The organism is Planctomycetia bacterium (assembly GCA_015200345.1).
GTDB lineage: Bacteria > Planctomycetota > Phycisphaerae > UBA1845 > UTPLA1 > PLA3.
Window position 1 is genome coordinate 2,133,599 of the sequence record CP054187.1, and the last position, 115,343, is coordinate 2,248,941.

The following is a 115,343-nucleotide window of genomic DNA, read 5'->3' on the forward strand; positions in this document are numbered from 1 at the left end:
TGCTCCGCCGACCCAAGCACGCCGCCACGCCCAACCGCTCATTCTTGTCATCGCTTCGCCTTCGACAGGGCCTTCTGCTGAATCGCCAGCAGCGCTCGCACGCCGCGCTCACCCATCGACACCATCTTGTTCATCTGCAATCGGGTAAACGTTCCCGCCTCGGCCGCCCCCTGAATCTCCACAAACCGCCCGCGATTCGTCATCACGACATTGAAATCCACCTCGGCGTCCTTGTCCTCGGCGTAGCACAGATCAAGCAGCACCTCGCCGCCGACCAGCCCCACGCTCACGGCCGCCACGCGATCCGTCAACGGACTGACTTTCAGCTTGCCCGACCGGCGCAGCTTCGATACCGCATCGGCCAGCGCCACGTACGCTCCCGTGATCGCCGCCGTCCGCGTCCCGCCGTCGGCCTGCAACACGTCGCAGTCCAGCCAAATCGTCCGCTCGCCCAGCTTCTCCACGTCCACCACCGCGCGCATCGCCCGGCCGATCAGACGCTGAATCTCCTGCGTGCGGCCGTCGATCTTGCCCGAACGACTCCGCGCCTTGCGATCCGGCGTGCTGCCGGGAAGCATTTCGTATTCCGCCGTCACCCAGCCGACGCCGCGACCCTTGCGCCATTCCGGCACCGCCTCGTCCACCGACGCGGTGCACAACACCTGCGTCTCGCCAAAAGCGATCCACACCGAGCCGGCCGCCGCGCGCGTGAAGTTCCGCCGGATCTTCACCGGTCGAAGCTCGCTCGCTTTGCGCCCATCGATTCGTTTCATCTGGCGTTCCCGGATCGCGTCCTTCGCGTCAGGTCTTATCCCCCGCCCTGCGCCATTGGTCAAGACCGGCCGCCGCGAGACGCGCCGCCTGCGCCGCATCGCTCGCCTCCAGCCGCATCCGCCGCGTCATTTCGCCGGTCGCCTCGATCGACAACCACGCGCAGTCGGCCGGCAGCACGTCGCGCACCCGGTCGGCCCACTCCACCAGCACGACCGCACCGCCCTCGCACAACTCCTCGAATCCCAGCGCCGCCAGCTCGGCCCCGCTCCGCAACCGATACGCGTCTATGTGATGCACGACGCACCGGCCTCGGTACTCGTTTATTAATACAAACGTAGGACTCGTCACCGCGCGGTCGTCCGCCACGCCAAGCCCCCGCGCCAGCCCCTTCGCCAGATGCGTCTTGCCTGCACCCAGCTCCCCCACCAGCGCCAACACATCGCCGCTGCCCAGCGCGCCGCCGAGCGCCCGGCCGATCGCCAGCGTATCCGCCACGCTGCGCGACTCGAGTTCCACGCACCACGCCGCGCTCATGCCGATCCGCCCGCCTCGCGAAAGTGCCGCCAGCCACGCGGCTCGACCCGCTCCCGGCCGCCGTACATCCGCTTCAACCACACGCCCGATTCGGCGATCGCCGAACCGATCCGTCTTAGATCACATGTGATGCCTTCTTTCCGGCACGCCATCACGCGATCCGACGCATGCTCCGGCACCGCAAAGAACAACTCAAAGTCCTCACCATCATCCAACACATGAGATGTCAGCGAACGGTCGTCCCTCTTTTCCCTCAACACCTCCCGATGCAGCGCTCGAACCGCACCTTCGTCCAACTCCACCCCGCAGCCGCTCGCCGCCGCCATCCGCGCCGCGTCCACCGACAGCCCATCGCTCAAATCCATCATCGCGTGAAGGTCCGGCCCCAGCGCCGCCGACAGCACCCGCGCCTCGCGCACGCGCGGCGTGAACGTCAAATGATGCTCCCAGATCGACCCGCCCAGCCGACCGGTCACATGCAACGCATCGCCCGGCCGCATCCCGCTTCGCGTCACCGGCCCGTTCAAACCGTCCCACGGTTCCGCCAGAATCGTCACATCCACCACGAGCGGCTTGTCCCAACTGTTCGTGTCGCCCCCGATGATGCGGCAGTCAAACTCCCCCGCGATCGATTCCGCACCGGCGAACAATTCCTGCGCCTGCTCCATCGTCCAACGCGCCGGCAGCGCCACGCTCATCAGTGCCCAGCGCGGTCGCACCGCCATGGCGGCGCAGTCCGAAAGATTCACCGCCATCGCCTTGCGCCCCATCTGCCGCGGCGTGTGCACGGCGCTGTCAAAATCCACGCCGTCCATCACCAGGTCGCAGGCCACGAGCAATCCGCCCGCCCCTGCGCGCACCTGCGCCATGTCATCGCCCGGACCGAGCACCAGCCCCGACGGCGCGGACGTCGACCGCGAACGGATCCACGCGATCAACTCATCTTCGCCTTTCGCCATGCCGTTTATTGTATCCCCGCCCGCCGGACGCAGCGCTTGGCGCCTGAAACCCCTTCGAAGCCGGCCTCTCGAAAGTCGGCTACGATTCAGTATGATGCGCCGACGGGAGCCTTGCCCATGGTCAAAATGAGCGTCCTCGTTCTCGCCGCGGGCAGCGGCAAGCGATTCGGCGGCATCGAAAGCAAAATCTTTGCCCGACTCGACAATCAGCCGCTCTTCCTCCGCGCGCTTCAGCTTTTCGTCAATCGCGAGGACGTCGCCCAGACAATCCTCGTCGTCTCGCCGCGCGATCTGGACCAGATGAAATCCAAGTACGGCGCGAACCTCGGCTTCATGGGCGTCCAACTGGTCGCCGGAGGCGACGAGCGCTTTCACTCCGTCGCCAACGGTCTGGCCGCCATCAACGACGACGCCGAGTACGTCGCCGTCCACGATGCCGCGCGCGTCTGCGTCGCCGCCGAATGGATTGATGCCATCTTCGCCGCGGCACAGAAATCCGGCGCGGCCGCGCCGGTCATCCCCGTGACCTCCACGCTCAAGCGCGTCGGCCCCGATCACCTCATCGGGGAGACCGTCCCGCGCGACGGCCTGTACATGAGCCAGACGCCGCAGATTTTTCGGCGCAGCATCCTGGTGAAAGCATACGAATGGCTTAAAAATCGCCCGGCCGATCGGCCGCCCGTCACCGATGATGCACAGCTCGTCACCGAATCCGGCGGCGCCGTCACGGCCGTCGAGGGCGACGCGCGAAACATCAAGATCACGACGCGCGGCGATCTGGTGCTCGCCGGCGCGGTGCTCAAGGCCCTGCCGCAACGGCCTGTGTCCCGCCGCGGCGCGTTCGAAGAGGCACAGTGGTAGTCGCAAAAGACCCGAACAGGGAGGTTGCTTCAATGGCCCGTTTGCTTCCATTCGTCCGGAGTGTTTGTTCAACGCTCGCGCCCAGCCTCGCGCTGGCCGCCCTGATGGCGCTCGCGACGCCAATCGCCTGCAATCAGCCAGCCGGTTCCGCCGCACGACTGGACAGCGAAGACGAAGGCCACGGCCTGCACACCGTGCAGAACCAGCGGCTTGCCGACATCATGAATGAATTGAAGGCGTTGGACTTCGAGGGAATGGCCCGCCGCGCTTCATCCGGCGGAGCGGACGCACGGCTCGTCGCCGCCGCGCGGCACGCGGCCGATCTCGCGACCGATGCCCGACTCATGCCGCATTTGTTCAAATCCGAAACGTTCACCGACGAGCATCGACGCGTCTTCGATCACCTCGCCGGCCGATTGCAGATTCAATGCCTCGAGCTGCGCGACGCCGCATCGGCCAGCAACGTCCCGGCCACCCGCGCCAAGCTCGAGCAGGTCATCCGCACCTGCAACGAGTGCCACGCGTCGTTCCGCGGACCGAGCATGGCCTGGGTCCGCGACGACGACGTGCCATATTAATGTCAATTCGTTCAGCTCCCGGCCGCCGATGAACGCGATGACGCGATCCCGATCAATCCGTCGAGCAGGCGCTCCCAGTCGCCCAGCGTCTGATCCATCTCGTACCGGAGAATATCCCCCAGCAGCACCGTGTCGCGCGACTCGATCGCCGACTTGATCCCCAGCAGCCTCTTCGCCAGGTCGCGCAACCATTGCGACACCGCACGGCCCTCGACCGCCACGCCGCTCACGTCCAGCGCCAGCAGACCGCAGGCGCGTACCACCGCCTCGTGCACCCTCGCCCACACGGCGCAGCAATCCGCCAGCGCGCGCATCGCCGACGACGTATCGCCGCTCGACAAATGCGAAGCCGCCGTCGCCACCGTCGCGTACGTCTCCGTCAACGCGCCACGCGTCACACCCAACGCATCGGCCACCAGCGCGCCGGGGCACCCGGTCACCACGTCAAGCCGTCCCACCGCCGCAAAGGGCATCCCCAGCACCTGCTCCAGACGATCCATCGACACGTCCTGCTCGTCGCAGCGCAGACCCAGCACCATCCGACCCGTGCCCGCGAGCCGCGCGCGAACCTGATCCACCACGGCCGACACCGTCGCATCCTGCGCGAACGCGCCGCCCGCCAGCGGTTCGTTGTCTACAAAAATAGCCATTCGAATTCATCCACCGGCCTGCGCCGCTACGCCAGCACCGACCGCAGCAGCCAGATCCCCACCATCCCGCACGCCGCCGTCACGCAGGCCGTCGTCAGCATCACTTCCCACTTGAACGGATCAGCCCGTCGCGCCGCCGCGCCGCCGAACAGCTCCCGCGGCTTCCAGGTCAGCCGCGAGGGAATCAACTTCCCCTCGCCGATTCGCCCCGGCGCGGTGCTCACCTTCGATGCCGCGCTGACCCCCCCCGTAGCAACCGCCGGTTCCGTCGCCGTCGTCCAGGCAGCCGATCGTGATGGCTCGTTCGCGATGGAAATATCAATCCCCGCGCTGTGCCCGTCGCAATGCGAACTCACCAACTCCAGCAAACCGGCAGATTCCTCATGCCCAGTTGACGCGCCGGGTTCCACCATCGCTGACATGTCTTCATCCTGCGACGCTTCCACTGATTCGGGATCGGCTTCAACACCCATCATCTCGGCAGGCTCCAATCCCTCTTCTTCTCCCTCGACCATGCCGTGCTCGTCGTCTTCCGCTTCCGGCATCTCGCCCATGAAGGTCGTTTCATCATCAGGCATCTCCCGCTTGACGGCTTCAGCCTGCGCTTCGATCGGCGACTCGGTGGTTGAGTCGCATTCGTCTTCATCGCCGTGAACCAGCGTCAGACGCGGACCGGCCTGCGACTCGGACGTCACAGCCGATCCGGTCGGTGAAAGATCCTCCTCCAGCAGCACATCCAGATCTGCGAAGAGCGGCCGTTGCGCATCGCCGGAGAGGTCGTTCTTCGTCGGCACCGTCGGGGTCTTCGCCTCGTTCATATCGCACACCTCCGCGTCGGCGGATTCCGCCGCTTCCACATCAAGTCGATACGGTGTTATCGGCCTGATTCGGTCGCCAGCTTGATCGGCCTGCCGTCCTAACCCTCGTCGTGATTGAGCCTTATTGGAAATCCGCCAAGTACCAACGGCCGCCTGCTGTCCAGTTGACCGCGACCGGCCCGACCTTGAACGCCTGCCAACCGCCATTTACAGTCGGCCGTCCATGATTCCCACGGTCGGCATCGGCATTCTGGGTTGCGGCGCGGTCGGCACCCAGGTCGCGCGAATTCTTCTAACCGAGGGCGACGAACTGGCCCGGCGGTGTGGGATTCAATTCCAGCTTCGTCATGTCGTGGTTCGCAATCTCGCGGCCCCGCGCGACGTCGCCTTGTCCCCCGGGGTGCTTTCAAACGACCCGCGCCGCATTCTCGCCGACCCGCAGACTCATGTCGTGATCGAACTGGCCGGCGGGGCGACGCTAGCGCGCGAGTTCATCCTCGCCGCCCTGGCGGCGGGCAAACACGTGGTGACGGCCAACAAGGCCCTGCTGGCTCTGCATGGGCGCGAGATTTTCGCCGCGGCCCGCGCTGCGCGGACCTGCGTCGCGTTTGAGGCAGCGGTCGCAGGAGGAATTCCGCTGATCGAATCGGTCCGCCGCGGCCTCGTCGCCAATCGCATCGATACAATCGTAGGAATACTGAACGGCACGAGCAACTTCATCCTCACGCGCATGCTGGAGAACAACGCCAGCTACGCCCACGCCCTGGCCGAGGCCCAGCGCCTGGGCTACGCCGAGGCCGACCCGACCCTCGACGTCGAGGGCATCGACGCCGCGCACAAGCTCACGATCCTCGCCAGCCTCGGCATGCGCTGCGCGGTCGAATTCGGACGCGTCGCCACGCGCGGCATCTCCGGAATTCAACTCGGCGACCTCACCGCCGCCGACGAACTCGGCTACGCCTGCAAGCTGCTCGCCATCGCGCGAAACGACGCGGCCGGGATGGACCTCTCCGTGCAACCGGCGTTTGTCCCCAAGACCCACCCGCTCGCCGCTGTTCACGGCCCGTTCAACGCCGTCAGCGTCTACGGCCATCACGTCGGCCATACGTTCTACTTCGGGCGCGGCGCCGGCGGCGAACCCACGGCCAGCGCCGTCATCGCCGATCTCATCGACGTCGCCCTCGGCAACGCCGCGCGCATAGCCGAGCGCCTGGCCGTGCTGCCCGACGTCTGCCCGCCGCCGGCCTATCGCCCGCCAGGTGAAAGCGTGTCGCCATTCTACATTCGTCTGGGACTGTCGGATCAACCCGGCGGCATCGGCCGAATCGCCACCGCCCTCGGCGAAGAATCCATCAGCATCGCCACGATCGTGCAGCACGAGCCGCCGCAGACACGCTCCGCCGCGGCCGTCCCGGTGATCGTCACGACGCATCCGGCCCAAGAACGCGCCGTACGAGATGCCCTCGAAAAAATCGCGCGGCTGGACGTCGTCCTGGAACGCCCGATCTCGATCCGCATCCTAGATGACCTGACGGCGTGAGAGGCCTTTGGGATCCCTCCGCGACTGGGCGATAACGGTTCTACGTTCTCAATTCTTCCTGCTTCATCATGCCGCGGAGCGCACTTCGCTAGGTGCTTTTCATCGCGCTCCACACCGCCGCCGCCGCGACCGCCGCCGTCTCCACGCGAAGAATCGTGCCACCCAGCGACACCCCTTGCCCACCCGATTGTTCCAGTCGAGCGATCTCGCCCGGTGAGAAGCCGCCTTCCGGTCCGATCCAGATCGACGCGCCGCGAGAAGCCGCAGCGCCGGTCATGGTTTCGCCAATCACCTCTGCCAGCGTTCTCGCCGCGCCCGGCGCGCCATACCACACCAACCCATCGCGCGCGCAATCCGCCAGCGCATCCGCCAGCCCCGTCGGCTCGCGGATCGTCATGCTCCGCGATTGCCCGCTCTGCCTGGCCGCTTCGTCCGCCTTGCGCCGCCACCGCGCCAGCTTCCCCGCGCCGGGCAACACCTGCCCGCGCTCGCATTGCAGCGGAATCAACTCCGCGACCCCCAGTTCGGCGCACTTCTCCACCAGCCAATCCGCCCGCTCGCCCTTGGGAATCGCGGTCGCGATTATTAAGGCGATTGTCAATTCATCGACCGTGCGATCCAGAACCTCCGTCACAACTTCGTCTGCCGAAGCCCCGACGATCCGCGCCGTCGCGCGCTGCCCCCGACCATCGAACAGCGCGATCTCCTCGCCGACCGACAACCGCAGCACGTGCAGCGCGTGATGCGCCGCGTCGCCCCGCAGCATCACGCGATCACCGCCCAGATCGTCCACCTTGAAGGCTCGACGCCGCATGAGGACATGTTCCTATCGCGCCGCCCCCTTCACAAGCAGAACCTCGGCGATGTACCCGCTTGAGTCACCCTCCGCGCACGGCCGATAAATCAGCACGCGACGTGGTCGTTCCGCGCGCCGAGAATCGCCTCATGCCCCAGCCAGAACCGACTCCACCGCCCGATGACCTGCCGATCATGGCCGGCCCCAGCGACGTGGACCAACTTCTGAAAACCGCCGAGGCGCTTGCGAGCGAAATCGCCGCCGCCGTCGGACTGGCCGAACCACGCACGCAGCAGCCGGAAACTGTCGACCTGCACGCACCAGCGCCCGCGCCCATGGAGCCGGTCACAGGTCACACCGTCATTGAGGAAGCCCCGCCGTCGCCCGCCGCAAGAGAAAGCACGAAGCCACCACCGGAATCGACGCCCGGCGCGGCTGTCGTTCCGCACGATGCCGTGCCCGCGGAGATCGCTCCCTCCGCCACCGCCACCCTTTCCGCGCCGCCGGCTCTCGACGTGGAACCATCGACGGCCCAGTCGCCGGTCGCGGCCGAACCTGCTCCGCAAGCGGAGAAGGAGACGATTGAGCCGGAACCGCAACCCGAACCAGCCGTTGCCGAGGATGCCCCGGCCGCTCCGATAGTGCGGTCCGAAGCCCAGCCGCCCACGAAAGTCGCCAGTCACGAGATTTCCGGCGTTGCGACGCCGCAGGTGTCTTTCTTCCGCCGGGTATTGCATTGCTTCATGCGTTTGGCGCGCGGAGTCGCCCTGGCGCCGATTCTCCTGCTGGCCTGGCTGGCCTGGCTGATTGACCGCCCCTTCGCAAAGACGCCTGCACGCGTGAAGAACTACATCGGCGCAATCGCCCTGGCCACCGCGATCACCGCCGCGCTGTCCTTCATTCTGCCTGACTTGCTGAAAGAGGATCCCTTTGCAGGGGATCCCTCCGCGAGCGAATCAGCGCCCGAGTAGATCCAATCGTCCCTGGAATGGGATTGGCGCAACGATGCGGAACACCGTGTTCCAACACCATGTTCCGACATCGACAGGCGGTGCGCGACCCGCACAGAATTCAGACAATAAGACGAAACCAGCCTGCCGTTTGGCGAGGAGGAACCCCCGGTGCGAAGGTGAACCGTGACGATTACATCCCGTACGTCGTCGGCTCAAAATCGCGATCGGACAGGCCCGTGTGCAGGCGGATATTGCGATATTCGTACTTGCCCAGCAGGTTTTCAGGCCGACGATCGGTGTGGGAATAGCAATACACCGCCACCGGCACGCGCAGCTCCTTGTCGATCAGAATTTCCGCCACGCGATCTGGGTACAGGCCGTTCTCACCGTTGTACGGCAGGGTGCGGCGCACGACCCAGACCGGACGGCCGTCGAAATGGCTCTCGCCGAGGAATTCCAGCTTCAACTCGCCGCGGTCCCGTGCGATCTCGCAGTAGCGGATCAACAAGTCCATCGCTCGCTTGAAGCCGAACTCATCAAGAAACCGCCGCGAGGACTTCTTCGCCATGCGCCCGCGGATCGGTTGCTTCACGCTTTTGACGAACAACTGCGCGATCTTGCCGGGCTGGGCCACGGCCTGTTCGCGTTCTTCGACGTTGTCGGCGTCCTCGTCGATCCAGCGGCCCTTCACGTAAATCACGCGCTCGGCGAGACCCGGATTGCGTAACCAATGCATCATCACGCTGTACGGCTCGGCGCGGAACTTGACGTCGATCTCCTGCTCCTCGCTCATGCCCGAGGGCAGCAGCTCCTGCTTGACCATCACGCATTGGTAATCGCGCACTTCACGCTCGTGCCGAGACCGCGCGGCTTTCAGCGCCTCCAGCGGATCGTTGCGAATCAATTTCTCAAAGGGGTCCACTTCCGTCCGCTCGGCGGCCAGAACAACCGGCGAGTGCGGTCGAACGATGACTTCGTTCACGTCGCTCCGCTGAAACTCCGCGTACAACATGCCGGCCAGCGCCAGTCCAAACACAAAGGTCAGCTTCAGATTCGGCGACGGCCGAGATTCAGCGGGCATAGACGATTCCTTGGCTAGCAGGCCGTACCCGTCCTAAACGGCGGAGGCACGACCACCGATGCAGCCGCGGGCGCAAACTCACCCGCACGAGCTGCACTAACTATTCATCGGTGCGGACGTTGCGTAGCCTTAGTCCTCTTAACTTGTCAGACGCGCAGTGGCCGTCGCATCGTTATGCAAGAGCGACAGTTACGCGACCTGTCGAAACAGACCCCGCGCCATGGCAGGAGAGTCGCCGCCCGGAGGACGAGCGCCGACTCTGCCGTTTCGACACCATTCGAATCTTAACTCCCGAAAACACAATGGTCAAACGCCTCACACAAACAATCAGGCCGTACGACAAGCTTTATAACCTGCTACTCCCTATAAGGTTGCGGCGTTTCTTATCGGCTTCTTGCTGTAGTCAACGGTACAGCCCTGTTGCGTCGATATAGGACCGCACCGACTCCGGCACGAGATACCGAATCGACTTTCCTGCACGGACACGCTCGCGGATCGCCGTCGCGCTGATCTCGATCGCCGGCGTCATCACGCAATTCTGCAACAGCGCATCTGCCGCTTCGTCGCCCGCCCATTTTGCCAGTTCGCCGCGCGCCGGCGGAGACCAGCCCGGGCGAACAACCGTCACCATGCGCACCCGGCATACCAGCTCCGCCGCGCGGTGCCACGTATGCAGCTCCGGCAGCGTGTCCGCGCCGATCAGCCAGCACAGCTCACCTGCGCCGCCAATCCCCTGCCGCCGAATCTCGTCAACCGTATCAATCGTGTAGCTCGGACCGCTGCGCTGAAACTCTACGTCACACACTTCAAAAAGTTCATCGCCTTCCACGGCGCGACGGGCCATCTCCAGTCGATGCGCGCCGTCCGTCATCGTCACACCGCGTTTGTGCGGGGGAACCGCAGACGGAATCAATACGATGCGATCAAGACCCAACTGTTCCGCGCACGACCGCGCGGAAATGAGATGCCCGAAATGAATCGGATCGAAACTGCCGCCCAGCAATCCCACGCCGGCCATGCCCGATCCCCTGACACGACGCCCAGGGCAAAGCAGCCCCTCCCAACAAACCAGTCGGGCCCCTACTCTTTCGGCTTGGTCGCGCCGGCCCCGGAGCAATCCACCTCGATTGACATGCCCGAGACTTCGATCGACGCCGACGCCGACTGACCCTTGCCGCCGGTCACTTCGCTGCGGCCGACCAGGACAAGGTAATACCCGCGGTCCGGTTCGAATGAAAGATCAAACGCCAGCTCGTGCGTGCGCGACGATTGGCTCCCGCCCTTGGTCGCCGCATCGGAAAGAAGGTTCTCGTCACGCAGCACGGCGCCGTACGAATCCTTCACCACGAATCGCAGTTGATTCATGGCGGATGCCGGAGAAGCGTCCGCGGTCGAATCGCCGGTGCCGGATTTCCCGTTTGATCCAGATGGTGATGCCGTCTCACCGGATACCCGCCCCGACTCGGTTGCTTTCAGCCGCAGCTTTACCAGCGCCGCAACGCGCCGATTCGTCGCGTTGTCGAACGTGTAGCCCAACTGAAACTCGCCCCACGCGCTGCCGTCGGCTTGTACGCTGGCGCGACACATCGCGCCGTCCGTGCCGACTTGTCCGGAGGCGCCTTGCCCATCACCGACCTGGCCGGAAGGGAACGATCGAAAGTTGAATCCCTCCCTGGCCGGGATCGTGATTGACCCGCCGGAAAGCAGGGGTTCGTTCAAGTCCGGTCGCTCGCTCGCCGGACGGCGGAAATCCGTGTTCATCTGACCGCCGCCGCCACAACCGGTCCCGAGGGACATGAAACCTGCCGTCCAAAGGACGGCGGCGAGGCCGATCTTCAACGTGTTTTTTCGTATCGCCATGGACACAACTTACGACCCGACCGTCGGCGTGTAAAGTCCGGGCGGAATGACGCAATAAGTCCGAAGGACACTCGTTGTATTGCTATGATGAGATCATCGGGGGCGTTCAGACACGAGTCTCGAATCACGATCCTCCCCCGGGCGACGACCCGCTGCCAGCCGGAGGCTGTTCCCATGACCGCCCCGCGAAGCACCCCCACGCGCATTCATGCGACTTGCGCTCTCCTCTGTCTGCTTGTTCCCACTGCCTGGTTCCAATCGTCGACGAGTCGCGCGGCCGATTGTTCGGTCACCACCGTGAACCGAACGCCGCTCAACGATCTGGGGGCCGGACTCTACCTGGGTCAGTTTCAGGGCGGCCTCTATCCCAGCGGCGCGAATACCTTGCCCACGGCGCACGGTGATCTTGGGGCGTCACGCGCTGCCGCCATCCGGCCCCTCGATCTCGCGGGCCAGCCCAGCCCTGCCGGGCGCATCGTATTCATCTCCATCGGGATGTCCAACACGTCACAGGAATTCACGCGGTTTATTCCCCTGGCGAACGGCAGCATGGATGTCAACCATACGACACTCGCGATTGTCAACGGCGCCCAGGGCGGGCAGGACGCGGTCGATTGGGAATTCCCGACGATGCCCACGTACGACGCCGTTCAGGCACGCCTTCAACAAGCCGGGCTTAGCGAGGCGCAGGTACAGGCCGTCTGGCTCAAGCAGGCCAACGCCGGTCCGAACAGCGCCTTGCCCGCGGCCAGCTCCGACGCCTACACGCTCCTGACAAAGCTGGGAAACATCGTGCGGGCCGTTCGCGTGCGCTATCCGAATATTCGAATCGTGTTTCTATCGAGCCGGATCTACGCGGGCTATGCCTCCTCATCCCTCAACCCCGAACCGTACTCGTATGAGTACGGCTTCTCCGTGAAATGGTTGATCGAGGCGCAGATCAATCAAATGGCGGGCGGGGGCATCGATCCGCGTGCCGGCGACTTGGACGCGAACTCCGTCGCACCCTGGCTGGCCTGGGGGCCTTACGTCTGGGCCGACGGGCTGAACCCCCGGAGCGATGGACTCGTTTGGCAATGCAGCGATTATAATGCGGATGGAACCCATCCCAGCACCGCAGGAGCCGATAAAGTTGCCGGTATGCTCTTGAACCACCTGCTTCAATCCCCGTTCTCGCGCGGCTGGCTTGGGGTAATCGATCTGGCTGACATCGACCGCGACGGTGACGCCGACAGCATCGATGACAGCCAGTTTGTTTCCATCCTTCTCACCGGAAACCCGGCGTCCGACCAACTCGCCGCCTGTGATCTGAACGGCGACGGCCGGGCGGACGGTGCCGACCTGCGGCATTACCTCCGGGCACGCGTTAACCCCTGACTAGACCAGGCGCTACCTCACTCCGACGGGCCATCTTGCCCCGGCGGGCGGTTCCTCGGACAATACGCAAATCCCCTTGGCATGCTGTCGCCCGACTCGATGCCGTGGGGTTTTTGCTTTTGAGCCTCCCGGCAAACCGGCGGGCCGCTTCGGGCGTATCAGGACGACGAAACATGAACCCAGGCAAACAAGGCATCGATCAACATGGCCTCTCTCCCACACGGGCCGTCTATTGGAATCTCTCGGTCCCCGAGCTGGTTGAGCGGGCCTTGATCCGCGGCGAGGGGCGGCTCAACGGTACGGGCGCGTTGTGCTGTCTCACTGGCAAACGCACTGGTCGCTCGCCCAACGACAAGTTTATCGTCCAAGACGACCACGCCGCCAAGACCGTGGCCTGGGGCAAAATCAATCGACCGATCACCCCGGACGTTTTCGAGAAGCTGCTCAAGAAAACGATCGCCTATTTGAACGATCAGGAGCTGTTCGTCACCGACGCCTGGGCCGGCGCCGACGAACAATACGGCATGCCGATTCGGCTCGTCGGCACGAAGGCGTGGCATTCCCTCTTCGCACGCCAGCTCTTCCGTCGCCCGACGCGAAACCAGATGGAAAGCGCCAAGCCGGAGTATGTGATTCTCTCCGCGCCGGACCTGCACGCCGATCCGAGCAAGGACGGCACGAACAGCGAAGCCTTCATCTGCGCCGACTTCAGCCGCAAGATCATCCTCGTCGCCGGAACGCATTACGCCGGCGAGATCAAGAAATCCATCTTCACCGTATTGAACCATATGTTGCCTGACCGCGGCGTCTTCCCGATGCACTGCTCGGCCAACGTCGGCCCCGACGGCGATGTCGCCCTGTTCTTCGGCCTCTCCGGCACCGGCAAGACCACCCTTAGCGCCGATCCGCAGCGACGGCTCATCGGCGACGACGAGCACGGCTGGTCGGACCGGGGCGTGTTCAACTTCGAAGGCGGCTGCTACGCCAAGTGCATCCGACTTTCGCCCGAGCGCGAGCCGCAGATCTACAACGCCCTGCGATTCGGCGCCGTGCTGGAAAACGTCGTGATGGACCCCGCCACGCGCACTGTCGATTTCGACAGCGACCACTACACCGAAAACACCCGCGCCGCCTACCCCATCGATTTCATCGACAACGCCATCCCCGAAGGCCGCGCCGACGCCCACCCGCGCGCGATCGTCTTCCTCACCTGCGACGCGTTCGGGGTCATGCCGCCGATCAGCCGGCTGACGCCCGAGCAGGCGATGTATCACTTTCTGTCGGGCTATACCGCCAAGCTGGCCGGCACCGAGGCGGGCGTTGGCTCCGAGCCGCAGGCGGCGTTCTCCACCTGTTTCGGCGCGCCGTTCATGACGCGCAACCCGATGGTGTACGCCAATCTGCTGGCCGACCGGATGAAAAAACACAACGCCCAGTGCTTTCTCATCAACACGGGCTGGGGCGGCGGGCCGTTCGGCGTCGGCAAGCGGATCGACCTCGCGTCGACGCGCGCGATGGTGCACGCGGCCCTCGGCGGTAAATTGACGGAAGTAGAAACCGTGACCGATCCGGTCTTCGGCCTGCACATCCCCACGCGCGTGCCCGGCGTCGAGTCGGACATTCTCCTGCCGCGCAAGACCTGGAAAGACACCGCCGCCTACGACGCGAAATCAAAACACCTCGCGGGATTGTTCAAGGACAATTTCGCCCAATTCACCGCCGCCACGGCCGAAGTGAAAGCCGCGGGCCCGAAGGGGTGATCCGCTCGCGCCGAGGCCGCCGGTGGACGTTGCATCCTGGCGAGGGCGATTCAAGAGCTGACTTTCACAGCCCCGGTCAAGTTTGACCTGGGCTTTTGGGCCGCACTCGCAACCATCCGTCGGCACATGGCGGCCCGACCGGGCATTTCGGCGCGCTGGCGCACTTCATCGTCGCCTACTCAAGTAGCCGACTCGCGGGTTGGCCGGGCGCCACGCCCGCCGCCACCACCCACGCACCCATCGGGTGCATCGCGCCGCACAGCGGGCACGTCGTCCGCGCGTGCAGCACGCCGCAGTGCGGGCACCAGCCGCGATGGCCGAACGTGTCAAACAAGCCGCCGCAATCGCATCGCCAGAACGAGCCGGCCGGCGGGTGCTGTCGACAGCTCGGGCAGGCGAACACCGCATGGCGCGGGGAGGTCGCGAGTGCCTTCAGCGCCCGCGCGTAGCGCAGCCCCTGCATCGAACGCGACGCGCCCATGAACGCCAGCAGGATCAGCCACACGTTTCCGAAGTACAGCGCCGCACCGATGATCGCCGCCGCGCCGATAAGGCCGAGGCTCGACGCGATTGCGAGGCTGCGATACTCCCCGACGAAGAACCACAAGAGCGCCTGAAGAATCTGCCCGCCGTCGAGCGGGTAGATCGGCATCAGGTTGAACACCAGCAGAACGATGTTCATGAAGACGATGCTGTGCAACCATTGCTCGGCGTCGCCGCCAGGAGCGATCAACCAACCGGGCAGCGTGTACAGCGCCGCCACCGAAATCGGCATCAGAAACACATTCACCAGCGGCCCCGCGACGATGCTCCACAAAATCGCCCCCGGTCGACGCGGCGGCGTTACATACGCCACACCGCCGAACGGCCACAGCAGAATCCGCTCCGCCCGACCACCGACGGATCGACAGGCCAGCGAATGGCCGAACTCATGCATCAGCACAATCGCGAAGAGCGAGAGGTATTCAACAACGCCCCAGATCGGAGCTTGATACTGGCTGATGGGCCGCTGCACGAGAATGACGGCGATCAGCAGCCAGGTCCAATGAAGAAAAACGTCTATTCCAGCGAAGCGAAAAAGCCGAACCGCCCCTGGAAACCCGCCGCGCGCCGAGGAAGAAGATGACATGATCGCATGATAGCGGCGATCCGATGCGGCGGCTCGATTCTGATCGGACTGGAGAGTGTAAAAGAAGCCTCTGTGGCACCGCCGTCTCGACGGTGAATCACGGGCGAGACGCCCATGCCACAAAGTACGTTGAGGCGCTCTTAATCATCCCCGCGCTCGCCGGAGGCAATGGCCGGCAGGGCGTCGCGCCCGAGAACCGTGTACGTCCCGCGCTGGCGCGAGGCCCACGATGCGAGCCACTGGCCGTCGCCTGATTCCGTCGTCGTGACGAGGTGCACGGCCACGTTCTTTCCCGCGATCGATTCGGCAAACGCCGTCAGGGCCGCGCGATTCACCGCGCCGCCGACAAACAGCCACACCGACCCCGGTTCGACCGCCATCGCAGCGTTGAGCGCGTCGGTCAGCCGCGCCGTCTTCACCGGGCGCACCGCGCGCACCATGTCGTACGCGCGAATTTTCTGACCGCTCGTCGCGCTGGTCGCCGAGCCATCGGCCGGCCAGCGGTCCACGCCTTCGTCCGTCGCAGCGAACACGGCAAACTGCTGATCGGCCCCCAGCCGGTGAATCTGCTCGGATAGCTGATCAAGGAGTGTCACATATTCGGCACTCGTCCCGGTCCGCGGCGACAGGACAAACGCCACCCGCTCCCCGCGAAACGCCATCGGCACCACCAGCGCCGCGCCGGGCGATCGCGCCGGAACGGTGAAATCCATCCCGCCGAGATGGGCCGTGCCCCGCATCGCCTCGACCCGCACCAGCTTGCCCGCCTGCGACGATTCAAACTTCACCAGCGCCGGCGACGGACCGATCTCGCGACCATCCACGCGCACCACGCCGCCGGGTGGCTGCGTCTCGATCCGCACCTCGATCATCGCCGGTTTCAGTGAAAAGCGCGACGCCACCTGCCGGTCCGGACCCATCGACGCCAGCGACACCTTTCGCTCCTGCGGCTCGTAGCCGTCCAGCGCCGCCGAAACGATCACGGCGCCGTCGGTCATCGCCATGGGAATCGACACCGGCGCAACGCCGACGACCTTGCCTCCCACGCGAATCATCGCCCCGGGCGGATCGCTTTCGACCAGCAGCGTCGGAGAGGCGGGCTGCAATTCCAGGTTCAAATCGATCCGCCCGCCCGTCTGCGGCGCGGCGATCTCGCGCACCAGATCGGCATAGCCCGCGCGACGAACCAGCAACGTCACCTTGTCATCCGGCAGGCTCGTAAGCGTCACCGGCGTGACACCTCGCAACGTCCCGTTGATCCACACTTCGGCCTGCGGCGGATCGGTGCGAATCGCCAGCTCAAACGGCATCGGCACCAGTTCAATCGTCGCGTCCTCGATCCCGCTCAACACCGACACCGGCCGCCGAATCGGATAAAACCCGTCGGCCGACACCTCCAGCCACTTCTCCGATGCGTCGCGGCCGTCCACGGCGATGCGGAATCGACCCTGATCATCGATCGGTTGCAGCGGCTGACCGTCCACCGTGACGGTCGCCGTCGCCGGCTTCACCGAGAGCGTCAGCGCCAGATCGCGCGCCGGCTCGACCAGCACCGCCGTGCCCGTCTGCCGGCTGTTCGCCAGCCAATATGTGATAAATACAAAAGTAATAATAAGGCCGGTGCCGACGCCGATGGCCAGATCGCGGCGCCGCCGCGCCGGTCGAACGCCTGCTCCGCGACCCGGTTCAGACGATTCGACAAATGTCACTCCGCCACGCCGCCGGATCGACGGCACGTCCACCGCGCCCGAGAGCAACTCCGCCGCCGAGCGCTCGCGCCGCGGCGCCGCGCCTCCGACGTGCTGCGCTGTCGGCGTATTCGGTTGTGCGGCCGAGGCGCCGCGAAACCCGCTCGCCGGCGCATACAATCGCGGCGCGCTCTGCTTCGGCGTCGGCGGAGCGGTCGGCCCTTTGAACGCCGCCGCCTCCACCCGCCGGCATCCCGCGCACACGCCCTCGATGATCGAGATCGCGTCATCCGTTTCCAGATCCCGGCCGCATCGTTCACAGATCAGTGGATTGACCATGGCTTATTCGTCATGCCCTTCCGCTCAATCGCGGCGCGCGGATTCACTCCGCACTGCCGACGGTGTCTCCAAACTGAATCGGCCAATCGCGTCCCATAACTACAGCACCGCCCATACATTACAACTTATGGGACCACGCTGCAATCCCTGCCCAGTTGAACATGGCTTTGACGCTGCGAGTCAATCGACCGCCCCGCGTGCTGAATCGAACGTTTAGAATATGCCGCGCCGCAGGAACAAGGGCACCCGGCCCCGCTACTCCAACCGAGACCATGAGCCCAACCGTACAGATCACCTACCGCGATGGCAAACGACAAGCGATTCCCATCGCCGGAACCGAGGCCATCATCGGTCGCGATGCCTCCTGCGACGTGACGCTCGATGACTCGATTACGTCGCGGCGACACGCACGCCTCTATCGCGACCCGGCCGGGGCCTACTGGATTCAGGACCTCCGCAGCAAGAACGGAACGATCGTCAACAAGCGGGTCATCACCGCGCCGGTACGGCTGCACGAAGGGGATCAAATCGAGATCGGTGATTGCATCCTGTCCCTTTCGCCCATGTCGCGCGCGGCGGCCGAGCCGGTGCTGGTCAACGATCCCAATCTTGAGGCCACGGTGGGAGCGGCCAGCGCGTGGGGCGCACAACAGAAGCTCGAACTTTCGCAGAAGCGCCTGCAAACCCTCTACGACCTAAACACGCGCCTGACGGGGCGGTTCGACCGAAATGATCTGCTCGGCGAAGTACTCGATATTTGTATTGAAGCCTTTCGATTTGAGCGGGCCGGGGTCGCCGTGTGGCGCGGCGCGCCGCATCCGCCGGAGTGGATCATCCTGCGGGACGCACGCGGCGGACCGCCCGGAGAGTTGCGCATCAGCCGTTCCCTCGTCGATGACGCGCTGCACAACGCCCGACGCGGCATTCGCGACGCGGCCGACGCCGCCGTCGACCCCACGGCCAGCATGGTCTCCTACAACATCCGATCGGCCATGTGCGTGCCAATGGAGTATCACCAGACGGTGCACGGCGTCCTATACGGAGATCGGGTGACTTCCACCGGCGGCTACACGCGCGAAGACATCGATTACTTCGCCGCGCTGGGCCGGCTCGGCGCGATGGGCCTGGCCAACGCCCAACTCGTCGAGGAAATCAAAGCCCGCCAGCAGGTCGAACTTCAGCTTCAATGGGCGCGGCAGATTCAGACAAATCTCTTTCCAGCGGAGCCACTTGCCGAAGGCGCCCTGGCGGTTGATGCGCTCAACGATCCGGGGCAGAAAGTCTCTGGCGATTACTACGATTACTTCCCCCGGCCCGATGGACTCATCGCGGTCGTCATCGCCGATGTCTGCGGCAAAGGTGCGCCGGCCGCCCTGCTCATGGCCAACTTCCAGGCCGCCGTCCAGGTGACGCTCGCGCAGGAGGCCGACCTGCTTCGCGCGGCGGAGCTGCTCAATCGACTCGTCTGTCGAAACGTCAAAGACTCCCGATTCATCACCGGCATCGTCGGCCTGTTGAATCCGGTCCAGCGCACGTTCACCTACGTCAACGCAGGCCACCCGCCGCCCGTTGTGTGGAACGGCGGCGGTTCGGCCGCGCCGAATCCCGAGGCCGATTCGGCCCTGCCCTTCGGCATCGAGCCGGATTTCCCCTATGCGCTGAACGTCGTGCGGCTCGGCCAGCCCGGCTCGCTGTTCATGTATACAGATGGCGCGCCGGACGCCGAAGATCCGCGCGGCGATAAATTTGGCGACGCGCGGCTGTTTGAGGCGATCGCCGCGGCCGCGTCGCTTCCGCCCGGCGAGATGCTCGTGCGAACCCGCCGCGCGATCAGCCAGTTCACGCGCAATCACCCGCTTGTGGATGACATCACGCTGCTGGCGGTGAGATTGGATTGAGGGGGAAGGTTGAGGGGTAATCCGGCGGCAGCGCGGTTCGCACGCGTTGATTCGCTTTGGGGATCAGCCTGCCAGCAGTTCGGCCCCGCGCTCGCCCAGCGCGCCGCGCAGCTTTGCGAAGGCCTTCAGCTCGATCTGCCGCACGCGCTCCTTGCTCAAGCCCATTTCGCGGCCGATTTCCTCGAGGGTGCGCCCGCCCGCCGCGTCGCCCAGGCCGAAGTGATTCACCACGATCTCGCGCTCGCGTTCATCCAACGAGCGCAGACACCGCGACACGGCCTCGCGAACGCCGGCATCGCCCGGTTCGATCTCGCTCACCTCGTCCGCGCGGTCGTCCCGCGTGACGGAGAGCATCTCGTCGTGACCCGTCTGGAAGCGACCGCCGTGGGCCAGTTCTTCGGGGATCGACCGGGCATAACCCCGCATGATTGCCCAGGAGCCGTAAGTGCTGAATCGGAACCCGCGCGCGTAGTCAAACTTTTCCACGGCGCGCAGCAATGCCAGATTTCCGTCGCTGATCAGTTCAAAGAGCGTCGCGCCGGGGTGTGAGTACACGTGCTTCTTGGCGATGCTGACCACCAATCGCAGGTTCGCGCGGATGATGCGGTTCTTCAATTCACCCGCCGCCCGCCGCTCGGCATCCAGCTTCGCGAGCATGGCCGTGACTTGGCGATGGTTCGCCGCCGTCACCGACGCCACGGCGGCCAGCGCCTGCCGCTCGCGCTCCGCGCGATGCAGATGATAATTCATCCGGCGGAACAACAACCGCTCCTCGTCGCGACCGAGCAGCGGCGTGCGATACAGTTCCTTCAGGTACGCCGGCAGTTCGCCGGGAATGCGAACTTCGGCCGCTTCCGGTGCATCCGACGCGATCGCTTCGCCCAGAATCTCGCGCTCGGCGGTCGGCGCGTCAAAACTCTCGTTGTACACGTAATCAATCGGCGACTCGCGCAGCGCCTCGACGCGCGCCTGGGCGACCAGCCGGCGAATCTCCGCCTCGCTGCGATCAAACCGCACCGCCAGGGCGCGAACATCCTCGCCGGCCTCCAGCGCCTCCAAGACCACCGCCGCCTCGCTGATCGGCTGCGCTTGTTCGCGCCCGTCGAACAACGATTCGTCCGGATTCTGCTTGTCCCACCTGCGGAGCGTGTAGCGGATCGTCTCGACCGCGCGACCGGTCTCCTCGGCCAGCATCTGCGTCACAACATGAAGCGAGCATTTCTGTGTGGCGACCAGCTCCCGCGCCCGGGCGATAATGTGCTCGCGCTCGTCGGCCCTCATCAACTGAAACGTCGCGCCGCGGCGAACCAGATCGCCGTGACGCGCCACAAACCGCTGTACCGATCGACCGTCAAACGCCAGCCGGGCGCGATCGCCCATCTGATACCAGAATCCGCACAGGCCGCGCTTGCGCCAGCGGCTGATCGTCTTGGTTGACACGCGCAGCCGCTGCGCGAGGGCCTCGCTGTCATACAACGGGCCGACCGCCGCCTCGCAGGGCAGCGGATTGTTTTCGGTGAGAAGATCCATCAACTCAACGAGATCGCCCACCAGCTCGCGTCCACCCAGAACGCCGTCCAGGCCTCGACGCGGGCGATAGCCGGTGATGTGGAAGCAGATAAATGCGTACGGATAGTCCGTTTCGGGATCGATCAAGTCGACGAGGTGCGCAATGCCCTCGAGCTGTCGCGGGCGCAGCCGCGCCGGCGAGAGCAGCAGCTCTCGGCCCAGTTGTCCTATTTCAGGATGGGAGAATCGCGCCATGGCGTCTTACTTCCTGAATGCGAGGCTGGCTCACAACACCGCGAGGCTAACGGCAGGCTACGAATCGCGCGGCTTCGAGCCGCGCCGTGGAGGGTTTGCGCGCGGCCTAGCGGCGGGTACTTTCTCACCTAATTATCGCCCGTCCAGCTCGCAAAGTCAATTCGGTCAGGCCGGAAATATCGACCCTGCCGTAACGCAAAGCCCTTACTGAAAACGGGTTACGTCATCCGCACACTGTTCAACAGCCGCCTGACCTGTTCATCGTACAGGAGAAACGCTTGTTCGAATCTGGTCTCAAGGGAAACGGCCAGGCCCACGGATGGCGACTCCTCCGCATCATCTACTTGGCGAAGATGCAAAGATTCTTGTCGTCGCATGCGACGAGCCGCAAGGCGAAGTGGTCGGCGATCCACTCCATCGTGCGCCTGGAATAAAAACAGACATGCGTCGGATCGCGCGCGTACCACCAATCCGCCGCAGCCGACGGGCCGGAGTGGAATAACGTCGATGCAACCAAATGCCCGCCGGGTCGAACGCACTTCACGGCTTCGGCGACGTCGGCGACGCCGCCGCAGAAGTGCTCGAACGTCTCGACGGCGAACACCGCATCGAATGGCCGCGATCGATCGGCCTGCGGCGCGAAAAACGGATCGTACCCCAGCGCATCACAGCCTCGCCGGCGAAGCAACTCCACCAGCACCGGCGGATCGCCCGGTCCGCAGCCGAAGTCCAGCACGCGGCGGGGCGGCGAGGCGTGTTTCGCGCCGACGCCCGGCAGCGCTTCCCAGGCCGCGATCAGGATCTCGAATCGCCGCACGTACTCGCTGTTGGTCAGGCTGTTTTGATGATTGCGGTACCGGGCCTGCTGCCCGGCGGACGAAAGGTGACACGATCGAGGCACCCACAACAATTCACAGGCCGGGCAGGCGTGCAGCGGCCGCCGAAAGACCGGCACGGGCGGTCCGCCGGCCGCGCCGCACAGCGGGCAGAATTCGAACTCGACGCCTGTCTTTTTCATGCCGAAACCCGGCTGCGACGCCGGCGATCCATGCCGGGCAAACGCATGGGATCGAGAGCGCCGGAATTCTTGTGAGTTGTGTTGCGGTCTCCCGCCAACATTCTGGGGGCAACGGTATTACAACGGAAATTGACGATTCCGGGCAACAAATCAGCGGTTCAAATGTAAGCGTCCGTCTTACCGGACTTTACAGTCTGACAATATTTTGATGAAGAAATGATTGACCCCCACAACATGTTGTGGTATTTTCCCGTCCCGCCCTCAAGTGGGCATCATGGACCTTCCGAAATAGTCCGAGTGCCCCCGAGCGGGCAGCTCCCGGAGTTGAGGCCTCAAATGCCCTCATGCTTCGCTGGCGTTGTGTTGTGCCTGGCCGGTCGATCTGATCGGCCGGGGTTCCCGCGGTCCCGGGCGGGTGGGTGTCGTATCCCCGGGCGAATCGTCGTTTTCCTTTGAGTCATTGTTTTTCAACGGCCCTTTTTTCTGCACTGGTGCGCACATGTTGCCTGTTTCGATGGAACGAACCGTTCGACGCGACACGGAAGTCGCCCCCTCGCGCTACGGCGCCTTCGGACTGACCAAAAACGCGCTGACTGTTCTGGAGGCGCGTTATCTCGAAAAGGACGAATCCGGCAAGTGCACGGAGACGCCCGACGATTTGTTTGAGCGTGTGGCCAAGACCATGGCCGATATCGAGGCGCGCTACGGCGGCGACGCGAAGACGTGCAGCGAGTGGAAGATCCGTTTCAAGGCGCTCATGACCAGCCGCCGGTTCATGCCCAACAGCCCGACGCTCATGAACGCGGGCCGATCGATGGGCATGCTTAGCGCGTGCTTCGTGTTGCCGGTGCCCGATTCGATCGACGGCATCTTCGACTCGATCAAGCACACGGCACTGATTCAGAAGGCCGGCGGCGGCACGGGCTTCGCCTTCGACGAGCTTCGGCCGACCGGGGACTACATCAGGTCGAGCGGCGGCACGACGAGCGGTCCGATTTCGTTCTGGCGGGCGTTCAGCGAGGCGACCAACGCGATTCAACAGGGCGCGTTTCGCCGCGGGGCCAACATGGGCATGATGTACATCCATCACCCGGACATTCTGAAGTTCCTGTATGCCAAGCAAGACCTGGGGCAATTCACCAATTACAACATTTCGGTGAAAGTGACCGACGCGTGGATGGACGAGTTTCTCCGCAACGCCGACACGCCGCACGTCGTCCGCAATCCGCGCACGAAGCAGGAATTTGTCCTGCCGCGCGGTCTGTCGATCTCCGAGTACACGATCAAGGACCTGATCCCGCTGGCCGAGTACGACGGGAAGATGCCGGTGTATTCCAAGCGGGACGTTTGGGACATCATCGTTCGCCATGCGTGGCAGACCGGTGAGCCGGGCATCGTCTTCATTGACCGCATCAACGAAGCCAATCCGACGCCGCACATCGGTCGCATCGAGGCCACGAACCCCTGCGGCGAGCAGCCGTTGCTGCCGTACGAGGCGTGCAATCTGGGCAGCATCAATCTCGGCCTGTTCGTCGTGGACGAAGGCACGGCGGCGGCGCGCGTCGACTGGGACGGCCTGCGCGAGACGATTCACGACTCGGTGCGGTTTCTGGACAACGTGATCGACGCAAACAACTACCCGCTCCGGCAGATTCACGACGCCTGCATGGGCAATCGCAAGATCGGCCTGGGCGTGATGGGGTTTGCCGACGCGTTGTACAAGCTGGGCGTGCCCTACAACTCCGACGACGGCGTGGCCTGGGGCGAACGATTCATGAAGTTTGTGAACGACGAGGCGCACAATTACTCGGAGAAGCTCGCCCGCGAGCGCGGCAGTTTCCCGAACTGGCCCGACAGCACCTGGGACAAGATCGCCCACCGGCCGATGCGCAACAGCTGTGCCACGACGGTGGCGCCGACGGGGACGATCAGCATCATCGCCGATTGTTCGGGCGGCGTGGAGCCGATGTTCAGCCTCGCATTCTTCCGCAACGTGCTGAAGGGGCAGGTGCAGGGCAAGGCGCCGCTGGTCGAGACGAATGAGACGTTCGAGCGCGTCGCGCGCCAGCGCGGATTCTATAGCGAGGGACTGATGGAACAGATCGCCACGGAGGGCACCCTCGCCCATTTAGACGGCATCCCCGAGGACGTGAAACGCGTCTTCGTCTGTGCCCACGACATCGAGCCGCACTGGCACATCCGGATGCAGGCGGCGTTTCAGAAGCACTGCGATTCGTCGATCAGCAAGACGATCAACTTCTCGCACGACGCCGACGTGGACGACGTCGATCGCATCTACCGCATGGCGTACGAGCTGAATTGCAAGGGCGTCACCGTCTATCGCGACGGCTGCCGATCCAGCCAGCCGATGGCCCTGAAGGACTCCGAGAAAAAGCACCGGGAGATGACCGCGGGCAAGGCAAACGGCAATGGCAACGGCCACTCGGACCATCATGACGAGCCGGATGAAAACGCGTCGGTCGCCGAGGTGCTGCCGACCGAACTGCCGCGGATCACCACGGCGACCAACCTGTTCGGCGAGCGGATCACCGAAGTGAAGAAACCGGTCACACCGCCGCTGAACCCGAAGGAGCCGCCGGCGATCACGAGCGGCATCCGCATTCGCCAGCAGACGCCGTTCGGCAACATGCACATTCAGATCACGGTCGATCCGATTGAGCAGCGCGAGCTGGAAGTCTTCGCGCAGCTCGGCAAGGGCGGCGATCTCGCGACGAGCGACCTCGAAGCCATTTGCCGCATGATCAGCCTGTGGCTGCGGGCCGGCGGCACGCTGAACCACGTCATCAAGCAGCTGTCGGGCATCGGCTCGTCGCTGCAAATCGCCACGCGGCACGGGCGGATCATGTCGCTGCCCGACGGCCTGGCCCAGGCGCTCAAGCGGTACATTCGCGCGAAGGAGCGGCATGGGCTGAAGGCGATTCTCATCGGCGACGTCGATCCGGCGGAGATCGAGAGCGAACCGGCCGTCGCGACGCCGCCCGTGGGTGACACGACGCTGACCGCAGCCAGCCGCCTCGCCGAGCCGGAAGCGCGGCCGCTGCGACCCGATCGCAATCTCTTCGGCGTGAAGTGCCCGGAATGCGGCAGCCGGCTCGACATGGGCGAAGGCTGCACGAAATGCCACGGGTGTGGATATTCACAATGTTGACGGATCGCGTGCCAACTGACCGCGTCGGAACCACAGGAAAGCGGGCCCTGCTCGTTCTGGCTCCGCGTTCACGGACGGCGCGATGGTTCACGATCAGGGGAGTTGTACGTCGCATGGATGCGAAAGCCTGCCTTTCGTGACCTGTCAATCAGGAGTCGATTGAAGCACGGCTTCTTTCCCCTCCGGAAAGCGCCGCGGTTTCCCAAGAGGACCGCGACGCTTTCTTTGTTTTTACGTGCAGGCCATCGGATCGCGTCGCCTCGCGCAACAGGGATACCCGGGCCACGGCCACCCGATTGGTTCGATTATCATGCAGCGCATGGACTTGAGTGCGACGGAATTGGACGCCCCGCATGAACGGCGAACCCGCGGTGCGGCCATTTTCGCGCTGCTCGCCATCCTCTCGCTTGGAATGTGGGTTGAGATCCGCCGCATTCCGGCGGTGTACGACGCGCAGCGCGTGCTGACGGGCGACCCGGATGACGCCATGCGCCTGTATCGCGTGCGGCAGATTGTCGGCGGCGCGCGGTCATACATCCGCAACGAGCCATTGATCAATTATCCGCTCGGAGCCGAGCTGCACTGGACCGCACCGGTCGATGCGCTGTTCGCGGGGACGGCGGCCATGCTCAAGCCGTTCATCCGCCACCCGGACCCGGTCGCGCTGGTGCTCGCGTGGATTCCTCCCGTGCTGGGCGCGGCGTATCTCGTCGTGATCTATGCGCTGGTGCGAGCGCTGGCGGGGGCCGGCGGCGCAGCGGCCGGCCTGCTCGCGGCGCTCGCGACCGCCGTCAGCCCCGCGTATCACCGGGCGTTTCAACTCGGCCACGCCGATCACCAGTGCGCGGTGGAACTTCTTATTTTGATTTCTGTATATTTTATGTTCGCCCGGCGCAACGCGGCAGCGGCCGGCACGGCGATCGGGCTGGCGATCTGGATTGCGCCGCAGGCGCTGGCGGCGTGGCTGGCGATCTTCGCGGGATTGCTGGTCGACGCTCCGCACCGCCGAGCCTTTTCCTCCGCCGCGCTGGCGGTCGTCCTGCTGGGTTACCTCGTCGAAAATGCGCCGGCTCACCTGGCGCGCCTGCATGTTGACAAGATCAGTCTATTTCATGCCGTGCTCTTGGCGCTCGCGTGGCTCGCGCCGTCTACTTTGCGTTCTACTTCCGCGACCCCTTCAAAGGAGCACCCGATTCAGCCAAGCCCGACTCGCGACGCATTCGCCGACACGTTGCTGTCCCGCATTCTCTTCGCAGCCCTCGCCCTGGGACTGGCGGCCCTGTTTGCCTGGTCGCCGAATCGCCTGTTCGAATTCGTGTCCCGCCCGGAGTTCTTCCGCTGGTCCGACGCCATCATGGAATTGCAGCCGCTCATTCTCCGCGCCGGCGACGAATGGTCGTTTGCCAATCTTCATCGCCTGCTCGGATTCGCGCCCTATGCCCTGCCCATCGCGATGATCTTCTTTCTCCGCGCGCCACACATCGACCTCGCCGCGCGCATCGCCCTCGCCCTGCTCGCCGTCGGCTTTATCACGCTCTCCATCCTGCAGCGCCGCTGGATCGACCACGTCAACGGCGGTCTCATCCCCGTCATTGTCCTCGGCGCATTCGAAGCCGCGCGACGGCTGGCCCCGCCACGCTGGATCGCCCCAGTCGTAGCGATCATGTCGGCAATTGTATTCTTTCCATCCGCTCGCGGCGTCCTGACCGCCCCTGTCCCCGCGACGCATCCGCAACTGCTTCGCACCGCCGCCGTCGCCGAGCATATTCGACGCTTCGAAGCCGCGCAGCCAGCCGATCAGTACCGCCGCGCCATTCTCGCGGAAGAAGGCGAAGGCCCGATGCTGCTGGATCGCACCGGCCTGCCCGTCGTCGCCGCGCCCTATCACCGCGCGCTGGACGGCATCATCGAAGTCGCGCGATTCTTCACGGAGACCGATCCGGCCACCGCGCGCAAGCAACTCGATCGCCTTGGCGTGCGATACATTGTTGTGCCATTGCGACCGGGTGAGCAACTTCTGAACATGGAATGCATCGCGTACGGCGAATGGCGCTCGTTCGACCCGCCCGACCGTCGCATCGACGGCGACGGCAACCTCGCGCTGACGCTGCACTTCCGCCCGCGCGTCGTAAAAACGATGGCTTATCGACTCGCCATGCTCGGTCCGCCGCCGGAACTGGGCCTGCGCCTGCTCGCACGAACCCGTGAAGGCGCCCCCATGCCCGACGGCTTGTCGGGATTGCTCTACGTCGTGGAGAATGCGCCGAGCACCGCTCAACCAGCGACCGCGCCGAGCGGCGGCAACGATCACGCAACGATCCGGAAGACGCCATGACGCCCGCGCAGGAAATCGCGAAGCTCCGCGACGAGATCAACGAACACGATTACCTCTACTACACCGCCGCCGCGCCGCGCATCAGCGATCGGGAGTATGACAAGCTGTTCGCGCGGTTGAAGGAACTCGAAGCCGCGCACCCGGAGCTGGTCACGTCCGATTCGCCGACCCAGCGTGTCGGGGAGAAGTTGCTCGCCGGGTTCAAACACGTCGCGCACGCCGTGCCCATGCTCTCCATCGACAACACCTACAACGAGGCGGAGTTGCGCGAGTTTGACGGCCGCGTCTCGCGCGGGCTGGACGGCGCGAAATACGAATACCTCGTTGATCCCAAAATCGACGGCGTCTCGGCATCGCTGCGCTACGAGGACGGCGCGCTGGTGCTCGGCGCGACGCGCGGCGACGGAAGATCCGGCGACGATATCACGGCGAACATCAAGACTATCCGCGCGATCCCGCTTCGCCTGCGCGGCAGGGGCTGGCCGGGCGTGCTGGAAGTGCGCGGCGAAGTCTATTGGCCGCGCAAAGCGTTTGACGCGTTCAACGCCCAGCGCGTGAAAGACGGCGAGGAACCCTTCGCCAATCCGCGCAACGCGACGACCGGGGCGCTCAAGTCGCTCGACCCGCGCGAGACCGCCTCGCGCGGGCTGGCGTTCATCGCGCACGGATTCGGCGAGATCGCCGGAGCGACGTTCGAGCGGGCGAGCGAGTTGTTCGCGGCCCTCAAACAATGGGGCGTGCCGGTCAGTCCGCATCAGACCCTTTGCAAATCCATCGACGAAGTCGTGCAATTCGTGAATGACTGGGAAGCCCGCCGCCACAGTCTCGAATATGAAACCGACGGCCTCGTGATCAAAATCGATCGGCTCGATCAGCGCGACGCTCTCGGCGCGACCAGCCGCTTCCCGCGCTGGTGCATCGCGTACAAATACGCCGCCGAACAGGCCGAGAGCAGGCTGCTGAATGTCGATTTTCAGGTGGGCAAGCTCGGCACGATCACGCCGCGGGCCGTCATGGAACCGGTGCAATTGTCCGGCACGACCGTTCGGCACGCGAGCCTGCACAACTTCGATCAGGTCGCGCGGCTCGGCGCCGATCACGGCGGCCTGCACCTCGGTGATACCGTGCTGGTGGAAAAGGCCGGCGAGATCATCCCGCAGGTGATTCGCATCACGAAGAAAGGCTCGCCGCGTGGCAGGCTCGTCGAGCCGCCGAGCAAGTGCCCCGTCTGCAAAGGCGATATCGAGAAGGACGAAGGCGGCGTTTACATTCGCTGCATCAACCCGGCGTGCGACGCACAGATCAAGGAGCGGCTGAAGTTCTTCTGCGGCCGCGATCAGATGGACATCGAAGGGCTGGGCGACATTTGGATAGATCGGTTGGTAGATCTAGGGCTTATCAAGGACGCGGGTGATCTGTACAAACTAAGTACTCGCCAAGCGGAATTGTCCGAAATCGAAACTGTAAAAGAGTTTGGCGTTACTAAGGCCCGCGAGTTTATTGACTCGATTAGAGAATCGATCGATCACTCATTGCCTGAACAGTTGAAGCGCCTACGATTGAGACTTCCCACTACTTGCTTGGATCGGTGTGCCAAGAACTTCGCGAACATCAAGGCCTTCGCCTCAGCAACCGAAGCTGACTTGATAGCACGTTGTGGATTGGAACCATCATTAGCATCTGCCGTGATGGCCAAGCTTAATCCACCAATCGGCGATGCGCCGAAAGCACTTGCAAGGCTCGTCGGAACCCAGGGGCTCAGGTTTAAGTGGGCCGGAGAATCGCTTATTTCAAAGCTTGTAGAGCGCAAATGGGTAAAGGGACTTGCTGATTTCTACTCTCTTGAACAACACATGGAATCCATTGCTCGATTGGAATTCAAGTCAAGGCTTGGTGCAACGCGTGCGAAGGAAATTATCTTTAACATAGAAGTTAGCAAGAATTGTTCGCTATCAAGACTTATCGTAGCTCTCAATATTCCTCATGTCGGCGGCTCAACGGCCGAACTCCTCGCGGAACACTTCGGCAGCATGGATGCCCTCGTCGAAGCGGCGACAACAACTCCCTCTCCCTGCAAGGGAGAGGGTCGGGGTGAGGGTCCGACGCCGAAACGCGCCAAGCGCTCCTCCGGACGAACCGCCGCCCCGTCGCTGTTCGGTGAATCCGCCGACGACGATTCGCAAACCGTTCCGCCCGTCAAATCAAAACCGCCCGCCGACCCCTTGCAGGAGATCGAGGGCATCGGACCGGAAGTAGCGAGTTCCATTCGCAGGTTCTTCGCCATGCCATCTGTCCAAGAGATGCTAGACAAGCTGCGCAAAGCTGGCCTTAGGATGAACCAAGAACTCAAACCGGTTCAGGAGCATCAACCGCTTAAAGATAAGTCTGTGGTAATAACGGGCTCTTTTGAGAACTATTCTCGCAACGACCTTGAAGCTTTGATAAAGCGAAATGGCGGCAAGTGCGTTTCGGCGGTTAGCAAGAAGACCAGTTTCTTGCTTTGTGGGAATAGCCCCGGGAACAAGCTTGACGTTGCTCGCAGATTGGGAATAGAGGTATTGGATTTGTCGTCATTTCTTGATATGCTTAAGCGCTGAATCTACGTGAAGTCCATTGTTCCATCGGCTGGCGACCTGGATGAGAGTCCTTGCCTTAGACTTTGAGACGGCGAATCGTTTGCGATCCAGCGTTTGCTCGATCGGGGTTGCGCTTATCGAGGACCAAAAGGTTGCATTTTCGAAAAAATGGCTTGTACGGCCGCGGCCTCTACAATTCGACGCAACTAACATGCGCGTGCACAGAATTTCGGCTGATCAAGTCAAGGATAAACCCGAATTCGACGAAGTCTGGCAAGAGCTTTTACATACTTTGGGCGACATTCCACTCTTAATGGCGCACAATGTGAGCTTTGATATAAACGTGTTGTGCTGCGCGCTTGATCAATATGGCATAACATACCCTCGTTGCGAGTTTATTTGTTCATTGCTCATCGCACGAAAGGTTTGGCCGCGCATGAAAAGCTATCGGCTCAGTCACCTCTCAAAATTCCTTGGCATCTCTTTGTGCCACCATGATGCGGAAGCAGACGCTCTTGCGAGTGCCAACATTGCGATTGCGGCATGTGAAGCGACGGGGGCGGCAACGGTTCGCGAGTTAACTCGAACTCTAAAAATCACCCACGGAAGGCTGTCTCCCGTTGAATTCACGGTGTGTCGCTCACAATTGGACGATCCACGTATTCCGCGCAAGAAGAATACGAGTTCAAAGCCGATTCCTCGCGATTTCGTGCCAACGACGAACGAGATTGATCCAAGACATCCGCTTTATGGAAAGACCGTGGTTTTCACCGGAAAACTATTCAGCATGCCACGGAAAGAAGCAATGCAGAAAGTCTTAGATTGCGGTGGAAATTGCGCGAATTCAGTAACGAAGAAGACGTCGATACTTGTTCTCGGCAACAAGGACTTCACACGACTAGCTGGTTCGACTAAGAGCGATAAACACCTTAAAGCCGAACAGCTAATCCTCAAGGGAGTGCCTTTGAAAATAATACCCGAGGCAGACTTTCTGAAATTGATTACTAACGCGTAGTAGCAATCTTAACGGTTAAATAGAGCACACAGCCCAATTGGCCGTATAGAAAACAAGCCCGAGCCATTCCGGGCCCGGGCCTCCTTGGACACATAGTCAAATCCGCTTCGCGCCGGTCGCGATGGATCACTTCACATCCACATATCGCGCCACGCTCTTCAGATCCCCGATGACATCCGTCGTCGCCAGAATCTTGCACGCGTCACCCGTCTTCGGCTGGATCAATCGCGGCGCCTTCGGGCGAACCTCCCACAGACGGCCGCCGCGGCGGCGCTCATCCAGGCCGTCGGCCAGCAGCTTCTTTCGCTTGCGGCGCAGGGGCTTGTTCGCCGCGTCTTTCGCAAACAGGCGCGACAGCGTCTTGGCTGCCTTCTCGCTGACGACGCTGCGCTTCACCGTCACACTGACCATGCTGCCGGGCGTGATGTCCATCGGGTCCGTCTCCTTCAAAACCGGTCGAAAATCGAGCCGCGTATTGTACCCCCCTCCCCGCGTGCGTCAATGCCGGCGGCGACCTCGAAAAAGCAGGGCGTCACGCCCTCCTTCCCACCTCAACCGTCGCTGCCAATTTGACGAAACACCGGGAGCGCCGCAGGCGATCGGTTGAGGCCCGCAATCATGGCAGGGCAGCGGATCTCGATTCAAATCCGATCTGCCGCGCGACGAGGCAGCCGGCTCACCGGGCGGCGCGGCAAGCCCGTTTCGGAACTCGATTTCGGATTTTCGACCTTGCGCGTCATATTACGTCTCGAGAAAGGCACTAGCGGGAAAATATCTGTCAATATTCTTCTTGTCCCCCCCCATTGCGGTGTATATTTATCGGGAGCGGGGGACGAACACAGGAGGCGCGCATCCATGACAACAAATGGATATCTCCCGAATCAGGCTTCACTGAACCACTCGCAACAGGCTGGCCGTTTCACGGAGCCGCGGCCGGGCAGCCGTCGAAGCGCTGTACGGCTCATGGTGGTGCTTGGTGTGCTGATCGCCGGATTGCGATGGATGTCGAGTGAGCCGGCCGCACAGGCCACGGCTAGTGCCTTGTTAACGACACCGCCCACCGAGCAGGAATTGTTCGGTGAAGCGTTAAGTCCGTATTCCGGCATGGGCGCAGTATGGATTCGGCCCGACGGCATGGTCTTTGTCGAAACCGAGGACGGCGGCGGCACGGCGTATTCGGTTCAAACCGCATCGCTTTGCCTGGTTCAGGTCAACGGCGAACGAGTCGAGTTTCGTCACGCGTCGCAGAGCGGCGACCCGGGCGTCGAACTCCTTCATGCGTTCGCGTCCCCCCCGCCCTCCCGGGAGCAAGGCCGCTCGTGCAGCGCAATCTATCGCCACGTCGGCGATCTCTCAATCGACTACGACGAACTGACAGGTGTCCTGATGATCGAGGTCATTGGCGGCAAGGAAATCTTTGAAGCGCAATTCGATCTCTCGCGGATGTCGCAGCCATCGCGTCAGTCCGGCAGCAGTTGCGAGTGCAGTTATTACGGCCCGCCCGGGGGAAGCTGCTCGGCCAGCAAGACCTGCCCCGAGGGCCAGGAATGCTCCTGCAAGTGCGACCAGCTTGGCTGCAAGTGCGGCGCGTGCAAGCGAGCCCGCGGCGCGGAAGTGGCCGTCCTCTACTGATAATTTCAGATAGGCGTTCGCGGCGGTCGCTTGGCGGCCCGTGTTACGGTCCCCGCGTCTGCCCGGCCGGCTGGGCCGCGGGTTGGCTGGTCAATTTGCCCGGTTCGAGAGGCGGGACCAGCGGTGCGGAGGCGATCTTGCCCACCTCGTCAGGACCTTCGACTGTCCGCTCCCCGGTGCCGTTTCGCTTGCGCAGATTGTGAAAATACTCCCACAGGCCCCAGACGATCAGCGCGACCACCAGCAGCCCGACGATGCAGTACGTTGCAGTGCGGGCGCTGCCCAATATCTGCTCGATGTGGCTGCTGAAGCGCCAGCCGGCCCAGACCCATACCGGCACCGAGATCAGCGCCGCGAATCCGTCGATCAGAAAAAACTTCCAGAACGGCACACCAAAGACGCCGGCCGAGATGAACATCGGCGAGCGCAGGCCGGGCATGAACCGCGCCGCGAAGAGGATCTTCGACCCGTGCGCCGCGTACTTCTGCCGCGCCTTCTCCAGCAGCCACGGCTTTGCGAAGCGCCGCACCCACTTGTGCTCGACGATGTGTACGCCGTACTTACGGCCGAGGCGGAACATCAACGAATCGCCGACCATCACGCCCGCCAGGCCGGTGAGCATCATCAGATACAGATTTGCCCTGCCGGTGTGCACCAGCCAGCCGGCCGCGACCAGCGGGATGTCCTCCGGCAGCGGAATGCCCAAGCCTGCCGCCAGCAGCACGGCGAACAGGCCGACGTAGCTGAATTTAGCCAGTAGTGTAAAAAAAACGGAGTCCACCCGCCGCTCCCGCGATCAATCGCCTGCATCGCCCGGCCTTCGCGCCTCGCTCGCGAGATGGGCCTGATTGTCATCCCCCACACCCTGCGGCGCCGGCACACGCACGGACAGGATCGGCTCCGGCATCACCCGCGCACGTGCGACCGCCTCGCGCACCCCCGCATCGGTGTCCGCACCGAGCAGCGTCAGCCACGACTCCCGATATGGCCCGCCCACCTCGTTCACGTACTTCACCAGCCACAGGCGGCGATCCACTGTCATGGATTCCAGCCGTTTCTCAATCTCTGCACGACCCGCCGCCCCGAGCCGAAACAGCCCCGCGCACGCCGAATCCACCCCCGCCGGAACCGTCTCGCCCGACGCCGCGCCGGCCAGAACTTGCCCCAGCAATTCCGCCGCACGCTCGGCCGGCTGCACCTTCGCCAGCGCATCGACCGCCGCCCCCGCCACCACCTCCCGCCGATCCCCACGCAATTCAAACAACGCCGTCTCAATCTCGCGCCGATCCACAAACGCCTCGCACAGCCGAATCACCGCGCAAAGCTGATCTTCCGACCGCGACGCTCGCAAGGCACGCCGAATCTCCGGCAGCACGTATTCCGCCACCTTCGGCTTCCCGCGCAATTGAGCCGCCCGATCGGCCAGCTCCGCGTCTGTCCGATTCTCCAGCGAGGCAATGAACCCCTGCACGCGCGTGCGCAGCTCACGCCGCTCCTGAATCCGGAACCACAAAAACGCCGCCGATCCGACGATCGACACCGTCAGCACGCAGGCCGACACGGCGACCAGAACTCGACCCCAGAAGCCCGCGGCGTGTTCGGGTGATTCCATGGGCAGGCCCCCGCCCACCGGCGCGCTTATTTTAGATGTTTGACTATATGTCGCGTCGCTCATGCTCGTGCCGATCCTACGCCGGCTCACTCGACAGCCCCAGCCGTTGCGTGATGCGCTCGAAATCGTCCAGACTGTAGTACTCTATCACCAGCCTGCCCGTGTGCCGACGCCGCCCCTCGCGCACGTCCACCCGCGTGCCCAGAACCTCCGTCAACCGCCTCGCCACATCCGCCACCGCCGGACGAACCGGCTCCTGCTCCCTCCTGCCCCCCTGTTTGGCTGCCTCGGTCAGCCGCCGAACCTCCGATTCCACCCGGCGCACCGACCAGCCCTCCTTCGCAATCCGCTCGGCCAGTTCGACCTGCTTCCGCGCATCCGACAGGCCCAGCAAGGCGCGGGCATGGCCCATATTTAGACTATTGTCTTCTATCCGCTCCAGGACAGCCGGCGCCAGCGACAGCAGGCGCAGGTAGTTTGTGACCGTTGCCCGGTCCTCCCCCATTTTTTCAGCAATTTGCTCATGAGTCAGGCCGTTGCGATCAGCCAGCGCCTTGTAAGCCCGTGCCCGTTCAACCGCGCCGAGATCGGCACGCTGGATATTCTCGATCAGCGCTAACTCGAGCATTTCGGCATCGCCGACAGCTCGAATCAGGGCCGGCATCTCTTTCAGCCCAGCCTTGCGAGCCGCTCGCAGGCGTCGCTCCCCCGCCACAAGCTCGAAACCGCTGCCACTGCGCCGCACCACGATCGGCTGTAATGCCCCGCGATCTTTTAGCGACCTGGCAAGGCTTTCGATGGACGCCTCGTCGAAGTTCTTTCTCGGCTGGGCGGGGTTGGTTCGAATGGAATCAACCGCCACCATTTGGAGTAGTGGACCAACCTTCGCCGCTGTACCAGCGGGCTGTACTGGTTCCGGCAATTCAGTTGGCGTTTCGATCCCGACGGGTGCCTGCGGGATGTTATCGCGCTGGATGTCGGTTGAAATGAGCGAGGAAAGCCCCCTACCGAGTCGCTTGGGTTGCGCCGACATTTTGGATTCGCCTCCTTGCGAGAAGTTCGATTGTTTTGAGATTTCCATCCGATTGCGGCGGGATCGTAGCTGATCTATGTACCAAACGCAATCTCATGTTTCACGTGAAACCTCGTAAAGATCGTATAGTATAGTTAAACCTACGTTCCACGTGAAACATTAATCGGATATTTTAAGTCCGACATGTGGTAATGGTGAGGGCTCTCCGATACCGATAACCAATTGAGACCATCATGGCCCATTGTGGTAACAGGTTACCAGGAACATCGTTATGCGAGCCAGGCTGACGCTGCCGACAATCATTGCATCCTTATTGCTGGCAACATCTTGCAGCGAGCAAGTATCCCAGAAGAGAATCCAGCGCCGGTGGGAATCCGTTGGCACCACCATCGCGGGCATCGAAAAACGCGAGCGGCAATCGCCGAAGCGAATTGATGAGGCCGCTCAAACGCTTAATCACTGGCTCGAGCAGGAGAGCGAGCGGTTCAACGAACGCGTTAAGATCATTGGCGACTATGCTTGGTAGGGCGGCAGGGCGTCTGTCTATGCTCCGGCTGTGTTGCACAGCCGTCGCCGAGCACGTGGACATGCCGCTTGCTGTTGGATCGCGCACGAATCCATCGCGAGGACGAGCCGCCTCGCGGATTTGAATTCCGGGGCAACGCAATCGTGCGGCAGGGCGGCGGGGTGATTCGACAACCAGGGCCGCGACGGCGCCGAATCGTTACATTTGACTATTTTTAGGGGCGATCATGATCCAATGCGAACAGTGCGAACACTTCCGGCGCGGGCCGGGCGGCGAGGCGCGCCTGATGTGTGACCCGTTCAGCACGATCAAGGAGCCTGAATGTTTACAAAAGTGGCAATTGCTGCGGCTGGCGGAGCTGTCTCGCAAGGCGGATCGGATGGTGGGGGCCTACGAGGCGACGCTGGAGATCTATCGCCGCTTCGAGCCGTTGCAGGAGAAGATGTTCCGCCACATGGAGCGCGAGATCGACGACGCCGAAGAATCGGATTCGTGGAAGTACGAGGACGACGACGAAGCGGATGATGCGGAAGGGCGGTAGGGGGCGCAAACACATCTTCGCGTCCAAGTCGGGCCAGTCATCGCCCGGACGGCGTGGTCGCGACGGGCTAGTTCCGCCGCATGATTGCGGCGGCCCGGACCGATGGAATTCATTACGCTCGCGCGGGCTTGCGCGGGGGTTTCGCCGCGGCGCCAGCGCACATTTCGACGGCTGCGGAAATGATCTGTTCCTCCTGCGGGAGGACAAGGTTGGCGGCGGGGCCAAGTGGGATGTACGTGTCTTCGCCGACGATTCGGCAGATGGCGAGGTCGCCGAAGCGCCCCGTCGAACATTCGCTCGATATTGATGGGCCGCGCGGGCTGAAGCCCGCGGCTCGCTGCGCGCCCGGCGCGTTGGCTCGTGCGGTTCGCTGATCGGGGCATCCTTCGACAATCGCAGTGATGATTCCTTCGGATACTCCGGCGCTGCGACGGCCCTCGTCGACGATCAGTACGTTGCCGCACGCCGAAGCCTGTTCACAGATTTCCGCCTCGTTGAGCGGCAGGAGCCAGCGCAGATCAACGACGCGTGCGCGAATGCCGTGATCGCGCTCCAGCACTTTCGCGGCCCGCAAAGACATGTACACGCCGTTGCCGAACGTGAGGATGCACAAATCGTCGGCGTCGGGGAAATAGACGCGCGGCTCGCCGAGGGGAATCGCCTCGCCGGGCGGGGGGTAATCAAACGACCAGCCTTCGTCGCCGGTCTCGTGCAGATCCTTCGTCATGTACAGCGCGATCGGCTCCAGAAACGCCACCACGCGGCCGTCGACGCGTGCGAGGGCGGCGCAGGTTCGGATCATCGCGGCGGCATCGTCCCCGCGCGAGGGGCAGGCGATGACCAGGCCGGGAATATCGCGCAGGGCGGCGATGCTGTTGTCATTGTGGAAGTGGCCGCCGAACCCTTTTTGATAGGCCAGCGAAGCGACGCGCATCACCATTGGATTGCGATACTGGCCCTTTGAAAAAAACTGCATCGAGCATGCCTCGCCGCGAATCTGATCGCAGGCGTTGTGGAAATAGGCAAGATACTGAATCTCCGGGAAGGGCAGCAGGCCCATGTAGCCCGCGCCCTGTGCCAACCCAAGAATCGTCTGCTCGTCGAGCAGCGTGTTAAACACGCGGCCTGCCTTGTAGCGCTTGAACAAATCCTTGGTGACGTAGTAGACGCCGCCTTTTTGCGCCACGTCTTCGCCGAAGACAATCATCTCCGAGTACAAGGCCATCAGATCGAAGAGCGCGGCGTTGATCTGCACCGCGAGATGGCGACGGCCGAGCTTCTCGGGCAGTTTGTCCACTCCGCCGAAGACGTCGGCCCGCTTTGCGGCGTCCGCGCCGCGTCGCGCTTCGGCGTTCACTTTCTCCGGGTGATAGGGCGCGAGCGGGGCCATGACTTCGGCGGCGCTTGCCAGCCGCGGGCGCTTGATGACGCGTTCGGCGGCTTCGCGCGTTCGCGAGCGAATGGCTTCATACATTTCGAGAATCCGCGGCGCGGTCATTAAACCGAACTCAAGCACACGCCGGGCCGATGTCAGCAGCGGGTCGTGCGTCTCGACCTCGGCGATCTCCTCGAGCGTGTGATAGGCCAGCTCGATGTCGGACCCGGCGTGACCGAGCATGCGAATGGTGCGAAGGTGCAGAAACGTCGGCGCGCGGTGCCTGCGACAGTGCTCGACGGCCTGCGCCACGACGGAGTAGCCCTCGACAAGGTCAAGCCCATTCGCCCGAAAGTAGGCGAGACCGGGTCGATTTGAGAAGTTTGTCTCGATCCAGCCGGGCGGCGTGCGGACGGAGATGCCGATGCCGTTGTCCTCGCAGACGAAAAGCACGGGCACGGGCAGCGATTGAAACGCGGCCCATTGCGCCGCGTTGAAGGCGCCCTGCGCGGTCGAGTGGTTCGTGCTGGCGTCGCCGAACGAGCAGACGATGATGCTGTCGTCCGGCACCGGCGGCTTGATGCGCAGCGCCCGCGCTCGCTGAAGGCCGATGGCCGCGCCGACTGCCTTGGGAAGGTGGCTGGCGATGGTGCTGGTCTGCGGGAGAACCCATGCCGGGACCGAGCCCCAGACCTTGTGCCGCCCGCCGGAGATCGGATCCTCGGCGCTGGCCGCCTGCGAGAGGATCGTGTCGTAGATGAAGTCGATTTCGGGCACCTTGCGGCATCGCTCGGCCATAAATCCGCCGCTCCGGTAGTGGAGAAAGGCGGGGTCGGTGAGCCGGGTGAGACGGCCGACCATGGCGTTGCCTTCGTGCCCGGCGGAACCAATGGTGTAATAAGCGGCATCCTTTGAGCGGAGGTATCTGGCGATCAGGTCCAGATGCCGCGTAACCATTTGCGATTCAAAGAGTTGCAGCAGGTCTTTGCCTGTCATGGGATTGTCCGGCGCGACCGGCTCGTCGGCGGAAAGCCGTCGAGAGGGGGCGTCGGACCAGCCCTTGAGGAGGGCGACGAAGGCGTCGTCAATTGCTTGGGCGCGGTTGAGGCTCATGCGAGAAAGCTACTCGCGGAGCGGGTGGGTGGTCAATCGGCTGGGCAATGGGGGTTATCGCGGCGGCCAGGGATGGGCTACCTTGTCAGCATGTCGCATCATCGCGTCACGGTGATCGGGTTTTTGGTCGGGCTGGCAGCCACGCTGCTGCTGGCGGCGCACGTGTTCTGGGTGGAGCCGGGGCTGCCTGGGCGGGCGAGGCTGTTCGAACGGCTGGAATATCAGTCATTTGACTTTCGTATTAATTATTTCAACACGCTGGAGCCGGCGTCGCCGCTGGTGCACCTGGACATCGATGACAACGCCCTGTCGCGTGTGGGGCGCTGGCCGTGGAAACGGCGTGACCTGGCGGACCTGATCCGCGTGACGACGGAGCTTGGGGCACGGTTGATTCTGATCGATTTGCTGTTCGACGAGCCGCAACCGGTGTCGATCAGCGATCCGGCCTATTTGGGGGATGCCGACATCGAGGGGCCTGCGAGCGTGGTGGGGGAGCTATCCGACGCGAATCGCGTGTTTGACGATCTCGAGTTGGCGAACGCCATTCGCGCGAGCGGGCGAGTGGTATTGTCGGTACAGGGAGATGTTCCGCCGCCGGGTGAAACGTCTGTGCGCCGGCGGGTCGAGACCCTGTTGCAGGGCGGTGAGTCAGACTGGCAGCTCATTGCGCAACGATTGAACGCGACAACGGCTGCTGGGCGCGAACTCGTGCGCCGCGAAGTGTTGCGAGCGCGCGCCGCGGCGGAATTGAGCAGGCGCTTCACGCTGGGCGAGGCGGAGTTGGCTGTGGCGCTGGGCGCAAGCATCGAAGACGTGCGCGAGGTGATCGCAGGAGCGAAGTCGCGCGCCGCGGCTGCGCGGATGCGGGAGTTGTTTCGCAAGGATCGGCCCACGCTGGACGCCGCGCTGCGCGCGATCCTGGGCGAGGCGACGGACAGTCGCACGGCCGACCGGCGCGATGTCGTTGCGGCATATCGCGAGGCGCTGGGGTGGGAGGCGATGCGACGGGCAATGATTCCGGCGCCGGCTGAACCTGCGGCCGCGCGATCGCGTGAAGGGGTCGCGTCGAGCAGGAGGCTGGCATCGCTGCCGCACGTGGCGGAGAGATTGTCTCCCGTCTATTTCATGTTCGGCGAGGCGGCGGCGGACATCGGGGCGGTGAATTTTCGCGGCGATTCGGACGGCGTGGTGCGGCGCGTTCCGCCGTTGATTCTCACTGACGAGGGTGTGTTGCGGCATCTGGGCGTGGCGGGGGCGTGTCTCGCACTTGGCATTTCGACGTCTGATATTGCGCTTTCTGACGAGAACGAGCTGGTGCTGGGAGCGTCGCGCCCGGGAGCGGGCCGCGTGGCGGCACGGCTGGACGCCGGCGAAAACCTGATCATCCATTGGACAAGCACGGGGCGGCGCTGGCGACAGGGCGAAGACTTTCCCCATGTTTCGGCCGCCAAGGCATGGTCGATTGTCGATGCCAGGCGGCAGATCGAGGCGAACGAGACGGCGACGGCATATCTCCTCGCGGAGATCGTGGCGGCCGCGCGTGGTGAGGCCACCATCGAAACCGGCAGCGCAGGCGGCGCGTCGAAGTCGGAGTTGATTTCGGGTGACGCGGCTTATCGACAGAAGGTGAACGACCAATTGAAGCTGGCCCGTGAGGCGCACCTGGCGAGGCTGCGCGGCGATCGGCCGGAAGCGGAGCGATCGCGCATGGAGCAGCGTTCGGCGGCGCTGCTGGCAGAGATTCGCGCGGAACAGGAGCAGGCGATCTCGGCAATCGAGGCGGCGTGCGCCGAGTTAGAGTCACTCACGCCGGAGGAACTGTCGGCCGACGCGGCCCTGAAGGCGGATTACGATCGGTACCTGGGCGCACGGCGTCTGATCACCCATGATCTCGCGCGAATGAAACAGGCGAACAAGCTGTTGCAGGAGACGGTCGACGCAGCGCGGCGAGAACTTGAGCCGCGATTGAAGGACAAGATCGTGCTGCTCGGATTTGCAGCGACGGCGCAGGGCGACATCGTCTCGACACCCATCGATCCCGTCACCAATGGTGTGATGTGTCATGCGCATGTGTTAAACAGCCTGCTCCAGCGGCGGTTCATTCAAGCGACCGGCACGGCAACGGGAGCGGCCGCGTTCATCGTGCTGGGCGCGTTGGTGAGCTATGTGACCGCGCGGCAGGGACCTTGGCGATCGTTGCTGGAGACGGCAGCGCTGCTCGGGGCATTCGGGCTGTTCAACGCGTACTGGCTGTTTCAGCGCCGCGACATCTGGCTGCCGCTGGCCGGTCCGATGGTCGCGGGCGGCGTCGCGTGGGCGGTGGTGACGCTGTTCCGGCAGTTGACGGCCGAGAAAGACCGCCGCATGTTCGCGCGGCAGTTGAGCCTGTACACGTCGCCGGCGATCGCGGCGAAGATCGCGGAGAGTCCGTCGGCGATGGCGGCGTTCAAGACGGTGCAGACGCGCGACGTGACGTGCCTGTTCTCCGATCTGGCGGGCTTCACGACCATCTCGGAGCAGCAGGACGCCGAGGTCGTGCAGCTGGTGCTGAACACCTACCTGCGGCGCATGAGCGAGGTAATCTGGGCGCAGCGCGGGCTGATCAACAAGTTCATGGGTGACGGGATCATGGCATTCTTCAACCCGTCGGTCGATCCGATGCCCGATCACCCTCGCGTCGCCTGCGAGACGGCCCTGCTGATGCTCGAAGCGCTGGAAGCGCTGAAGGGCGAACACGGCGCGGGCACGGCCGACGGTGTGTTCCAGCAGCTTGATATGCGGATCGGTCTCGCGACGGGGCTGGCGAAGAACGGCGATCTCGGCTCGGATCTGAAGGCGGATTACACGGTGATTGGAGATGTGGTGAATCTGGCGGCGCGGCTGGAGCCGGCGAACAAGGTCTTCGGGACGAAGCTGATGATCAGCGGTCCGACGCGCGAAGCGGTGAAGGATGCGTACGAGTTTCGCTACCTCGCCGAGTTGCAGGTGAAGGGGAAGAAGACGACGGTGCCGGTGTACGAATTGATCGGCCGCCGCGGCTCGCTGAACGACGAGCAGCGCGCGTACGTCGAGCGGTTCGAGGCGGGCGTCGCGCTTTACAAGGCGATGAAATGGGACGAGTGCATCGTGCATTTCACGCGCATGCTGGCGCGGCGGCCGGACGACGCGGGAGCGAGCCGCTATATTGATGCGTGCCAGGAGTTAAAGCAGTTCCCGCCGGAAGAGGGGGAGTGGCGCGGAGCGCTGGAGTTGAAAGAGAAATGAGACCGCGGCCGTACAAGGAATTGATCGCACGAATCGACGCGGCGTGTCGCGGAATGGACCGCGCGGCTGCGATGCAGGTGTTTGTCGATATCGCATGGGACGCGCTGCAACCGACGGGGGTTTCCTGGTTGGGGTTTTATTTCGGCGGTGCGGAGGAGATGACGCTCGGTCCGCGGCGCGACAAGCCGGCCTGTACGCCGATCGGTCTGCACGGGGTCTGCGGGCGGGCGTACACGAGCCGGCGGCCGCAAGTCGTGGCGGACGTGGCGACGCTGGGGGCGAATTACGTCGCATGCGACCCTCGGGATCGTTCCGAAGTGGTGATTCCCTGCATTGATCCGGATGGCGTGTGTTGGGGCGTGCTCGATCTGGACAGCCACGAGGCGGGTTCGTTCGGCGAGGCGGACGTGCGCGGGCTGACGGGTGCGTTGATCGCCGCGGGGCTGACGTCAGAATCCAATGAAGCGTGACGAGTTGAGAATGTAGAAAGCGGTCATCAGCGGCTTCGCGCAGGAATTGCCGGGGCCGCGCGTGAACTGCGCTTTTTGCCGAATCGCACGCAGCCGCGCAACCCTATGCGCAGACACCTGTTGCGCGGCTCGCGGTTTCTCAAGCCAGTCTTCTACTCGCGTCGATAAGGAGGGGTCGGTTTATCGGACAATCGCGCGCGGGCGACGCGGCGCGGTCCGGGCTTTTCGGCCCATTCGCTTCTGATGTCGCCCGTCGCAACCACCGATAAACCGCACGCGGCGCGGCCACGGATTGGCTGCCGGGAAGCGAGTTCTGCATGTCGCGACGGATCGCATCGTTCGGCTGGATCGTGGCGGGCATCGCGCTGATTGCGGGCTGCCGGATTCCTGTCCATCGCGCTCCCGCAGCGGCGGCGCCGACGTCCGGCAGTGCGACAGCGGTGTCCGCACCGGGTGATGACGCATCCGATCGGTATCGCGATCTTCGTCTATTTGGCCAGAGCAGTGCGTCGAGCGACTTCTCATTCGAGGCGCGTCCGGCGGACAATCTGCAACAGCATACCGCGCCAAGCGAGGGCGGCGATTTCGATCCGTCCGTCGATCCGGCGGGGCGGCAGCTTGTCTTCGCTTCGACGCGTCATTCGGTTCACAGCCATATATACGTGAAGCCGATCAACGGTGCCACGCTTGTGCAGCTCACCGACGAACGCGCAAACGACGCGCAGCCGGTCTTCTGCCCGATGGGCAAGCGGATCGCCTTCGCGAGCGATCGCGCCGGCCAGTGGGACATCTACGTGATGGATGCCAACGGACGCAACGTACGGCAGATCACGAACAGCCCCGCGGCAGAGCTGCATCCGAGCTGGTCGCCGGATGGGACGCGGATTGTTTACTGCCGCCTGAATCCATCGGAGCCGGAGGGCGAGTTGTGGGTGGTTGACCTGGACAATCCCGGCACGAAGCGGTTCATCGGTGAGGGGCTGTTCCCGGCGTGGTCGCCGCGCGGCGGCAAGATCGCGTACCAGCGCGCGCGGCAGCGCGGCAGCCGCTGGTTCAGCATCTGGACGATGGACTTCGACAACAACGAGTCGCTTTACCCGACCGAGGTTGCCAGCAGCACGCTGGCGGCGTTCATCCTGCCGAGCTGGTCGCCCGACGGCACGCAGATCGCCTTCGCCGCGGTCAGCCCGGCCGGCGACGACGGTTCGCGCCCGCGCCTTTCCGGCCGGGGCCGCTCCGACATCCTGCTTGTCGATGCCGACGGTCGCGGGATGCAGCGTCTGACCAACGGGCGCGGCGAGAACTACTCGCCGTATTGGGCGACCGATCAGCGTGTCTATTTCACGGCACGATCCGGTCGCAGTGAGACGATCTGGAGCGCGCGGCCGTTCCAGCCGGCGATGGAGGAATTGCCGTCCCCGGGCGCGCCGAATCGCCGAGCGGCGTCGGCGCAGGAGGTGGCGGATGACTAGCCGCCGGCGGCCAATGCATGGGATTCCTGGGCGGCGCGCTCCGATTGCGGCGTGGGCCTGGTTGGCGATGGTCACGTTGTGCGGCTGCGCGCAAAGCGAAAAGAAGCCAAGGGTCGAGACTTCGGCCTTGCCGCGGAGCATGACGTTCGCCGTTGCTCCGGTGCTGAATTACAGCGGGCAGCCCGATCTGGACCCGCTGCGGCTGGCGGACCTGCTGGCGTCGGAACTGACGTATGTGCGTGGCGCGGCGGTGTTGCCGGTCAGTCGCGTGGCGGCTGTGCTGCTGTCGCAGGGAAAGACGCAGGTTGAATCGCCGGAGCACGCGCGCGCGCTGGCCCGGCAGATCGGCGCGGATGCGATGATCGTCGGGGGCGTGACGGAGTACGACGCGTACGCACCCACCGTGGGGCTGGTGCTGCAACTGTACCTGACGGACGCAGCGGGGAGCGCGCCGCTCGATTTGGGAGAGGCCCGTTTTCGATCTTCGCCGTATGTCGCAGTTCGGGCGACGCCGAAGGCCGGTCCCTCGGCGCAGGTGCAGGGCACCTACAACGCGATGCACAAGTCGGTGGTGGACCGCGTGCGCGAGTACGCGCGGGAGCGCAGCGAAACGGATCATCCCGACGGCTGGCGACAATACACGCAAGTTCAGTCGCTCTTCATTCGATTTTGTTGGAACGACGCCTTGCGGGCGATGCTCGATCAGGACTCGTGGAAGCGCGATCTGGTTGCGGGGACCGCGGACGTGTCGGAGACCTATCATGAATAAGGCGGAAGTGCGGCAATTATCGCTCGTAAAAGGCAGCCACCGGTATCTGTTTCGTTACCGGCCCGGCAGCGAAGCGGACGTCATCGGGGCATTGGCCACGCTGGCCAGCGACGCCCAGACGGATTTCGACTGGTTTGATGCGGCCGTCTTGAGCTACCAGATGGGCCGCAGAATTGAGTCAGAACTAGATGAACTCCGTGCATGAAAAGCCCGATAGGGTTTGTGTCCGTAAAAGCGGAGGATCCGCCGGTTTGTCGGTTGCGGCCTAGACCCCCGAAGCCGAACAAAACCTGGAATGGGTGGGATGGCCGAGGAGCGGCGCGTTAGCCAGGTTGAAAGAAAGGAACAAGACAAGTGATCGCCGAAAAGAGTCCCGCGACCATGAGCCAAGAACATCCGCTCGTTACCGACTTCCTGAACTACCTGCGGTTCGAACGGCACTTCTCGCCCCACACCGGCAAGTGCTATGCGGCCGATCTCTACCAGTTCGGTCAGTTTCTGATCGGCGGAGCGGAGGCGGCGGCCCGCGTCTCGCTTCCGGCGCGCAGCGCCGGCCATGCCGGCGAGTCCGGTCACGGCGGTGCGGCCGGGTCGTACGGCCACGGCGCGCCGGCGACGATGGCGGCGAACGAGGTCGAAGTGCTGCGCGACAAGCTGTTGAAAGTGGACGCGAATCAGATTCGCGCGTTTCTCGCCTTTTTGCATGAGCGCGAGTACTCGAAAGCCACGGCAGCGCGAAAGCTCGCGACGCTGCGAAGCTTCTACAAGTTCTGCCTGCGCAAGGGCCTGATCAGCGCCAATCCGGTCGCGGCGATCCGAACGCCCAAGCAGGAGAAGCGTCTGCCGAAGTTTCTGGACATTGAACAGATCCGCAAGCTGCTCTCGACGCCCGACGATACGACGCTGCTGGGCGCGCGCGATCGCGCGATGCTCGAGACGCTGTACAGCACCGGCGTTCGCGTGAGCGAACTGGTGGCCCTGAATCTCGCCGACGTGGACATCCCCGGCGAGTGCCTGAAGATTCGCGGCAAGGGGCGCAAGGAACGCATCACGCCGATCGGCCCGACGGCCCTGGCGGCGATCAAGCGCTACGTCGAAATGCGCACCAGCGATCCGCGCAGCACGACGTTCGACAAGGAGCCGCTGTACGTCAACAAGCATGGCCAGCGATTGAGCACACGAAGCGTCCGCCGCAAGCTGGACAAGTATCTGACCATGTGCGGCCTCGATCCGTCGATCAGCCCGCACACCCTGCGGCACACGTTCGCCACGCACATGCTGAACAACGGCGCCGACCTGCGAAGCGTGCAGGAGCTGCTCGGCCACCAGTCGATCAGCACGACGCAGGTCTATACACACCTGACGACGTCGGCGTTGAAGAAGGAATACGACGAGAGCCATCCGCGAGCGTAACGCTCTGGAGCGATTCGCCGATTTTCTTCGTGGGACATTCAACGGGCGGGTGATGCGATGGAGTCGCGTCACCCGCCTGTTTCATTGGTGGGGCCCTAGATCAGTTTCTCTTCCTCGCGAAGAATGCGAACGAGTTCCCTGGCCATGTCGGCCGGCTCTCCGGAGAGCTTGCGGCCCGGTGGTCGCGGCGGTGGGGGGGCAAACTCGCCCATGCGCGTGCCGACGGCATCGGCCGAGAGGTCCGCAGCCGCCAATCCGAGTGCGGCGGCGTTCTTGGTATCGACCGGTCGCTTCTTGGCTTTCATCAGCCCCGGGAGCGACGGGTAGCGCGGCTCGCACAGGCCTTTCTCGATCGTCAGCAGCGCGGGCAACTGGACCTGCACGACTTCCTCCGCGCCTTCGATGCGCCGGCGGACGGTCGCGCTCTTGAAGCCATTGCCCCATTCAATGGCCGTGACCGCGCCGACGTGCGGCCAGCCGAGCAGTTCGGCGAGTGCGGGGCCAAGTTGACCGCTGTCGTAATCAATCGCATGCTTGCCGGCGAAGATGAGTTCATAGCCGCCGTCCTTGATCGCCGCGGCGATGACCCGCGCCGAGGTCAATTCATCGAGATGGTTGAACGCGTCGTCGCACAGGTGGATGCCGTGGTCCGCGCCCATGGCGTAGGCGGTACGAATGACATCGACCGCAGCCGCGGGTCCGAGGGTCAGCACGGTGATTTCGACGCCCGCGCCGGGGTTCTTCTCCTTGAATTGCAGCGCGGCTTCGACGGCGAACTCGCAGAACGGGTTCATCACGAACTTGACGCCGGCGGTCTCGATGCCGCTGCCGTCGGCCTTGACCTTGATGTTGGCCGTGGACTCGGGGACGTATTTTGCGAGGACGAGCACTTTCATGGTTCCACCCTGTTACGAGGTCTTGAGCAGCACATCCGCCAAGTCGGCGATGCCTTCGCCGTGCGAGGCAACGGTCTTGATGACCGGCCGCTTGCTGCCGAGCGTTTCGCGAATCTGGGCATCAAGCCGGTCGGCGCCGGGCAGGTCGGCCTTGTTGATGACAAACACATTCGCGACTTCGGTGATGCCGGCCTTGTCGAGTTGCAGTTCGTCGCCCGCGCCGGGCATGAGCAGCAGCACGACGGGGCGGGCGAGCTTTCGCACAGTGACATCATTCTGGCCCGCGCCGACGGTCTCAATGATGACGACATCGTATTTCGCGTGTCGCAGCGCGCGGACCATGCCATCGGTGGTCGGCGCGAGACCGCCCAGCTCGCCGCGGCTGGCCGACGAGCGCAGGAAGACTCCTTCGTCGCCGGCGTTTTGCGTCATGCGAGCGCGGTCGCCGAGCAGGGCTCCGCCGGTGATCGGGCTGGCCGGATCAACCGCCAGCACGGCCACGCGCTTGCTCCGGCAGCGCAGCTCCTTGAGCAGTCGACCGATGAGCGTGCTCTTGCCGACGCCGGGCGCGCCGGTCATGCCGACGACGATGGTTGGATGGCTTGATTCGGGAATCCGCTCGGCCGCTTCTTCTTGGCCGGCGTCGTTCTCGACCCAGGTGAGAAGGCGTCCGGTCGCCGAGCGGCTTCCCTTCGCCGCCTCGGCGACGAGCAGATCAATCGTGCCGTCCTTTGGGCGCTGCGCGCGGGCCGCGCGGGCCTGCTCCCGAATTGTGGAGACAATCGTCTCCATCGAACTTTCGGTTTCGAGGATGGCACTGACGCCGACGGCTTTCATGGCCGGCACGTCGTCATGCGGAATGATGCCGCCAATAACGACGGGCATATCGGCCCGGCCGTGGGCCTGCATCTCCTGCATGATGATCGGGACGAGCGTCATGTGTGCGGCGCTGTGGAAACTGACGCCCAGCACGTCGGCGTCCTCCTCGACGGCCGCCTTCGCCGCGCCGGCGGGGGTCTGCCACAGGCCGGTGTAGATGACTTCCATGCCGGCGTCGCGCAGGCCGCGGGCCAGCACCTTCACGCCGCGGTCGTGGCCGTCCAGCCCGACTTTGGCCAGCAGGATTCGCGTGGGAGTTTCCTTCATCGCGCCGATCGCCCCGGAGACGAAATCGGCCGCTTCGCATCGAAACAGCCGAGCTTGGCATTGTCGCAGAGGGGGGAAAGAGCGCCAAGGGGCACCGGCCCCTGAATGGAGCGACCGGAGCGAGCGGGAGATTCCGGCTCGCCGCTCGATTTGGGGTTCATTCCTCGCTCGTATCCAGCACCGCCATAAAGGCCGACTGCGGGATGGCCACGCTGCCGACCTGTTTCATGCGCTTCTTGCCTTCCTTCTGCTTCTCCAGCAGCTTGCGTTTTCGGGAGATGTCGCCGCCGTAGCACTTGGCGGTCACGTCCTTGCGCACAGGCTTGATCGTCTCGCGGGCGATGATCTTGTTGCCGATGGCCGCCTGGATGGGAATCTCGAACAGATGGCGGGAGATTTCCTTTTTCAGGCGCGAGATCAGCCGGCGGCCGCGCGTTTCGGCGCGCGAACGATGCACGATGACCGACAACGCGTCCACCGGCGAGCCGTTCACGAGGATGTTCAGCTTCACGAGATCATCCGGCCGGAAGTCGATCAGCTCGTAGTCCATCGTCGCGTAGCCGCTGGTGACGCTCTTGAGCCGGTCGAAGTAGTCGTAGATCACTTCCGCCAGCGGGAACTCGTAAGTCATCACGACGCGCTCGGTGGACAGATAATCCGTCTTTTTGTGAATGCCGCGTCGCTCTTCGCTCAACTTCATCACATTGCCGATGTATTTCGACGGCAGGATGATCTCGGCGCGGATGTACGGCTCGCGAATCTCCTCGATCTTCTCGGCCTGCGGCAAATCCGCCGGCGACTCGATCAGCTCCACGCGGCCGTCCTTGTGCAGCACCTCGAATCCGACGGTCGGCGCGGTCTGCACGAGGTCCACGTCGCTTTCGCGCTCCAGCCGCTCCTGGATGATCTTCATGTGCAGCAGCCCCAGAAAGCCGCAGCGGAAGCCGATGCCCAGCGCGGCGCTGTTGGTCGGCTGAAAGTTGAAGCTCGAGTCATTCAGCCACAGCTTTTCCATCGCCTCGCGCAGCTGCGCGCTGGTCGTCCCCGGGCCTGGGTAGAAGTCGCAAAACACCATCTGCTGCGGGGGCTTGTAGCCCGGCAGCGGCGCATCGCACGGGCGCGATTCGCTCGTCACGGTCTCGCCGATGTTCACATCGTGAATGGTCTTGATGTTCGCGAAGAGGTAGCCTACCTCGCCGGACGACAGCGACGCCGCGCTCGTGATCTTCGGCGTGAAAACGCCGACATCGCTCACCTGGTACGTCCGCCCGGCCGCCATCAGCCGCACCTTGTCGCCCTTTGCGATGGAGCCGTCCACGACGCGCATGTGACACACGACGCCGCGATGCACGTCAACCTTCGCGTCGTAGATCAGCGCCTTGAGGGGGGCATTCCGGTCCCCGACCGGTGCCGGGATGCGCTCGACGACGGCGCGGAGGATCTCGTCGACGCCGACACCCGACTTGGCCGAGGCGAAGATGGACTCGTTCGCCGAGGTGCCCAGCACATGCTCCAGCTCCAGCGCGATGTCCTCCGGTCGCGCCGCCGGCAGATCGATCTTGTTGATGACCGGAATGATGACGAGATTCGCCTCAATCGCCTTGTACGCGTTCGCCAGCGTCTGCGCCTGAATCCCCTGCACGGCATCCACCAACAGCAACACGCCCTCGCAGGCGGCCAGCGCCCGGCTTACTTCGTAGTGAAAATCCACATGGCCCGGCGTGTCGATCAGGTTCAGCGTGTATACCCCGGCAGGAGGCGCGGTCCCGACTCCGCCGCCGCTGCGAACGGCATCGGTCGCGACGGGGGTGTAGTCGTATCGCAGCCTCGCGCGATTGGCCTTGATGGTGATGCCCATCTCGCGTTCGAGGTCCATGTCGTCAAGGAACTGCGCGCGGAACTCGCGGTCGGTGATCGCACCGCAGCGCAGCAGCAGTCGGTCGGCCAGCGTGCTTTTGCCGTGGTCGATGTGGGCGATGATGGAGAAATTGCGAATCCAGGCGTTGGACATCGGTGGAGATTCTATCGCGGATGGTTCGAATCCGCTGATCGGCGGGGATCAGGTTACTCGGGCTGGGTCGGTGATTCGGGAGGGGGCTCGTCGGCAGTCGGATCGGTCCCGCACTTGGGGCAATTTCGCGGCTGGCCCGCATCGTCGCGTTCTTCGAAGATCTCGCCGCACTTGGGGCACTTGACTGCGGGCACGCCGGTGTATTTTCCGGAGTAGGGGCTAAGCGCCTGCACGACGTTGACCTTCTCGCTGCGGCGGGCCGAGGGGGTCTCGGCATCGCCCGCGAGTGAACGGCGAACCATTCGCACGTCGGTCGCCGATTGCGGCCCGCTTAGGGAGAACGATTTCTGTGCTTCGGTGCAATACCAATAGGTGCGCGTGTCGTCAGTGTCCGGCACATCGATCGCGCCGGTTGATGTCCAGAAATACAGGCCGACAGCAAGAGCGAGCAGGCCCGCGGAGACGCCGACTTTGATCTTGGCGTTCTTGTCCACCGAAGCGAAGCGTTCCTTTGGGGGGCATCACGCGGGCCTTTGCACCACCGCGAGAAACCGATCCGCCACCGGTCCGGCCAATTGCTATTGACCCAAGGGTATGTTGCGGCGGAAGTTCCAGATCCGCCAGCCCGGTCGCACGGAGTACCGCGTATCGAAATACCGGTGTTCGACGTGGCCGTCAAGGAAGAGCATGGTGTGGAAGGAGAATTTCTTGTGCCACCCGGGGCCGCGGCGGCCCTTGCCTTTCTCGTTTGCGCCGACGAATAGCTGGTCGCACTGGTTTTCCCACATGATGACGAATTCAGAGCCAAGCCCGCCGACGTTCGCACCCAGCACGCGACGCCCCCAGAACAGGAGGTGCTTGTCAAACGAGTTCCCGCCGACGACCTGATCGGTGACCATTTCGGGGATCAGCGGGTCTTCAATGAAAAACCAGTTGATGCTGTAACTGGTGCCGAAGGCCTCCCATGAACTCTTGACGTCTTCATTCTCGATGGGTGCCGGTCCGAAACCAATGGTGGGCGAAAGCGAGGAGATGTCGCCCGGGCAGCGCGTGACCTTCACGTCGGCCTTGCCGATGACCCCCTTGGCCAGGAATTTGTTCAGCGGACGCAGCTCCGGCGGGACGAGGGCGAAATCGGCGTTGTTCTCGCCAGGGTCAGGTCGCGGGGCGCGCTGCCCGCCCCAGGAGTAACTGCTGTAGATGTCCGTGCCGGGGTAGAAGTAATTCGTATTGTTGAACGTCTGGTGAATGTACGTGAACGGAAGGTTGTCGTTCCCGTCGGAGAGGTACAGCCCCATGGCCGATCCGACCTGCCGCAGGTTGGACATGCAGACGGTTTTCTTGCCCTGCTCTTTTGCAAGCGACAACGCCGGAAGCAGGATCGAGATCAGCACGGCGATGATCGAGATCACGACCAGCAGCTCGATCAGCGTGAAACCGCGGCTGCGGAATAACCGTAACGGGGCGCAATGCCGTGTCATCTTGCGTGCTCCAATCGGTCCATTCGCGGGAGCGAATTTCCGGGCGGGCGACGGGCGACCACTCCACCACTTCACCAGCCTCATTCTAAAGGATTCACAGGCCGGGGTAAAGCGGGGGGATCGCCGTGTTTCGCTCCACGATGCAGCGCGTATTCGGGCACAAGCCGGCATTGCTTGTAACGAGAGCGGCGACGGTATGTATACGGTAACTTACCGTACAAACGGCAAGGCGGGAGATCGCGCCCGAGCGTTCTTGGGCCGCCCACAGCAAGAACTCTTTGCTCGTTTATTCGCCCTTGAAGGATCGGCATGCCCAAACCAATCATAATCAATCTCGGAGGTGCCAAGGGTTACCAATTGCGGCAGAAGGCAGCCGAGTACGTTTCCGCGAACCAGAATCGGACAGGGGCGGAACGGGGCAGCGCCGTGGAGCAGGGCTTTGGCGCATTGGCAGAAATTGTAATCAGGGCCAATCTCGGGTTGCCAGAAATTAATCCCGACGATCATCCGGTAGGGTATGACCTGATTCTACGGTCCGGCATAAAAGTCGACGTAAAGTGCAGGGGCGGGAAGCGCCCTTTTGAGGAAGCCTATGATTCTGACGATGGTGTGCCGCGCGAGGCCAAACACAATTTCTTCGCGCGGCAAGTTCACGACAAGAATCTTGATGCTGACATTTACGTCATGACTCACCTTCGAACACCCAGCGTCAGAACCCTGCCCGGCAAGCCGAAGCAGCGCAATTGGATGCTCTATGTATGCGGTTGGGTATCCAAGGAACGAGCATTGAGGGAGGGCGTATACCTGCCGCGGGGATCCTTAACAGAGCAGGGACGCTCTTGGTTTACCTATCGCGGCCAGGAAGTCGAGTTTTATCACCACAATCTCAATGCACTCACGACGATCGAGACGCTTCACGAAATAACTCCAGGGCTTGTAGAACAAGATCGCCGCCGAATTGGCGACCTGAATCTGACAAAGGCTGATGCGGTGCGGATTGGGCGAGACCTTGTGGGCATGGGCATTCTCACGCAAAACCACTTGAAAGAATTACAATCATCTATCGGAGTCGATAAGCCCATCAAGCCGATCCTGCATCCCAATCAGTACATCCACCTGCTTGAGTGGCTGGCGAAGCGGGGGACAATCACATGCGAACAGATCGAAAAGGCCCGCGAAACACTTAAACAAGAGCATTTCACTGGGATTTAGAACAATCTGGCCCGCCTCTCTGCGATCACGCTGGCGAGCCTTTGCTTGCATATTTCGATGTAATCCACGGGGTAGCGCCGGTGCAACAACACTTCTCTGTTTCGTTCAATCCCAATGTAGTGGCGGCCCTCGACGGCGGCGGCCACAAGAAAACTCCCGACGCCGCATGCGTTGTCCAAGACGACATCGCCGGGGTTGGTAAACGTGCGAATCAGGTAGCGCCCCAACGCAACCGGCTTCTGCGTCGGGTGGAGCACGGTGCCTTCGCTCTCCGCTGTTTTAAAATAGACCACATCCGTCGGATAGCGTTCGCCGTTGCTTTTGACGACAACCGGCTTGAACTCACCATAGCTCCCCGTAAACTGATCTTTGCGGAACCCCTTGTTATACGGCTCGCCAACCGACATCTGCGGGTTGTAGGTGGGTTGGTTCTTGTAAAAAATGCATATGTCTTCGTGCTTTCTCAACGGCTGCTTCTTCGCGTTCAGGAAATTGGTGGGCTTCGACTTCACCCATGCAATCTTGTATCGGAACAAGCGCGGATTGGAAAGCATGAGTCGGGCGGTAAACAAGCCTTGCCCCATCAATGCAATCACGCCGCGCGGCTTGATGAGGCGTTCGTATTGCGACCAAAGCCGATCCAGGGGAATCACGCTATCCCACACGTTTTGGGTCGTCCCATAGGGAAGGTCGCACAACACCATGTCCACCGATTCAGAGGGAAGGTCTGGCATGATCTCCAGACAATCGCCCTCGAAAACCCGGTTCAGATAGTCGGCTGCTGTTTTTTTACTTGTTTTCAGCGTCGAGCGACTCCTGGGAATCACGGTCGCAGTTGTCATGAGCATGAAACCTCATCTGTTCATCGCACGAGACTTCGGCGGATCAACACACTGTAGTGCAGTCTTCATGTGTGTCAAGGAGATAGCGCTGTTATATTGGACAATGCACTAACCATCCACTACCCTGTGTTCGCCATGAAGCGAAGAAAGCGACCGCCAGCCAAAAGCGAAACAGCAATGCAGGTTCGGGTCCCGACCAAGCTGCACGATCTGTTCTCGCTGGCGGCCGCAAAAGATAACCGTTCTCTATCAAGTTGGGTACGCGATCGTCTTGAGAAGCTCGCGCGGGAGGAGCTTGCGCCCCCTTCGTCCGGGGCTGGCGGGGCAGGTCGCATCAATAGACGAGAGGGCTAGCCCCAGCTTGGTGCATCGAGGCTATATTGTGCCGACCACCAACACTCTCTACGCCCGATCGATACCGATGTGCTTATTGTCGTCCTCGGTCTTGTTCTGCATCGAGTAATTGTTGTCCTGCCGGGCGTGGTTGACCTTGAGCTTCTGGCGATAGAGGTCCAGCACGTCGGCAGCGGACAGACCCACGCACTGGGCCATCGAGATCCAGAAAAAGAGCAGGTCGATGACTTCGACACGGGCGTTTTGAAGGTCGTGCAGTTCGAACCGGCGGCCTTCCCTAGCCTCGGCGCACCAGTGTTTCCAGTAGGTGCAGTTGCGCAGCTCTTCCAGCTCGTTGGCGGTTGCCATGATGTAATTGTTCAGCCACTCACCGGCCTTGAGAGGGTCGAACTGACGGCGCAATTCATCGGGGTCAAAGCCGATCCGGCGGTTGAGTTCCGATTGGTGCGCGAATAGTTCTTCGAGCATGGCGGGGTCTCCGTGGGGGATCGTCGCCGGCGGCGAGATCGAATTGATCCCAGAATACCCGCGTTTGGCGCGTTCTGCACGCGCGCAGCCGACCGGCGCGGCGTTCTCACGCGCGGCGGGGCATCACGCGCTGGTAGTACTCGGCGTTGATTTGAATGTACTTGATCCACTCGGGGGGCAGGGCGTCGTCGGGAAAGATCGCCTTGACGGGGCATTCATCGACGCAGAGGCCGCAATCGATGCAGACAGCGGGATCGATGTAGAGCATCTCTTCGCGGCCGGCGTTGAGTTCGTCCTTGGTTGGGTGAATGCAATCGACCGGACAGACGGCGACGCACGCGCCGTCCTTCACGCCGATGCATGGTTCCGCAATAACGTAGGTCATGGTTGCCCGCTCCCGTCAGCGCCCGATTCATTGTAGGCCGGCGTTCGGCGATTTCTGATTCGCGTGCGATCCGGCGCGGTTCAGGATGCGCGTGCAGCGCGGAGAGACCATGTCGTACTCGATGCCGCGCCAGACGATGCGCCGCGTCCGCATCGACGCGATCATCAGCGCAAGGAACATCAGCCCCGAGAACGTCACCGCGCTCAAATCCGCCCACGCATCGCGCCAGGTCGCATCGGGCGGGCGCAGCACGCGGCGGACGGCGCGCTGCCGATAGGCCGCTCGACCGATGATCGCCGCCAGCAGCGCCATCCACGCGGCGAAGGCCGGCCACGTGACCCCTGTTGCGCCGATCCAGCCGAACAGCGCCGCGAAGAAGAGAACCGCCGCCGCCGTGCCGCCGACGACAAGATTGAGACACAGCAGCAGGCCCGCGCGCCAGACGTGCGGTGCATAGACGCGCGTCAGGATGATCTGCCGGAGCGCGAACGACCAGAAGCCCTTCAGCGTCGTCGCGTCGCTGCTGGGGGCCAGCGCGTACGGCACGAAGCGGATGTGCAGACCGGCGGCGCGCACGGCCTCGCTCAACGCGTAGTCGTCCGACACGGCATTGTCCCACGCGGCGCGTACGTCGCAGCGATCGAACACATCGCGGCGAATCGCCGTGCCGCCGCCCCAGCAGAAGTTGGAGCGCTCGTCGGCCAGCAGCGTGACCGTCGCCGCGTTCCACGCCGAGCGAAGCTGCGACGCGACGCCACGGCCCGCCGTGTACCAGCGATAGCCCGTCGCCGCTCCCGTCGTTTCCTCGGCCAGGGGCGCCACGAGATGGCCCAGCCAATCAGGACCCGGCACGGCGTCTGAATCCAGAAAAACATAGACTTCTCGATCCGCCGAGACCGCCGCCACCGCCGCCAGCAGGTTGTGAACCTTCTGCCCGCGCGAGGTCGCATCGCCGGCCACGACGCGCCGCGTAACCGGTCGATCCCAATTCGCCGTCATAGCGCCGATCGCCGCATAAGCCGAATCGTCAGCCGAGGCAAACGTGAACACCACTTCGAAGTCCTCGTAGCGCTGGGCCTTGAGCGCGGCAACCGTCTGCTCGAGCTTCTCGTCGATTCCGCAGCAGGGGAGAATGATCGCGACGCGCGGTTGATACCTGAATCGGCCGGCCGCATCGAACAACGCGGGCGCCTCGCGCACGCAACGAGCGACAAATCGATCAAACCGTCGCCCCTCGGCCAGCGCTGCGACCGCGTGAACCATCGCCGCGAGCCATAGTGCCGCCGCCACCCCAATAATCCAGTGCTCCCCGCTCATGCGCGGCATCCTACGGTCCGCCCCGAACGGTGAAAACACAGGCGAGACGCCCTTGCCGAAACCGGCCCCCGGGCACTTCAGGTTACAATCCGCCGCGAACCGGTTCGCGCCGCGCGGTCATCGTCCGCCGCCGAGCGTCTCCTTCAGGATGCCCTTGCCATGAAGAAAGCCATTGTATTGGGCTGCGGCCTGGTGGGCCGAGCGATCGCCGAAGACCTTGCCGCGGACGCCGCGCTGAACGTCACCGTTGCCGACGTGTCGGAGGCCAATCTCGCTCGCACCCGCGCCGACCTTCGCCTCCAGCGCATGCAGGCCGACCTCTCGTCCGCCGAAGGCGTTGCTCGCGCGATCGCGCCGTTTGACCTCGTCGTCGGCGCGCTGCCCAGCGCGCTGGGGCTGATGGCCCTTCGTGTCGTGATCGAGTCGCGTAAGCCCTACGCGGACATCTCGTTCATGGCCGAGGATGCGACGTCGTTAAGCGGCCTGGCGCGCGAGCGCGGCGTCACGGCGGTCGTCGATTGCGGCGTCGCGCCGGGGCTGGCGAACATCCTAATCGGCCAGGCGGCGGCCCGGCTCGCTCGCGTGACCGACGCGGTGTACTACGTCGGCGGCCTGCCGCGCACGCGGAGCTGGCCTTACGAGTACAAGGCGCCGTTCGCGCCGCTGGATGTGCTGGAGGAATACACGCGCCCCGCGCGATTCATCGAAAATGGAAGCATGGTGACCCGACCGGCGCTTTCCGAGCCGGAGCTGATGGACTTCGAGCCGGTCGGCACCCTGGAAGCCTTCAACACCGACGGCCTGCGCAGCCTGTTGACGACGATCCCGGCGGACAACATGAAAGAGAAGACGCTGCGCTATCCGGGGCACGCGGCCCTGATGCGCGTGCTGCGCGAGACGGGCTACTTCAGCAAGGATGAAATAACGCTCAAGAACGGCGCGAAAGTGCGGCCGATTGACGTGACCAGCCGCTTGTTGTTTCCGTTGTGGGAGCTGAAGCCCGGAGAGCCGGAGTTCACGCTTCTGCACGTGCGGGTGTCGGGGCGCGATGCGACCGGAGCAGCCGTGCGATACGTCCATCATTTGTTTGATCAGAACGATGCGGCGACGGGTCATTCTTCGATGGCGCGGACAACGGGTTACCCGTGCGCGCTTGTCGCGCGAATGATCCTCGAAGGGCGTATCAGCGAGCCGGGGATCCATCCGCCCGAAGTGCTTGGGCGCGACGAAGCGTTGGTCGGCGATCTGCTGCGGCGGCTTGCGACGCGCGGCGTGCGCGTGGAATCGCGCGTCGAGGCGGTGGCGTAATTACGGCGTCGGCTGGTAAACCTTCGAACAGACGTAGTTCGCCACGCGATTCCCCTGCACGATGCCCTCGGACTTATCAAAGGACCAGTGGATGCCGAGGTAAATTCGGCTCTGGCCGTTTTCCTCCTCGGCTTGCGAAAGGCTCGCAAAGCTCCGCGGCAGGAGTGGGCGGACGTTGCCTTCGTTGTCCCGTGTTTCGCCGTTGAATTCGTCAGAGACAAACGTAAAGGCGATCTGGTCGGTGCCGAAGAAATTGCGCAGCGTCTGGAAGAGCGCGCCGCCGAAGCCGGCATGGCCGGATGGGTACGCGGGGAACGGCGGCGTGAAGTTCGGGCCGACGAGATTGCTGGCCGGCGCGCCGAGCGGCGTGAAATCGGGGTCGCCCTCGGTCAACGGGTTGTTGTCCCCCAGGCCCAGCGGGCCTGTGCCGACATCCGATTCGCGTATGCCCGCCACGGGGCGCCACAGATTGTAGTAATATTTCGATTCCCAGACGGCGATGGCGGCGTCGGCCAGGCCGATGTTCACCAGTGCCAGCAGGCGGCCCAGTTGCACGACGTCCAGCCCGCGTTCCTTGCCGATCTGCGTGGCGATCTGGTTGTACAGCCGCGGCGGAGCACACAGACTCGGCGTGCCGTCGTAGGCCCAGAAGATGCCCGCTTCGGTTTGGTCGGCGGTGCGGATGGTTGGCGTGTTGATACCGTCGCCCCCCAATGCCTTCGCTTCCGCATAGGCAATGGCGTATTCCACGCTGCTGATGGGCGGGGGCGGCGGACAGCGGAATTGATCGGACCGGCTCATGGCAAACGGCGTCACCTTGTGCCAGTTCGCGCCGAGCGCCTCCTGCCCCGGATTGATCGGGTCGGATCGCCACGCGCCCGGCTGATCGGAAAAAACGTACGGGGTGTTGTCGTCCGACCCGTCGGCGGCGCGCAACGCGAGAATCGCCGCGGCGGCCTGCTGCCCCAGCAGCACGCCGTTGGCCAGCGCGGCGGGGTCGTCGATGTGTTGCAAATCTTCGGCAAGCTTTTCGTCAAACGTCTGTGAATGCGACGGGTAGAGCGCGACCAGCGTATCGTGCGCCGCCTGCGAGACCGCCGCCTTCATGGACGTGTTGGCCGGCGCGGGGGCCAGCCCGGTGTAGCTCTGGTAGCCGCCGTTGATCGCGACGATGGCGTCGAACATGGCGATGTGCACAATGGCCATCGCTCGGCTGGATCGCGTGGGGCCGTACTGGTGGCCAAAGGTACGGACTTCGCCTGCCTTCAGTGGTGTGTGATCCAGCCCGCTGGCGTCGATGGCAATCTTGTTCCACCGAAGCACCCAGCTTGTCGCGTCCTCGCCGCCGGGAAGTGCGCCCAGCCCGGGAATGCAACCGGCTGCGAGCGACAAGGCGCAGAACACGATCAATCCAGCGCGGAAACCGCGGCTGCAAACGATTTGCGTTGCCATATGAGAAAACGCTCCCAACGTATTGTGCGGGATGACAGGGCAGCCGTTCGGACCGAGCCGGTTGGCTCTCACCGATATGCCCGGCCGGGCCGCGCCGACTCCGACACGTCGGTCAAATCGTATGCCCGCGTGAGTTGTCGAGCAAATACCGAACGCGGCGCCCGGCCGAGGAAAAATACAGAACGGCCGCCAAGATGCCGGCGGATCGGTATCGGACCGCTCCGCGTCAATAGAAAAACCGCCGACCCCCGTTGGGGGGGGCGGCGGTTCGAAGTTGCTCATAACCTCGTTGAGCTTCAGATGCGCCGGCGCGATCGACCGCGACGCATCATCGCGAGGCCGACCACCAGCAGCGGTGAGGCGATCGCCGCGCCCGATCCGCACACGCCGCAGGTGTTGTTCTGCAGCGGTGCGGGGTTGTCGGATTGCAGCGCCGGCGCGCCCGGCTCGACGATGATCCCGTTGACGGTCAGGTCGTTGTCGCCGCGCTGGCCGTCGGTCAGGTGCAGCGTGACAACGTTGCCGGCGACTTCGGAGCCGGTGTTGCCGTCAAACAGGAACGTGTAGAAGTGCGGCACCGGGATGATCGGCGTCGGGCCGAACTTGTAGTAGGTGTTCACCGTCGGGTTCGAGTGCATGATGATCTGCACCTCGATCGAGTCGCCCGGACCGATGCCGGTGACCTTGAACCCGAAGAATCCGACCGGGAAGGTGACATCCGGCGGGGTGATCCCCTCGGCCGGCGTGTTCAGCGCTTCGACGTTCATGAGCACGGTGCCCGGCGGCGAGACAATCGTCACGTAGTTGCCGTTGATGTCCTTCAACGACGCGACGTTCGGCTGCAACTTGTCGGGAATGCCGTCGTTGTTGCCGTCGCCGTTGTTGGGGGCGCCGTCTTCCTCGTCGGGGTTGATGCCGTTGCCGTCGCCGGCCTGCCACGTCTTGGTGGCGGTGCAGGTGAACGGCACGCCGTCGATGTTGCCGGTGGCCTGGATCGTATCCGTGCCCGCGCCGCCGGCGCCGGTGTAGATGAACTCACCCTGACCGCTCGCGTCGGTTGTGTCGGTGTTGTTCAGACCGGCGTTCGGACCGCTGGTGATGTTGAAGTTCACCACCACGCCCGCGACCGGCGCGCCGTTGCGCGTGACGGTGACGGTCGTTGTGTGTTCCTCGCCGTTAACGTTTGTATCCGTCGGCGGGGACAGGCTGCATTGCGCGTTGATCCACGTCTTGCTCGCGGTGCAGGTGAACGGCACGCCGGAGATGAGTCCGCCGGCCGTGATCGTATCCGTGCCCGGCTGGCCGTTGCTGGTGTAGGTGAACGTCGCCTGGCCCGCTGCGTTGGTGAAGCGCAGATCGCCTGCGCCGGCGTTCGGTCCGGCCGACACATCAAAGGCCACCAGCACACCGTTCTGCGGCGCGCCGTTGGACGTGACCGTGACGGTCACCGAGTGATCGGTGCCGACCTGGTTTGTCGCCGTCGGCGGCGCGAGGCTGCACGCGGCGTTGATCCACGACTTGGTCGCGGTGCAGGTGAACGGCACACCGGAAATCGCACCGCTCGCCTGAATGGTGTCGGTGCCGGGGCCGCCATCGCCGGTGTACGTGAAGACGGCGTTACCCGAAGCGTTGGTAACTGCCAGGCCTGTGTCGCCCGTGTTCGGACCGGCCGTGACTTCGAACGTAACCAGCACGCCTGGCGCGGCGACGCCATTGTTCAGCACGTTCGCCGTGACGGTGTGCTGCGTGCCGATCTGGTTCGTATCGGTCGGCGGAGACAGCGAGCAGCCGGTGTTGATCCACGTCTTGGTCACCGTGCAGACAAATGGCGAGCCGTCGACGTTGCCTGACGCCTGAATCGTATCGGTGCCGGGTGTTCCGTTGCTGACGTAGTTAAACGTCGCCTGGCCGGCGCCGTTCGTCACCGGCGAAGCCGACAGGCCGGTGTTCGGCCCGGCCGTGATGTTGAAGTTCACCGTCGCGCCCGCGGCGGGTGCGCCGTTGCGCAGCACAGTCACCGTCACCAGGTGGTTGGTGCCGACCTGGTTGGTGGCGGTCGGCGGCGAGAGGCTGCACGACGCCTGCACCCATGTCTTCGTCGCGGTGCAGGAGAACGGGATGCCGTCAAGCAGGCCGCTGGCCTCGATCGTGTCGGTACCGGTCGCGCCGTTGCTGGTGTAGGTGAACGAGCGCTGGCCCAGCGCATTCGTCGGAGCCGCAGCGAGCGACGCGCCGAAGTTCGGGCCGTTGATGACGCTGAACCCGACGTTCACGCCGGCCGCCGGCCCGCCGTTGCGCAGGACCGTGACGGTCACGGTATGCATCGTGCCGACGCCGTTCGCGGCCGTGGGTGGATCAAGCGAGCAGCCGCTGGTGATCCACTCCTTGGTCGCCGAGCAGTTGGTGGTGACGCCGGTGATGGTGGCGGTTGCCGCAATCGTGTCGGTGCCGGCCGCGCCGTTACTCATGTAGGTGAACTCGGCGTGACCCAGTGCGTCGGTCACGTCGGCGCCGTTCTGGCCCGCGTTCGGACCGGCGGTGATGGAGAAGTTGACCGTCACGCCGGCTTGCGGCACGCCGTTGACCAGCACAGTCGATGTTACCGTATGCGACGTGCCGACGAGATTTACACCGGCGGCCGGATCGAGCAGACACTGTGCGTTGATCCAGGTCTTGCTGGCGGTGCAAACCGTCGCGACGCCGCTGACCAGCGCCGTCGCCTGAATCGTGTCGGTGCCGGGCAGTCCGTTGCTCGTGTAGTTGAACACAGCCTCTCCGATGACATTTGTCACGCCGACGCCGGCCGCGCCGGCATTCGGACCGGCCGTCACGAGGAAGTTCACGGTCACGCCATTGGCGAGTACGCCGTTGCGCACCACCGTGACGGTGACACTGTGATTGTCGCCGACCTGATTGGTGTCCGATGCGGGGGCGAGAATGCACCCGGCGTCGATCCACTCCTTGGTCGCCGTGGCCGGCGTCCAGGGCACGCCGTCGATGCTGCCGGTGGCGGTGATGGTGTCGATGCCGACGCCGCCGACGCCGTTGTAGGTGAAGCTGGTGTTGCCGTTCACGTCGGTAAGTCCGACGCCCGCAGTGCCGGTGTTCGGCCCGGCGGTGACGAGGAAGTTGACCGTGATGCCCGCGGCAGGCAAGCCGTTGCGAAGAACGGTCGCCGTAACCGTGTGGCTATCGCCGATCTGGTTGGTGTCGCTTGCGGGCGCGAGCGAGCAGCCGGTACTGATCCAGGTCTTGGCGGCCGACGCGGTAGTCCACGTCACGCCGTCAACATTGCCGGAAGCCTGGATCGTATCGACGCCCGGTCCGCCGGCATCGGTGTACATGAAGACCGCCTCGCCGGCGGCATTGGTGACCACGGCGCCGACGGTGCCGGCGTTCGGGCCGGCCGTCACGGCGAAGTTCACGGTCGCACCAACCGCGGGCACGCCAGGGCGACGCAGCACGGTCGCGGTGACGGCGTGCATCGTGCCGATCAGGTTGGTTGCCGCGGGCGGGGTGAGCGTGCATGTCGGATCGATCCAGTCTTTTGTCGCAGTGCAGAGAATGGGGACGCTGTCGACGAGGCCGGTGGCGCGAATCGTGTCCAGCCCGGGGTTGCCGTTGCTGGTGTAGGTGAATGACGCGTTACCAGCCGCGTCGGTGGTGGCCATGCCGACCGTTCCGACGTTCGGCCCGGAGACAACCTCGAAGTCGATGTTCACGCCCGGCGGGAAGAGCGGCGGGATGCCGTTTCGCAGGACGGTGATCGTCACGGTGTGCATGTCGCCAACGCGATTGACATCGGTGGCCGGCGCAAGCGAGCAGCCGGTGTTGATCCACTCCTTGGTCGCGGTGCAGGTGAACGGCACGCCGCTGATGACGCCGCTGGCCTGAATGGTGTCGACGCCGATCGTACCGTTGCTCGTGTAAGTGAAATCCGCGACGCCCAGCGCGTCGGTCGTGTCCATTCCCGCCGCGCCGGCGTTCGGCCCGGCCGTCACGAGATAGTTCACCGTCACGCCCGCGGCGAACGCGCCGTTGACCAGCACGGTGCTGGTGACGGTGTGATCGCTGCCGATCAGGTTGGTATCCGCCGGCGGCGTCAGCACGCAGACGGGATCGATCCAGGTCTTGGTGGCGTTGCAGACGAACGGGACGCCGTTGATCAGACCGCTTGCCTGAATCGTGTCCGTACCCGGGCCGCCCGCGCCGTTGTACGTGAACGTCGCCTGGCCGGCGCCATCGGTCGCCACGACGCCCGCCGCGCCGACGTTCGGCCCGGCGGTGACATCGAAGTTGATGTTGACGCCGGCGGCGGCAGCGCCGTTGCTCAACACGGTGACGGTCACGCTGTGCATCGTGTTGATCGCATTCGTGTCGGCGGGGGGGGCGAGCGAGCAGGTCGCGTCGATCCAGTTCACCGCGATGTTGCCGGTGGCTGCGCCGAGCGCCGCGGTGATCGTGATGGGGCCTTCGCCGACGGGGCTGGCAACCTCGAACGAGCCGGTGCCCAGCGCGTCGAACGGCGTGGCGACCGGAACAGTGGCGGTGTTATTCGCGTTGTCGACAATGGTCAGCGCGTTGGCCGCACCGCCCGATGCGAACGTTCGCAGGCCCGCGCCGCCGGCCGCGGCGATGGTGATCGGCGCGGGGGGAACAAAGTTCGGCAGGATGTTGTTGCACAGGTCGCGCGCCGTGAGTGTCACGACGAACGGGCTGCCGGCCGCCTGGTTCAGCGTGGCCGGAACAGCGGACACCGTGAAGTGATCAACCGCCGGTCCGGCGATGACGCTCACGTCCACAATGGGGACATTGACAAGCGTAGAACCGGCCGCGCTGACGGTCAACAGGATGTCGGCCGCGGGGCCGGCTGTTCCGCCGGTGCAGTCGACCGCGCGCAGGCGAATGTCGGGGAAGCGAATGGTGCTGGCGATGGTGCTACCGGCGGTGACGGTGAAGGTCACGCTGTTTGCGGCGGGCGTCTCGGCGCCCGCATTGGCGAGCATGACGTCGCCTGCGATGACCACCGCGTTATACAACACCGATGTGTCGAAAACGAAATGGGTCGGCGCGGTGAGCGTGATCGTCGTACCGGCCGGCCATTCGTTGAAGAAGGATTCGGTGATCGTCGGCCCGACCGCGACGGCGTTGAACGCGCCGGTGACGGCCGAGTTGGCGTCGACCACGATCACGTCGGGCACAAACGAGTCGGCGCGGGCGCTCGCCGGGGCGATCAGCCACGAGGCGGCAACGAGCGCGGCGAACGCGGCGCGCGACGATACGAAACGATCGACACGGTTCATCTTGGCGTGGAACGAATTCATGATGCTCCCCTTCCTCTTGTTGAAATACAACGCGCGCCGATTCGCCTTCGTCCATTCAGCGCGGAGCGCAAAGCGCTCGGCTCGGCGACGAGGCGTCGCGCGGACAGAACCTCTCACTGCGTGGTGAGTTCGTGCCCTCCCAGTGCGAACTGGCGCCGGCGATCTGACAAGACGGGATTTCGCCTGCGCCGTCCGGAAACTTTCCCGCTCAATTGAACGCGGCGTCGAGTTGATCGCCGCGCGCGTCCCTTAATCTCCATTCTAATGATTCGCGCCCGCCGACTCCAGCGCTGAACGGCTAGATTATCAAGCCAGCGTGAACTTTCGTGTGTCCTTCGCCGCGCTCGCGAGCGTTGCGGTCCTTGCACCGCAGGATCGGGCCGCTCCAAATGAATACATAGTCCTAATATCCCGAAGCGTCCGATACAATCCCTTCTGCCGCGCGAATCTCTTGCTCGCCTCATTCTTTCCTGCATGAAAGCCCGATCGTCGCGGGGGAGACGCCGGCGCACGGCTTTCCAGGTTGCCGGTTTCGCGCGCGACCGCAACAACGAAAAATCTTTCCGAAAGCAGTCAAACACCGTGCGGGCATTGACTTTCTCGGCCGTTTCTGATGAAGTAGTGGGCAGAGGGAAAGAAAACCTTTCGCACCGCTCGGAGCGAAACGGGGGGCGAAGCAACTCTGTCAAACGCGATGCCTGCCCGCGCGCCGTTCGGCCGTCGACTCTTCTTCTTGCCGGGATGGACCGGAAGAAACCGGAGGTTCAATCATGTTGCGCGCATTCAAACGATTCACATTCAAAGCCCAGGCCTGTCTCTGCGTCATGCTGGTCCTGCACTCGCAGTTCTTCATCGCGGGGTGCGGGCCGGGATTCAGCCTCTTCCCCACGGGCATGTTCATCATTCCGCTTGAAGCGGGCCATCCGATTGTCACCGCGCTGGAGGGCTCTTCCCTCGCGGGGCCGACGGCGCTGGAAGTCACCCCCGGCACGCGGCAGTTCCGGCTGATTTACAGCGACGCGCGCGAGTTGAGCGGCAGCTACATGATGAACGGCGACGCGATCACGCTGGCCGATTTCAACTTCTCGGTGCACGGCGAAGGCGCCAAGCTGGAGTTCAACAGTGCCAAGCAAGTCGCCGCCATCTCGGTGCACGGCGGCCCGACCTGGGCGCGCCCCGCCGATGACAACGGTCGCGTCGTCGCCGCCGACGGCAATTCCACCAATCCCTACATGGCTGCCAATCAGGACATCCTCGAATTGGCCGCATCGCTGGATCAGGCGTCATCACAGAACGGCGGCACGCCGCCTGCGACCCCGCCCGGCGGCGGCGGCCCGATCAAGGGATCAACGGCCTCCGCGACCGGCACGCTGAACTCCATCCTCGCCGTTCTCGCGGCGATCTGGCTTCCGATCGCGAGCATCCTCCAGCCACTGGCGCAGCTTTTCACCGTCGCGTTTGTGCTGGACAACTCGTTCGGCCTGCGATTCGACGGCACGTGGAAAGCCGTGAACTCCTCGAGCAACCTGCTTGTCACTGTATCGGGCGGGAAAATCACCAAGCTCGTCGATGACGCATCGCGCCAGGAGTTGAACATCGTCACCACGCGCCTGGCGGATCGTTCGGGCAATCGGATCACCTGGGTCGTCAATGCGCAAGTCCTCGGACAGGCGACAACCGTCGAGTTCACCTTCGACGTCGAAGAGCTGACCAACGGCAATCTGGAGGGCACGCTGACCGCGCTGGGCAACACCTTCGCCCGCGTGCCGGTCACGATGTCGCGGCTGTAGTCGTCGTGCTGCGCGGCCGCTCCCGCAGGGGGCGGCTTGCGCGCACGACCCAACCCCGGCTGGGCGGCCGGGCCATGCAGCGGCGCTTCGGCGTCGCGAATCCGGCGGCGGGCGAATCGCTCGTCGCGCGCGGGGCCTGCCATTGCATCTCTTGCCATTTCATCCAGAAGGAGGAAGGAACATGACTCGCACGAATTTTATCGCCCCGGCTCTTGCGGCGATTCTGACACTTGTCGCATCGCGTCCGGCGGCGGCGCAGTATGAACAGGTCGAGCAGCCCGCCGACAAAGGCGCCCCGGCTATCCAGAACGCCTTCGCACTGCAAGGCCCCATCAGCCACGGCGATTTGCTCGACCTCGGCGAGGACGACCACTTGCAATACGCACTGCTTGCCGGCCGCGCGGGCGGGCAGATCTTGAGCGGCGGGACGGCCAGCGGCGACGCCCTGGCACTGCAAGGCTCGACGGCCAATGATGGCAACATTCTCCTGAACGCGCTGGGCGGAAACGTCGGCATCGGCACCGGCGCGCCGGCCTTCCTGCTTGATGTCAACGGTGCGGCCAACATCGCCGGAAATCTCACCGTCGGCGGCACGCTTTCAGTGCCGGGCAACTTCAACTTCTCTGGCGATCTCACTGTCGACGGGACGGTCTTTACGCACTTCGTCACGGCCAACAGCCCGCTCCAGCTTCAAACCGACGGCGTCACACGGGTCTATATCGACGACAACACCAACAACGGGAACGTCGGCGTCGGCAATCCGCCGCCCGTGCCGCCGGCCTTCCCGCTCGACGTGAACGGCGATATTCATACGAACTCGCAATTGCGATCATCGATCCCTGACGGCACCGCGCCGATGGTCGTCGCGTCCATGACGCGCGTTGACAATCTCAATGTGGACAAGCTCGACGGCCTCAGCGAAGAGGAATTCGCCCTGCTCGCCGGTCGACCGGGCGGCCAACAACTCAACGGCGGAACGAACAACAACGATCCGCTTACCCTGAACGGCTCGGCGACCAACGACGGCGACGTCATCATCAACCCCAACGGCGGCAACGTCGGCATCATGACGACGACCCCGGGCGAAAAACTCGACGTGGTCGGCGGCAACATCCGCACGAATCAGCAATTCATCTCCACCATCCCCGATGGCACCCCGCCGCTCGTCGTGGACTCCATGACGGTCGTCACCAATCTGAATGCCGACAAACTCGACGGTCGTCATGAAGACGAATTCGCCCTGCTCGCCGGGCGACCGGGCGGCCAGGTGCTGCACGGCGGCGACGCCGCGGGCGACGATCTCGTGCTTGATTCGACCAGCGACCCGATGAAGGGATTTGTCATTCTCAACCCGACGCCGGTCGGCCCCGGCGCCGGCAGCGTCGGCATCGGCACGATGAACCCGACCGAAGCGCTGGAAGTCATCGGCTGCATCAAGGCGGATTGTCTGAAGATCACCGCGCCGAACTTCGTCGGCGTCAGCCCGCTGGGCATGGTCCGTGCAGGCACCAGCGTTGACGTGCTGCCACAGGTAGACGGCACCGCGAAGGTCCGCGCGTCGGCCGTCGGCACGCACAGCACGATGATCCCGGTGAACCTGCACACGTCGCTTTTCGGCACGCAGCAGAAACTGGCCAACGTGCAGGTGTATTACAAGGTGACGTCGCCCAACAGCTTCATCGCGGTGACCCGCGCGCGAATCATGGGGCCGAACGGCACGTTCACGAACCTTGCCGTCAACGCGACGCAGCAGAAGTCCACCGCGTGGACCTCCTACTTCGTCACGCCGGCGACCCCCGTGGACATCACCGGCCCCCTCTACCTGAATTTTGAATTGAACTACACCGGAACCAACACAGCCCACGATATCCAGATCGGCCAGATCATCCTGACGACGGTCGAGTGAGCGCGCCACGGGCCGCACACAACGGAGCCAATGACCCAAAGCGAAAGCCCCGTGCAATGCGCATGGGGCATTGCCTTGGCGACTATGCCGCCTGCAGAGCTATAATCGATCCGGCGAGTCCGAATAGCGGCCCGAACGCCGCCGGAATTGCCCGGCGAATAACCAGGCCTGCTGTTCCGTTTATCTTTGACCGGAGATGGGAGTTTTACCCCTCTGTGTTATCAGGTGTCTCGATGCCTTTTTTCCGACCATTGAAGGCTCGCCGGCTGCGCGGCGGATTCACATTGATTGAGCTGCTCGTCAGCGTCGCGATCATTTCCCTGTTGATCGCCATTTTGCTGCCCTCGCTCGGGGCGGCTCGAGCCAGGGGCCGGCGGACGGCCTGCTCGAGCAATCTGCGCCAGCTCGCCATCGGCATGCGGTCCTACCTGGACTCGAGCGGCGACATCTTTCCGCACGCATCGTTCATGCCGTCGGTGGATCCGTTTCCAATCGGCATGCCGACACCCGACAATCCCGACCCTGATCCGAATCCCGTTGCGATCTATCTGGCCGACGTGCTCGCGCCGCACGTCGGTGACTCGGAGAAGGTCTTTGCCTGCCCCGACGACAACGGGCAGATCGTCCGCGGCGCTCCCAACGAGGGCAGATCCTATTTCTCCACCGAGAAGAGCAGCTACGAATACCGATTCCGTCTCGGAGGCATTTCGATCGCCGAATCGATCAAGCGCATGGCCGAGTTCACCGGCCGCACGATCAACGAGAACACGCTCTGGATTCTGCGCGATTATGACAATTTTCACGGGCCCGGCGGCAAGCCCGGCGCGCGGCGGTACGTGTATTACGATACGCACGTGACGGATTTTGAGAATTAACGCGAGCCGGCGGGTCTCGCCACAGCAGAAGGAACCACACCATGTCTGTTTCATCCAGTCCGAAGACGCTTGTCATTGCCGGCGCGTTGATCGCCGCGCTGGGCGGCGGCGCGTGGGGCGTCGCGCATTTCGCGGGCGGCGCAAAGGACGCCGAGGCGACGACGACCGCCCTGCCCGAAGAGTACACCGTCGAGAAGATCAAGGCGTCGGCCACGGAGGATCCGTCCGTCGTCATGGAGCGCATGCGCAATTTCATGGATCGCACCGATCTGACGGAGGAGCAGCGCGAGCAGGCCCGCAAGAACATGCGCGAGGCGATGGACCAGATGATGCAACAGCGCGTCGATGAATACTTCGCCGCCAAGACCGACGAAGACAAGAACGCCGTGCTGGACAAACACATTGACGAAATGCAGAAGTTCATGAAGGCGATGGAAGAGCGCCGACGCCAGGAAGAGGAGAAGGAGGCGGCCGAGGAGAGCGATCCCGAAAAGAAGGCGGAGCGCGAAAAGCGGCGCGAGGAGATGCGCAACCGGTGGGCCAATCGCTCACAGGCCGAGCGCAAGGCCGACTCCGAAACGCGCGATCCGAACAAAAGCGCCCAGCGCATGGCGTACTTCGGTGCGATGATGCGGCGATCCGCCGAGCGGGGCATACAAATGCCGCGCTTTGGCGGACCGGGTGGACGCGGTCCAGGCGGCCCCGGCGGCGGCCGCCGCGGCCCGGGCGGGTAATCGACATCGGGTATTCGACATCTATTGACTCGGACGATTCCCGCTAAACGATTCACGCTCAACGAGCCGGGGGCTTCAGCCCGCGCGGCCCGCTTAACCGCCAAATAATTCCAACTGCCCCGCACGCGCCCCGCGCCGGCTCATGTCGATCCGGATTTCATCGGCAGCGCGCCTCAAAATCGACATGCGTCGCCTCGCTCGGGCTGGCTGGCGAGCGAGAAATACATCAGCCAGAACTCCGTCTCCGGCGGCAGGATGTTGAAAGCGAATCCGGCGGGCGGCGGCGGCGGGGCGGCCGTCGGCAGGCTGGCCTGCAAGAGATCGATGGCCCGCTCCGCCAGCACCTGGTGCGAGACGCGCGTCGGGTGGACGTCATCCCAGAACAAATACGCATCGGGATTCTCGGCCAGTTGGCCCTCGCCGCCCGCGTAGCCGAGAAAGCCGCCGGTCCACGCGGGGTCGGTCGTATTCGTTAGCCCCGGCGGCGGCGACGCAATCATTTCCGCGAAGAGCGCGGCGATGTCCATCCGCCAGATGCGGATGTCGGGCAGCGTTTCAAGCTGATCGAGCCGGGCGCCAAGCGCCGCGTTCACGTCATTGGATAGCTGCGTCGCCCGCTCCTGCCGAGGCGTGTCGCGATAGCGCGGCGTCAGCCCGATGTCGGGCAGGTTCGGCACAAGGAACCACCGCCCGCCGAGTTCGTAAAGCCGCGCGACGGCGAGAAAAACGTTGTCGGCGATGGTCGTGGGCGGGTCGTTGCAGTCGTCGCCCAAAACGTCGAAAACATCGTTGGCCCCGCCCCAGACAACGAACAGCTCCGTGCCGGCTGGCTGACCGTGATACAAATCGACCTGCTGCCGAACGTTCGGCCCCAGCGGCAGACCGAACGACTGGCCCAGCCCGCGGCCGGTCCCTGATGCGGCGTGGGCGAAGTTGGTCCCGCCGCGGAAGCTGGGTCGCGCGACGAGACCGTAGCGCGACGCGAGCCGCTCGACCCAGACCGGCCCGTTTGATAGACGGCCGTCAAAATAAGGCGCCTGCGGCACGATGCTGAAGGCAGCGTGAATGTTCCCCGCGTCGGACAGGCTGTCGCCGAAGACGACGATCTGCGTAAACGGCCCGGTGGGCGCGGTCGGCGCAGAAAACAGGCCGCAACCGGAGATCGTGAATGCGACAAGGGCGATGGTCGCAAAGGTACGCATCTAAAACGCCGCGTGGCCTGTCAGTTCCCGGCCGACGACCAGTTCGTGGATCGTCTCGGTGCCTTCGTAGGTAATCACCGACTCGAGGTTCAGCATGTGGCGGATCGGGCTGCACTCGATGCTGATGCCGCCGGCGCCGAGGATGTCGCGGGCGTCGCGGGCGATGTCCAGCGCCATGCGCACGTTGTTCCACTTGGCCATGCTCACCTGGCTGTGGTGCATCGTGCCGGCGTCTTTCAAGCGCCCCAGTTGCAGGGACAGCAATTGCGCCGTCGTGATGCGCCGGCTCATGTCCGCCAGCCGCCGCTGAATCGTCTGCGTGTGCGCGATCGGCCGCCCGAAGACGACGCGGATCTTCGCGAACTCCAGCGCCTCTTTGAAGCACGCGATGGCGGCTCCGATCGCCCCCCAGGTGATGCCGTATCGCGCCTGGGTCAGGCAGCCCAGCGGCCCCTTCAACCCCACGACGTTCGGCAGCATCTGCGAGGCGGGCACGCGCACGTTGTCGAAAAACAATTCGCTGGTGACGCTGGCGCGCAGGGAGAACTTCCGCAAAATGTCGCGTGCGGTGTAGCCCGGCATGCCCTTCTCGACGATGAACCCGCGCACGCCCTCGTCCGTCATCGCCCAGACGATGGCGATGTCGGCGATGGTGCCGTTGGTGATCCACATCTTGGCCCCGTTGATGACCCAGTCGCCGCCCTTTTTCACGGCGCGGGTCTTCATGGTGCCGGGATCGCTGCCGCCGTCCGGCTCGGTGAGGCCGAAACAGCCGATGCACTCGCCCTTGGCCATGCGAGGTAAATACTTTTGTCTTTGTTCCTCGCTGCCGTAGGCGAGGATGGGGTACATGCACAGGCTGCCCTGCACGCTGACGAAGCTGCGCACGCCGCTGTCGCCGCGCTCCAGCTCCTGGCAGACAAGGCCGTAGCAGACGTTGTTCAGGCCGGCGCAATCATAGCCCTCGATGTTGCAGCCGAGCAGGCCCATCGAAGCGATCTCGGGAACGAGTTCCTTTGGAAAACGGTGGTCCTCAAACGCCTGCGGAATGACCGGCAGCACGCGCTCGTCCACAAACCGCGCGACCGCGTCCTGAATGGCGAGCTCATCGTCAGAGAGCAGGCTGCGGATGTTGTAGTAGTCGTACGGATTGGGCGTTTCAACGGCGGTAGTCATGCTCGGTGCGGCCATGTGCGGTTCCTCGTGCTTCGGGTCCGTGTTGCGGGTCCAGGGTGTCGAACCGGGGATTGTAACGCAGCGGCGAGCCTCAATGAAGCACGGCGATGACATGACTGCATGTGATTATGGGCTGTTTTGGTCGGGCCAACTTGACGCCGGGCCTTCGCTGGGCCGATGAACAGGGTGAACGAATCCCGATTCAATAAATCGAGCCGCCGGGGTGCGACATGGCGCAATCATTATCCACACACAGGAGCGATGCGCGGCCGCTGGTGCTGGTCACGCTCTGCGGCGGCGGCTGGCATCGCGAGACCCAGCGCATGCTGGAACAGTTCCCGGCGGACCAATTTCGCTACGCGTATGTTTACGGCCATTGCCGCGGTGTCCACGGCGCGGCCCGGCTGGAGATGCCGCACGACGGCCCTCGCTACCCGATGCACTACCTCGGGCCGACGCGTGCGCAGCGGTTCGGCTGGATCGGCAACGCCGTGCGCTTCGCGCGGTCGATGATCGAGGCCGATCGACTGGTCAGGCGGCTTCGCCCGGCCGCCATCCTCGCGGTCGGCACGGCCATGGCGCTGCCCCTGTTCGTCGCCGGGCGAAGGTGCGGCGCGACCTGTGTGTTTGTCGAATCGCTGACGAGATTTCGCAATTTGTCTGCGACCGGGCGATGGGTGCGGCGGCTGCGCCTGGCGGATCGGCTGTACGTCCAGTGGCCACGGTTGCAGCGGACGCTTCCGGGCACGACGTACGCGGGGGCGGTGCTGTGATCCTTGTCACCGTCGGCACACAGTTTTTTGACGAGTTGATCGACGAGGTGGACCGCCTCGCCGGCGCGAGAGCCTTCGACCAATTCACCGGCGCGGGGGCGGCAACAACTCTTGCCGACACATCTCCTGCCAGCGCTGGCCCCGCTTTTCATGGGCCGAACCGGCTGAAAGCCCGCGCCGCAGAGTGCGCAAAAGCCACGCCGGTGTCGGGCCGGCTGGAAACCGGCGGCGCAGCCGTCTTTGCGCAGATCGGCCTGCAAAAGAAGCCGCCGAAACATATCGCCCACGTCGCGTTCGATCGCGAGCTGGTCAGCAAGGCACGGCGGGCCGATCTCATCATCACGCATGCCGGCACCGGCTCGCTGATGGAGTTCCTCCCGATGGGCCGGCCGCTCATCGCCGTCGCGAACCCGACCAAGGCCGACAACCACCAGTTGGAGTTCCTGCACGCGCTGGATGATGAATACGATTTCTGCTGGATCGCCGAACCGCGCTACCTCGAATCCGCCTTGCCCCAGGCGCGCCCGCCTCGACGGCGACACCATCCCGGCAATGCCCCCGGGCCGAGCATCGGCGAAAACATCGCCGCGTTCCTAGTCGGCAGAATTGAATAGGGCCGATCTGGCGGCAATAATTTATTGCCTTTGCGCAATAAAAAGGCCGCACCCTTGCGGTTGCGGCCGGTCGCCCCGTGGGGCGTGGCCTGCGAATCTTTCTTCTTGTTACGAAAAGACACGCGGGCCGAGGTCGATTACACTGGTCGTAATTCTGCCAAAATGCAACCGGCTTGTCAAGTGCTTTTCAACCGCGCGAAAGGGAGATTGATATGTCTGGGTTGGTTCTGGGGCTGGATTTGGGGCCTAACTCTCTCGGCTGGGCGTTAGTTGACGAATCCGAGGGGGGGAAGGGGTTGATCGATTGCGGGGTGCGGGTGTTTCCGGAGGGTGTCGACAATTTCGACACCAAGAAAGAAACGCCGCGCAACGAGGCCCGCAGGATTGCCCGTGGCATGCGGCGGCAAATCGCTCGACGCGCTCGGCGGAAACGCCGCCTACGCGAGGCTCTCATTGCATCCGGTCTATACCCTGCCGGTCCCGGTGAGCAAAAGAAGCTCGAAGGCCTGGATCCATACGAGTTGCGCGCCCGCGCATTGGATGAACCGCTCAAGCCTTACGAGATTGGCCGCATCTTGCTGCACTTTGGACAGCGCCGAGGGTTTCTATCGAATCGAAAGCGGGAACGCACGAACAATGAAGTCAAGGGCATGCTCGCGGAAATGAGCGCCTTACAGGCCGACATTGAAGCAACCGGCGCGCGAACGCTTGGCGAGTATCTTCACCGCAAGTCGCGCGAAATGAACCACTGCAAGCGAGTTGATAATGACCACGTTCGACGTCGCCACACCCGGCGCGACATGCTCTCTTATGAGTTCGACAGAATCTGGAAAGAACAATCTAAACATCATGCCGGCCTCTTAACGGACAAGCTGCGGTATGGCGCATCCGGCGCGGCACAAAAATTTCCGTCGTTGCCCCGCAGGCGGAAAAAGGGCCAATCATTTCTTGATGCCTTTGGCGTCGAGGGGCTGATTTTCTTTCAGCGGCCAATCTATTGGCCTCGGTCGGTAGTCGGCAAGTGTGAGTTGGAGCCAAAGCAAAAGCGGTGTGCCCGCGCGGACCGCCGAGCGCAGCGGTTTCGCCTTCTACAGGAAGTTAATAATTTGAGGTATATCGATCCGGATACAAATCAAGAGCGGTCTCTTTCGCCGGAGCATCGCGACACGCTACTTAAAAAGTTGTCTCGGTCCAAGGAAATGGATTTCGACAAAATTCGCAAGGCGCTGGGGTTGCACGAATCGGTGCAGTTTAACCTCGAATCCGGCAAGAGAAAAAAACTTTGGGGCATGGTGACGGATTCGCTTCTGGCCGCCAAGGGCGCATACGGGCCGAAATGGCATGAACTGGCGGAGCAGACCAAGAACCGCGTCGTCGAATTGCTTGTGCTTTCGACGGATGATGACGAAACTGCCGAACGCCTGATAGAGGAGTGCGGCCTGACAAGGAGCCAGGCCGAGTCGGTGCTGGGTGTAGATCTGCCGCAGGGCTACATCCACTTGTCGGTGATGGCTCTCAACAAGCTTATTCCCCCTCTTGAACGCGGCTTGAAGCTGATGGGAAACGACGAAACGGATTCAGCGATGCACGCTGCTGGGTATATGCGCCGAGATCAGCTCCAACGGCGAGTCTTCGACCATTTGCCAGACCCAACGAGAGCAAGGGACGCTCGCATCGGCGACATTCCAAGCCCTGTTGTTAAACGAGCAATCGTTGAATTGCGGAAGGTCGTCAACGCCATCATCCGCGAGTACGGCAAGCCCGCAGCGGTACATGTTGAATTAACGCGCCAGGTTCGACAGGGGCCAGAAGCTCGCCGTGAATACACGTCTCGTATCCGCGAAATTGAAGAAGAGCGCGCGGCGGCGGCTGACGAAATACGCAAACTCAAGATAGGGGGGGCGTCTGTAGCTGTCAATCGCGACAGCATTCTGCGTTGGCTGTTGTGGAAGCAGCAGAACCATGACTGCATCTACTGTGGCAATAAGATCAGCCAGGCACAGTTATTCGGCGGCGAGATCGACGTGGACCACATCTTGCCGTATTCACGCAGCCTCGATGACTCACAGATGAACAAGGTTGTCTGTCATCGAAATTGCAATAGCGACAAAGGCAATCAAGCGCCCTACGAATGGTTGTGCGATAAGAATCCCAAGAAATACGCCGAAGTTCTGCAACATGCTTTGTCACTGGTTCGGCGCGGGACGCTGCCCTACAAAAAATACCGCAGAATCAGCCAGAAAGATTTGATATTGGACGACTTTATCGCTCGTCAACTGACGGCGACCGGCTACATCACCAGTGCAACCGTGGAGTATCTAAAATGTTTGTTTGAAAACGAGCACGCCGTACTCGGCCTGAAGGGCGAGTTGACGGCGGAGCTGCGACACCAGTGGGGGCTTGATGACGTGCTGTCATCGCTGCCAGACAGCCCCGCCTGGCAGGAGCAGGCCGATCTGCGGTCAGGGGAAAAGAATCGCGCCGACCACCGCCACCACGCAATAGACGCGATCGTCGTCGCGCTGACAAATCGCTCTCGCCTTCAACAGCTGTCGCGCATTCGCAAGAGGGGCGGGGGAGACAGGGCTGACGAAGCCCTGCCCGCGCCGTGGGCGTCATTCCGTGATGATGTTGTTGCGAAGATCAGAGATATCAACGTGTCGCGTCGCGCCAAAAGGAAGGTGGCGGGCGCGCTGCATGACGACAACCCTTTTGGCAAGACGCAGAGGCCGGGGTACTTTGTCAAGCGCAAGCCGCTGATAGAGCTCTCACCAAGCGAAATAGACAAGATACGCGACGCCGCTATCAAGGACATTGTAAAGGGCGAGCTGTCTCGGGCCGGCATTATCGCTGGGCGCGGGAAGGGGGTGGATGGTGGGGCGATGAAGAAGGTCTTGGCAGAATTAACAATGCCGTCAGGCGTCCCTATTAAACGCGCTCGGCTCTTGGTGCCCAGTGAAACCATTAGACCGATCCGTGAGAAAACACCGCACGAAGTACAAGTCAATCCGATGTCAACACATCACTTGGCGTTGTTCGAGTGGGATGAAGGCGGTAAGACAAAGCGCAAAGCTGTTTTCGTCACAATGATCGACGCCATTAAGCGGCTCAAGTGCCACGAGCCCATTATCCAACGCAATCCGCCCAACAATAATGCTGGTATTCCGCAAAATGCACGATTTGTGTTTTCGCTAAGCGGCGGAGAGCTTGTGTTGGTTGATGTCGGGGGTAACAAAAAGCTCCTTGTCTTTGACACCGCGGCTCAAACATCACAGCAGATGTGGTTTTATGAACATACCGACGCCCGAAAGCACAAGAGGCTGTATAGTTTCATGCCGAATACCCTCAAGGCGCGAAAGGTGACGGTAGACCCCCTAGGTCGTATTCGCTGGGCCAACGACTGATAAATAAAGAACCCCGCCGTCGCGACCGATCTACCACGGTCGACGGAATGGGGGCCGTGATCAAGCGCACGATCGAAATCTCCCAGAACCCCGCCTACCTGGCCGTCCGCGACGGCCAACTCCTCCTCCGCGCGCAGCGCGAGAATACTGACACCCAGCCGGACCGCGACCCCGACGGGGCGGGTTCTTCCCGGCGCGGTGCCCGAGCGCAACACGATCCGGACCATCGACCCACGCCGGCCATTCCCTGCGAGGACATCGGCGTCCTGCTGGTCGATCACCCCGCCGTGACGTATTCACACAGCGCGCTCACAACACTCCTTGAGCATGATGCCGCCGTTGTACTTTGCGGGAGAAACCACCTGCCAATCGGATTGCTGCTGCCGATCGCGGAGCACTCGCAGGTCGTCTGGCGAGTGCAGGCCCAAATCAACGTGCCGAAGCCCGTCCGAAAGCGACTGTGGCAGCAAATCATCCGCGCCAAGATTCGCGCGCAAGCGGCGAACCTGTTGCCCGACACCCTCACACGTACCAAGCTGCTCGGCCTGGCGCGGAATGTCCGCTCCGGCGACCCTGACAACCTCGAAGCCCAGGCTGCTCGGGCCTATTGGCCGGCATGGCTTCAAACCATTCACGCCGAGGCGGCGGGCAGAGCCGCCGTGCCGGATTTCCGGCGCGATGCCGACGGCCCAGCACCGAACAACCTGCTCAATTATGGCTACGCCGTCCTGCGCGCGGCCGTCGCGCGGGCCTTGGTATGCGCCGGCCTGTTCCCGGCCCTGGGATTGAAGCACTCGAACCGTTCCAACGCGTTCTGCCTGGCGGACGATCTCGTGGAGCCGCTTCGTCCCATGGTGGACGCGGCCGTGAGTGGGCTTGCGCGTCAAGGGGTGCTTGAGCTCGGCCCGGACAGCAAGAAAGCGCTCTTGGGGCTGCTCGCATCGGACGTCGAACTAGCGGGACAAACCGGCCCGCTCATGGTCGCGCTGCATCGTTTTGCCGCATCCCTGGCGAAGTGTCTCGACGGCGACGCCGAGGAACTGGAGATTCCGGTCGCATGTACTTGAGCGGGTATCGCTGCATGTGGGTTATCGCCATGTTTGATTTGCCGGTCGATACGAAAGCGGCGCGAAAGGCCTACGCGCAGTTTCGCAAGGCCCTGCTCAAGGACGGCTTTGCCAAAATGCAGTTTTCGGTCTATATTAGAAATTGTGCCAGCGAGGAAAACGCCAATGTGCACATCCAGCGCGTGCAGGGGTTTCTTCCGGACGACGGTGAAGTGCGCATCCTCACCATCACTGACAAGCAATTTGAGCGCATGCGCGTTTTCTGGGGAAAACGGCGCAAGCCCCCCGAACCGGCCCCGCAACAACTCGAACTTTTTTAGACCGGGCTGCTCGCAAGTGTCGGTCGGAAAGCCGCTTCGGAACGAGGTAGTGTAATCGACCCCGGCCTGCGAGCAATCCGCAACTGGGCCGGTCGATGAGCCGCCGAGCGACACAGTGTAATCGACCCCGGCCTGCGAGCAATCCGCAACATCGCGCACGCGCCGGATGGCGTCGGCGCGAGTGTAATCGACCCCGGCCTGCGAGCAATCCGCAACTCCCTGTCGGCAGTCGAATTACATCGGTAAAGTGTAATCGACCCCGGCCTGCGAGCAATCCGCAACCGTCCTTATCCAGTTGACCGGCCACCTGTTAGTGTAATCGACCCCGGCCTGCGAGCAATCCGCAACAATGCCCCATGTGCGCAGCCGGACGGCTGGAGTGTAATCGACCCCGGCCTGCGAGCAATCCGCAACTTAACATCAATCACCTCGCCTCGTCTTCTAGTGTAATCGACCCCGGCCTGCGAGCAATCCGCAACGCCCGCGAAGACGGAAAGGCCGACGATCCTAGTGTAATCGACCCCGGCCTGCGAGCAATCCGCAACGTTGGTTGGAACCAGCGTCTATGTTGATGAAGTGTAATCGACCCCGGCCTGCGAGCAATCCGCAACCCGTTGGTCGTCACGTTGACGCGGGTTTACAGTGTAATCGACCCCGGCCTGCGAGCAATCCGCAACTGACGGCTGCGGTTGGCCAGAAGGTGACGCAGTGTAATCGACCCCGGCCTGCGAGCAATCCGCAACCGACCGTCAGCAACGCCGCACAATCGGTCGAGTGTAATCGACCCCGGCCTGCGAGCAATCCGCAACCCTTCCTGCGCGGCCAGCGAACGCCGGTGAAGTGTAATCGACCCCGGCCTGCGAGCAATCCGCAACTGCCTGCGCGAGACAGAGATCGTCGCATGGAGTGTAATCGACCCCGGCCTGCGAGCAATCCGCAACTAATGTTGATCGGGCCGCCGGATGGCAGGAGTGTAATCGACCCCGGCCTGCGAGCAATCCGCAACAGTGGCCTTCCGGCGTGTCGGTGTCGTTCAAGTGTAATCGACCCCGGCCTGCGAGCAATCCGCAACGTCTGCCGTCAATTAGCAAACGGTCAATATAGTGTAATCGACCCCGGCCTGCGAGCAATCCGCAACTCAACGATTGCGACCAACAACAACGAGTCGAGTGTAATCGACCCCGGCCTGCGAGCAATCCGCAACCCGTTACGCTAAAATTGACCCGTTCCGAAAAGTGTAATCGACCCCGGCCTGCGAGCAATCCGCAACTCATCGCGCATTCGCCGGGCGGCACACATTAGTGTAATCGACCCCGGCCTGCGAGCAATCCGCAACGTCGATGAACTGGTGATTCGCAACAACGCCAGTGTAATCGACCCCGGCCTGCGAGCAATCCGCAACTCAAGAACCTTATCTGCCGTCTCGTTTAAGAGTGTAATCGACCCCGGCCTGCGAGCAATCCGCAACGATACGTGCCGCACGGCCCATAGCCCGTATAGTGTAATCGACCCCGGCCTGCGAGCAATCCGCAACCGCGACGCGCATCGGCACGCCGGTATAGGCAGTGTAATCGACCCCGGCCTGCGAGCAATCCGCAACTATCGGTTCACGGGCAGGGCAGTACGAATCAGTGTAATCGACCCCGGCCTGCGAGCAATCCGCAACGCTAAAGCAAGCGATGCGGCGACTGACAAAAGTGTAATCGACCCCGGCCTGCGAGCAATCCGCAACCGAAACGACGGCACGTTGGACTATGCGGGAAGTGTAATCGACCCCGGCCTGCGAGCAATCCGCAACAGCGCGCCTTCCGGTTCGTGCTCGCTAGGCAGTGTAATCGACCCCGGCCTGCGAGCAATCCGCAACCATCAAAGCCGACGTGCCAAACTCTTGCTTAGTGTAATCGACCCCGGCCTGCGAGCAATCCGCAACTTATTCCCCGTCCTGGCCGACAACTTGTTGAAGTGTAATCGACCCCGGCCTGCGAGCAATCCGCAACACAGCCCATGATTGGTCCAGCCCGCGTGAGAGTGTAATCGACCCCGGCCTGCGAGCAATCCGCAACACGGAATCATGGCAGCGGTTCTTGCAATCGAGTGTAATCGACCCCGGCCTGCGAGCAATCCGCAACTGTGTCGGCTGCGCGACATCCGTCTTAGACAGTGTAATCGACCCCGACCCGCGAGCAATCCGCAACTCATCCAGGCCGCGCCTTCCTCGGTCGCGTAGTGTAATCGACCCCGACCCGCGAGCAATCCGCAACTGCCACGGAGGTGCCGGGCAGCGCGGCAAAAGTGTAATCGACCCCGACCCGCGAGCAATCCGCAACAGCACCAGCGCCGTGATGTCGCGCGTGGACAGTGTAATCGACCCCGACCCGCGAGCAATCCGCAACACGCTTGTAGAATTGCAGCGCACCGTTGCGAGTGTAATCGACCCCGACCCGCGAGCAATCCGCAACTCAACAAACCACAGCTCTTTTTAACAATGATGCCGCCGTTGAATCGCAAACGCTGTGACCTTTTTTTGTGCGCTGCGTCCGCGAATATCATTTACCAAGCCATAAGAATCTACTTCTGTATAAGAGTGGGTTTCCCCGCGGTGCATTGTCAACACTGTGATTAATAAAAGTAATGCTTTGGAGCGCTGTGGAGCAACTGCGTGCCACCATTTGATGGCCGCCTAGTAAATCTTTCTGATGATCGCACCCGGGTAATACGTCGCGAGGATGGCCTTGTGATCCATCCCGCGGCGGGCTTTGGTCTCGGTGCCGTACTGGCAGAGACCCATGCCGTGGCCAAAACCCTTGCCGTCGGAGAAGATGAACCGATCGCCCTTCTTTGCAACCTGGAAGTTTGTCGATTTCAGAAGCCGCCCGCCCATCGTCAGGCGGAAATCCTCGCCGATGAGCGCGTCCTTCGCGCCGCCGGAACCGATCAGCTCCATGTGAAGGATGCGGCCGTCGGGCGTGCGGGCCTTCGGGCGCAGGTCGCTGATCGTGCCGAGCTTTTTCAGCGAGGGGTAGCGGGCGACGAGTTTCTTGGTCATGTCGGCGCGGGAGATTTCAACGGGACCCCATTTGTAATTCGGCGCGACGTAGCAATCTTCGCAGACCACGCCGCCGCGGAGCGGGCCGACGTCGGGATCGCGCGGCTTGACGTTGTTCACATGCTGCGATTGGCCGCCGCAAGCGGAAGAATAATAGGTGCAGAAAATGTCTTCCTTTGAGCCGTCGTTCCAGAGGCAGACTTCACCGCGCGTGCCGTCGACGGCGCTGATCGCGATGGCGTCCTCGCCTTTGACGCCGATGTACATCTGGCTGCCTTCGTCATCAACGACATCCCAGGGCCGGCCCGGCGGAGCGATTCGCTTTTGATAAAGCACATACGTCCGCGCGGCGACGCATTGCGCCTTGAACGATTCGGGATGGAAGTAGCGAGGAAGTTCGCCGCGCAACACACCGCGAAGATACGCTTCGACATCGACGAGGTTGATCACCGTGAGCGCCTCGCCGGTGCGAAGGATGCGAAGTGACCCGCGATAGGTTTGCTGATTCAACACGATCGATGCGTCGCGCGCCGGCGTGATCAGCAGGTTGGTCGTATCAAACGTCTCGCCACCCAGCGCGATGCCGCCGCCGGTCGCGGGGCGCAGCGCCGCCAGGGAGAGCGGCGGATGCTCCGGCGCGAGCTGCCGGCCGGCCACGCCGTCGATCGCGGAAAAGACCGACGTGACGGCCAGTTCAGCCGACTGGCCGGGTTTGAGTTCCAGCAGTCGGACGCGAATTTGTCGGTCGACGATGACTTCGGGCGGGGCTTCGGGGCGATGGGTGCTGGTCCATCGCTGGGTGTCGAAAAGTCCTTCACATCCGACAAAGCACAGCGTGGTGGCGGTGAGCGTCACGCCGAGAATAACAGCCGGATGACATTTTCGAAGCGCCGAGGCGATCATCATGAGAACCCGGATGATCTGGTTTTGGGCGGACATCGGCGGACGGCTCCGGCCGGCGCGGCTCGATGGGGTTCGCGCCTCGGCTCACAGCAAGGATAGCGCGCCGCGGAATCGGAGTCGGATCGACGATCAGGCCTGCCGCAAGGACAATCCCATCTGGGCCAGGCACGCCTTGATTTCCGTCAGCGACGTCTGGCCGAAGTTTCGCGATTCGAGCAGCTCCTGCTCGCTGCGAATGATCAGCTCGCCAATGGTCGAGATGCCCAGCCGCTGGAGACACTTGCGGGAGCGCACCGACAACTCGATCGACATGACCGGGCGGCTCAAAACATCGGGGCTGACGTTGGGCGCGAGGGCCGCGAAGTCGGGCGCGGGGCGGGCGGCGCCGCCCATCGGCGAGTTCTGACCGAGGCTCAAGCCCTTTTGCGCGAGCATGGCTTTGATCTCGCGGAGGCTGGTCTCACCGAAGTTCTTGTAGGCCAGCAACTCGGCCTCGGTGATGCGCAGCAAGTCACCGAGGGTGTTGAGATTCATTTTCTTGAGGCAGTTGCGGCTGCGCACGGAGAGTTCAAAATCGGTGATGGGGGTATCGAGCACGGCGCTGCGCTTCTCCATCGCGCGGACCTGGTGCTCGTTGATGTACATCGTGTCGGCGGCGAGAACATCGCGCAGGTATAGCCGAGCGCGCTCGTGATTGGGGTTGACGGCCAGCACCCGGCGGAGGCACTCCTCGGCGAGATCATATTCGTTGTTGTCTTCGTGAATGACCGCGAGGTTGATCAGCGCGTGCATGTGCACGAGGGGCAACCCGGTGCAGTGGATGTAATGGTTCATCGCCTCTTCGTCGTCGCCAAGCAGATCGCAGAGGTAGGCGAGATAAAAGCGCGCGTGGGCGTTGGCCGGGTCGATATCAACGGCCTTCTTGTACGACGCGGCGGCCCGCTGAAGATCGCCCTGTTCCTGGTGAATCCGGCCGCGGGCATAGTTCCACAGTGCGGAGCCGGCCTCGTGCGAGGCGTGTTGCTTCAGAGCGCGCAGGGCGTCATCGAAGTTGCCCATGTGCGCGAGGCATTCGGCACGGAGGCAGTCAATCTCCAGCCGATTCGCCCCGAGTGCCGCCGCCTTGTCGAACTCCGCGAGCGCTTCAGCGAATTGGCGCGACTCCAGATGCGCCCGGCCAGCAGCCAAACGGCGCACAACGCCTTCGGTCGCCTGGCCCAGCCACGCCAAGGCCTTGGGGGCGTCTCCCATGTAGAGGTAAGCCAAGCCGAGCTTGAGGCTCGAAGCGGCAGTGTCGCCCTCACCGCGTTCCGTCTTGTCTTCCAGATCATTGAGCAGCTCGATGAAACGGTGCAGGGTTTCGTTGGTCGAAAACGCCGCACAGGCAAGCTGATTGAATGCGTCGGCAGTGGTAATGGGTTGTTCAAACTGGACTGCAAGGTCAACCGTGGTATCCATGAGAAGTTTGCCTGGTCTCCGAAAAGAGTGGTGCCCGCTTGTTGCCGTCACACGATTGGCCAGGGCGTCGGATTCGGCATGGCGATACGACACCCGCGGCCATGAAGGACTTCGTGCTCGATGCGTAGGACTCGGTTTCTGGATTCAGGTCGGTATGGTACATGCTGGCGTGGCGACTTCAAGCCCCTTGGAAGCAGCGGGAGTTGTGAATTTTAGTTGATAAGGTGTTTAAAAGAATTTGGTGACAAAACATGGAAATGAGGTGGTTGACGGATTGAGAGTTGGGGTTAAATCAAATATCATGCAGGTTGTGCCAGGGCCATTCTGGCTCTGCCGCAACCTGTTGACAGAAAAAGAGTTACAGTAAAACATGCGTTCGGCGTGTGGTTTCTTAATTGAACTCGCTCGCCCCGCTTTGGGCCGACCATGCAAACGTTGAATCGATCGCTTCAGGCTGCGATTCTGGAGCTGCTGCGGCGACGTCATCCCGCCATTTGTCGCGCGTGGTTCAGTGACTTAATAGTGGAAGACGCACAAGGCGGGGAGATCACCGTCGTGGCGGCCGATGCCGCTCAACTGACTTATCTGCTCGAATACTGTCGCAGGCCGCTGGTCGAGGCGGCGCAGGCCGCCACGGGCAGGCTGGTCTCGGTGCGGTTTGTTCTTCCCGACGGCAGCGAACCATCCGCCGGCGACGGCGAGGAGGACGACGATCGCCCATCCTTTGAAAAATACGATAGTATTTTTTGTCTCCACGGCGACTACACCTTCGACCAGTTCGTGGTCGGCTTGTGCAATCGCATGGCCCATGCCAGCTGCATGGCAGTCAGCGAATCGCCGGGCACGGTGTACAACCCGTTGTTCATCTACGGCAGCGTGGGCCTGGGCAAGACCCATCTGCTCCATGCCATTTGGCACAAGGTGCTGGATCGCTCCCCTGCGGCCCGTGTGATGTACCTCTCCAGCGAGACGTTCATGAACCACTTCATTGAGGCGATGGAGAAGGGCGCGCTGGACAGCTTCCGATTCCGCTATCGCCACGTCGATGTGCTGATGATCGACGATGTGCAGTTTCTTTCCTCGTGCGAACGCACGCAGGACGAGTTTTTTCATACCTTCAACACACTGTATCAGGCCCACAAGCAGATCGTGCTCTCGGGGGATCGGCCGCCTTCGGAAATCGTCGGCCTGGAGGATCGCCTCGTCAGCCGGTTCAACTCCGGGCTGGTGCTGCGGATTGACCCACCCTGCATGGAGACGCGGCTGGCCATTCTTCGCAAGAAATGCCGCGCGCGGCAGATGGAGATCCCCGAAGACGTGGCGATGTACCTGGCCACGCGGCTCAAATCCAACGCTCGCGAACTGGAGGGCGCTCTTAATCGACTTCACAGCATGTCCACACTGGATTCCCGCATCATCGACATGAACCTCGCGCGAGAGTGCCTCGGGCAGGACGCCTCCCAGGTGCGCCGCCAGATTCGCATTCAGGACATCATGGGGATCGTCACCGACAAATTTGACGTGAAGCTGTCCGATTTGCAGGGCCGCCGACGCAGCCGGTCCATCGCGCTGCCGCGGCAGGTCTGCATGTACCTGGCCCGGCAGTTTACCTCCCATAGCCTTGAGGAAATCGGCGGATTCTTCGGCGGACGAGATCACACGACGGTACTCCATGCCAATCGGCTGGTCAGTGAGCGTCGAAACACCGACCCGACGTTTCAAGCGCGGCTCGAAGACATCGAGGCCTCGCTGCGACAGGGATAGGACGCCGGCGCAACCTGTGTAGACGCCTGTTGGATCGCGTGGAAAAACTGACGGTGCGGGGTTCGGTAAACGAAGTGCATACTTAACCGTGACCGCCCATCGCGCAGGAGGTGCGACCGAAGCAGGAGTTACACACAGGCTTTTTACAGGCATGCGGCGTTGGACGATCCGGCCGGTCGGGTGTAAGATTCGCTCTGCGAATTGGTTAGTCGAAATGAGCCGCCGTGGGGGCGGTCGACACAGGCCTTACTGAAGTATACGACGAAAAGAATTTCTATTCGGCGCTTGGGAGCAATTACCAGTTCCTGTGGATGATCAGGAAGCCGGCCGCCGGAAATGTTGTTTGGTGGGAAGTAACCATGAAATGCGTCATTGATCGAGCTGCGTTGCTGGAAGCCCTCGCGGCGACCTCCAGTGTCCTGCTGACCCGCACCCCTAAACTCATCCTCCAGTGCATCCGCGTCACGGCGGAGAAACAGGGCGTCATTCTCACGGCCTACGACCAGGAAGTCGGTCTGCGATATGTGGTGAAGCAGGTGGATGTGACCAAGACGGGCGAAACACTGGTGCCCGGCGAACGGTTGTTCTCGATTGTTCGCGAGTCGGCCGACGAGACCCTTGCGTTCGAGACCGACGGTGATGTTCTTCAGATTCGGGGCGCCGACAGCTATTTCAGGATCAACGGCCAGAACGTGCGAGAGTTTCCGCCGGTGCCCGATATGGAAGGCGAATCGGATTTTGTCGTAAAGGTGGCTGCCCTGCGTGAAGCGGTTGACAAGACGCTCTTTGCCGCGGCGCGCGAGAACACGCGCTACGCCATCAACGGCGTGCTGTGGGAAAAGAGCGGCAAGCAAATGAACCTCGTTGCGACCGATGGCCGGCGGCTGGCGATGTCCGGCGTCTCGTTGGAGAAAGCCGTTGGGGAGGATCGCTCGGCGATTGTTCCGACGAAGGCGCTTTCGCTGCTGGGCAAGCTGCACTTCGACGCCGACGAGTCGATGGACGTGCAGATCAAACAGAATCAGGTGCTGTTGCGTACCTCGCGTGCGACGATCAGCAGCGTGCTGGTCGAGGGCCATTTCCCGAAGTATCAGGACGTGATCCCGCGCGACAACGATAAAAAGATCCCGCTGCAAACCGAGACGTTTCGCAGCGCCGTGCGACGGGCCGCCCTGCTGGCCAACATGGAGTCCAGGGGCGTGCGCATCGCCATTTCGAGCGAGGGCATGGTGCTGACCAGCCGCTCACCGGAGCAGGGCGAGGCGCGCATCAACGTGACGGTGGACTACAAGGGTGCGCCGATCGAGATCGGCTTCAATCCGGAGTTTCTGCTTGACGCGTTGAAGGTCTGCGATGCCGAGATCATGCTGGAATTGAAAGACCCGGGTCGCCCGGGTGTTATCAAGAGCGGGCCGCATTTCACGTATGTGGTCATGCCGGTGAATTTGTCCTGACGCGCGAGGTCGTGCATTCGCATGGCAAGTCGGCGAAGTGCGATTCTGGCAGCAGAGGGCATGACGGGTGCCTCGCGTGCGGCACAGCGGCTGTTTTGGCAGCGGAACGCGATCCAGCGGCGCCAGACAGCGAAGCGGCTGGATCTGCTGGCGAGCGAAGCGTTAGCCGCCGCGCCGACGGATTTGGATCAGTTGACCGATGCCTGGCGGCGCGTGGTTCCGCCGGCGCAACGTGACCACAGCGCGGTGGAAAAACTGCACCGTGGCACATTGACGGTTGTCGTGGACAGCGCCGCGACGCGGTATGTGCTGAATGGGTTGAGCGGCGCTACCATCCTGCCGGCGCTGGCGAACGAGCTGGGAGATGCCCGCGTACGTCGCATCGTGTTTCGCGTCGGACCGATCCAGCGCAGGAAACACGCGGCAGGTGAAGGCCGATCAAGGAGCAAATGAGCGCATCCGTGACTGACACGCAAGTGACCAATCCGGCCGAGGAGAAGGCGAAAGCCGCCCGCGGCCACGGCGAATACGGGGCCGACAGCATCAAGGTGCTGGAGGGCATGGAGGCGGTGCGCAAGCGCCCCTCGATGTACATCGGCGACACCGGCCTGCACGGCCTGCATCACCTCGTCTGGGAAGTCGTGGACAACTCGGTGGACGAGGCCCTGGGCGGCTTCTGCAAGAGCATCACCGTCAAGATCAACTCCGACGGAAGCTGCACCGTCACCGATGACGGCCGCGGCATTCCCTTCGAGCCGAAACGCGTTCCGGAGAATCCCCAGCTCGACGGCAAGAGCACGCTGGAGATCGTGCTGACGGTGCTGCACGCCGGCGGCAAGTTCGATCGCGACAGCTACACGATCAGCGGTGGCCTGCACGGCGTCGGCGTCAGCGTGGTCAACGCCCTCTCGTCGTCGATGGTCGTCGAGGTGCAGCGCGAGGGCAAAGTCGCCACGATGCGCTTCGAGCGCGGCAAGGTCGTCAAGCCGCTGGAGTTCATCGGCGAGACGACCCGCACCGGCACGCGCGTCGAGTTCATGCCCGACGCCGAGATCTTCGACGACATCAACTTCCGCACCGAAACGCTCGTCACGCGCCTGCGCGAGCTGGCCTACCTGAACGAGGGCCTGCGCATTCGCTTCATCGACGAGCGCATCGGCAAGCAGGAGGAGTATTTCTACACCGACGGGCTGCGGGCCTTCGTCAATCACATGAACGAGGGCAAGGCCGGTCTGCACAAGGCGCAGGTGCTCGCCGGGCGAGACGAGGCGCAGGGCCTGGCCTGCAAGATCGCGTTTCAGTTCAACGACGGCTACAACGAGAACATTCTTTCCTTTGCCAACAACATCAAGAATCGCGACGGCGGCACACACCTCTCCGGCTTTCAAATGGGCCTGACGCGCACGCTGAATGCGTACGCGCGCAAGAACAACCTGCTCAAGGGCGATTTGCAGATCAAGGGCGAGGACTGGCGCGAGGGACTCACCGCGATCGTTTCGGTGCAGGTGCGCGAGCCGGACTTTCAGGGTCAGACCAAAGATCGCCTCATGAACGCGGAGGTCGAGGGGTTTGTTCAGACAGTTGTCAACGAGCAGCTTGGCAACTGGCTGGAGGAAAACCCCGGCGACGCCAAGAAGGTGATTCAGAAGGGCATCCAGGCGGCCGTCGCCCGCGAGGCGGCGCGCAAGGCCCGCGAGGCGACGCGCAAGAGCGCCCTGTCCAGTGGAAACCTGCCCGGCAAACTCTGGGACTGCCGCAGCAAGGACCCCGGCGAAAGCGAATTGTTCCTGGTCGAGGGTGATTCGGCCGGCGGTTCGGCCAAGCAGGGGCGCGATTCGATGCGCCAGGCGATCCTGCCGCTCAAAGGCAAGATTTTGAACGTTGAGAAGGCCCGGCTGGATCGCGTCCTCTCGCACGAGGAAATCAAGACGATCATCAGCGCGCTGGGCTGCGGCGTGCCTGGGAGCGAGGATTTCGACGCGACCAAGTGCCGCTACGGAAAGATCATTATCATGACGGACGCCGACGTGGACGGCAGTCACATCCGCACGCTGCTGCTCACCTTCTTCTTTCGCCACATGCGATCATTGATCGACAACGGGTTCATGTTCGTGGCGCAGCCGCCGTTGTATCTGCTCAAGCGCGGCAAGAAGGCGGAGTTCGTGCTGAACGACACCGTCCTGGACGGCAAACTGAACGAATGGGGCCTCGAAGGAACACGGCTGGAGGTACGGAGCGACGGTTCGCAGACGCCGCGGCACATCGAGGGCGAGAAGCTGCGCGAGCTGGTGCGCACGCTGGATGAGATCTCCTTCATCGAGCGGTCCCTGAACCGGCGCGGCATTGATTTTGAGTCGTTTGTCAAGAATCACGTGATGGATCGCGCCGCACCGCTGCCGCAGGTGCGAGCCGTGCTGGCCGGGGCCGAGCATTACTTTGCCGATGACGACGCCTTCAACGCCTTCCGTCGTCAGGCCGCCGAGAAGCACGCGCAGCTGGAGGTCATCGACGGCGGCATGAGCCTGCCCGGCGAAGACGGCGAGGGTGAAGTGGTGCGGCTGGTGCGCTACGAATTGCCCGAGAGCCGCCGGCTGGAGAAATGCCTCCGCACGCTGGAAGAGTTCAAGTTGCCGCTGACGGATTACTTCCTGCGGCGCGAGGAGTTGATCACCGGCGAGTTAAGCCCCGCGCGATACGTCCTGTTGCCGGCCGAAGGCGAGGCGGTCGATCTGGACGGCCTGGGGAGCGTGGCATCGGGTGTGCGCAAACTGGGCCAGCGCGGCACGACGGTGAAACGCTTCAAAGGTCTGGGTGAGATGAACGCCGAGGAACTGTGGGAAACGACGCTCGACCCGACCAGGCGGCAATTGCTCAAGGTCGTCATCTCCGAGGAGGCCGGCGACGTGGAGCAGTTGGAGACCGACTGGCGCAACGCCGATCGTATCTTTTCGATTCTCATGGGCGAAGACGTCGAGATTCGCCGCGGGTTCATCGAAACCAACGCGATCCACGTCAAGGACCTGGATATCTGATTCACGCCGAAATGCCCCGACGCAACCGCTTCGCCGCGTGGTACGAACGCACGCCACGGCCGGGCCTTGCCCTCGTTGCGGTGGTGGTTGTTTTCTACGCGCCGTCACTCTTCACCGATTTCATGCTCGATGACCATCGCATGTTGCGCGTGCTGCGCGACTATCGCGATGGCCAGCGCGACTCGCCGATGGTGTACGACTTTCTCGCCGGCGACGCGCGAAACGCCGTCGAGCGCGAAGCCGGCCTCTACCCCTGGTGGATGGCCGACGATCTGAAGTACCGCCACCTGCGCCCAACGGCGTCGTGGGTGTTGTATGGTGAGTACCGCCTGTTCGGTGAACGGGCAATGGGGTTTCGTGCTGTTGGTGTGGCACTGTATGCGATCGGCGTCGTGTTGATGCTGCGTGTGTTTCGGCTGGTGTCGGGTGATGAGCGCGTGGCGCGGTGGGCGGCGCTGGTGTTCGCCCTGGCGGCGAGCCACGTGATTCCCGTGGTGTTCATCTCGGCACATTGTGATTTGATCGCGCTCGTCGCGGCGGGCGGCGTGCTGACGCTGACAGGCGAATTCGTGCGGCGCGGCGGCGCGGGGCGGCTCGTTGGCGCGGCGGTGCTCCTGCTGATTGGCCTTGGCGCGAAGGAAGCGATGCTCCCGGTGACGATCGCCCCCGCGCTGTGGTGGCTCACGCTCCGCCGGCGCACCGGCGCTTCGTCCGAATTGACACGCCGAACGCGGATCGCAACGGCGCTGATGCTCGCGATCGGAATCACCTGGCTGGCGTATTACACGCGCGGGGGCTATGGCTCGAACACGCTCGCCATGATGGACCCGCTGCGGCATTCGCGCGAATACCTCGCGGCGCTGCCGTCGCGCGCCGTGCTGCTGCTGGGGACGTGGCTCGTGCCGCTCAATCCGTTCCTGCTGGAGATCATCGAGGGCGGCCGGCGATGGCTGACGCCGCTGATGTGGTTCGATCTCGCCGCGCTGCTCGTGGTGGCGGCGCTGTTTCTGCGGCGATGGCGGCGCGTGCCAGGTGTCGGCGTGATGGCAGTGTGGCCTGTGATGTTCCTGCCGATTCTTGCCTGCACGCCGCCGGATGATCGCGTGATGATCCTGCCGTCGATCGGTCTGGCGTATCTGTCGGCAGTGTGGCTCACGGGCCGTCACGGCACCGTTAAGCAGAACGGCAGCGCCGCGAGCATGCAAGCATCGAGCGAGCTGTTGGTCGGTGACGGCGATGCACAACCTGTGCGGGACAGTCGATTGCTTCGCACGCCGCTGGTGTTGTTCATCGGGCTGCAATTGCTGACCGGCGCGGTGAACATCGCAGCCGCGCCGTTCACCGAGTGGGAGGCGCAGCGCAACCTGCGCGTCATGGCGGATGCGCTGAACAGCGACCGAGCCTCGAGCGGTCCGGCGGAGCCGGCGCGGCAGAATCAACCGTGGATCATCGTGCTGAACGCGCGCCGGATGGTCGAACCGCTCTTCATGCAGGATCGCTTCCATCGCGTGATCGGCCCAGGCCGCGTGGCGGTGTTGTGCGACGTGGGCGATCCGAAAGTGACGCGCGTGGATGGCTTTACGCTGCGCATCGAGGCGACAAACACGCCGCTGCTGACGACGTATCTCGGCAGGATGGGCACGCCGCGCGGCCGCTCGCGGCAATTGGGCGATGTCCTCGGCGCGGGCGAATACGAAGCGCGGGTGGTGGCTGTGCGCGACGGCGAAGTTCAAGCCGTTGAGATTCGCTTCCGCGAACCGCTCGACAGCGAAAAGTACCGTTTCTGGTGGAGTGAGCCGGCCGGCCCGCCGCGGCGCTGGTCGCCCAGCGCGCCGCAATCCGCGTCGCCGTAGGGTCCGCCGTGCGGACCGATGCGCAATTCGAGCCGCGATCGTGAGGGAGCGCCGCGCGCCGCTCGGCACGTACCGAATCTATTCGAACAGCCGCGCGGGCTGAAGCCCGCGGCTCTTTGTTCCGCGCCGCCGCTTCTGATGCGCCGGGGCGTCGCTCTTGTTCGGGGATTCGCTTATCACGCGACCCCTGCGCGTCGTCGGCGCGGTGGTCAGGGGATCGGCCGGGCCGGTGAGCGGGTCACCAGGCCTGATTGATTTAAGACGCTCGTCGATGTTCGCGGCATAGTCCTTTGACAGCTCGAAGCCGATGAAGCGACGACCCAGTTTCTTCGCCACCGCCAGCGTCGTGCCGCTGCCGCCGAAGGGGTCGAGCACCGTTTCGCCCTCGCGCGAACAGGCGCGGATGATGCGGCCGAGCAGTTGCTCGGGCATCTGGCAGCCGTGCCAGCCGCGGCGTTCGTTGAACGTGCCGGCGACGCGGGAGAAATACCACACGTCGCTGCCGGGTGGAAAGCGGTCGGGAATATCCTGCGGGCGAAGGACGAAACCATCGGAGGTTGGTACATCAGCGGGTAGCGGTGTCGGCGGAATCATCCAGGTATCGTCTGGCAGGCGGCCTCGCGAATCGGCCCGCTTGTCGGCATAGACCAGTTGTCTGGCGGAGGGTACGCGCACTTCGTCGGCGTTGAAGGTGAACGCTTTGGCGTCCTTGGTGAAGTAGAACAGATGCGCGTGGCTGCGCGTGAACTTGTGTGTGCAGTGAACGCCGAAGGTATAGAACCAGATGACCCAGCTTCGCAGGTGGAAACCGATCTCGCGCGTGGCGAGCACTTTCAGTTCGGCGGCGTACTCGTCGCCAATGGCCAGCCAGAACGCGCCATCAGGCTTGAGCACGCGGCGCACGCCCGCGATCCACTTCTGACACCACGCGACGTACTCATCCGCCGCGCGGCGGTCGTCGTACACGTCGTAGTCATAACCGATGTTGAAGGGCGGATCGGCGAAGGCGAGATCGACGGAGCCTTCGGGCAGGGCGGCGAGGCCGTCGAGGCAGTCAATGTTGTGAATGGCGTTGAGCTTGGGCGGGCGTTTCATGGCGTCCATGCCGCAGCGCGAATCACCGCCGCGTTCCTCCAGACCAGTCCATCGTAGCAACCGCGCGCGCGAAAAGAAAGCCCGCGCCGAACTTGGCCCGAGCCTTGATTGCGTCGAATTCGTCAAACCGGAATCGTCGCTGTGATTTGTTGGGGACGGCCCATCTGCGAGGCGAACTCCTCGGCGTTGGGCGCATCCTTGATGGATCGCGCCGGCACGCCGACGACGGTTGTCATCGGCGCCACGTCGCGCGTGACCACCGCCCCCGCGCCGACGACCGACTCGAACCCGACGCGAACGTTCTGCACCACCGTCGCGCCGATTCCGATGAACGCGCCGCTCTCGACGGTAACGTGGCCCGCGAGGCGCACACCGGGGCAGATGTGAACGGCCGTGCCGATCATCGACTCGTGATCGACGATGCACCCGGTATTCAGAATCGTGTAGTCACCGATCTGGCAGTGCGCACAGACCAGCGCGCCGGCGGCGATGACGACGCCGCGGCCGATGGAAGCGTTGCCGGCGAGCTGCGCGGATGGATGAACCGCCGAGAGTACTTCGAAGCCGTTTTCGTGAAGCGCTTCCGCCATGGCGCGGCGGACGCCGTTGTCGCCAATGGCGACAACCGCGGCACGGATTCCGCGCGCGTGCAGATCGGGCAGGGCGTCGAGATCCCCGAGAACGGGCAGGCCGTCGACCCGGCGGCCGCGGAGCTTGAGATTGCTGTCGATGAAACCGACGGGTTTGTGCTGTTTGGCCTGCTGGAGAATATCGAGCACGACTCGTCCGTGTCCGCCCGCGCCGAAGATGACGAGTTCCATGGTGTGCTCCAGTAAGTCGGCCAGCAGCCGCGCTGCGGAATGATGCCGAACTGACGGCCTCTCAAGGGGTATCGGTGAGGGACTGCGTGCCGCTGAACCGTTCGGGGCTTGGCGGCGTAAAAAGTGCCGACCTCGTGGGGGTTTATGCGGGGAAGGTTCGAGAAAAAAACGCGGGAAGAGGTTGATACGAGCACGGAGAGTAGAAACCGAACTGGCACGGCATGAAAGCGCGAGCTTATCGGGCGAAGCGGCAGGAATTGCACAGCATGGAGCGGGATTGCGCAGGTGGCTCGAGCGAGCAGGTTTTTGGAGCCGAGGCGGTGAAATAGCTTTTATCGGGGTGCGGCGGTGACGATAAAAGCGGTCGAAGCGATGCGCAGAATCGCGGGACCCAGAAACATGGGCAGGAGAACCGCTGTGATAGGGCAAACTCGGACGATCCACGCAACGGGCACGAAGACGGGCATGGCTGTTGGTCGAGGGCTGCGGGGTGTCGGAATTGTGACATGCCTCGCGGGCATCCTGGCGGCCGGGTCGGCGTGCAGCCCCGCGGGCGAATCCGGCAACTGGCTGCTGAACGGGTTTTTGGATCCGGCGCAGGTGGGCCAGTTTCGCGGCGAGAAGCGGAACGAAGTGCGCAGCGTCATCAGCATTCTTGAAGAGCCGATGGGCATCCCGAATACCGAGGAGCCGACGCCAGATGATCACGTCGCGCGCTTTGAAGAGACGCGCATCGCACCCGGGGACGGCGTGAACATTACAATTTTCGAGTTGATGGCGGCGGGCCAGGCGTCGGAGACACAGGTTCGCGTGGGCAATTCCGGTTACGAGACCATTCCGGGAATTGGCCGGATCCGGTTGATCGGTTTCACGCCGCGCGAGCTGGAGCTGGAAATTAAGCGCTACCTCAAAGAACAAGACATCCTTGCCGACGCCGACGTGCAAGTCACCCTTCTGGACGTGCGCAGCCTGCAATACTCGATTCTGGGGTCGGTTCAGCGACCCGGCACATTCGTCCTGCCTCGGCCGGATTATCGTCTGCTTCAGGCGATCGCGGAGGCCGGAGGCATCAGCCCGCAGATCGAGAAAGTTTACGTTTTTCGAAAAGGCGAGCCGGGTCCCGACGAAGCCGGCGCCGCCGGCGCGGGTGCTCCCGGAGCGACCGGCCAGATGGCCTACCATCTGTCCGACGTAGGCCGAACCGGTGGCGGCTTGCCCTTCAAGCAGCCAAACGCAAGCAGCGCGCCGGAGAATCAGGATGTGCCGACTTCGTCAGCCAGTGAACCACCGTCATCACAGGGTGATGGGCTTCCCTCCGAGCCGACGCCCAGCTCGGATTTGCCTGGTCTGGCGAGCGAAGAGCCGACTTCAACGCCGGCATCGTTACCCGCCTCGATGCCACTGAATGAGCCGGCCACGACGGGAAAGACCGTGGATGAAATGGAGATTCTCGAAGGTCGGACCGGAACGTCCCAGCCGTCCATTACATGGGATCCGGCGCGGGGTGGGTGGGTGATTGAGGGTGCACCGGCGGGGCGGGTTCCAGAATCAGAATCGCCGTCGGGCTCCCAGCCTGCCGGGCCTCCTGCGACGCCCCAGGGCGTTTTCGCGACGAGCGGAGAAGATCGAACGCGGATCATCGAGATACCTGCGAAAGAGCTGATGGAGGGAGATACTCGTTACAACATCGTGATACGTCCGTTCGACGTCATCCAGATTCCGCCTGGCGCCGTGGGCGAGTACTACGTTCAAGGGAACGTGGTGCGTCCGGGGGCGTACGCGATGAACGGCCGCCGGCCGACGCTGAAAGAGGCGATCGCCAGCGCGGGTGGATTTGGCGCGTTGGCGTGGCCGTCACGGGTCGATCTGGTTCGCCGGGTGAGCCAGGACGAGGAGCAGATTATCCAGGTGAATTTGGACGCGATCTACGCGGGCGAAGCGCCGGACCTGTACCTGAAGCCCAATGATCTGGTGAACGTCGGATCGTCACCCGCCGCCGTCTTCCTGGCGGTGTTGCGGAATGCGTTTCGATTTACGTATGGGTTCGGCTTCGTGTATGATCGCAACTTCGCGGATGCGGACAGCTTCGGCGCGCGGGAACAAGTCAGGCAGCGTCGGTTGCAGGAAGCCCAAATACGCGGCCTGCCGACGAACTGATGAGCGTGCGTGCGTGCGGCCCGGCTTGCCAAGCGCCGTGGTTGGCGTTCCCCTCCGGAAGGTCGAGCAGGCATGAGTGTCGACAACGCGCCAGCCCACAAAGGCAGCCCTTCGCCGGCCGCAGCGGTCTCCGCAGGCGTTGCATCGAGGCGGCGTCCCGCGGATGCGCTGCCGAGTTGGGCGGCGTATCTTGGCGGATCGGGCATAATCAAAATCGCCGTGCTTGCGGCGCTCATGGCCTGGCTTTACTGGGCGCATCTGGTCCGCCTGTACACGCTGTGGAAAGAGCCCGACTGGTCTCACGGATTTCTGCTGCCGTTTTTTGCGCTTTATATCCTGAATACGAAGAAGCGCGAGCTGATGGAGGCGGAGCATCGCGGTTCGATCTGGGGCTGGGTGCTGATCGCCGGCTCGCTGGGCGTCTTCCTCTGGAGCATCTACGCCAAGATCGGCTATCCCCAGTCGCTTTCGATCGTATCGGTGATTGCCGGGCTGGTCCTGCTGTTGTGTGGCTGGCGCACCTTTTATGTATCGCTGTTTCCAATCGCGTTTCTCGTGCTGACCATTCCGCCGCCGGACCGGCTCTATCGCGCGTTCACGCAGCCGCTGCAACAAGGCGCGGCGGCTGTAGCGACGGCTGTCTTAAATTTGTTTCCCGGGGCCGAAGTGGAGCGCAACGGAATCAATATCTGGTTTTTCATGGACAGCGGCCACCAGGGGACGTTCACGGTGGCCGGCGCGTGCAGTGGCATGCGGTCTCTGATGGCGTTTGTGGCGCTGGGGCTGGCGACGGCCTATTTCGCGCCGCGACCGACGTGGCAGCGGTTGTTCATGGCGGCGGTGACGGTTCCGGTCGCGTTGTTCTGCAATGTGTTGCGCGTCATCATTACGGGGTCGTTCCAGATGTACGAGCGGGGTGATCTGGCTTCCGGCACGCCGCACTCGCTGCTGGGATTTCTGATGTTCGGCGTGGGATTCGGCATTTATGCCTTGCTGCTGTGGGTGCTCGATCACTTGTTCGTCTCGGACGAAGAGGCCTCCACGGCGCAGGCGGAAGCAGCATGACAACGATCCGTAATCAGTTGTACTTTGGTCTGGCGGTGCTGACGCTCGGCGGAACGGCGGCATACGTTCAGATTCAAACGGCGCGCGGGGCGCTTCAGTTGCTGAAAAAGCCGCTTCCCATTCGCAAGCCGCTGGTGGACATGAACCGCGACGCGATGATGCCGTATCGAGTGATGCGGGAAGATCGTCTGTCGGCGGAGATCGTTGAAAATCTCGGGACACAGGAATACATCAACTGGGTGCTTCAGGAGACCGGCCCGCGTGACGCCAAACCGATTCATTTTTCGGTGACGTATTACACGGGGGTTCAGGACCAGGTGCCGCACGTTCCAGAGGAATGCATGTTTCAAGGGGGGATGACCCAGGAATCGGACACCACGCTGACGCTGAAGCTGCCCCGCCTCGGGCGGGAGGTGCAGGTTCGTCGGTTGAGCTTCAACACGCCGCGGCAGCTTGGCCAGCGTGCGTATGTCTATTACACTATTTGCGTTAACGGCGCGTTCTACGGCGATCGCCAATTGGTTCGCCTGAAAATGGCGAACCCGACGGAGTCCCACCTGTACTATTCCAAGGTGGAGATTTCGCTGGACGGCAGCGGCGTGGACAACCCGACCCGGTTTGATGAACAGGCCGCGGAGGTGTTTGACCGCGCGTTGACGGAGTTGTTCAAATCGCATTGGCCGCCGCCCGGTTCCGAACGCGGCGGCATGGCCGCGCCAGGGAGCGGCGCGGCGTCCAGTTGATTTCCACGGACAAGGACGTGTCGAGAACGGAATTCGGATGACGGGATCGTTTTGCGCGGCGCAGCGTGCCGCCGCGGCAATCGGCCCGCAATCAGGAAGGCGTTGAAACACCATGGCGAAGAAGCTGAATCGCAATTTGATCGGGGGGTTGGCGTTGTTTGGGATGCTGCTGGTGGGCCTGGCGGGTTTTGCCCTGCTGCGCAGCCTGCCCGGGCACGACCCGAAGGTGTATGAATCGCAGGCGAAGGAACTCCAGGAGAAGGGCGAACTGGACCGCGCCGCGCAGACCTTTGTCCGGGCGTTTCAGCGCGATCCGCAGAAGAACCCCGAGTATCTGATCATGGCGGCCCGCTGTTACGAGGAGATGGGCCTTCTTCAGGAAGTGCGCCAACTCATCAGCGAGGCGCGGAAAAAGGACCCGATGCTCAAGTCGGCCCTGGAGATGAGCGTCGAGCTTGAGATGGAAGTCGCCAAGATGGTCGGCGGGACGATGTCCTGGACGCGGGTCAAGGAGGAGGCGGAAAAGCTTCTGGAGATCAACGCGCAAAGCCCGGCCGGCAAGGCGGCCTACGGCATCGCGCTGGGGAATCTTCGCGGCGACGACGAGCGGATGGCGGAACAGGCGCGAACCGCGTTGCGTGAGGCCTGGAAGATCGACCCCGGCAACGCGTCGGTGGTGGAGGCGCTGGTCATCGGCGAGATCGGCTCAACGCTGGCGAAGGTGACGGAACGGGACCGCGAGGAGAGCCGGCGGCTGGTGCAGGAGGGGGATGCGATCATTTCGCAGAGTCTGGCCGCCGTCACGGACAAATCGACGAAGGACTACAGCGCCCTGAAGCGGATGGAGGGGCTGTACAAGACGCTGACCGCCACGCTGCCGGGGATGCGGGATGACGCGCGGCTTGCGGAAGGCTTGTCGTTGCTCGAACAGCTCGCGTCAACGGACACGGTGAGTTGTGACGCGGCCCTGACGCTGGCCAATCTGAAGCTCGGGATTTCGGGCGCGAACCTGCCGCGCGATGTGGAGGGCGCCGAGCGGGCCATCCGCGCCGCGATGGAGCGGTTTCCCAGGGACGGTCGCCCGTATCTGATGCTGGGACAGATCCTTCAGATGAAGCGGTCCACCGAGCAGGATCCCGCCAAGCGAATGGCCATGATGGAGGCCGAGGCAAAAGTCTTTCAGGACGGCCTCGCCAACGTGCCGCGGGCCAAGGCCTTTAAGAAGCAGATGGACAACTTTTACCGCGCGTTGTATTTCCGCGAGTTGACCACCCAGGAGCTTGACAAGAGCCAATTGCCTGGCGCGAGCGAGGCCGATCGCAAAGCGGCGCTGGCGGCCGCGGAGGAATGGATCAACAAGCTCAAGGCCGAAGAAGACCCCCAATCGCTCGTGGTGCGCACCCTGACAGCGGCCCTCCTCAATGCGCGTGGCGATTATGTGCGTGCAACGGCCGAGGCGGAAGCGGCCGACCGGCTTCTGGGGGCTGCCCAGGATTTGCAGCTTCAGTTGCTGTTGGCGGATTTGTATTTTCGGCAGCAGCAATGGGGCAACGCCCGCAAGTCGCTGGAGCGGGCGTTGGCCACGCGGCGCGACATGCCGTTGATCTATATCCGGCTGGCCCAGGCGCATCTGGCCATGAACGACGCGACGACCGCGATACAGTATTTGAAAGTCACCAAGCCGGATTCGGTGCGAACCGCCCTGGAGACGTCTCAATTCGCGACGCAATTGCGCGTGGAGGCGTATCGCCAGTTGAATCAAATCGCATTGGCGGAGGAAGAGAACAAAAAGCTGACGGATGTGGGGCCGGAGAGCAAGCTGCGCGAGGCGCAGTTGTTGATCACCGCCAAGCGTTACAAGGACGCGGAGGACAAGCTGAAGGAGATCCTGAAGACCAGTCCGCCCGATGTGAGCGCGGCGCGGATGCTGGTGCAGATGTATCGCGACACGGAGCGCGAGGCCGACGCGCGGAAATTGGTGGACGAACTGGTCCGGGCGAACCCGGACCTGCGTGTGTTTCAGGGGATGAAAATCGCCCTTTCCACCTCGGACGAGGCGACGCGCGACGCGGAGATGATCGCGTTTATCGAGGGCGAAAAGGACGCGCTCACGCGCGAGACGATGCTGGCGGATTTTTACCTGTCACGGCAGAAGTGGGCCGACGCGATGAAGCGGCTCGATGCGGCCGAGGCGATACAGCCCAATAATCCCGGCGTCATCGATCGCCAGTTCCGCGCGGCCGTTCTCGCCGAGGACTGGGACCGCGCCAACAAGTACGTGTTGAAAGACGGCGAGCTCAATCTTGACGGCTCGGGCGGTCGCATTGCGCAGGGCCGCCTGGCGCTGGCGCGCGGCGAGACAGAGAAGGCGGTGGAGTTGATGCGCGCCGGCTTGGCGGCATTCCCCAGCAACAGCATGGGCTGGACCTTCCTGGCAGAGGCGTATATCGCGATGGGGAATCGGTCCGAAGCGCGAACGGCCCTGGCCCGCGCGCTGGAAGTGAACCCGACCAACGGATTTGCGAACCGGGCCATGGCGGAGTTGGCCCTGCGCGAGGGCGATGAAAAAACCGCCGAGAAGTATCTCGAGGCGGCGTCGCGTGTGATGCAGGACGAGCCGTGGGTCAAGCGCCAGGTTCAGATCATGAAAGAGCGGGACAATCCCGAACAGGGAATTGCCTCCCGCGAGCGCGTTCGCAAGGAAGACCCCAGGAACCTGGAGAACCTGGTGCTGCTGGCGCGATTGTACGCCAGCCCGAAGGTGGCGCAGTTTGACAAAGCGACCGAGGTCTATCGCGAGGCGCTGGAAGTGTCCAAGAACGATCTGTCGCTGGCGAGGGAGTTCGCGGCGTTTCTGGGCCGGGAGGACGTGAATCGCCCCGCCGAAGGCGACGCGCTGCTGGTCGGGCTGCTCCGCAATGCGGAGGGCGACCGGCCGCTGCAAGCGAAGATCTCCGTGGCGCTGGGTCAATTTTGCGAGTCCCAGAAGCAGTTCGCGACGGCGGACCGCCATTTCCGATTCGCGGTGGAGTGGGATCCTTCGCCGCCGATTTTGAACGCATGCGGCGAGTTCTACGCGCGGACCAATCGGCACAAGGAGGCAGCCGAGTATTACAAGCGTCTGTGTGATGTGGCCAAGGACGATGCGCGCGTCTTGCAGGAAACACGAGGCCGGCTCTGTGCGCTGTATCTTGCCATGGGCGATCTCGACGAGGCCAAGGTCAACATTGACGACTATGTAAAGCAGTACCCCAACGAAGCGCAGGGCTTGATTTACCTGGGCGCGTACCATCGCATCGGCGGCGACATTCAGAAGGCCAAAGAGGCGTTTGATCGGCTGCTGGAGAAACAACCGGACAACGCGACCGCGCTGTGGCAGCGCGGGCAACTCAACATGCTTCAGGGTCGATGGCAGCCCGCGATGGACGACCTGCTAAAGGCCAAGGCTTACAGCCCGCGGGAGTTCTTCTACCAGCATCGGATCATGCTGGCGAACGTGTTGCTGGAGATGGACCAGGGGGCCGCGGCCATCACCGAACTGAAATCCATTCTTTCGGATGATCCGGGCAACGAGCTGGCGATCCAGGCGCTGGTGGACGCCTACTGCACGATGCGCCCGCCGCGCTTCCAGGAAGCAGAGAATCTACTGCTAACGGTGATGCGCGAGCAGCCCAAAGAGTACCAGTGGCCGATGCTGCTGGGCCGCGTGGCAGAGCGCGAAGCCGCTGGCAAGTCCCCCGAAGAGATCCGGGAAGGCGCGAGGAAGGCGGCGAAGGCCTATGAGCAGGCGGCGGAGCTGTCACGATACCGCGCCGAGACGGTGAGCGCGCTGTTCCGCGTATGCAAGCATGCCGACAATCCCCAGGCGATTATTTCATACGCGGATTCGAAGTTGTCAACGCGGCTGCTGATGTCCATGCCGCCGGAGTTGGCAATGGTGGGCTGGGCCTACAGCCGGGTGGGACAGCGTGAGCGGTGCCTGGAAAAGTTTGACCAGGCGATGTCGGCGGCGGGTCAGGACTTCATCGTGTATAGCAAGGTGGTCAACGAAATGATCGGTGCCCTCGGCAAGGATGAAACGTTGAAGCGCGTGCGAGCACAAGCCGAGGCCAGCCCCGAGAACATCGACAAACAGAAGGCACTGGTTCACATGCTTCACGCGGACCAGAAGCCCGACGAGGCGATCGCCCTGTGTGACCGCATTTACAAGCAGGCGGTTCGAAACGAGGACAAGCTCTTCGCCCTGGTCGGCGCCGGCATGCTGCTGGAGCAACTCAAGCGGTACGACGAAGCCAAAACGAAATACGAAGAAGCGCTGAAGATCGATTCGAACGAGCCGACCGCGCTGAACAACCTGGCGTACCTGCTTGCGGACCGGATGAAGAAACCGGCCGAGGCGCTGCCCTATGCGGAACAAGCCAACCGCCTGCATCGACGGTCAAACGCCAATGTTCTGGATACCCTGGGTTGGATTCAGGCCGAGATGGGGCGGTTGCGGGAGGCGGCCGGCACCTTGCTCCGCGCTTTGGAGATCGATCGCGACAACATCGCGGCCCAATACCATTTGGGCGTCATTCACAAGCGGCTGGGTGAGCGCGAAGAGGCGATTGCCCGGCTGAAGTCCGCCAGGAAGGCCATCGAAAACCAGCGCAGCGACACCTTTGCCAAGGAGGTCGAGGCGGAATTGCGCGAACTGGAGGGTGGGACCGGTTCGTAGATGTTCCAGGGTACCTGCCGATGGGGCGGCGCAAAAAGCGCAGCCACCTTGCATGGGGGGCGCAAAAGCTGCCGGACCTCGGGGGGTGATTTTCAAAGCGCGAGCCGTTCGCTATTTGAACGGCACTGAATTGCGTCAAATGCCGATGTCAATCTGATGAGGGCGTCATCATGACCACGCTCACCGCCGCCAATCCGATTTATGGTGGCCGCTCCGCTCCAATGGCCCCCGCTCGCCCGAGCGCGCCGGGCGGCTCCGGTCTGACCGGAGCCGATGCCTGGCGAATCATTCGCCAGCGCCTTGTGATGATCATCATTCTCTGGGTGCTCTCGATCGGTGCAACCATCGGCGGGACGATCCTGTGGGCGAAGTACTATCCGACCTATCGTGCGGAAGCCCTGATCTGGGTGGAATCGATTGACCCCATCGACATCACCCGGCCGCTGGCGCGCGAATCACACATCCAGGAGGACGTGGTGACCCGCATGCTCCAGGATCAGGCGATGCTGGTCACCAGCGCGACGGTCCTGATCAAGGCGATCGAGGATCCCAAGCTGCGCGCGACCCAGTGGTGGCGCGAGGCGCAGGAGAAGGCGGCACGCAAGGGGGACGACGAAGTTGAGCTGCTGCGCGACATCCTCACGTCCACGCCGATTCGCGACACCAACTACATCCAGGTGACGGCATCGTGGCGCAACGCCGAAGACGTCAAGGAGATCGTGAACGCGGTCGTGCGCCGGTATGAGTCGACGATCCACGAGTTGCAGCGCGGCTCGATGAAGGAGCAGGCGGACTCCATTGATAAAGAGCTTCAGGCGGCACAGAAGCGATACGAGGCCCTGATTCGCCAGAAGGAGGAATTCCGGCGGTCGCAGGAGTTCTCGGCGCGGAGCGGCCAGGAGGTTGACGAGCGCGTCATGACCTTGACCGCGCTGGAGACCGAACTGGAAATGGAGACCACCCAGCGCGAAGCGCAGTACGACGCGCTGCGGGGCGCGCGGGCGGAGGATCTTCCCATCACGGAAGATATCCAGGCGCTGCTGGACGCTGACGCGAGCCTGATCCAGTTGGAGGCGCGCGTCCAGGAGCTGGACCAGATTCTGGCCTCCGCGCGCGAGCGCTACGGCGCGAATCATCGGACGATCAAGGATTTGGAGGCAAACCGGGCGGCGGCCGTCGAGCGCCTGATCAGCGAGACGAATACCAAGGCACTGCGGTTCAAGACGCAGCAATTGGAAATGGTCCGCCGCATGGCACTGGAAGCGCGCGACCAGTTGATGAGCATCCGGCAGACCAAGAAGGAAGCCATGGATGCCCAGAAGGATCGGGAAGCCAAGCTCAACGATTACGAACGGATAGAAGAAAAGGCGAAGCTGGAAGATGCGCAGGTCAAGCAGTTGACCGAGCGCAAAAACCAGCTTGAGCTGGCCGCCAATCAGCGCAAGACCGTCCGCATCGAAATCCGCCAGGAGGCGCGCACGCCGAAACGCATGTCGGCCCCGAAGTTTGAGCTGGTCATTCCTGCCGGCTGCATTCTCGGGCTGGCCGCAAGCATCGGCCTGGCGTTCCTGCTGGACATGACGGATAAGTCCGTGCGCACTCCGCGCGACGTGCTGCGCCAGCAGATCCCGGTTCTGGGCACCATCCCGACGACCGAAGACGACGAAATCGAAATCGAGCGGCCCGAGACGGCCGTGCTCGACGCCCCCCATTCGATCGTGGCGGAGGCGTTCAAGAATCTTCGAGCCAACCTGTTCTTCAGCGCGCCGGCCGAGCAGCAGAGCACGATCCTGGTGACCAGTCCGAGCGGCGGCAACGGAAAAACGACGGTCGCTTCGAATCTTGCGATTGCCATTGCGTTAACCGGGCGCCGCGTGCTCTTGATCGATGCGAATTTCCGCCGCGCAGGCCTGCCGCGCATCTTTTCCGGCATGCGTGCCGACGGCTTAAGCAACATCCTGATCGGCCAGGGGCACTTGGACGATTATGTGACGGCCTCGTCGGTTCCCGGCCTGGATCTCGTCAGTGCCGGGCCGATCCCGCCGAACCCCGCGGAGTTGCTCGGAAGCAGCTATCTGCGCGACATGTTGCTGGAAGCGCGAGCGCGGTACGACCAGATCATTTTGGACGGCCCGCCGGTGTTGCTGGTCAGCGATGCGATCGTGCTGTCGGGCGCGGTCGACGGCGTCATTCTGGTGTGTCAGTATCGTGCCACATCGCGCGGCGCGCTGCAACGCTCGCAGTCGCAATTGGATGCCGTGAACGCGAACATCTACGGTGCCGTGCTCAATCGCGTCGAATCGCGGGCCGGCGGCTACTTCCGAAAGAACTACCGCGAGTTCTACCAGTACAGCGAGCCGGACGAAGACGCCGCGGATCGCCCCAAGCTGGACGCCGCCGGCGCGGTCGCCGCAGCAACACAAGTGCCGGGGGAGGACTCCGCGGCGTCGCTTGGCATGGAGGCCGGCGAAGGCGGCGTTTCCATCGCGCAGCAGGCTACGGCGGATTCCGAACTGGGTCTCGGCGAGGACGCAACGGCTGCGACCGGCAGCGACGCACTGGACCGGGAGATCGCCAGCCTCGGCGCGGACCTTGAAAGCGGCGCGAACCTTTCCGGCGATTCAGAACTCGGCCTATCGCTCGATGAGCCGGGCGATGAAGACAAACCCGGCGACGAGCCGAACCCCGCGCGATAGACTATCCCTCGCGATTCAAGCGGTCGTTTGCGCCGCCCCATGAGGAGGCACGCCGCCGGGCGCGGATTCTTCGAATCACGTTCGGTTGATTTGAGTTTCCTGCCCGGCCCGCCCGGCGCGACCCGGGATGAATCGCCCGGTGAATCTGCGTGAAAGACTCCATCCAACTCGCCCGGCAGATCATCAACGAGCAATCCGACGCGCTTCGCGCACTGGCGGATTGCGTCGGCGAGCCGCTGCAACGCGCCGTGGAGCTCATCCGCGCGGCCCCCGACCCGACGATCGTGACCGGCATCGGCAAGAGCGGGCTGATCGCGCGCAAGATCGCCGCGACACTGGCCAGCACCGGCACGCCGGCGATGTTCATGCATCCCGTGGAGGGGGTGCATGGCGACCTCGGCGCGGTCGGCGCGAAATCGGTGCTGATCGCGCTGTCCAAGAGCGGCCACACCGAGGAGCTGGTCAAGTTTGTCGGCCACTTCCGCCGCGTGGGTGGGCACGTCATCTCGATCTGCGAATCGCCGGCCGGCGGACAAAAATCGCCACTTGTAGAATTGTCAGAGATTGTGCTGGCGCTGCCGGTGCGGCCGGAGGCGGGGCCGCTGGCGCTCGCGCCGACCACGAGCACCTTGATGATGCTTTCGCTGGGCGATGCGCTGGCGATGGCGCTGCTGGACGCGCGCGGCTTTGATGAAGCGGCGTTCGCGAGGTTCCATCCTGAAGGCAGCCTCGGGCGAAAGCTCTTGTTGCGGGCGGCCGACCTGATGCACGGCGGCAGCGAGATGCCGCGCGTTGAGTCAAACGTCTCATTCAACCATTTGCTGATGGAGATGACCGGCAAGCGGCTGGGCATGACGTGCGTCGTCGACGCAGGCGGCAAGCTGATCGGCGTGTTCACCGACGGCGACCTTCGACGCCTGCTCATGCGGTGCGAATCGCCCGGCAAGCTGTCCGCGCACGAAGCATGGCGGCAAAGCCGGCGCGATCCGAACGAGACACCGGTCAAATGCTCGACCGTGCCGCCGTCGATGCTGGCCGTCGATTGCCTGCGCATCATGCGCGAGAGCGAAATTACCGTGCTGGTTGTTTCGGAAGATGGCGACAGGCCCACAGGGATCATTCGGTTGCAGGATCTCGTCCGCGCGGGGTTGGGTTAGCCCGCAACAACGGCACATAAGGATCTGTCTCATAATGGCTTATAGTTGTCGGCCGCCTGTCTGTTGAGTAAAGGTGTTGCCCCCTTGACGCCTCACAAAGGCGAGCTATATTCTCATTGGAGAAAAGGTCCGGCGTGAGGGCAACAGCCGGGTCACTTGCTGCTGTGCCCGCTTGGCGAGGTTTGCCATGGGGTTTTTGAAAACGGCGGCGTTGCGAGTGGCTCCGCTCTTTTCCTTGCACCGGATTTTTTGTCGGCCGGTCGAAAATGGCCGGAAAACGGCGAAAAAAAGCCTGACAAATTCTCCAATAGTGGGGTTGACACGACAAATCGTTGTGTTACCTTGTGTTGCTCGGCACGGCGAACCCGTCACGGGTTTGAAGTGATCGGGGCCGGCAGCACGGCTGTCGGAACCGGCGGAAGCGCCGGGCGGTCGGGTCGGTTTCGTGCTGGCTGGGTCGCGCTGCTCTTTGACAAGTAAACAGAGATTGCCGCGAGAATGTGGGGCGTCTTTCGGGCTGCTATTCCCGGAGGAATGCCTTGATCCCACAACTCGGCCGCGTGGCGTCGGGGTTCACAGCCCGGCGTTTTGGTCGAGATTGGGTGTGCGGTCGGTTGCGAATCGCAGCCGGCTGTTTTTCAAATTCTCGTGAGCAGATGAGCGTTTGAGCCTTTAGTCGAATTCGACAGCCGCCGGGTGACCGGCGGATGTTGTTCGATAAGTAAAGTGAAGAGTTTGATCCTGGCTCAGAACGAACGCTGGCGGCGTGGCTAAGACATGCAAGTCGTACGATACACTTGTAGCAATATGAGTGTATAGTGGCGGACGGGTGAGTAATGAATAGGTAACGTACCCCGGGCACAGGGATAACGTCGGGCGCAAGCCCTTTGCGAAAGTGACGGTAATACCTGGTGATGTCAACGATGGGCATCCATTGTTGACCATAAGGTGGGGACCTTCGGGCCTACCGGCCTGGGAGCGGCCTATTTCCTATCAGCTAGTTGGTGAGGTAATGGCTCACCAAGGCGACGACGGGTAGCCGGACTGAGAGGTTGTTCGGCCACATCGGGACTGAGACACTGCCCGGACATCTACGGATGGCTGCAGTAACGAATATTCCGCAATGGGCGCAAGCCTGACGGAGCGACGCCGCGTGGAGGATGAAGTCCCTCGGGATGTAAACTCCTTTTAGGAAGCTGAAAGCAAGTCGGACGAACAATCCGGCGAGCGGATCTATTCCAGAAAAAGCCTCGGCTAAACCCGTGCCAGCAGCCGCGGTAATACGGGTGAGGCAAGCGTTGTTCGGAATCACTGGGCTTAAAGCGCGTGTAGGCGGCGAGGTAAGTACTTTGTGAAAGCCCTTCTCTCAAAGGAGGAATCGCTTGGTATACTGCCTTGCTTGAGGCAGGTAGGGGTGCTTGGAACTCTCGGTGGAGCGGTGAAATGCGTAGATATCGAGAGGAACGCCCGTGGCGAAAGCGGAGCACTGGGCCTGTCCTGACGCTGAGACGCGAAAGCGTGGGTAGCAAACGGGATTAGATACCCCGGTAGTCCACGCCGTAAACGATGCGCACTAGGTATGCACCACTCTGACGTGGTACGTGCCGAAACAAAAGCGATAAGTGCGCCGCCTGGGGAGTACGGCCGCAAGGCTAAAACTCAAAGGAATTGACGGGGGCTCACACAAGCGGTGGATGATGTGGCTCAATTCGAAGCAACGCGAAGAACCTTACCCGGGTTTGACATGCTGGAATTAGTTCTGTGAAAGCAGAATGACGCGGCTTGCCGTGGAGCCAGCACAGGTGCTGCATGGCTGTCGTCAGCTCGTGCTGTGAAGTGTCGGGTTAAGTCCCTTAACGAGCGAAACCCTTGTCGCTAGTTGCCAGCGCGTAATGGCGGGCACTTTAGCGAGACTGCCGGTGTTAAACCGGAGGAAGGTGGGGACGACGTCAAGTCCTCATGGCCTTTATGCCCGGGGTTGCACACGTCATACAATGGGATGGTACAAAGCGACGCGAGACCGCGAGGTGGAGCAAATCGCAGAAAACATCCCTCAGTTCGGATTGCAGGCTGCAACTCGCCTGCATGAAGCTGGAATCGCTAGTAATCGCGTATCAGCAATGACGCGGTGAATGTGTTCCTGAGCCTTGTACACACCGCCCGTCAAGTCATGGGAGCTGGTAGTACCCGAAGTCCGTTTAGCCAACCGCAAGGAGGCGACGGCCGACGGTAAGACCGGTGACTGGGACTAAGTCGTAACAAGGTAGCCGTAGGGGAACCTGCGGCTGGATCACCTCCTTTCTAGGGGATTCCTAGACGGATGCGACGCACGCCTTCGGGCCTGCCTCGCACCGAACAGGTCAGCACATTTTTGACATCGTCGATTTGGCGAAAGCCAACGCGGCGGTGGCGGCAGGTTGGAGACAACCCGCCCCGGCAATCTCTGTTTTCTTTTAATAACCAAAACGCCCGGTGCGCGAGCAATCGCCGCCGGGCGTTTTTGTTTTTTCTAACACCGAACTTCTTCGGTAAACATGGATTGAACGACGAAGCATCGCGCTTCAGGACGATTCCAGCAGCGCCCGGCCCTTGTCGCTGATCTCCCACACGCCGCGGGGCGAGTCGGCCTTCAGCAATCCGTCTTTGATCATGTAGTTCCGCGCCCACTGGGCCGCGTTACGCCAGCGTGGGTTGTCCGGGCCGCGGGCCAGCGGCTGATAGTCCACCTCCTTGAGCACCGGCTTCATCATCTCCCGCACCTGCTCCAGCACGTCGGCCACCTTCCCCGAGCCGCCCATACGTGCGAGCACCGTCAGGATGGGGCGGTAGTACGCCGCCTCCGGCGTGCGCACGCCCCTGCGGAGCTTGCCCAGGTTGCGGCGCGCGGACCGGGTTTCCTCGTCCTCGTCGCGTTCGGCCGCGGCGGCCAGCTCGTCCCACTCCCTGCGTAGCGCGGCGACGCGGTCGCGGAAAGCCGTCAGCACGCCGGCCCGTTCCAGGGCTTCCCGCGCACGATCGTAATCGCGCTTCTCGAACGCCCGGCTGCCGGCGCCGTTGACGAAGTCGATCTCGGCCTCAACTTCCTCCAGCAGGATCTCGAACGCCGACGACACGTTGGACGGGTTGTTCTCGATCATTGGATCCTCTCTTTCTCGACGTCGCGGTAGGCCTGCAAGGCGGCGTCCCTGACCTCCTGCTTGACCAGCGGGAAGGTCGTCAGGAGGAGTTTGAAGGGGACATTCTACTTTTCCGTCTCCTTTCTGGAGGGCCGGGGGGCGGCGAGGATTAGTTTGACAGCCGCCGATCGGGCTCGAACCGATGACCTGCGGTTTACAAAACCGGAGGGAGTCCTTATCGACACGCGACTTACACGAGCGCTTACCCTCTTTCTTACCGGATTCGCCGGAAGCCGCCTCCGAAGCTACCTCTCCCGCGATTGATGACGCGGACCTCACGCTGATCTGTCGTGCGTGGCCGTCGTTGCCGGAAGCCGTTCGAGCCGGGATCGTCGGCATGGTCCGGGCGTTCAGCGGGGCGGATGGCGAGGACACCGCGAGCAGGCAGCGAGACGGCGGCGAAGGCTGCTCGACAGCGGCTGGGGAGCAGGCATGATGGCGGGCGGGATCTTTTATCCCTGCGCGGAGCCGGGCTGCGGCGTGGCATCGCCGGAGCGGTACTGCGAGCGGCATCGCAAGCAGCGCCGAGGCACCACGCTGAAAGGTAGCCCCGCGCGGAGCGGCGGCGGACAAAGCGGGAAGGCGCTGGACGGCATCACGCGAGTCGTCGGCACGCGCGCCAGCGCTGCCCGGCGCGGCTACGGTCGGAGATGGCAGCGCCTTCGGCTCGTGGTCCTCAAACGCGATCCGGTCTGCCGCGCCTGCGGCAGGGCGGCGTCCACCGATGTCGATCACATCCTCCCCAAGCGCGCGGGCGGGCCGGACACGCTGGAGAACCTCCAGGGCCTCTGCGGGCCGTGCCACAGCCGCAAGACGGCATCGGGCCGGTAGGGCTTCACACGCAACCTGCGCATCGGGTGAATCAAGCAAGTCAACACGCGGACGAGAAGGACATCGAGCGAGATTGCTAGTGTGCGATCGCTTGCGCCAGATTGTTCGCGCGCGATGAACTTCAGGCGATGCATACGCGCAGGAAGGCGACACGCAGCGCACGTCGATGACGCAGGGTGCATTAAGACGACCGTCGGCGCATGACGATGACACGCAGGAGTGTCCACGCCCCCGGAGGGGGGTGTCGAATCTCTAGCACTGAACCTCCGTGGACCGTCCCCCCAGTAGCGCATTTTTTTCCGCGAAATTCCCCTGGGGGGGGCAGATTTTTCTCGCTTCGCGTCGACGCCGAACGTATAATTGTCGCGTTGCTTTTCACGCGCGGCGAATCGGGCCGAAGCACTGCTGCATTCCGTTGAACTCTTGTCCGTGACAGCGTGACACGTGACACAACTCCAAGGATGGAGACCATGAAGATCAAGGACCGGATCACGGGACTGAAGCGCATCAAGGCCGCGGACCTGCGGCCGCATCCCCAGAACTGGCGCATCCACACGCAAGCGCAGCGCGAGGCCTTGCAGGGGATTCTCTGCGAGGTCGGCTACGCCGATGCGCTGATCGCACGGCAGTTGCCCGACAAGACCTATCAATTGCTCGATGGCCATCTCCGCGCCGAGACGACGCCGAATACGCGCGTGCCGGTGCTGGTCGTGGACTTGAATGACGACGAAGCCGCAAAGCTGCTGGCCTCGCTCGATTCATTGGCAGCAATGGCCGGCAGCGACCCAACGCAGTTGGATGCCCTGCTTGCCGGGTTGAAGACCGACAGCGCGGCCCTGTCAGCGATGTGGGAAGGCATGACGTCGAAGGTGGCTGAGGCGATCGCTCCGGCGGAGTTCAAGGAAATCGATGAATCCCTTGAAACCGCCTACTGCTGCCCGAAGTGCGGCTACCGGTGGAGCGGCTCGCCGGGCGGGGTGAGTGATGACGCAAACGGTGAAGCCCATGAAGGCAACTAAACAGCGCGCGACATCGCGACCCACGCAGATTGCGACACGGAGGCTTGCGCGTCGTGCTGCGCCGTCGAGCTCTGCCGAGCCCGCGAGGCGCTCAATCTCCGCGGCGATGGTGAAGCCGCCCTACCGCGTGCCGTCGATGGCCGAGATTGCGGCGGTGCCGGACAGCGGCTATCGCGCCATCTCGCTCTTCGCTGGCTGCGGCGGCAGTTGCCTCGGCTATCGGATGGCGGGCATTCGCGTGATCTGGGCCAACGAGTTCATTCCGGCCGCACGCGAGACTTACGCAGCCAACCATCCCGGCGCGGTGATGGATGCGCGCGACATTCGGATGATCAAGCCGGAGGAAGTGCTTTCGGCCATCGGCATGAGGGCGGGCGAGTTGGACCTGCTGGATGGCTCGCCGCCGTGTGCTTCGTTCAGCACGGCCGGCAACCGCGCGGAGGACTGGGGCAAGGTCAAGAAGTACAGCGACACCCAGCAGCGCGCCGATGACCTCTTCCACGAATACGCGCGCCTGCTCAAGGGGATCCAACCAAAGGTCTTCGTCGCCGAGAACGTCAGCGGGTTGGTGAAGGGAGTGGCCAAGGGCTACTACCTTGAAGTGCTCGCAGCGCTCAAAGCCTGCGGCTATCGCGTGGCGTCCCGCTTGCTCGATGCGCAGTGGCTGGGCGTGCCGCAGGCGCGCCAGCGGCTGATCTTCATCGGCGTGCGGAATGATTTGGGAATGGACCCCGTGTTCCCAAAACCGCTGCCCTATCGCTACAGCGTGCGCGAAGCGCTGCCGTGGATTGTGCGTGGCAAGTATGGCGCGAACTGGCGAACTGCCGATGCGCCCAGCCCGACCGTCTCGGCGTCGATGGCGCGGAATCCGGCGAACAACACGCAGGGGCTGGAACTGGTCGAGGCGATGCGCGGCGGTACGCGCCTGATCCACGACACGCGCGGCAACCGGCCGGCGAAGGACTTCACCGATGGGCCCTGCCCGACAATCACCGTCGGCGTCGATGGCTGCAACTCGTATCACTACCAGGTCGTCACGCCGCGCGAGTCAGGCGAACTCACCGCGCCGCACGTCGAATCCGAGAGCGACATCACCGGCTACGCCATCGGCAAGGAGTGGGATCGCCTCGGGGCGGGCCAGAAGGGGCGTTACCTCAACTTCATCAAGCCGCGCATCGACCGGCCGTGCCCGACCGTCACGCAGACCGGCGGCATCACCGGCGCTGCGAGCGTGGTCCATCCGACCGAGCGGCGCAAATTCAGCATCGCGGAGCTCAAGCGCCTCTGCGGCTTCCCGGATGACTTTCAATTGACCGGCAGCTACGCCCAGCAATGGGAGCGGCTCGGGCGGGCTGTGCCGCCGGTGATGATGTCTCACATTGCCCGAGCCGTCAGGGATGGAATCCTATGCAAACGGAAGTAATTCCTATCACACAAGCGCCCCCAACGACTCCGCGCGCGTTCAGCGACAGCAACTCGACCGCGTGCGCCACGATAGAGCCATCGCCAACACCCGAAGCGCCGCAGCGCAGCGACGTCAACGTGCCCGAGGCGATTGACCACGTTCAAGCTGACGGCCGCTGGTCGTTTAACGAGGAAGTCGCCCGCGTCTTTGATGACATGCTGGCCCGGTCGATTCCGCAGTATGACGTCATGCGCAAGGCCGTGTTCGATGTCGGCTGCCGGTATGTCCAACCGGGGACGGCCATCGTGGACCTGGGCTGTTCGCGCGGGGAAGCGCTCGCGCCGTTCATCGACCGGTTCGGGGCGCTGAACCGGTTCCTCGGCGTCGAGGTCTCGGCCCCGATGCTGGCGGCCTGCCGCCATCGGTTCAAGGGCTACATCGACTGCGGGGTGGTGGACATCCGTGACCTGGACCTTCGCAAGAGCTATCCACCGGTCGCCGCGAGCCTGACGTTGTGCGTGCTCACGCTCCAGTTCATTCCCATCGAGCATCGTGCGCGCGTGCTGCGCGACATGTATGACCGGACGGTCAAGGGTGGGGCGGTGATCCTCGTCGAGAAGGTGCTCGGCTCCTCGGCCGGGGTCGATGGCCTGTTGACTGAGGAGTATTACCGTCTCAAGGCCGCGCACGGCTATTCGTGCGAGGAGATCGAACGCAAGAAGGCGGCGCTGGAGGGCGTGCTGGTGCCGGTGGCTGCCAAGTGGAACGAAGACCTGCTCCACAGCGCGGGCTTCGGTCAGGTCGAGTGCTTCTGGCGGTGGATGAACTTCGCGGCGTGGGTGGCGGTGAAGTGAGTGGGATTGACGTTGTCGCTACACCGCGCGAAGCGATCCGGCGCGAGGGGACGCACCGCCATCTCGTGGCGCTTGGCGCGGCCGATGGAGCCTGACCATGCGCGGCCGCAAACCCATCCCGACGGCGATCAAGCGGGCGCGCGGCAATCCCGGCAAGCGGCCGCTGAACGACAACGAGCCCCAGCCAGCGCGGGCGATCCCGTTGTGTCCGGAGTTCCTCGATGAGGCGGCGCGCGGCGAGTGGCAGCGCGTGACGGTGCTGCTGGACCGAAGTGGCATCTTGAGCGAGATCGACGGAACTTTGCTCGCGGGTTACTGCCAGGCCTACAGCCGATGGCAGTACGCCGAGCGGCAGTTGCAGAAGTACGGGCCGGTGGTGCTCTCGCCGGACAAAAAGTTCCCGCTGCCCAGCCCGTACCTTGCGATCGCTAACAAGGCGCTGGAGCAGATGCACAAGTTCTGCGTCGAGTACGGCATGACGCCCAGCAGCCGCAGCCGGGTCACGACCGTCCCGCGGCGCGTGAGCAATCCGGAGGATCCGAAGAATCGGTTCTTTCCGACGTGAAGTGGATGGCAATGCATTGGCATAGCATGGTGTAGTTGCATGCACCAAGAGCAGAATCGATGAGTGATTGAAGGCACGCCAAGGGAGGGTCCTAGTCATGGCGCAACAGCGCAAGCCCGATGAACTGGACAGCATCATTCAATCGAGCCTCTTGGAATTCGCCGAGTGGATTGACCATCACGCATGGTTCGGGCGTGAGAAGGAAGCCGTGAGCCTCTATGTGCTTGGTTTCTTGCAGAAGCATTGTCGTCCGCGAACCATCCTGTCCGACGCCACACAAATCGGAATTGAAGTAGCCGTGCCGCAGATAGGCGACTCGGGGACAAGGCGAAGGTGCATGTCAACAAAGACCTAGTGATTTGGGGTAAGCCTGGCATGACGTGCTGGGACCGAATGCCTGCGCCAGACGAAAAGCTAGTGCCGAAAAACTGGCCGCTGCGAATCATCGAGTGGAAACGAGCCAAGTCGCACCGCGATGCGAGACGGGACTGCGAGTGGCTGCTAGATTTCTGTCGGCGCGCTCCGAAGTCGTTCTGCGGCTATTCCGTAGTGCTTGGCGCTGGCCAGGGTGAGGAGCGCATTCACTGTACTCGCGTCAGTCGTGACACCGTGCAGGAGAACTGGATTTGACCGTGGCTGACGCCGCGGCGCAATGATACGGCGATCCGCTGTGGGCAGGCACCGCTCCGTTCGCTCCGCTCACTGCGCTCCGCCCGCCCACAGCGTGTGCTGTGAACGGTGTTGGACTAACATAACAGGTGGACTAGGCCCTGTCTGAAAACT

84 protein-coding genes, 1 rRNA gene, 1 pseudogene and 1 CRISPR repeat array (1 of these 87 cut by a window edge) are annotated in these 115,343 nt (G+C 63.2%); of the genes and pseudogenes, 49 read left to right on the plus strand and 37 right to left on the minus strand.

Going from position 1 to position 115,343, the window contains the following annotated elements; translation table 11 throughout:
* Positions 1-47: 47 nt before the first annotated feature.
* From rph to HRU71_08820, 3 genes are read right to left on the minus strand one after another with little or no spacing between them, the layout of a single operon-like run.
* Positions 48-773 (minus strand): ribonuclease PH, encoded by a 726-nt coding sequence (gene rph / locus HRU71_08810; GenBank protein ID QOJ03578.1) that lies wholly within the window; start codon positions 771-773, stop codon positions 48-50.
* 28 nt (positions 774-801) lie between these two features.
* A complete protein-coding gene (tsaE, locus tag HRU71_08815; protein QOJ03579.1) occupies positions 802-1,308 on the minus strand; it encodes a tRNA (adenosine(37)-N6)-threonylcarbamoyltransferase complex ATPase subunit type 1 TsaE in 507 nt (168 codons plus the stop codon).
* Complete coding sequence (locus HRU71_08820; GenBank protein QOJ03580.1) at positions 1,305-2,267, minus strand: thiamine-monophosphate kinase; 963 nt, start codon at positions 2,265-2,267, stop codon at positions 1,305-1,307. Before HRU71_08820 ends, tsaE begins: the two co-directional genes overlap by 4 nt.
* 117 nt (positions 2,268-2,384) lie before the next feature.
* Between HRU71_08820 and ispD the strand changes: the two genes are divergently transcribed.
* Positions 2,385-3,128 carry a 2-C-methyl-D-erythritol 4-phosphate cytidylyltransferase gene (gene ispD / locus HRU71_08825; GenBank protein ID QOJ03581.1) on the plus strand — a complete coding sequence of 248 codons (744 nt, stop codon included), beginning with the start codon at positions 2,385-2,387 and terminating at the stop codon, positions 3,126-3,128.
* 32 nt (positions 3,129-3,160) lie between these two features.
* The gene (locus HRU71_08830; protein QOJ03582.1) at positions 3,161-3,706 is read left to right on the plus strand and encodes a cytochrome c; all 546 of its coding nucleotides are present in this window, start codon (positions 3,161-3,163) and stop codon (positions 3,704-3,706) included.
* An 11-nt stretch (positions 3,707-3,717) separates the two neighbouring features.
* Here HRU71_08830 and HRU71_08835 read toward each other — a convergent pair whose 3' ends face one another.
* Positions 3,718-4,356 (minus strand): hypothetical protein, encoded by a 639-nt coding sequence (locus tag HRU71_08835; protein QOJ03583.1) that lies wholly within the window; start codon positions 4,354-4,356, stop codon positions 3,718-3,720.
* Between the two features lie 26 nt (positions 4,357-4,382).
* Positions 4,383-5,174 carry a hypothetical protein gene (locus HRU71_08840; GenBank protein QOJ03584.1) on the minus strand — a complete coding sequence of 264 codons (792 nt, stop codon included), beginning with the start codon at positions 5,172-5,174 and terminating at the stop codon, positions 4,383-4,385.
* 223 nt (positions 5,175-5,397) lie between these two features.
* Between HRU71_08840 and HRU71_08845 the strand changes: the two genes are divergently transcribed.
* A complete protein-coding gene (locus HRU71_08845; protein QOJ03585.1) occupies positions 5,398-6,714 on the plus strand; it encodes a homoserine dehydrogenase in 1,317 nt (438 codons plus the stop codon).
* An 88-nt stretch (positions 6,715-6,802) separates the two neighbouring features.
* Here HRU71_08845 and HRU71_08850 read toward each other — a convergent pair whose 3' ends face one another.
* Positions 6,803-7,528, minus strand: coding sequence for a 16S rRNA (uracil(1498)-N(3))-methyltransferase (locus HRU71_08850; protein ID QOJ03586.1), 726 nt, complete (start codon positions 7,526-7,528; stop codon positions 6,803-6,805).
* A 131-nt stretch (positions 7,529-7,659) separates the two neighbouring features.
* Here HRU71_08850 and HRU71_08855 point away from each other — a divergent pair, with 131 nt between their 5' ends.
* Positions 7,660-8,481, plus strand: a complete 822-nt coding sequence (locus HRU71_08855) for a hypothetical protein (protein QOJ03587.1) — start codon at positions 7,660-7,662, stop codon at positions 8,479-8,481.
* Between the two features lie 172 nt (positions 8,482-8,653).
* On the opposite strand, the gene HRU71_08860 is transcribed toward HRU71_08855, so the two are convergent.
* The 3 genes from HRU71_08860 to HRU71_08870 form a co-directional block, all read right to left on the minus strand.
* Positions 8,654-9,544 carry a DUF1571 domain-containing protein gene (locus tag HRU71_08860; GenBank protein ID QOJ03588.1) on the minus strand — a complete coding sequence of 297 codons (891 nt, stop codon included), beginning with the start codon at positions 9,542-9,544 and terminating at the stop codon, positions 8,654-8,656.
* A 403-nt stretch (positions 9,545-9,947) separates the two neighbouring features.
* A complete protein-coding gene (gene nadD / locus HRU71_08865; GenBank protein ID QOJ03589.1) occupies positions 9,948-10,562 on the minus strand; it encodes a nicotinate (nicotinamide) nucleotide adenylyltransferase in 615 nt (204 codons plus the stop codon).
* A 62-nt stretch (positions 10,563-10,624) separates the two neighbouring features.
* A complete protein-coding gene (locus tag HRU71_08870) occupies positions 10,625-11,404 on the minus strand; it encodes a hypothetical protein (GenBank protein QOJ03590.1) in 780 nt (259 codons plus the stop codon).
* Positions 11,405-11,578: 174 nt separating this feature from the next.
* Here HRU71_08870 and HRU71_08875 point away from each other — a divergent pair, with 174 nt between their 5' ends.
* The gene (locus tag HRU71_08875; GenBank protein ID QOJ03591.1) at positions 11,579-12,781 is read left to right on the plus strand and encodes a hypothetical protein; all 1,203 of its coding nucleotides are present in this window, start codon (positions 11,579-11,581) and stop codon (positions 12,779-12,781) included.
* Positions 12,782-12,954: 173 nt separating this feature from the next.
* Complete coding sequence (gene pckA, locus HRU71_08880; protein QOJ03592.1) at positions 12,955-14,541, plus strand: phosphoenolpyruvate carboxykinase (ATP); 1,587 nt, start codon at positions 12,955-12,957, stop codon at positions 14,539-14,541.
* A gap of 175 nt (positions 14,542-14,716) precedes the next feature.
* Here the strand turns inward: pckA and HRU71_08885 are convergent, their stop codons facing one another.
* Positions 14,717-15,670, minus strand: a complete 954-nt coding sequence (locus tag HRU71_08885; protein ID QOJ03593.1) for a site-2 protease family protein — start codon at positions 15,668-15,670, stop codon at positions 14,717-14,719.
* 140 nt (positions 15,671-15,810) lie between these two features.
* Entirely contained in the window at positions 15,811-17,697 is a 1,887-nt protein-coding gene (locus HRU71_08890) for a PEGA domain-containing protein (GenBank protein ID QOJ03594.1), read from the minus strand.
* Between the two features lie 272 nt (positions 17,698-17,969).
* Between HRU71_08890 and HRU71_08895 the strand changes: the two genes are divergently transcribed.
* On the plus strand, positions 17,970-19,595 hold the full coding sequence (locus HRU71_08895) for a SpoIIE family protein phosphatase (protein QOJ03595.1): 1,626 nt from the start codon (positions 17,970-17,972) through the stop codon (positions 19,593-19,595).
* A 63-nt stretch (positions 19,596-19,658) separates the two neighbouring features.
* Here HRU71_08895 and HRU71_08900 read toward each other — a convergent pair whose 3' ends face one another.
* Both HRU71_08900 and HRU71_08905 read right to left on the minus strand, forming a co-directional pair.
* On the minus strand, positions 19,659-21,359 hold the full coding sequence (locus HRU71_08900) for a sigma-70 family RNA polymerase sigma factor (protein ID QOJ03596.1): 1,701 nt from the start codon (positions 21,357-21,359) through the stop codon (positions 19,659-19,661).
* Between the two features lie 340 nt (positions 21,360-21,699).
* A complete protein-coding gene (locus HRU71_08905; protein QOJ03597.1) occupies positions 21,700-22,377 on the minus strand; it encodes a class I SAM-dependent methyltransferase in 678 nt (225 codons plus the stop codon).
* Between the two features lie 514 nt (positions 22,378-22,891).
* Between HRU71_08905 and HRU71_08910 the strand changes: the two genes are divergently transcribed.
* From HRU71_08910 to HRU71_08925, 4 genes are all read left to right on the plus strand, one after another.
* Positions 22,892-25,546, plus strand: a complete 2,655-nt coding sequence (locus HRU71_08910; protein QOJ03598.1) for a vitamin B12-dependent ribonucleotide reductase — start codon at positions 22,892-22,894, stop codon at positions 25,544-25,546.
* A 310-nt stretch (positions 25,547-25,856) separates the two neighbouring features.
* On the plus strand, positions 25,857-27,881 hold the full coding sequence (locus HRU71_08915) for a hypothetical protein (GenBank protein ID QOJ03599.1): 2,025 nt from the start codon (positions 25,857-25,859) through the stop codon (positions 27,879-27,881).
* Positions 27,878-30,478 carry an NAD-dependent DNA ligase LigA gene (gene ligA, locus HRU71_08920; protein ID QOJ03600.1) on the plus strand — a complete coding sequence of 867 codons (2,601 nt, stop codon included), beginning with the start codon at positions 27,878-27,880 and terminating at the stop codon, positions 30,476-30,478. The genes HRU71_08915 and ligA overlap by 4 nt, the downstream gene beginning before the upstream one ends.
* Before the next feature lie 40 nt (positions 30,479-30,518).
* On the plus strand, positions 30,519-31,472 hold the full coding sequence (locus tag HRU71_08925) for a hypothetical protein (GenBank protein QOJ03601.1): 954 nt from the start codon (positions 30,519-30,521) through the stop codon (positions 31,470-31,472).
* Between the two features lie 126 nt (positions 31,473-31,598).
* Here the strand turns inward: HRU71_08925 and HRU71_08930 are convergent, their stop codons facing one another.
* Positions 31,599-31,904: a hypothetical protein gene (locus tag HRU71_08930; protein ID QOJ03602.1), complete on the minus strand. Its 306-nt coding sequence runs from the start codon at positions 31,902-31,904 to the stop codon at positions 31,599-31,601.
* A 423-nt stretch (positions 31,905-32,327) separates the two neighbouring features.
* Here HRU71_08930 and HRU71_08935 point away from each other — a divergent pair, with 423 nt between their 5' ends.
* Positions 32,328-33,104, plus strand: coding sequence for a hypothetical protein (locus tag HRU71_08935; protein QOJ03603.1), 777 nt, complete (start codon positions 32,328-32,330; stop codon positions 33,102-33,104).
* A 43-nt stretch (positions 33,105-33,147) separates the two neighbouring features.
* Here the strand turns inward: HRU71_08935 and HRU71_08940 are convergent, their stop codons facing one another.
* From HRU71_08940 to HRU71_08950, 3 genes are all read right to left on the minus strand, one after another.
* Positions 33,148-33,885: a DedA family protein gene (locus HRU71_08940; protein ID QOJ03604.1), complete on the minus strand. Its 738-nt coding sequence runs from the start codon at positions 33,883-33,885 to the stop codon at positions 33,148-33,150.
* Positions 33,886-33,900: 15 nt separating this feature from the next.
* Entirely contained in the window at positions 33,901-34,716 is an 816-nt protein-coding gene (locus HRU71_08945; protein QOJ03605.1) for a hypothetical protein, read from the minus strand.
* Between the two features lie 76 nt (positions 34,717-34,792).
* Positions 34,793-35,749 (minus strand): ParB/RepB/Spo0J family partition protein, encoded by a 957-nt coding sequence (locus HRU71_08950; protein ID QOJ03606.1) that lies wholly within the window; start codon positions 35,747-35,749, stop codon positions 34,793-34,795.
* Positions 35,750-36,020: 271 nt separating this feature from the next.
* Between HRU71_08950 and HRU71_08955 the strand changes: the two genes are divergently transcribed.
* Positions 36,021-36,275, plus strand: a complete 255-nt coding sequence (locus HRU71_08955) for a hypothetical protein (GenBank protein ID QOJ03607.1) — start codon at positions 36,021-36,023, stop codon at positions 36,273-36,275.
* 226 nt (positions 36,276-36,501) lie between these two features.
* On the plus strand, positions 36,502-36,816 hold the full coding sequence (locus HRU71_08960; protein QOJ03608.1) for a hypothetical protein: 315 nt from the start codon (positions 36,502-36,504) through the stop codon (positions 36,814-36,816).
* A gap of 112 nt (positions 36,817-36,928) precedes the next feature.
* Here HRU71_08960 and HRU71_08965 read toward each other — a convergent pair whose 3' ends face one another.
* On the minus strand, positions 36,929-39,304 hold the full coding sequence (locus tag HRU71_08965; GenBank protein ID QOJ03609.1) for an MFS transporter: 2,376 nt from the start codon (positions 39,302-39,304) through the stop codon (positions 36,929-36,931).
* Positions 39,305-39,394: 90 nt separating this feature from the next.
* On the opposite strand from HRU71_08965, the gene HRU71_08970 reads away from it, so the two are divergent.
* The 6 genes from HRU71_08970 (at position 39,395) to HRU71_08995 (ending at position 46,692) form a co-directional block, all read left to right on the plus strand.
* Positions 39,395-42,568, plus strand: coding sequence for a CHASE2 domain-containing protein (locus tag HRU71_08970; protein ID QOJ03610.1), 3,174 nt, complete (start codon positions 39,395-39,397; stop codon positions 42,566-42,568).
* The gene (locus tag HRU71_08975; protein QOJ03611.1) at positions 42,565-43,038 is read left to right on the plus strand and encodes a GAF domain-containing protein; all 474 of its coding nucleotides are present in this window, start codon (positions 42,565-42,567) and stop codon (positions 43,036-43,038) included. Before HRU71_08970 ends, HRU71_08975 begins: the two co-directional genes overlap by 4 nt.
* Before the next feature lie 317 nt (positions 43,039-43,355).
* Positions 43,356-44,510: a PD40 domain-containing protein gene (locus HRU71_08980; GenBank protein ID QOJ03612.1), complete on the plus strand. Its 1,155-nt coding sequence runs from the start codon at positions 43,356-43,358 to the stop codon at positions 44,508-44,510.
* 139 nt (positions 44,511-44,649) lie between these two features.
* Entirely contained in the window at positions 44,650-45,279 is a 630-nt protein-coding gene (locus tag HRU71_08985; protein ID QOJ03613.1) for a hypothetical protein, read from the plus strand.
* Positions 45,272-45,484: a hypothetical protein gene (locus HRU71_08990; protein QOJ03614.1), complete on the plus strand. Its 213-nt coding sequence runs from the start codon at positions 45,272-45,274 to the stop codon at positions 45,482-45,484. Before HRU71_08985 ends, HRU71_08990 begins: the two co-directional genes overlap by 8 nt.
* Positions 45,485-45,660: 176 nt before the next feature.
* Entirely contained in the window at positions 45,661-46,692 is a 1,032-nt protein-coding gene (locus HRU71_08995) for a tyrosine recombinase XerC (protein ID QOJ03615.1), read from the plus strand.
* 95 nt (positions 46,693-46,787) lie between these two features.
* Here the strand turns inward: HRU71_08995 and HRU71_09000 are convergent, their stop codons facing one another.
* From HRU71_09000 to HRU71_09020, 5 genes are all read right to left on the minus strand, one after another.
* Positions 46,788-47,588, minus strand: coding sequence for an electron transfer flavoprotein subunit beta/FixA family protein (locus HRU71_09000; protein QOJ03616.1), 801 nt, complete (start codon positions 47,586-47,588; stop codon positions 46,788-46,790).
* A gap of 12 nt (positions 47,589-47,600) precedes the next feature.
* Positions 47,601-48,734 carry a cobalamin B12-binding domain-containing protein gene (locus tag HRU71_09005; GenBank protein ID QOJ03617.1) on the minus strand — a complete coding sequence of 378 codons (1,134 nt, stop codon included), beginning with the start codon at positions 48,732-48,734 and terminating at the stop codon, positions 47,601-47,603.
* Positions 48,735-48,891: 157 nt separating this feature from the next.
* On the minus strand, positions 48,892-50,745 hold the full coding sequence (gene lepA, locus HRU71_09010; protein ID QOJ03618.1) for an elongation factor 4: 1,854 nt from the start codon (positions 50,743-50,745) through the stop codon (positions 48,892-48,894).
* A 53-nt stretch (positions 50,746-50,798) separates the two neighbouring features.
* On the minus strand, positions 50,799-51,239 hold the full coding sequence (locus HRU71_09015; protein QOJ03619.1) for a hypothetical protein: 441 nt from the start codon (positions 51,237-51,239) through the stop codon (positions 50,799-50,801).
* A gap of 84 nt (positions 51,240-51,323) precedes the next feature.
* A complete protein-coding gene (locus HRU71_09020) occupies positions 51,324-52,226 on the minus strand; it encodes a type II secretion system protein (GenBank protein ID QOJ03620.1) in 903 nt (300 codons plus the stop codon).
* A 309-nt stretch (positions 52,227-52,535) separates the two neighbouring features.
* Between HRU71_09020 and HRU71_09025 the strand changes: the two genes are divergently transcribed.
* Entirely contained in the window at positions 52,536-53,438 is a 903-nt protein-coding gene (locus HRU71_09025) for a hypothetical protein (protein QOJ03621.1), read from the plus strand.
* Here the strand turns inward: HRU71_09025 and HRU71_09030 are convergent.
* The 4 genes from HRU71_09030 to HRU71_09045 all read right to left on the minus strand — a co-directional run bounded on the left by HRU71_09030 (position 53,435) and on the right by HRU71_09045 (position 56,804).
* A complete protein-coding gene (locus tag HRU71_09030) occupies positions 53,435-54,280 on the minus strand; it encodes a site-specific DNA-methyltransferase (protein QOJ03622.1) in 846 nt (281 codons plus the stop codon). The genes HRU71_09025 and HRU71_09030 overlap by 4 nt on opposite strands.
* A gap of 402 nt (positions 54,281-54,682) precedes the next feature.
* On the minus strand, positions 54,683-55,102 hold the full coding sequence (locus HRU71_09035) for a dUTP diphosphatase (protein QOJ03623.1): 420 nt from the start codon (positions 55,100-55,102) through the stop codon (positions 54,683-54,685).
* 106 nt (positions 55,103-55,208) lie between these two features.
* Positions 55,209-55,487, minus strand: coding sequence for a 4Fe-4S binding protein (locus HRU71_09040; protein QOJ03624.1), 279 nt, complete (start codon positions 55,485-55,487; stop codon positions 55,209-55,211).
* A gap of 27 nt (positions 55,488-55,514) precedes the next feature.
* Positions 55,515-56,804, minus strand: a complete 1,290-nt coding sequence (locus tag HRU71_09045; GenBank protein ID QOJ03625.1) for a glycosyltransferase — start codon at positions 56,802-56,804, stop codon at positions 55,515-55,517.
* 159 nt (positions 56,805-56,963) lie between these two features.
* Here HRU71_09045 and HRU71_09050 point away from each other — a divergent pair, with 159 nt between their 5' ends.
* Positions 56,964-58,112: a saccharopine dehydrogenase NADP-binding domain-containing protein gene (locus HRU71_09050; protein QOJ03626.1), complete on the plus strand. Its 1,149-nt coding sequence runs from the start codon at positions 56,964-56,966 to the stop codon at positions 58,110-58,112.
* On the opposite strand, the gene HRU71_09055 is transcribed toward HRU71_09050, so the two are convergent.
* Both HRU71_09055 and HRU71_09060 read right to left on the minus strand, forming a co-directional pair.
* Positions 58,113-59,564 carry a phosphatase PAP2 family protein gene (locus tag HRU71_09055; GenBank protein ID QOJ03627.1) on the minus strand — a complete coding sequence of 484 codons (1,452 nt, stop codon included), beginning with the start codon at positions 59,562-59,564 and terminating at the stop codon, positions 58,113-58,115.
* A 296-nt stretch (positions 59,565-59,860) separates the two neighbouring features.
* Positions 59,861-64,888 (minus strand): hypothetical protein, encoded by a 5,028-nt coding sequence (locus HRU71_09060; protein QOJ03628.1) that lies wholly within the window; start codon positions 64,886-64,888, stop codon positions 59,861-59,863.
* Between the two features lie 770 nt (positions 64,889-65,658).
* On the opposite strand from HRU71_09060, the gene HRU71_09065 reads away from it, so the two are divergent.
* From HRU71_09065 to HRU71_09080, 4 genes are all read left to right on the plus strand, one after another.
* Positions 65,659-66,678 (plus strand): hypothetical protein, encoded by a 1,020-nt coding sequence (locus HRU71_09065; protein ID QOJ03629.1) that lies wholly within the window; start codon positions 65,659-65,661, stop codon positions 66,676-66,678.
* A gap of 181 nt (positions 66,679-66,859) precedes the next feature.
* A complete protein-coding gene (locus HRU71_09070; protein QOJ03630.1) occupies positions 66,860-68,584 on the plus strand; it encodes a hypothetical protein in 1,725 nt (574 codons plus the stop codon).
* A 233-nt stretch (positions 68,585-68,817) separates the two neighbouring features.
* Complete coding sequence (locus HRU71_09075) at positions 68,818-69,459, plus strand: prepilin-type N-terminal cleavage/methylation domain-containing protein (protein QOJ03631.1); 642 nt, start codon at positions 68,818-68,820, stop codon at positions 69,457-69,459.
* A 41-nt stretch (positions 69,460-69,500) separates the two neighbouring features.
* The gene (locus HRU71_09080) at positions 69,501-70,193 is read left to right on the plus strand and encodes a hypothetical protein (protein ID QOJ03632.1); all 693 of its coding nucleotides are present in this window, start codon (positions 69,501-69,503) and stop codon (positions 70,191-70,193) included.
* Positions 70,194-70,366: 173 nt separating this feature from the next.
* Here the strand turns inward: HRU71_09080 and HRU71_09085 are convergent, their stop codons facing one another.
* Positions 70,367-71,395: an SGNH/GDSL hydrolase family protein gene (locus HRU71_09085; protein QOJ03633.1), complete on the minus strand. Its 1,029-nt coding sequence runs from the start codon at positions 71,393-71,395 to the stop codon at positions 70,367-70,369.
* Positions 71,396-72,571, minus strand: a complete 1,176-nt coding sequence (locus HRU71_09090) for an acyl-CoA dehydrogenase family protein (GenBank protein QOJ04968.1) — start codon at positions 72,569-72,571, stop codon at positions 71,396-71,398.
* A gap of 230 nt (positions 72,572-72,801) precedes the next feature.
* Between HRU71_09090 and HRU71_09095 the strand changes: the two genes are divergently transcribed.
* From HRU71_09095 to cas2, 5 genes are all read left to right on the plus strand, one after another.
* Complete coding sequence (locus HRU71_09095; GenBank protein ID QOJ03634.1) at positions 72,802-73,344, plus strand: hypothetical protein; 543 nt, start codon at positions 72,802-72,804, stop codon at positions 73,342-73,344.
* Positions 73,341-73,958, plus strand: coding sequence for a hypothetical protein (locus tag HRU71_09100; protein QOJ03635.1), 618 nt, complete (start codon positions 73,341-73,343; stop codon positions 73,956-73,958). The genes HRU71_09095 and HRU71_09100 overlap by 4 nt, the downstream gene beginning before the upstream one ends.
* Before the next feature lie 212 nt (positions 73,959-74,170).
* A complete protein-coding gene (gene cas9 / locus HRU71_09105) occupies positions 74,171-77,362 on the plus strand; it encodes a type II CRISPR RNA-guided endonuclease Cas9 (GenBank protein ID QOJ03636.1) in 3,192 nt (1,063 codons plus the stop codon).
* Positions 77,363-77,418: 56 nt separating this feature from the next.
* Positions 77,419-78,429: a type II CRISPR-associated endonuclease Cas1 gene (gene cas1, locus HRU71_09110; protein ID QOJ03637.1), complete on the plus strand. Its 1,011-nt coding sequence runs from the start codon at positions 77,419-77,421 to the stop codon at positions 78,427-78,429.
* Between the two features lie 14 nt (positions 78,430-78,443).
* Positions 78,444-78,749 (plus strand): CRISPR-associated endonuclease Cas2, encoded by a 306-nt coding sequence (gene cas2 / locus HRU71_09115; protein ID QOJ04969.1) that lies wholly within the window; start codon positions 78,444-78,446, stop codon positions 78,747-78,749.
* 48 nt (positions 78,750-78,797) lie between these two features.
* Positions 78,798-81,208: direct repeats of the CRISPR family, unit length 36 nt; unit sequence AGTGTAATCGACCCCGGCCTGCGAGCAATCCGCAAC.
* 221 nt (positions 81,209-81,429) lie between these two features.
* On the opposite strand, the gene HRU71_09120 is transcribed toward cas2, so the two are convergent.
* Positions 81,430-82,734, minus strand: coding sequence for a hypothetical protein (locus HRU71_09120; GenBank protein ID QOJ03638.1), 1,305 nt, complete (start codon positions 82,732-82,734; stop codon positions 81,430-81,432).
* Positions 82,735-82,827: 93 nt separating this feature from the next.
* Positions 82,828-84,156 carry a tetratricopeptide repeat protein gene (locus HRU71_09125; GenBank protein ID QOJ03639.1) on the minus strand — a complete coding sequence of 443 codons (1,329 nt, stop codon included), beginning with the start codon at positions 84,154-84,156 and terminating at the stop codon, positions 82,828-82,830.
* 426 nt (positions 84,157-84,582) lie between these two features.
* Between HRU71_09125 and dnaA the strand changes: the two genes are divergently transcribed.
* From dnaA to HRU71_09150, 5 genes are all read left to right on the plus strand, one after another.
* A complete protein-coding gene (dnaA, locus tag HRU71_09130; GenBank protein ID QOJ03640.1) occupies positions 84,583-85,920 on the plus strand; it encodes a chromosomal replication initiator protein DnaA in 1,338 nt (445 codons plus the stop codon).
* A gap of 359 nt (positions 85,921-86,279) precedes the next feature.
* Positions 86,280-87,374: a DNA polymerase III subunit beta gene (dnaN, locus tag HRU71_09135; protein ID QOJ03641.1), complete on the plus strand. Its 1,095-nt coding sequence runs from the start codon at positions 86,280-86,282 to the stop codon at positions 87,372-87,374.
* Between the two features lie 21 nt (positions 87,375-87,395).
* Entirely contained in the window at positions 87,396-87,827 is a 432-nt protein-coding gene (locus HRU71_09140; GenBank protein QOJ03642.1) for a DUF721 domain-containing protein, read from the plus strand.
* Positions 87,824-90,406 carry a DNA topoisomerase (ATP-hydrolyzing) subunit B gene (gene gyrB / locus HRU71_09145; GenBank protein QOJ03643.1) on the plus strand — a complete coding sequence of 861 codons (2,583 nt, stop codon included), beginning with the start codon at positions 87,824-87,826 and terminating at the stop codon, positions 90,404-90,406. Before HRU71_09140 ends, gyrB begins: the two co-directional genes overlap by 4 nt.
* Positions 90,407-90,417: 11 nt before the next feature.
* Complete coding sequence (locus HRU71_09150) at positions 90,418-92,259, plus strand: hypothetical protein (protein QOJ03644.1); 1,842 nt, start codon at positions 90,418-90,420, stop codon at positions 92,257-92,259.
* 78 nt (positions 92,260-92,337) lie between these two features.
* Here HRU71_09150 and HRU71_09155 read toward each other — a convergent pair whose 3' ends face one another.
* Complete coding sequence (locus HRU71_09155) at positions 92,338-93,363, minus strand: site-specific DNA-methyltransferase (GenBank protein ID QOJ03645.1); 1,026 nt, start codon at positions 93,361-93,363, stop codon at positions 92,338-92,340.
* A gap of 113 nt (positions 93,364-93,476) precedes the next feature.
* Positions 93,477-94,175 (minus strand): acetyltransferase, encoded by a 699-nt coding sequence (locus HRU71_09160; GenBank protein QOJ03646.1) that lies wholly within the window; start codon positions 94,173-94,175, stop codon positions 93,477-93,479.
* 465 nt (positions 94,176-94,640) lie between these two features.
* On the opposite strand from HRU71_09160, the gene HRU71_09165 reads away from it, so the two are divergent.
* The 7 genes from HRU71_09165 (at position 94,641) to HRU71_09195 (ending at position 109,017) form a co-directional block, all read left to right on the plus strand.
* A complete protein-coding gene (locus HRU71_09165) occupies positions 94,641-96,332 on the plus strand; it encodes an SLBB domain-containing protein (GenBank protein ID QOJ03647.1) in 1,692 nt (563 codons plus the stop codon).
* Between the two features lie 72 nt (positions 96,333-96,404).
* The gene (locus HRU71_09170) at positions 96,405-97,397 is read left to right on the plus strand and encodes an exosortase/archaeosortase family protein (GenBank protein QOJ03648.1); all 993 of its coding nucleotides are present in this window, start codon (positions 96,405-96,407) and stop codon (positions 97,395-97,397) included.
* Complete coding sequence (locus HRU71_09175; GenBank protein ID QOJ03649.1) at positions 97,394-98,140, plus strand: exosortase-associated EpsI family protein; 747 nt, start codon at positions 97,394-97,396, stop codon at positions 98,138-98,140. Before HRU71_09170 ends, HRU71_09175 begins: the two co-directional genes overlap by 4 nt.
* 112 nt (positions 98,141-98,252) lie before the next feature.
* On the plus strand, positions 98,253-102,857 hold the full coding sequence (locus HRU71_09180; protein ID QOJ03650.1) for a tetratricopeptide repeat protein: 4,605 nt from the start codon (positions 98,253-98,255) through the stop codon (positions 102,855-102,857).
* Between the two features lie 170 nt (positions 102,858-103,027).
* The gene (locus HRU71_09185; GenBank protein ID QOJ03651.1) at positions 103,028-105,553 is read left to right on the plus strand and encodes a polysaccharide biosynthesis tyrosine autokinase; all 2,526 of its coding nucleotides are present in this window, start codon (positions 103,028-103,030) and stop codon (positions 105,551-105,553) included.
* 149 nt (positions 105,554-105,702) lie between these two features.
* Positions 105,703-106,710 (plus strand): KpsF/GutQ family sugar-phosphate isomerase, encoded by a 1,008-nt coding sequence (locus HRU71_09190; protein ID QOJ03652.1) that lies wholly within the window; start codon positions 105,703-105,705, stop codon positions 106,708-106,710.
* Positions 106,711-107,433: 723 nt separating this feature from the next.
* Positions 107,434-109,017: ribosomal RNA gene (locus HRU71_09195) — 16S ribosomal RNA — on the plus strand.
* Positions 109,018-109,271: 254 nt separating this feature from the next.
* Here HRU71_09195 and HRU71_09200 read toward each other — a convergent pair.
* Entirely contained in the window at positions 109,272-109,847 is a 576-nt protein-coding gene (locus tag HRU71_09200) for a hypothetical protein (GenBank protein ID QOJ03653.1), read from the minus strand.
* A 708-nt stretch (positions 109,848-110,555) separates the two neighbouring features.
* Here HRU71_09200 and HRU71_09205 point away from each other — a divergent pair.
* The 6 genes from HRU71_09205 to HRU71_09230 all read left to right on the plus strand — a co-directional run bounded on the left by HRU71_09205 (position 110,556) and on the right by HRU71_09230 (position 114,915).
* Positions 110,556-110,717, plus strand: a complete 162-nt coding sequence (locus HRU71_09205) for an HNH endonuclease (GenBank protein QOJ04970.1) — start codon at positions 110,556-110,558, stop codon at positions 110,715-110,717.
* Between the two features lie 470 nt (positions 110,718-111,187).
* Positions 111,188-111,736 (plus strand): hypothetical protein, encoded by a 549-nt coding sequence (locus HRU71_09210; GenBank protein ID QOJ03654.1) that lies wholly within the window; start codon positions 111,188-111,190, stop codon positions 111,734-111,736.
* A 106-nt stretch (positions 111,737-111,842) separates the two neighbouring features.
* A complete protein-coding gene (locus HRU71_09215) occupies positions 111,843-113,159 on the plus strand; it encodes a DNA cytosine methyltransferase (GenBank protein QOJ03655.1) in 1,317 nt (438 codons plus the stop codon).
* Entirely contained in the window at positions 113,144-113,995 is an 852-nt protein-coding gene (locus HRU71_09220) for a methyltransferase domain-containing protein (protein QOJ03656.1), read from the plus strand. Before HRU71_09215 ends, HRU71_09220 begins: the two co-directional genes overlap by 16 nt.
* A gap of 97 nt (positions 113,996-114,092) precedes the next feature.
* Positions 114,093-114,560, plus strand: a complete 468-nt coding sequence (locus HRU71_09225) for a phage terminase small subunit P27 family (GenBank protein ID QOJ03657.1) — start codon at positions 114,093-114,095, stop codon at positions 114,558-114,560.
* A gap of 97 nt (positions 114,561-114,657) precedes the next feature.
* The gene (locus HRU71_09230; protein ID QOJ03658.1) at positions 114,658-114,915 is read left to right on the plus strand and encodes a hypothetical protein; all 258 of its coding nucleotides are present in this window, start codon (positions 114,658-114,660) and stop codon (positions 114,913-114,915) included.
* A gap of 408 nt (positions 114,916-115,323) precedes the next feature.
* Here HRU71_09230 and HRU71_09235 read toward each other — a convergent pair.
* Positions 115,324-115,343: pseudogene (locus HRU71_09235) on the minus strand (IS5 family transposase) (it continues 846 nt past the right edge of the window).

Coding starts and splice junctions, on each gene's coding strand:
- rph (QOJ03578.1), bottom strand. CDS start 773: ATGAAACGAATCGATGGGCGCAAAGCGAGCGAGCTTCGACCGGTGAAG.
- tsaE (QOJ03579.1), bottom strand. CDS start 1,308: ATGAGCGCGGCGTGGTGCGTGGAACTCGAGTCGCGCAGCGTGGCGGAT.
- HRU71_08820 (QOJ03580.1), bottom strand. CDS start 2,267: ATGGCGAAAGGCGAAGATGAGTTGATCGCGTGGATCCGTTCGCGGTCG.
- ispD (QOJ03581.1), top strand. CDS start 2,385: ATGGTCAAAATGAGCGTCCTCGTTCTCGCCGCGGGCAGCGGCAAGCGA.
- HRU71_08830 (QOJ03582.1), top strand. CDS start 3,161: ATGGCCCGTTTGCTTCCATTCGTCCGGAGTGTTTGTTCAACGCTCGCG.
- HRU71_08835 (QOJ03583.1), bottom strand. CDS start 4,356: ATGGCTATTTTTGTAGACAACGAACCGCTGGCGGGCGGCGCGTTCGCG.
- HRU71_08840 (QOJ03584.1), bottom strand. CDS start 5,174: ATGAACGAGGCGAAGACCCCGACGGTGCCGACGAAGAACGACCTCTCC.
- HRU71_08845 (QOJ03585.1), top strand. CDS start 5,398: ATGATTCCCACGGTCGGCATCGGCATTCTGGGTTGCGGCGCGGTCGGC.
- HRU71_08850 (QOJ03586.1), bottom strand. CDS start 7,528: ATGCGGCGTCGAGCCTTCAAGGTGGACGATCTGGGCGGTGATCGCGTG.
- HRU71_08855 (QOJ03587.1), top strand. CDS start 7,660: ATGCCCCAGCCAGAACCGACTCCACCGCCCGATGACCTGCCGATCATG.
- HRU71_08860 (QOJ03588.1), bottom strand. CDS start 9,544: ATGCCCGCTGAATCTCGGCCGTCGCCGAATCTGAAGCTGACCTTTGTG.
- nadD (QOJ03589.1), bottom strand. CDS start 10,562: ATGGCCGGCGTGGGATTGCTGGGCGGCAGTTTCGATCCGATTCATTTC.
- HRU71_08870 (QOJ03590.1), bottom strand. CDS start 11,404: ATGGCGATACGAAAAAACACGTTGAAGATCGGCCTCGCCGCCGTCCTT.
- HRU71_08875 (QOJ03591.1), top strand. CDS start 11,579: ATGACCGCCCCGCGAAGCACCCCCACGCGCATTCATGCGACTTGCGCT.
- pckA (QOJ03592.1), top strand. CDS start 12,955: ATGAACCCAGGCAAACAAGGCATCGATCAACATGGCCTCTCTCCCACA.
- HRU71_08885 (QOJ03593.1), bottom strand. CDS start 15,670: ATGTCATCTTCTTCCTCGGCGCGCGGCGGGTTTCCAGGGGCGGTTCGG.
- HRU71_08890 (QOJ03594.1), bottom strand. CDS start 17,697: ATGGTCAATCCACTGATCTGTGAACGATGCGGCCGGGATCTGGAAACG.
- HRU71_08895 (QOJ03595.1), top strand. CDS start 17,970: ATGAGCCCAACCGTACAGATCACCTACCGCGATGGCAAACGACAAGCG.
- HRU71_08900 (QOJ03596.1), bottom strand. CDS start 21,359: ATGGCGCGATTCTCCCATCCTGAAATAGGACAACTGGGCCGAGAGCTG.
- HRU71_08905 (QOJ03597.1), bottom strand. CDS start 22,377: ATGAAAAAGACAGGCGTCGAGTTCGAATTCTGCCCGCTGTGCGGCGCG.
- HRU71_08910 (QOJ03598.1), top strand. CDS start 22,892: ATGGAACGAACCGTTCGACGCGACACGGAAGTCGCCCCCTCGCGCTAC.
- HRU71_08915 (QOJ03599.1), top strand. CDS start 25,857: ATGCAGCGCATGGACTTGAGTGCGACGGAATTGGACGCCCCGCATGAA.
- ligA (QOJ03600.1), top strand. CDS start 27,878: ATGACGCCCGCGCAGGAAATCGCGAAGCTCCGCGACGAGATCAACGAA.
- HRU71_08925 (QOJ03601.1), top strand. CDS start 30,519: ATGAGAGTCCTTGCCTTAGACTTTGAGACGGCGAATCGTTTGCGATCC.
- HRU71_08930 (QOJ03602.1), bottom strand. CDS start 31,904: ATGGACATCACGCCCGGCAGCATGGTCAGTGTGACGGTGAAGCGCAGC.
- HRU71_08935 (QOJ03603.1), top strand. CDS start 32,328: ATGACAACAAATGGATATCTCCCGAATCAGGCTTCACTGAACCACTCG.
- HRU71_08945 (QOJ03605.1), bottom strand. CDS start 34,716: ATGGAATCACCCGAACACGCCGCGGGCTTCTGGGGTCGAGTTCTGGTC.
- HRU71_08950 (QOJ03606.1), bottom strand. CDS start 35,749: ATGTCGGCGCAACCCAAGCGACTCGGTAGGGGGCTTTCCTCGCTCATT.
- HRU71_08955 (QOJ03607.1), top strand. CDS start 36,021: ATGCGAGCCAGGCTGACGCTGCCGACAATCATTGCATCCTTATTGCTG.
- HRU71_08960 (QOJ03608.1), top strand. CDS start 36,502: ATGATCCAATGCGAACAGTGCGAACACTTCCGGCGCGGGCCGGGCGGC.
- HRU71_08965 (QOJ03609.1), bottom strand. CDS start 39,304: ATGAGCCTCAACCGCGCCCAAGCAATTGACGACGCCTTCGTCGCCCTC.
- HRU71_08970 (QOJ03610.1), top strand. CDS start 39,395: ATGTCGCATCATCGCGTCACGGTGATCGGGTTTTTGGTCGGGCTGGCA.
- HRU71_08975 (QOJ03611.1), top strand. CDS start 42,565: ATGAGACCGCGGCCGTACAAGGAATTGATCGCACGAATCGACGCGGCG.
- HRU71_08980 (QOJ03612.1), top strand. CDS start 43,356: ATGTCGCGACGGATCGCATCGTTCGGCTGGATCGTGGCGGGCATCGCG.
- HRU71_08985 (QOJ03613.1), top strand. CDS start 44,650: ATGACGTTCGCCGTTGCTCCGGTGCTGAATTACAGCGGGCAGCCCGAT.
- HRU71_08990 (QOJ03614.1), top strand. CDS start 45,272: ATGAATAAGGCGGAAGTGCGGCAATTATCGCTCGTAAAAGGCAGCCAC.
- HRU71_08995 (QOJ03615.1), top strand. CDS start 45,661: ATGAGCCAAGAACATCCGCTCGTTACCGACTTCCTGAACTACCTGCGG.
- HRU71_09000 (QOJ03616.1), bottom strand. CDS start 47,588: ATGAAAGTGCTCGTCCTCGCAAAATACGTCCCCGAGTCCACGGCCAAC.
- HRU71_09005 (QOJ03617.1), bottom strand. CDS start 48,734: ATGAAGGAAACTCCCACGCGAATCCTGCTGGCCAAAGTCGGGCTGGAC.
- lepA (QOJ03618.1), bottom strand. CDS start 50,745: ATGTCCAACGCCTGGATTCGCAATTTCTCCATCATCGCCCACATCGAC.
- HRU71_09020 (QOJ03620.1), bottom strand. CDS start 52,226: ATGACACGGCATTGCGCCCCGTTACGGTTATTCCGCAGCCGCGGTTTC.
- HRU71_09025 (QOJ03621.1), top strand. CDS start 52,536: ATGCCCAAACCAATCATAATCAATCTCGGAGGTGCCAAGGGTTACCAA.
- HRU71_09030 (QOJ03622.1), bottom strand. CDS start 54,280: ATGACAACTGCGACCGTGATTCCCAGGAGTCGCTCGACGCTGAAAACA.
- HRU71_09035 (QOJ03623.1), bottom strand. CDS start 55,102: ATGCTCGAAGAACTATTCGCGCACCAATCGGAACTCAACCGCCGGATC.
- HRU71_09040 (QOJ03624.1), bottom strand. CDS start 55,487: ATGACCTACGTTATTGCGGAACCATGCATCGGCGTGAAGGACGGCGCG.
- HRU71_09045 (QOJ03625.1), bottom strand. CDS start 56,804: ATGAGCGGGGAGCACTGGATTATTGGGGTGGCGGCGGCACTATGGCTC.
- HRU71_09050 (QOJ03626.1), top strand. CDS start 56,964: ATGAAGAAAGCCATTGTATTGGGCTGCGGCCTGGTGGGCCGAGCGATC.
- HRU71_09055 (QOJ03627.1), bottom strand. CDS start 59,564: ATGGCAACGCAAATCGTTTGCAGCCGCGGTTTCCGCGCTGGATTGATC.
- HRU71_09060 (QOJ03628.1), bottom strand. CDS start 64,888: ATGAATTCGTTCCACGCCAAGATGAACCGTGTCGATCGTTTCGTATCG.
- HRU71_09065 (QOJ03629.1), top strand. CDS start 65,659: ATGTTGCGCGCATTCAAACGATTCACATTCAAAGCCCAGGCCTGTCTC.
- HRU71_09070 (QOJ03630.1), top strand. CDS start 66,860: ATGACTCGCACGAATTTTATCGCCCCGGCTCTTGCGGCGATTCTGACA.
- HRU71_09075 (QOJ03631.1), top strand. CDS start 68,818: ATGCCTTTTTTCCGACCATTGAAGGCTCGCCGGCTGCGCGGCGGATTC.
- HRU71_09080 (QOJ03632.1), top strand. CDS start 69,501: ATGTCTGTTTCATCCAGTCCGAAGACGCTTGTCATTGCCGGCGCGTTG.
- HRU71_09085 (QOJ03633.1), bottom strand. CDS start 71,395: ATGCGTACCTTTGCGACCATCGCCCTTGTCGCATTCACGATCTCCGGT.
- HRU71_09090 (QOJ04968.1), bottom strand. CDS start 72,571: ATGACTACCGCCGTTGAAACGCCCAATCCGTACGACTACTACAACATC.
- HRU71_09095 (QOJ03634.1), top strand. CDS start 72,802: ATGGCGCAATCATTATCCACACACAGGAGCGATGCGCGGCCGCTGGTG.
- cas9 (QOJ03636.1), top strand. CDS start 74,171: ATGTCTGGGTTGGTTCTGGGGCTGGATTTGGGGCCTAACTCTCTCGGC.
- cas2 (QOJ04969.1), top strand. CDS start 78,444: ATGTGGGTTATCGCCATGTTTGATTTGCCGGTCGATACGAAAGCGGCG.
- HRU71_09120 (QOJ03638.1), bottom strand. CDS start 82,734: ATGTCCGCCCAAAACCAGATCATCCGGGTTCTCATGATGATCGCCTCG.
- HRU71_09125 (QOJ03639.1), bottom strand. CDS start 84,156: ATGGATACCACGGTTGACCTTGCAGTCCAGTTTGAACAACCCATTACC.
- dnaA (QOJ03640.1), top strand. CDS start 84,583: ATGCAAACGTTGAATCGATCGCTTCAGGCTGCGATTCTGGAGCTGCTG.
- dnaN (QOJ03641.1), top strand. CDS start 86,280: ATGAAATGCGTCATTGATCGAGCTGCGTTGCTGGAAGCCCTCGCGGCG.
- HRU71_09140 (QOJ03642.1), top strand. CDS start 87,396: ATGGCAAGTCGGCGAAGTGCGATTCTGGCAGCAGAGGGCATGACGGGT.
- gyrB (QOJ03643.1), top strand. CDS start 87,824: ATGAGCGCATCCGTGACTGACACGCAAGTGACCAATCCGGCCGAGGAG.
- HRU71_09150 (QOJ03644.1), top strand. CDS start 90,418: ATGCCCCGACGCAACCGCTTCGCCGCGTGGTACGAACGCACGCCACGG.
- HRU71_09155 (QOJ03645.1), bottom strand. CDS start 93,363: ATGGACGCCATGAAACGCCCGCCCAAGCTCAACGCCATTCACAACATT.
- HRU71_09160 (QOJ03646.1), bottom strand. CDS start 94,175: ATGGAACTCGTCATCTTCGGCGCGGGCGGACACGGACGAGTCGTGCTC.
- HRU71_09165 (QOJ03647.1), top strand. CDS start 94,641: ATGGCTGTTGGTCGAGGGCTGCGGGGTGTCGGAATTGTGACATGCCTC.
- HRU71_09170 (QOJ03648.1), top strand. CDS start 96,405: ATGAGTGTCGACAACGCGCCAGCCCACAAAGGCAGCCCTTCGCCGGCC.
- HRU71_09175 (QOJ03649.1), top strand. CDS start 97,394: ATGACAACGATCCGTAATCAGTTGTACTTTGGTCTGGCGGTGCTGACG.
- HRU71_09180 (QOJ03650.1), top strand. CDS start 98,253: ATGGCGAAGAAGCTGAATCGCAATTTGATCGGGGGGTTGGCGTTGTTT.
- HRU71_09185 (QOJ03651.1), top strand. CDS start 103,028: ATGACCACGCTCACCGCCGCCAATCCGATTTATGGTGGCCGCTCCGCT.
- HRU71_09200 (QOJ03653.1), bottom strand. CDS start 109,847: ATGATCGAGAACAACCCGTCCAACGTGTCGTCGGCGTTCGAGATCCTG.
- HRU71_09210 (QOJ03654.1), top strand. CDS start 111,188: ATGAAGATCAAGGACCGGATCACGGGACTGAAGCGCATCAAGGCCGCG.
- HRU71_09215 (QOJ03655.1), top strand. CDS start 111,843: ATGGTGAAGCCGCCCTACCGCGTGCCGTCGATGGCCGAGATTGCGGCG.
- HRU71_09220 (QOJ03656.1), top strand. CDS start 113,144: ATGCAAACGGAAGTAATTCCTATCACACAAGCGCCCCCAACGACTCCG.
- HRU71_09225 (QOJ03657.1), top strand. CDS start 114,093: ATGCGCGGCCGCAAACCCATCCCGACGGCGATCAAGCGGGCGCGCGGC.
- HRU71_09230 (QOJ03658.1), top strand. CDS start 114,658: ATGGCGCAACAGCGCAAGCCCGATGAACTGGACAGCATCATTCAATCG.